Annotated in this window: 105 protein-coding genes and 1 tRNA gene (1 of these 106 running past the window's edge); 48 read left to right on the forward strand and 58 right to left on the reverse strand. The window is 62.4% G+C overall.

The features are described from left to right. Window positions 1-496: 496 nt before the first annotated feature. Both fcl and DTX69_RS16425 read left to right on the forward strand, forming a co-directional pair. The gene (fcl, locus tag DTX69_RS16420; RefSeq protein ID WP_119302650.1) at window positions 497-1,450 is read left to right on the forward strand and encodes a GDP-L-fucose synthase; all 954 of its coding nucleotides are present in this window, start codon (window positions 497-499) and stop codon (window positions 1,448-1,450) included. A gap of 457 nt (window positions 1,451-1,907) precedes the next feature. Beyond that, the gene (locus tag DTX69_RS16425) at window positions 1,908-4,013 is read left to right on the forward strand and encodes a response regulator (protein WP_162917274.1); all 2,106 of its coding nucleotides are present in this window, start codon (window positions 1,908-1,910) and stop codon (window positions 4,011-4,013) included. 90 nt (window positions 4,014-4,103) lie between these two features. Here the strand turns inward: DTX69_RS16425 and DTX69_RS16430 are convergent, their stop codons facing one another. The 5 genes from DTX69_RS16430 to DTX69_RS16450 form a co-directional block, all read right to left on the reverse strand. Beyond that, window positions 4,104-4,463, reverse strand: a complete 360-nt coding sequence (locus DTX69_RS16430) for a sugar phosphate nucleotidyltransferase (RefSeq protein ID WP_284735863.1) — start codon at window positions 4,461-4,463, stop codon at window positions 4,104-4,106. Window positions 4,464-4,565: 102 nt separating this feature from the next. Next, on the reverse strand, window positions 4,566-6,851 hold the full coding sequence (locus DTX69_RS16435; protein ID WP_119302653.1) for a GumC family protein: 2,286 nt from the start codon (window positions 6,849-6,851) through the stop codon (window positions 4,566-4,568). Window positions 6,852-6,872: 21 nt separating this feature from the next. After that, window positions 6,873-7,739 carry a response regulator transcription factor gene (locus tag DTX69_RS16440; RefSeq protein WP_162917275.1) on the reverse strand — a complete coding sequence of 289 codons (867 nt, stop codon included), beginning with the start codon at window positions 7,737-7,739 and terminating at the stop codon, window positions 6,873-6,875. A gap of 256 nt (window positions 7,740-7,995) precedes the next feature. Further along, entirely contained in the window at window positions 7,996-9,360 is a 1,365-nt protein-coding gene (locus DTX69_RS16445) for a TIGR03016 family PEP-CTERM system-associated outer membrane protein (protein ID WP_119302655.1), read from the reverse strand. Window positions 9,361-9,541: 181 nt separating this feature from the next. After that, a complete protein-coding gene (locus DTX69_RS16450; protein WP_284735827.1) occupies window positions 9,542-10,072 on the reverse strand; it encodes an XrtA/PEP-CTERM system exopolysaccharide export protein in 531 nt (176 codons plus the stop codon). 328 nt (window positions 10,073-10,400) lie between these two features. On the opposite strand from DTX69_RS16450, the gene DTX69_RS16455 reads away from it, so the two are divergent. From DTX69_RS16455 to DTX69_RS16465, 3 genes are read left to right on the forward strand one after another with little or no spacing between them, the layout of a single operon-like run. Continuing rightward, complete coding sequence (locus DTX69_RS16455) at window positions 10,401-11,810, forward strand: glycosyltransferase family 4 protein (RefSeq protein ID WP_119302657.1); 1,410 nt, start codon at window positions 10,401-10,403, stop codon at window positions 11,808-11,810. Continuing rightward, entirely contained in the window at window positions 11,807-12,997 is a 1,191-nt protein-coding gene (locus tag DTX69_RS16460) for a nucleotidyltransferase family protein (RefSeq protein ID WP_119302658.1), read from the forward strand. The genes DTX69_RS16455 and DTX69_RS16460 overlap by 4 nt, the downstream gene beginning before the upstream one ends. Next, the gene (locus DTX69_RS16465) at window positions 12,994-14,244 is read left to right on the forward strand and encodes a PqqD family protein (protein WP_162917276.1); all 1,251 of its coding nucleotides are present in this window, start codon (window positions 12,994-12,996) and stop codon (window positions 14,242-14,244) included. Before DTX69_RS16460 ends, DTX69_RS16465 begins: the two co-directional genes overlap by 4 nt. Window positions 14,245-14,575: 331 nt before the next feature. Here the strand turns inward: DTX69_RS16465 and DTX69_RS16475 are convergent, their stop codons facing one another. The 12 genes from DTX69_RS16475 to DTX69_RS16530 form a co-directional block, all read right to left on the reverse strand. Next, a complete protein-coding gene (locus tag DTX69_RS16475) occupies window positions 14,576-15,151 on the reverse strand; it encodes a WcaF family extracellular polysaccharide biosynthesis acetyltransferase (RefSeq protein WP_284735828.1) in 576 nt (191 codons plus the stop codon). A gap of 9 nt (window positions 15,152-15,160) precedes the next feature. Further along, window positions 15,161-16,303 (reverse strand): glycosyltransferase, encoded by a 1,143-nt coding sequence (locus tag DTX69_RS16480; RefSeq protein ID WP_162917277.1) that lies wholly within the window; start codon window positions 16,301-16,303, stop codon window positions 15,161-15,163. 23 nt (window positions 16,304-16,326) lie between these two features. Beyond that, on the reverse strand, window positions 16,327-17,535 hold the full coding sequence (locus tag DTX69_RS16485; protein WP_162917278.1) for a glycosyltransferase family 4 protein: 1,209 nt from the start codon (window positions 17,533-17,535) through the stop codon (window positions 16,327-16,329). Further along, window positions 17,532-18,659, reverse strand: coding sequence for a glycosyltransferase (locus DTX69_RS16490; RefSeq protein WP_119302662.1), 1,128 nt, complete (start codon window positions 18,657-18,659; stop codon window positions 17,532-17,534). Before DTX69_RS16490 ends, DTX69_RS16485 begins: the two co-directional genes overlap by 4 nt. Window position 18,660: 1 nt before the next feature. After that, window positions 18,661-19,944, reverse strand: coding sequence for a hypothetical protein (locus DTX69_RS16495; protein WP_162917279.1), 1,284 nt, complete (start codon window positions 19,942-19,944; stop codon window positions 18,661-18,663). Next, window positions 19,941-20,843, reverse strand: a complete 903-nt coding sequence (locus tag DTX69_RS16500) for a glycosyltransferase family 4 protein (protein WP_284735829.1) — start codon at window positions 20,841-20,843, stop codon at window positions 19,941-19,943. Before DTX69_RS16500 ends, DTX69_RS16495 begins: the two co-directional genes overlap by 4 nt. Before the next feature lie 439 nt (window positions 20,844-21,282). Continuing rightward, entirely contained in the window at window positions 21,283-22,380 is a 1,098-nt protein-coding gene (locus DTX69_RS16505; protein ID WP_119302664.1) for an MraY family glycosyltransferase, read from the reverse strand. Between the two features lie 333 nt (window positions 22,381-22,713). Beyond that, window positions 22,714-23,829 (reverse strand): glycosyltransferase family 4 protein, encoded by a 1,116-nt coding sequence (locus DTX69_RS16510; protein WP_162917280.1) that lies wholly within the window; start codon window positions 23,827-23,829, stop codon window positions 22,714-22,716. Window positions 23,830-23,982: 153 nt separating this feature from the next. After that, the gene (locus DTX69_RS16515) at window positions 23,983-25,980 is read right to left on the reverse strand and encodes a cadherin repeat domain-containing protein (RefSeq protein WP_162917281.1); all 1,998 of its coding nucleotides are present in this window, start codon (window positions 25,978-25,980) and stop codon (window positions 23,983-23,985) included. A gap of 36 nt (window positions 25,981-26,016) precedes the next feature. Further along, window positions 26,017-26,670 carry a PIG-L deacetylase family protein gene (locus tag DTX69_RS16520; RefSeq protein ID WP_119302667.1) on the reverse strand — a complete coding sequence of 218 codons (654 nt, stop codon included), beginning with the start codon at window positions 26,668-26,670 and terminating at the stop codon, window positions 26,017-26,019. Continuing rightward, complete coding sequence (locus DTX69_RS16525; protein WP_119302668.1) at window positions 26,670-27,482, reverse strand: glucose-1-phosphate cytidylyltransferase; 813 nt, start codon at window positions 27,480-27,482, stop codon at window positions 26,670-26,672. Before DTX69_RS16525 ends, DTX69_RS16520 begins: the two co-directional genes overlap by 1 nt. Further along, window positions 27,479-28,771, reverse strand: a complete 1,293-nt coding sequence (locus tag DTX69_RS16530) for a class I SAM-dependent methyltransferase (protein ID WP_284735830.1) — start codon at window positions 28,769-28,771, stop codon at window positions 27,479-27,481. Before DTX69_RS16530 ends, DTX69_RS16525 begins: the two co-directional genes overlap by 4 nt. Window positions 28,772-28,968: 197 nt before the next feature. Here DTX69_RS16530 and DTX69_RS16535 point away from each other — a divergent pair, with 197 nt between their 5' ends. Together DTX69_RS16535 and rfbC are read left to right on the forward strand one after the other, a co-directional pair. Continuing rightward, entirely contained in the window at window positions 28,969-29,994 is a 1,026-nt protein-coding gene (locus DTX69_RS16535) for a glycosyltransferase (RefSeq protein WP_119302670.1), read from the forward strand. After that, window positions 29,984-30,589 (forward strand): dTDP-4-dehydrorhamnose 3,5-epimerase, encoded by a 606-nt coding sequence (rfbC, locus tag DTX69_RS16540; protein WP_284735831.1) that lies wholly within the window; start codon window positions 29,984-29,986, stop codon window positions 30,587-30,589. Before DTX69_RS16535 ends, rfbC begins: the two co-directional genes overlap by 11 nt. Window positions 30,590-30,598: 9 nt before the next feature. On the opposite strand, the gene DTX69_RS16545 is transcribed toward rfbC, so the two are convergent. Then, window positions 30,599-31,894, reverse strand: coding sequence for a DUF4910 domain-containing protein (locus DTX69_RS16545; protein ID WP_119302671.1), 1,296 nt, complete (start codon window positions 31,892-31,894; stop codon window positions 30,599-30,601). Between the two features lie 506 nt (window positions 31,895-32,400). Beyond that, window positions 32,401-33,900 carry a lipopolysaccharide biosynthesis protein gene (locus DTX69_RS16555; RefSeq protein WP_284735832.1) on the reverse strand — a complete coding sequence of 500 codons (1,500 nt, stop codon included), beginning with the start codon at window positions 33,898-33,900 and terminating at the stop codon, window positions 32,401-32,403. 362 nt (window positions 33,901-34,262) lie between these two features. Here DTX69_RS16555 and DTX69_RS16560 point away from each other — a divergent pair, with 362 nt between their 5' ends. After that, on the forward strand, window positions 34,263-35,423 hold the full coding sequence (locus DTX69_RS16560) for a hypothetical protein (protein ID WP_284735833.1): 1,161 nt from the start codon (window positions 34,263-34,265) through the stop codon (window positions 35,421-35,423). A gap of 2 nt (window positions 35,424-35,425) precedes the next feature. Here the strand turns inward: DTX69_RS16560 and DTX69_RS16565 are convergent, their stop codons facing one another. Further along, the gene (locus tag DTX69_RS16565; protein WP_119302674.1) at window positions 35,426-36,169 is read right to left on the reverse strand and encodes an SDR family NAD(P)-dependent oxidoreductase; all 744 of its coding nucleotides are present in this window, start codon (window positions 36,167-36,169) and stop codon (window positions 35,426-35,428) included. A gap of 367 nt (window positions 36,170-36,536) precedes the next feature. Between DTX69_RS16565 and DTX69_RS16570 the strand changes: the two genes are divergently transcribed. After that, a complete protein-coding gene (locus DTX69_RS16570) occupies window positions 36,537-36,971 on the forward strand; it encodes a VanZ family protein (RefSeq protein WP_162917282.1) in 435 nt (144 codons plus the stop codon). A 58-nt stretch (window positions 36,972-37,029) separates the two neighbouring features. Here DTX69_RS16570 and gmd read toward each other — a convergent pair whose 3' ends face one another. From gmd to DTX69_RS16600, 5 genes are all read right to left on the reverse strand, one after another. Then, window positions 37,030-38,097 carry a GDP-mannose 4,6-dehydratase gene (gmd, locus tag DTX69_RS16575; RefSeq protein ID WP_284735834.1) on the reverse strand — a complete coding sequence of 356 codons (1,068 nt, stop codon included), beginning with the start codon at window positions 38,095-38,097 and terminating at the stop codon, window positions 37,030-37,032. 808 nt (window positions 38,098-38,905) lie between these two features. After that, a tRNA-Ile gene (locus tag DTX69_RS16585) sits at window positions 38,906-38,982 on the reverse strand. A gap of 87 nt (window positions 38,983-39,069) precedes the next feature. Next, a complete protein-coding gene (gene rpoD, locus DTX69_RS16590) occupies window positions 39,070-41,016 on the reverse strand; it encodes an RNA polymerase sigma factor RpoD (RefSeq protein ID WP_119302678.1) in 1,947 nt (648 codons plus the stop codon). Between the two features lie 82 nt (window positions 41,017-41,098). Beyond that, window positions 41,099-42,994 (reverse strand): DNA primase, encoded by a 1,896-nt coding sequence (gene dnaG, locus DTX69_RS16595; RefSeq protein ID WP_119302679.1) that lies wholly within the window; start codon window positions 42,992-42,994, stop codon window positions 41,099-41,101. Between the two features lie 110 nt (window positions 42,995-43,104). After that, window positions 43,105-43,560, reverse strand: coding sequence for a GatB/YqeY domain-containing protein (locus DTX69_RS16600; protein ID WP_119302680.1), 456 nt, complete (start codon window positions 43,558-43,560; stop codon window positions 43,105-43,107). A gap of 294 nt (window positions 43,561-43,854) precedes the next feature. Here DTX69_RS16600 and carA point away from each other — a divergent pair, with 294 nt between their 5' ends. The 4 genes from carA to greA all read left to right on the forward strand — a co-directional run bounded on the left by carA (window position 43,855) and on the right by greA (window position 49,560). Continuing rightward, window positions 43,855-45,021 (forward strand): glutamine-hydrolyzing carbamoyl-phosphate synthase small subunit, encoded by a 1,167-nt coding sequence (gene carA, locus DTX69_RS16605; protein ID WP_119302681.1) that lies wholly within the window; start codon window positions 43,855-43,857, stop codon window positions 45,019-45,021. A 322-nt stretch (window positions 45,022-45,343) separates the two neighbouring features. Further along, on the forward strand, window positions 45,344-45,736 hold the full coding sequence (locus DTX69_RS16610) for an endonuclease domain-containing protein (protein WP_119302857.1): 393 nt from the start codon (window positions 45,344-45,346) through the stop codon (window positions 45,734-45,736). Continuing rightward, window positions 45,720-48,986, forward strand: a complete 3,267-nt coding sequence (gene carB, locus DTX69_RS16615) for a carbamoyl-phosphate synthase large subunit (RefSeq protein ID WP_119302682.1) — start codon at window positions 45,720-45,722, stop codon at window positions 48,984-48,986. Before DTX69_RS16610 ends, carB begins: the two co-directional genes overlap by 17 nt. A 97-nt stretch (window positions 48,987-49,083) precedes the next feature. After that, a complete protein-coding gene (greA, locus tag DTX69_RS16620; protein ID WP_119302683.1) occupies window positions 49,084-49,560 on the forward strand; it encodes a transcription elongation factor GreA in 477 nt (158 codons plus the stop codon). A 21-nt stretch (window positions 49,561-49,581) separates the two neighbouring features. Here the strand turns inward: greA and DTX69_RS16625 are convergent, their stop codons facing one another. Both DTX69_RS16625 and DTX69_RS16630 read right to left on the reverse strand, forming a co-directional pair. Beyond that, a complete protein-coding gene (locus tag DTX69_RS16625; protein ID WP_119302684.1) occupies window positions 49,582-50,214 on the reverse strand; it encodes a LysE family translocator in 633 nt (210 codons plus the stop codon). A gap of 8 nt (window positions 50,215-50,222) precedes the next feature. Further along, window positions 50,223-51,338, reverse strand: a complete 1,116-nt coding sequence (locus tag DTX69_RS16630) for an NAD(P)/FAD-dependent oxidoreductase (protein ID WP_162917283.1) — start codon at window positions 51,336-51,338, stop codon at window positions 50,223-50,225. A 67-nt stretch (window positions 51,339-51,405) separates the two neighbouring features. Between DTX69_RS16630 and DTX69_RS16635 the strand changes: the two genes are divergently transcribed. Next, a complete protein-coding gene (locus DTX69_RS16635; protein WP_119302686.1) occupies window positions 51,406-52,011 on the forward strand; it encodes a pyridoxamine 5'-phosphate oxidase family protein in 606 nt (201 codons plus the stop codon). On the opposite strand, the gene DTX69_RS16640 is transcribed toward DTX69_RS16635, so the two are convergent. Continuing rightward, complete coding sequence (locus tag DTX69_RS16640) at window positions 52,008-52,514, reverse strand: Lrp/AsnC family transcriptional regulator (protein WP_119302687.1); 507 nt, start codon at window positions 52,512-52,514, stop codon at window positions 52,008-52,010. The two genes, DTX69_RS16635 and DTX69_RS16640, sit on opposite strands and share 4 nt — an antisense overlap. A 181-nt stretch (window positions 52,515-52,695) precedes the next feature. On the opposite strand from DTX69_RS16640, the gene trxB reads away from it, so the two are divergent. Both trxB and DTX69_RS16650 read left to right on the forward strand, forming a co-directional pair. After that, window positions 52,696-53,676 carry a thioredoxin-disulfide reductase gene (gene trxB / locus DTX69_RS16645; RefSeq protein ID WP_119302858.1) on the forward strand — a complete coding sequence of 327 codons (981 nt, stop codon included), beginning with the start codon at window positions 52,696-52,698 and terminating at the stop codon, window positions 53,674-53,676. 24 nt (window positions 53,677-53,700) lie between these two features. Next, the gene (locus tag DTX69_RS16650; RefSeq protein WP_119302859.1) at window positions 53,701-54,600 is read left to right on the forward strand and encodes a LysR family transcriptional regulator; all 900 of its coding nucleotides are present in this window, start codon (window positions 53,701-53,703) and stop codon (window positions 54,598-54,600) included. Between the two features lie 18 nt (window positions 54,601-54,618). Here the strand turns inward: DTX69_RS16650 and DTX69_RS16655 are convergent, their stop codons facing one another. The 5 genes from DTX69_RS16655 to DTX69_RS16675 form a co-directional block, all read right to left on the reverse strand. Next, window positions 54,619-55,143, reverse strand: coding sequence for a DUF2238 domain-containing protein (locus DTX69_RS16655; protein ID WP_119302688.1), 525 nt, complete (start codon window positions 55,141-55,143; stop codon window positions 54,619-54,621). Between the two features lie 172 nt (window positions 55,144-55,315). Beyond that, entirely contained in the window at window positions 55,316-55,567 is a 252-nt protein-coding gene (locus tag DTX69_RS16660) for a YqaE/Pmp3 family membrane protein (RefSeq protein WP_119302689.1), read from the reverse strand. 445 nt (window positions 55,568-56,012) lie between these two features. Next, complete coding sequence (locus DTX69_RS16665) at window positions 56,013-58,094, reverse strand: glycosyltransferase (protein ID WP_162917284.1); 2,082 nt, start codon at window positions 58,092-58,094, stop codon at window positions 56,013-56,015. A gap of 405 nt (window positions 58,095-58,499) precedes the next feature. Beyond that, entirely contained in the window at window positions 58,500-59,225 is a 726-nt protein-coding gene (locus DTX69_RS16670; protein ID WP_284735835.1) for an adenylate/guanylate cyclase domain-containing protein, read from the reverse strand. Window positions 59,226-59,250: 25 nt separating this feature from the next. Then, window positions 59,251-59,514: a hypothetical protein gene (locus DTX69_RS16675; protein ID WP_119302691.1), complete on the reverse strand. Its 264-nt coding sequence runs from the start codon at window positions 59,512-59,514 to the stop codon at window positions 59,251-59,253. Window positions 59,515-59,619: 105 nt separating this feature from the next. Here DTX69_RS16675 and DTX69_RS16680 point away from each other — a divergent pair, with 105 nt between their 5' ends. Next, window positions 59,620-60,420, forward strand: a complete 801-nt coding sequence (locus DTX69_RS16680) for a phytanoyl-CoA dioxygenase family protein (protein WP_119302692.1) — start codon at window positions 59,620-59,622, stop codon at window positions 60,418-60,420. Here the strand turns inward: DTX69_RS16680 and msrP are convergent. From msrP to DTX69_RS16700, 4 genes are all read right to left on the reverse strand, one after another. Then, complete coding sequence (gene msrP / locus DTX69_RS16685) at window positions 60,413-61,402, reverse strand: protein-methionine-sulfoxide reductase catalytic subunit MsrP (protein WP_119302693.1); 990 nt, start codon at window positions 61,400-61,402, stop codon at window positions 60,413-60,415. The two genes, DTX69_RS16680 and msrP, sit on opposite strands and share 8 nt — an antisense overlap. A gap of 90 nt (window positions 61,403-61,492) precedes the next feature. Beyond that, a complete protein-coding gene (locus DTX69_RS16690; protein ID WP_119302694.1) occupies window positions 61,493-61,963 on the reverse strand; it encodes a Dps family protein in 471 nt (156 codons plus the stop codon). Between the two features lie 115 nt (window positions 61,964-62,078). Next, complete coding sequence (locus DTX69_RS16695) at window positions 62,079-63,281, reverse strand: aspartate transaminase (protein WP_119302695.1); 1,203 nt, start codon at window positions 63,279-63,281, stop codon at window positions 62,079-62,081. Window positions 63,282-63,414: 133 nt separating this feature from the next. Then, entirely contained in the window at window positions 63,415-64,233 is an 819-nt protein-coding gene (locus DTX69_RS16700; protein WP_284735836.1) for a DMT family transporter, read from the reverse strand. A 296-nt stretch (window positions 64,234-64,529) separates the two neighbouring features. On the opposite strand from DTX69_RS16700, the gene DTX69_RS16705 reads away from it, so the two are divergent. The 3 genes from DTX69_RS16705 to DTX69_RS16715 all read left to right on the forward strand — a co-directional run bounded on the left by DTX69_RS16705 (window position 64,530) and on the right by DTX69_RS16715 (window position 67,709). Beyond that, window positions 64,530-65,921: an aminotransferase-like domain-containing protein gene (locus DTX69_RS16705; protein WP_119302697.1), complete on the forward strand. Its 1,392-nt coding sequence runs from the start codon at window positions 64,530-64,532 to the stop codon at window positions 65,919-65,921. 58 nt (window positions 65,922-65,979) lie between these two features. Then, window positions 65,980-66,846 carry a nitrilase-related carbon-nitrogen hydrolase gene (locus DTX69_RS16710; protein ID WP_119302698.1) on the forward strand — a complete coding sequence of 289 codons (867 nt, stop codon included), beginning with the start codon at window positions 65,980-65,982 and terminating at the stop codon, window positions 66,844-66,846. Window positions 66,847-66,959: 113 nt separating this feature from the next. Beyond that, window positions 66,960-67,709 (forward strand): hypothetical protein, encoded by a 750-nt coding sequence (locus DTX69_RS16715; protein WP_119302699.1) that lies wholly within the window; start codon window positions 66,960-66,962, stop codon window positions 67,707-67,709. Here DTX69_RS16715 and DTX69_RS16720 read toward each other — a convergent pair. From DTX69_RS16720 to DTX69_RS16730, 3 genes are read right to left on the reverse strand one after another with little or no spacing between them, the layout of a single operon-like run. Beyond that, window positions 67,696-68,502: an AAA family ATPase gene (locus DTX69_RS16720; RefSeq protein ID WP_119302700.1), complete on the reverse strand. Its 807-nt coding sequence runs from the start codon at window positions 68,500-68,502 to the stop codon at window positions 67,696-67,698. The two genes, DTX69_RS16715 and DTX69_RS16720, sit on opposite strands and share 14 nt — an antisense overlap. Window positions 68,503-68,539: 37 nt before the next feature. Continuing rightward, on the reverse strand, window positions 68,540-69,748 hold the full coding sequence (locus DTX69_RS16725; RefSeq protein ID WP_162917285.1) for an adenylate/guanylate cyclase domain-containing protein: 1,209 nt from the start codon (window positions 69,746-69,748) through the stop codon (window positions 68,540-68,542). 10 nt (window positions 69,749-69,758) lie between these two features. Beyond that, on the reverse strand, window positions 69,759-70,370 hold the full coding sequence (locus DTX69_RS16730; RefSeq protein WP_119302861.1) for an HAD family hydrolase: 612 nt from the start codon (window positions 70,368-70,370) through the stop codon (window positions 69,759-69,761). 213 nt (window positions 70,371-70,583) lie between these two features. Here DTX69_RS16730 and DTX69_RS16735 point away from each other — a divergent pair, with 213 nt between their 5' ends. The 3 genes from DTX69_RS16735 (at window position 70,584) to uvrB (ending at window position 73,343) form a co-directional block, all read left to right on the forward strand. Further along, window positions 70,584-70,778 carry a hypothetical protein gene (locus tag DTX69_RS16735; RefSeq protein WP_119302702.1) on the forward strand — a complete coding sequence of 65 codons (195 nt, stop codon included), beginning with the start codon at window positions 70,584-70,586 and terminating at the stop codon, window positions 70,776-70,778. Next, on the forward strand, window positions 70,766-71,008 hold the full coding sequence (locus DTX69_RS16740) for a hypothetical protein (protein WP_162917286.1): 243 nt from the start codon (window positions 70,766-70,768) through the stop codon (window positions 71,006-71,008). Before DTX69_RS16735 ends, DTX69_RS16740 begins: the two co-directional genes overlap by 13 nt. Window positions 71,009-71,114: 106 nt before the next feature. Continuing rightward, on the forward strand, window positions 71,115-73,343 hold the full coding sequence (uvrB, locus tag DTX69_RS16745; RefSeq protein ID WP_119302704.1) for an excinuclease ABC subunit UvrB: 2,229 nt from the start codon (window positions 71,115-71,117) through the stop codon (window positions 73,341-73,343). Window positions 73,344-73,353: 10 nt separating this feature from the next. Here uvrB and DTX69_RS16750 read toward each other — a convergent pair whose 3' ends face one another. Then, window positions 73,354-73,884: a hypothetical protein gene (locus DTX69_RS16750; RefSeq protein ID WP_119302705.1), complete on the reverse strand. Its 531-nt coding sequence runs from the start codon at window positions 73,882-73,884 to the stop codon at window positions 73,354-73,356. Between the two features lie 117 nt (window positions 73,885-74,001). On the opposite strand from DTX69_RS16750, the gene DTX69_RS16755 reads away from it, so the two are divergent. Next, entirely contained in the window at window positions 74,002-77,742 is a 3,741-nt protein-coding gene (locus DTX69_RS16755) for a NahK/ErcS family hybrid sensor histidine kinase/response regulator (protein ID WP_119302706.1), read from the forward strand. On the opposite strand, the gene DTX69_RS30225 is transcribed toward DTX69_RS16755, so the two are convergent. Next, complete coding sequence (locus DTX69_RS30225) at window positions 77,743-78,537, reverse strand: response regulator (protein ID WP_162917287.1); 795 nt, start codon at window positions 78,535-78,537, stop codon at window positions 77,743-77,745. Window positions 78,538-78,562: 25 nt separating this feature from the next. Between DTX69_RS30225 and DTX69_RS16765 the strand changes: the two genes are divergently transcribed. The 5 genes from DTX69_RS16765 to mobB all read left to right on the forward strand — a co-directional run bounded on the left by DTX69_RS16765 (window position 78,563) and on the right by mobB (window position 83,758). Next, complete coding sequence (locus DTX69_RS16765) at window positions 78,563-79,348, forward strand: SDR family oxidoreductase (RefSeq protein WP_119302707.1); 786 nt, start codon at window positions 78,563-78,565, stop codon at window positions 79,346-79,348. 220 nt (window positions 79,349-79,568) lie between these two features. Next, window positions 79,569-79,979 (forward strand): dihydroneopterin aldolase, encoded by a 411-nt coding sequence (folB, locus tag DTX69_RS16770; RefSeq protein ID WP_119302708.1) that lies wholly within the window; start codon window positions 79,569-79,571, stop codon window positions 79,977-79,979. A 561-nt stretch (window positions 79,980-80,540) separates the two neighbouring features. Beyond that, window positions 80,541-82,520 carry an excinuclease ABC subunit UvrC gene (gene uvrC / locus DTX69_RS16775; protein WP_119302862.1) on the forward strand — a complete coding sequence of 660 codons (1,980 nt, stop codon included), beginning with the start codon at window positions 80,541-80,543 and terminating at the stop codon, window positions 82,518-82,520. Window positions 82,521-82,661: 141 nt separating this feature from the next. Beyond that, on the forward strand, window positions 82,662-83,255 hold the full coding sequence (gene pgsA / locus DTX69_RS16780) for a CDP-diacylglycerol--glycerol-3-phosphate 3-phosphatidyltransferase (protein ID WP_119302709.1): 594 nt from the start codon (window positions 82,662-82,664) through the stop codon (window positions 83,253-83,255). Then, window positions 83,252-83,758, forward strand: coding sequence for a molybdopterin-guanine dinucleotide biosynthesis protein B (gene mobB, locus DTX69_RS16785; RefSeq protein WP_119302710.1), 507 nt, complete (start codon window positions 83,252-83,254; stop codon window positions 83,756-83,758). Before pgsA ends, mobB begins: the two co-directional genes overlap by 4 nt. Here mobB and DTX69_RS16790 read toward each other — a convergent pair. The 3 genes from DTX69_RS16790 to DTX69_RS16800 are packed head-to-tail and all read right to left on the reverse strand — an operon-like array spanning window position 83,742 to window position 86,701. After that, window positions 83,742-84,380, reverse strand: coding sequence for an HdaA/DnaA family protein (locus tag DTX69_RS16790; protein WP_119302711.1), 639 nt, complete (start codon window positions 84,378-84,380; stop codon window positions 83,742-83,744). The genes mobB and DTX69_RS16790 overlap by 17 nt on opposite strands. Continuing rightward, window positions 84,380-85,495 carry an AI-2E family transporter gene (locus DTX69_RS16795; RefSeq protein WP_119302712.1) on the reverse strand — a complete coding sequence of 372 codons (1,116 nt, stop codon included), beginning with the start codon at window positions 85,493-85,495 and terminating at the stop codon, window positions 84,380-84,382. Before DTX69_RS16795 ends, DTX69_RS16790 begins: the two co-directional genes overlap by 1 nt. A 6-nt stretch (window positions 85,496-85,501) precedes the next feature. After that, window positions 85,502-86,701: a DUF2066 domain-containing protein gene (locus DTX69_RS16800; protein WP_119302713.1), complete on the reverse strand. Its 1,200-nt coding sequence runs from the start codon at window positions 86,699-86,701 to the stop codon at window positions 85,502-85,504. Window positions 86,702-86,817: 116 nt separating this feature from the next. Here DTX69_RS16800 and purM point away from each other — a divergent pair, with 116 nt between their 5' ends. The 4 genes from purM to DTX69_RS16820 all read left to right on the forward strand — a co-directional run bounded on the left by purM (window position 86,818) and on the right by DTX69_RS16820 (window position 89,553). Next, complete coding sequence (gene purM / locus DTX69_RS16805; RefSeq protein WP_322090894.1) at window positions 86,818-87,864, forward strand: phosphoribosylformylglycinamidine cyclo-ligase; 1,047 nt, start codon at window positions 86,818-86,820, stop codon at window positions 87,862-87,864. Between the two features lie 3 nt (window positions 87,865-87,867). Next, window positions 87,868-88,527 carry a phosphoribosylglycinamide formyltransferase gene (gene purN / locus DTX69_RS16810; protein ID WP_119302715.1) on the forward strand — a complete coding sequence of 220 codons (660 nt, stop codon included), beginning with the start codon at window positions 87,868-87,870 and terminating at the stop codon, window positions 88,525-88,527. A gap of 77 nt (window positions 88,528-88,604) precedes the next feature. After that, on the forward strand, window positions 88,605-89,264 hold the full coding sequence (locus DTX69_RS16815) for a ribonuclease T2 family protein (protein ID WP_162917288.1): 660 nt from the start codon (window positions 88,605-88,607) through the stop codon (window positions 89,262-89,264). A 73-nt stretch (window positions 89,265-89,337) separates the two neighbouring features. Continuing rightward, window positions 89,338-89,553 carry a hypothetical protein gene (locus DTX69_RS16820; protein WP_119302717.1) on the forward strand — a complete coding sequence of 72 codons (216 nt, stop codon included), beginning with the start codon at window positions 89,338-89,340 and terminating at the stop codon, window positions 89,551-89,553. Between the two features lie 76 nt (window positions 89,554-89,629). Here the strand turns inward: DTX69_RS16820 and ndk are convergent, their stop codons facing one another. Then, window positions 89,630-90,052: a nucleoside-diphosphate kinase gene (gene ndk, locus DTX69_RS16825; RefSeq protein ID WP_119302718.1), complete on the reverse strand. Its 423-nt coding sequence runs from the start codon at window positions 90,050-90,052 to the stop codon at window positions 89,630-89,632. Between the two features lie 110 nt (window positions 90,053-90,162). Here ndk and DTX69_RS16830 point away from each other — a divergent pair, with 110 nt between their 5' ends. The 4 genes from DTX69_RS16830 (at window position 90,163) to DTX69_RS16845 (ending at window position 93,646) form a co-directional block, all read left to right on the forward strand. After that, complete coding sequence (locus DTX69_RS16830; protein WP_119302719.1) at window positions 90,163-92,037, forward strand: ABC-F family ATP-binding cassette domain-containing protein; 1,875 nt, start codon at window positions 90,163-90,165, stop codon at window positions 92,035-92,037. A gap of 82 nt (window positions 92,038-92,119) precedes the next feature. Continuing rightward, window positions 92,120-92,641 (forward strand): PAS domain-containing protein, encoded by a 522-nt coding sequence (locus DTX69_RS16835; protein WP_162917289.1) that lies wholly within the window; start codon window positions 92,120-92,122, stop codon window positions 92,639-92,641. A gap of 11 nt (window positions 92,642-92,652) precedes the next feature. Then, entirely contained in the window at window positions 92,653-93,159 is a 507-nt protein-coding gene (locus DTX69_RS16840) for a DUF2199 domain-containing protein (RefSeq protein ID WP_162917290.1), read from the forward strand. 133 nt (window positions 93,160-93,292) lie between these two features. Then, a complete protein-coding gene (locus DTX69_RS16845; protein ID WP_284735837.1) occupies window positions 93,293-93,646 on the forward strand; it encodes a zf-TFIIB domain-containing protein in 354 nt (117 codons plus the stop codon). A 4-nt stretch (window positions 93,647-93,650) separates the two neighbouring features. Here DTX69_RS16845 and DTX69_RS16850 read toward each other — a convergent pair whose 3' ends face one another. Beyond that, a complete protein-coding gene (locus tag DTX69_RS16850) occupies window positions 93,651-94,109 on the reverse strand; it encodes a DNA polymerase III subunit chi (protein WP_119302723.1) in 459 nt (152 codons plus the stop codon). Window positions 94,110-94,119: 10 nt separating this feature from the next. Next, the gene (locus DTX69_RS16855; RefSeq protein ID WP_119302724.1) at window positions 94,120-95,619 is read right to left on the reverse strand and encodes a leucyl aminopeptidase; all 1,500 of its coding nucleotides are present in this window, start codon (window positions 95,617-95,619) and stop codon (window positions 94,120-94,122) included. Between the two features lie 300 nt (window positions 95,620-95,919). On the opposite strand from DTX69_RS16855, the gene DTX69_RS16860 reads away from it, so the two are divergent. The 3 genes from DTX69_RS16860 (at window position 95,920) to rsmA (ending at window position 100,706) form a co-directional block, all read left to right on the forward strand. Next, window positions 95,920-98,337 (forward strand): LPS-assembly protein LptD, encoded by a 2,418-nt coding sequence (locus DTX69_RS16860; protein ID WP_162917291.1) that lies wholly within the window; start codon window positions 95,920-95,922, stop codon window positions 98,335-98,337. Between the two features lie 14 nt (window positions 98,338-98,351). Then, on the forward strand, window positions 98,352-99,656 hold the full coding sequence (locus tag DTX69_RS16865; RefSeq protein ID WP_119302726.1) for a peptidylprolyl isomerase: 1,305 nt from the start codon (window positions 98,352-98,354) through the stop codon (window positions 99,654-99,656). 213 nt (window positions 99,657-99,869) lie between these two features. Continuing rightward, a complete protein-coding gene (rsmA, locus tag DTX69_RS16870) occupies window positions 99,870-100,706 on the forward strand; it encodes a 16S rRNA (adenine(1518)-N(6)/adenine(1519)-N(6))-dimethyltransferase RsmA (RefSeq protein ID WP_119302727.1) in 837 nt (278 codons plus the stop codon). On the opposite strand, the gene gmk is transcribed toward rsmA, so the two are convergent. Both gmk and DTX69_RS16880 read right to left on the reverse strand, forming a co-directional pair. Further along, a complete protein-coding gene (gene gmk / locus DTX69_RS16875) occupies window positions 100,707-101,369 on the reverse strand; it encodes a guanylate kinase (protein ID WP_119302728.1) in 663 nt (220 codons plus the stop codon). 16 nt (window positions 101,370-101,385) lie between these two features. Beyond that, a complete protein-coding gene (locus DTX69_RS16880) occupies window positions 101,386-102,297 on the reverse strand; it encodes a YicC/YloC family endoribonuclease (RefSeq protein ID WP_322090895.1) in 912 nt (303 codons plus the stop codon). A 57-nt stretch (window positions 102,298-102,354) separates the two neighbouring features. Between DTX69_RS16880 and DTX69_RS16885 the strand changes: the two genes are divergently transcribed. Continuing rightward, on the forward strand, window positions 102,355-103,122 hold the full coding sequence (locus tag DTX69_RS16885) for an SDR family NAD(P)-dependent oxidoreductase (protein ID WP_119302730.1): 768 nt from the start codon (window positions 102,355-102,357) through the stop codon (window positions 103,120-103,122). A 15-nt stretch (window positions 103,123-103,137) separates the two neighbouring features. Here DTX69_RS16885 and DTX69_RS16890 read toward each other — a convergent pair whose 3' ends face one another. The 6 genes from DTX69_RS16890 to fabD all read right to left on the reverse strand — a co-directional run bounded on the left by DTX69_RS16890 (window position 103,138) and on the right by fabD (window position 108,168). Further along, a complete protein-coding gene (locus DTX69_RS16890) occupies window positions 103,138-103,644 on the reverse strand; it encodes a CbrC family protein (protein ID WP_119302731.1) in 507 nt (168 codons plus the stop codon). A 16-nt stretch (window positions 103,645-103,660) separates the two neighbouring features. Beyond that, complete coding sequence (gene mltG / locus DTX69_RS16895) at window positions 103,661-104,650, reverse strand: endolytic transglycosylase MltG (RefSeq protein WP_119302732.1); 990 nt, start codon at window positions 104,648-104,650, stop codon at window positions 103,661-103,663. Between the two features lie 25 nt (window positions 104,651-104,675). Further along, window positions 104,676-105,938: a beta-ketoacyl-ACP synthase II gene (gene fabF / locus DTX69_RS16900; protein ID WP_119302733.1), complete on the reverse strand. Its 1,263-nt coding sequence runs from the start codon at window positions 105,936-105,938 to the stop codon at window positions 104,676-104,678. A gap of 96 nt (window positions 105,939-106,034) precedes the next feature. Next, window positions 106,035-106,271 carry an acyl carrier protein gene (locus DTX69_RS16905; RefSeq protein ID WP_119285772.1) on the reverse strand — a complete coding sequence of 79 codons (237 nt, stop codon included), beginning with the start codon at window positions 106,269-106,271 and terminating at the stop codon, window positions 106,035-106,037. Between the two features lie 181 nt (window positions 106,272-106,452). After that, window positions 106,453-107,190, reverse strand: coding sequence for a 3-oxoacyl-[acyl-carrier-protein] reductase (fabG, locus tag DTX69_RS16910; protein ID WP_119302734.1), 738 nt, complete (start codon window positions 107,188-107,190; stop codon window positions 106,453-106,455). A 27-nt stretch (window positions 107,191-107,217) separates the two neighbouring features. Beyond that, window positions 107,218-108,168: an ACP S-malonyltransferase gene (gene fabD, locus DTX69_RS16915; protein ID WP_119302735.1), complete on the reverse strand. Its 951-nt coding sequence runs from the start codon at window positions 108,166-108,168 to the stop codon at window positions 107,218-107,220. A 358-nt stretch (window positions 108,169-108,526) separates the two neighbouring features. Between fabD and rpsF the strand changes: the two genes are divergently transcribed. Genes rpsF through rplI form a run of 3 tightly spaced genes read left to right on the forward strand, consistent with a single transcriptional unit; the run spans window position 108,527 to window position 109,872 of the window. Then, window positions 108,527-109,009, forward strand: a complete 483-nt coding sequence (rpsF, locus tag DTX69_RS16920) for a 30S ribosomal protein S6 (RefSeq protein WP_119302736.1) — start codon at window positions 108,527-108,529, stop codon at window positions 109,007-109,009. Between the two features lie 2 nt (window positions 109,010-109,011). Next, window positions 109,012-109,275: a 30S ribosomal protein S18 gene (gene rpsR, locus DTX69_RS16925; protein ID WP_284735865.1), complete on the forward strand. Its 264-nt coding sequence runs from the start codon at window positions 109,012-109,014 to the stop codon at window positions 109,273-109,275. 12 nt (window positions 109,276-109,287) lie between these two features. Next, the gene (gene rplI, locus DTX69_RS16930) at window positions 109,288-109,872 is read left to right on the forward strand and encodes a 50S ribosomal protein L9 (RefSeq protein WP_119302738.1); all 585 of its coding nucleotides are present in this window, start codon (window positions 109,288-109,290) and stop codon (window positions 109,870-109,872) included. 63 nt (window positions 109,873-109,935) lie between these two features. On the opposite strand, the gene DTX69_RS16935 is transcribed toward rplI, so the two are convergent. After that, window positions 109,936-110,229 (reverse strand): hypothetical protein, encoded by a 294-nt coding sequence (locus DTX69_RS16935; RefSeq protein WP_162917292.1) that lies wholly within the window; start codon window positions 110,227-110,229, stop codon window positions 109,936-109,938. Window positions 110,230-110,295: 66 nt separating this feature from the next. Then, window positions 110,296-110,892, reverse strand: coding sequence for a cation transporter (locus DTX69_RS16940; RefSeq protein WP_284735838.1), 597 nt, complete (start codon window positions 110,890-110,892; stop codon window positions 110,296-110,298). A 122-nt stretch (window positions 110,893-111,014) separates the two neighbouring features. Here DTX69_RS16940 and DTX69_RS16945 point away from each other — a divergent pair, with 122 nt between their 5' ends. The 4 genes in view from DTX69_RS16945 to DTX69_RS16960 are tightly spaced (at most 35 nt apart) and all read left to right on the forward strand, a layout consistent with a single transcriptional unit that may run on beyond the window. Beyond that, the gene (locus DTX69_RS16945) at window positions 111,015-112,523 is read left to right on the forward strand and encodes a replicative DNA helicase (RefSeq protein WP_119302740.1); all 1,509 of its coding nucleotides are present in this window, start codon (window positions 111,015-111,017) and stop codon (window positions 112,521-112,523) included. A gap of 35 nt (window positions 112,524-112,558) precedes the next feature. Next, the gene (gene alr / locus DTX69_RS16950; RefSeq protein WP_119302864.1) at window positions 112,559-113,668 is read left to right on the forward strand and encodes an alanine racemase; all 1,110 of its coding nucleotides are present in this window, start codon (window positions 112,559-112,561) and stop codon (window positions 113,666-113,668) included. A gap of 8 nt (window positions 113,669-113,676) precedes the next feature. Then, window positions 113,677-114,450 (forward strand): MlaE family ABC transporter permease, encoded by a 774-nt coding sequence (locus DTX69_RS16955; protein WP_119302741.1) that lies wholly within the window; start codon window positions 113,677-113,679, stop codon window positions 114,448-114,450. Then, on the forward strand, window positions 114,447-114,836 hold the 5' portion of the coding sequence (locus DTX69_RS16960) for an ABC transporter ATP-binding protein (protein ID WP_119302742.1). It continues 387 nt past the right edge of the window; 390 of the gene's 777 nt are visible here — the first part of the coding sequence; it begins with the start codon at window positions 114,447-114,449; its stop codon lies off the right edge, out of view. Before DTX69_RS16955 ends, DTX69_RS16960 begins: the two co-directional genes overlap by 4 nt.

Below are 114,836 nucleotides of genomic sequence, written 5' to 3' on the forward strand. Positions count from 1 at the left end.
CGAAGCCCCATCATGCGGCGACTCTATTGTCGACCGCGAAGACAACACTGCTCCCGGCAAACGACCGCCTCGACGTCCAAACCGGGCTTGCATTTTGCCGCGCGATTAGACAACAGCCGGGGTCAGGCTCTGCCTATGAACCAAGCCCGCCACAGTTCCGATTTAACTTCCCTTGCTTCACCTGTCCGGCGAACGCCTTCGATCGCTCTAAGGTGAACTTTCGGCAACACCCGCTTCTTCCAGCAATCCTAGGACTTCACCGATCGAGCCGACTGTTCTCGGCGCTACAGATTGCCTTTGGCAGGCCAGCTTGATTGGCCCCTAATACCATCCTCCGATTTAACTACTATCCGACCAGCCTCTCCGTTTCTATGATCATATGCGCCATGACCCGCGCGCAGCCGTCCCGGAACCCTGGATAGTTGAAAGGCGGCTGGCAAATCGTCGCCAGACCATGAGCGATCCGTCTCTGCGATCAGAAGGGCGGCATGCCGATATGGGTCGAGAGTTCGATTTGGCGGACAAGCGGGTTTGGGTTTCAGGGCATCGCGGCATGGTCGGAAGTGCGCTGGTTCGTCGCCTTCAGAGGGAGCCATGCAAAGTCGTTACGGTCGACCGCGAGAAAGTCGACCTGACCCGTCAGTCGCAGACCGAAGACTGGATGAGGAGCACGAAGCCACAGGTGGTACTGCTTGCGGCTGCGCGTGTTGGAGGCATTTACGCCAATAGTGCCTATCCGGCGGACTTTCTTTACGACAATCTGCTGATAGAGTCGAACATTGTGCGCGCCGCATGGCGGAATGGAGTCGAGAAGCTCCTGTTCCTCGGTTCCTCTTGCATCTATCCCCGCGAAGCAGCGCAACCAATGACCGAAGATGCATTGCTGACCGGCCGTCTGGAGCCTACCAACGAGTGGTACGCCATCGCCAAGATTGCCGGCATAAAGTTGTGCATGGCTTTCAGACGCCAATACGGCTGCGATTTCATCTCGGCGATGCCAACGAATCTATACGGCCCCGGAGATAACTTTCATCCTGAGAACAGCCATGTCCCTGCCGCACTGTTGCGTCGGTTGCATGAGGCAAAATGCACCGGGGCACCTAACGTCGTGGTTTGGGGTACAGGCAGACCTCGACGTGAATTTCTTTATGTCGATGACATGGCTGACGCCTGCATCTTCCTCATCAAGCATTACTCCGGCGAACGACACGTGAACGTCGGCAGGGGATCTGATATCTCAATCCGCGACTTCGCAGAGACCCTTAGCCGCACGGTCGGATACAAGGGCCGGCTTGTTTTCGATCCGAGCCGACCGGATGGTATGCCGCGCAAGGTCTTGGACGTGTCGATCCTGAACAATATGGGCTGGAAGGCGCCGACAACACTTCAGGAAGGGTTGCAGCTGTACTACGACTGGTTCCTTTGCAACATCGCGGCCATTCGCCAATAGGAAAAAAGCCATCGCGGCCGTCGAACCTCGTTGCCGCGCGGCTGCGAACCTCTCTGCGTGGACCTCGCCCTTCCCGCGGTTCCACCGTTCATCCCGCGTTCGGGTATCTTTATGTTCTAAGCGCGCCAATGCAGAGAGCACAGCTTTGCAACATGTAAATCGCAGCGATTGAAGACGTCTCCTCATGCGAGCATTTCTTTTCGTGATCTAGCCGTGACATCGAGCGTCCGGCTAGGAAGATCGAGAAGAGACTCTCGACCCCGCGCGACGAAAGAGTGCTAGAATAGTCCTATTGGGGGGCCCTATCTGCTAACTTCCGAGGGCCACTATGAGCGAGAGTTCTGTCCCCCGCCGTGCGGGGAGCAGTGACGGTAGTGCCGAAGCCACTACTAAAGATCGTACTGAACCCGCCGCTTCCTTGGGGTCCGCAGTAGCCACTGACGGACTGCTCGACGCCTTGCATGAACCAGCCGTCGTCGTCAACCAACAGACTCAGGTTGTTTCCGTCAACGTCCTATTTGAGGAACTGATCTGTCAGTCACAGGAAATCGTAGTCGGCCGGCATCTACTCAAGGCAGCGCCTGCGCTCGACGTACCGCGGTTCCGTGAGTTCCTGCGTCGTTTGGCGACCGGAGAGATCGAGTCACACCGCGATCGGATTGAGGTCACCTACCCAAACGGAGAGTCGGAAGTCCTGTCGGTCAGAGGCCATAACCTCGCAAGTGGCGCCATGGGCGGAGTCCTGCTCATTACAATCGGGAAGCCGCAGAGATATCTCGGTGCTGACGCTTCGGACGGGAGCGAACTCGGCGCTCGTGCCATCGCGACTACTCTCGCCAACCATGAAATCAGGCAACCTCTGCAGACCATAAGCCTGCTGCAAGGTCTGATGCTTATGGACGCGAAAGGCTCGAGGCTTGAGCAATGGATATCTCGAATTGGTGATGCCCTCGGCGCATTGACCGGAACGCTGGATGCGCTCGCATGCATGAATGAGATTGAGCGGCGCACGATCGAACCGGTCCTCGCTGGCTACGAGATGAACTCCGTTCTCGATCGCCTTAGACCATTGCTGGCATATTATGCCGAAGCAAACGGTCTTGAGTGGTACATCGCTTCATCCCACGCCCTCATTCGAACCGATGCTCGACTTCTCGAGCAGCTGTTACGCGTTCTGATTCTCAGCGCTATGAAGCTCTTGCGGAGCGGTACAGTGCTGATCGGCTGCCGCCCTCGCCAGCGAACACTGCGCGTCGAGATCTGGGTCTCCGGCAAATGTGTCGGTGAACATGAACAGCGGGCCATACTGGATGATTTCCGCACAGACGTTGGGCAAGTCGACCGCACCATGATACGCTCCTTCGCAAAGCCTCTCGCCAGAATGCTGGACGTTTCTCTTTGGGCGCGATCCCACCCCGGTCCAGGTCTTGCGATCGCAGCGGAAGTTCCGCTTCAAACTGAACGGACTACGTCGACGCCGCACGGCGAGGCGGACGCCGACTTCAAGAACGCTAACATGACTGCCGTTGTCCTCATCATCTCGGATGCCCCTTCCACCCGAGACATGATGGATACCTTGATCAAGGGGTTTGGACATAGGACGGTAACTGTTTCTAGCGCGGGCGCTCATCTTATAGCTCCGCAAAAGGATGCAACACGCCTCGATCTCGTTGTTGCAGATCTCCCTAATCGCAACGACGAGGAGTGTCTCCGCTTCATCTGCAGTTTACGGAACGGACTGGATGCGCCACCGCCAGCGATCGTCTTCAGCGACACAGAAGCGACGAGGCCCGCCTGCAACGCGATGAGCGGCCCCATCGTCTACTTGCGCAGGCCGGTCGATGCCGACGAGCTGAGGCTGAGTATTGCGAGACTGCTCACCAGCGAGAGCCAGACTCGTCATCAGGCGATAGGGCGTAGTCGGCATCAAGAAGCCGATCCATCGTCGGCGCAGACAATTTATGTCGTCGAAGACGATCACATCTTGCGAGAGACGCTGCAAAGGCTACTGCACGGAAAAAACGCGAAGTTCTTCGCCGGATGTGAAGACTTTCTCGCACAATATGACCCTTCCCATTCTGGTTGTATCATCTTGGACAACGTGATGACCGGCATGCGGGGCGTCGAGCTACTCGAACACCTGGCCGCACAAGGATCCCGCATGCCGGCGGTCATGATTACAGGTCATGCCGACGTTCCGACGGCCGTCCGCGCAATGAAGTCCGGCGCGATAGACTTCATACAAAAGCCCGTCGCCTACGATGTGCTGTTGGCGGCGATTCAGCGCGCGCTTGACATTGACCGTCAGGATCCGGAGCGTCACACCTATCGAGAGTCCCTAAGCGCCCAGATAGCGGTGTTGACGGCCAGAGAGCGCCAAGTCATGGACTATGTGGTTTATGGCTTGTCCAACAAGGCAATTGCACATCGCCTCGGAATCAGCCGCCGAACGGTTGAGAACCATCGTGCATCCGTCATGAGGAAGATGGGCGCCACCTCGCTGCCCGATCTGATGCGCATGTTGCTTGAGCTAAGCCCCGAGGAGGCGGAAGACGGCAATTGATGCGTGGTCGGTGCCTGCGCTAGATGCGGCCATAGTCATCTTGGAGGCGGACGATGTCGTCTTCGCCGAGGTAGAACGCTGGGCGATCCTTTAAGCTATGGTCAGCCGGAAGCACGAGAAGAGGCGTACCTGGTCCTCTGCTGCTGACGAGGATCGCAGCCGACGCAATGGCCGCCGCATCGACCTGCCGACCGGCTCGACCAGAATGGCTTCGGGAGCCACGCCCGCCTCCGCCAACTGCTCAGCCACCAGAAAGCGGTGATCTTCATTGCAGATCACGATCAGAGGTAGATACCGGAAGGCATTCTCCACATCCAGCAATGCTTCCTTGAGCAGCGACTGCGGGCCCGCAAATGGAAGCAGTTGTTTCGGATGCATGCCGCGCGACATTGGCCATAGTCGTGTACAAGTCCACCAGACAGGACAACAGGAACAATTCGCCTGGTGAATTTGGCGGCCTTACAGTCGATGGAATGTGATGTCACAGCCCCTCCTGCGGCCTGTTTCGCCTTCGCATCCGTGCCGCGCTGTTTCCGGCCGGCACTCTTACTTTCACTTGCCGTTGCCCGGGCCTGTCAGCTTGTGGAACGCGCCGCGCGGCGTCATCTGCAAGTGCTGCATCAGCCCTATCGAACGCCTACGCGGCCCGTAGTATCCCTCGCCTAGCGCATACTGCGCATGTCGCCGGGTATTGACATGGCTCAAGACTATGCCGGTAACCGTCACTTTGTAGAGCTCAAGCTTGCGCACCGCATTAGCGACATAGTCGCGCGCCGTGCTGCCCCACCGAACGAAGAACAGGCAGTGGTCCGCACACCTGGCGACGATGGCCGCATCAGCGGCCACCAGGATTGGCGGCGAGTCGATGATGACAAGGTCATACCGCGAGCGGGCCTCCTCGATGAGCATTTCCATGTGCCCTGAGTTCAAGAGATCTTGCGGATTAAGGCTCTCTTCACGCGAACTTATGTAATGGGCGCCCGACTTGTAGTCGATCTGCACGGTTTCCTGCAGATAGGCGGCCCCCGCCAGAAAATCCGCCAAGCCGCTTGCCGACGTGCAGCCAAGCGCCTTGGCAATGGAGGGCCGGCGAAGATCGGAATCGACCAACAAAACCTTGTGGCGATCGGTTGCCAGCAACCGTGCCAACGATACACAGAACGCCGTCTTGCCCTCTCCTGGGATGGAAGACGTCACGAGGATCACCTTGCCGCTCCGGTTACCTTGCGACAGCGTGATCGCTGCACGTGTGGTACGAAGTGCTTCGTTGAACAGCGAACCCGGCCTTCGGAGTACGTAGTTTTCCGGCTTGAACAGCTGCGGCCATCGCAGCGATGGCACCAAAGCGAGCACACGCAGGCCAGTCAATTGCTCCACTTCATCGACTGAGTAGAGCCGCTGCTCGAATAGTTCGCGAAGAAGCGCGAGCGTAATCCCTGCCAATCCACCGAACAGAGTCCCAAGCAGCAGGAGCGGCAGGCGCCTGGGATAGCTCGGCCAGTCCGGAGGCACGGCAGAAGAGATTATGTATGAGTCCGGCTCCTGAATTTTGCCCTGCTCCGTCGTCTCCTTCAGACGACTCAGATAGGCCTCGTACACGGCTCGGTTGGCATCCGATTCCCGCTGCAGCAGCTGCAATTTTACTTCTGCATCGCTGCCCTCGCCGAAGCGCCGTTGGAGGCGCCCGAGTTCATCTTCGAGTGCTCGCTCTTTGGCTCGAACGGTCTCCGCCTGCTTCACCAGGCCCTTGGCGACTAGAGCAATTTCGATGTCAATCTGTCGCTGCACGGCAGCGAGATCGGCTTGCAGCGTCTTGTCGGCTGGATACAAGTTGGTGTAACGGCTCTCGCTCTCCGCCTGCTTGCGTTTCAAGTCGGCCTGCTTGTCTCGGAGGCTTTGTATCACGGGCGATGACATGACGTCCGGGATCGCTCCGATGTCGCCGCCGCTCGACACAGTGGACCGCAACGTAGCAAGGCGCGACTCCGCCTCCAGCCGTTCGCCGCGCGCACTCACCAATTGATCATTAGTCGCAGCCAGCTGTTGTGCGGTTACGGTTCCTTGTTTGCCTTGCAGAATATCTGCTTCGCGACGATGGGTCTGGACCGCTGTAGCGGACGTTTCCAGATCGTGGCGCAATTCCACCAAGCGCTCGCTGAGCCACGCGCTGGCGCGTTCGGCAGCTTCCGCCTTGGATTCAAGCTGATTGGCGATATAGGCTTCGGCATACAGATTGGCCATCTTCGCCGCCAGCTGTGCATCGGAAGACGAGTACCCGATGTGAATGGTATACGACTGGCCATCGTTGGTCGCGCTCACGCCGCGGCTTACGATCTGCACCAAATCTGACACCCGGGGAATAGAGGAAGGTGGATGAGTGCCCGGCTCCGGAGTGCTCGCGGCATCTGCAGGCATGTCTCTTGCGCCGAAGGCAAGCGGTTCCAGATCCCGCACGAGCGAGGACATTGCGCGTGTCATACGCTCCAGCGGTGATACGATCGCGCTGGCGGCGGCCAGCTGTTTCTGATCGATCGGAGACATATTGCTGAGCACCCGCTCTGCCATGCGGCGGGAGACAATAATGTCCATCTCGGTGCGCAGGATGCCTGGCTGAGACGAAAAGTTCGAGAGCACGGAATCGAATTCGACAATTCTGGGACTGCGAATCCCCAGCACGACCTGCGCTTCCGCATCGTAACGCGGAACTGCTTGATCCAACACCAGCCAAGATATGCCGGTGCCGAGCAGCAAACATCCAACGACCATCGCTCTGTGTCGCGAAACCTTGTGCAGGACGCTGCGCAACTCGCCCTCGTCCCGTGTGCGATCTTCCTTCATGCCTATCACCTGCCGCCAGCTCTAGTGCGAGCCGTTCCGCCGGCTTCGGCTGTCCAAACTTTCGACGGCAGATCCGCCAGGCTGACGACCGCATACCTGGAATGGCGCAGGTGTGTCAGCCGCAGGGGAAGTCCTCAGCAGACCGACAATGTCTCGGGCATTCGGCGTGGAGCTATCCTCGAGCAGCAACGGACGAGTGCGCAGGACAACCTGCGTCCGATTACTGACGTTGAGCTTTCTCATGATGTGCCGAATATGAACTTTTACTGTGCTTTCGCACATGTTGAGTTCATATGCGATCAGCTTGTTCGAGCTGCCGCGCCACAGTCTGCGCAAAACTTCGTTCTGTCGCGGGGAGAAGTTCGCCAGTATGGTCGATGGACTTGGCTGCGCCTCTTCCTTGATCGAAACCTCTTGACGAGCCGACAGCGACAGGAGGCTCGGCGGCACGAAGGTGCCGCCCGCGATCACAAATCGGATCGCTTCGGCGACCTGCCTAATTGGCAAGGTCGTCGGAACGTAACCCTGGATCCTTCGCCGGAATGCGCGGACGATGTCCTCCGGCACCTCAACGTCTGACAGCAAGACCCGCGGCACGTCCGGGCCGAGTTGCTCCAGCCGCGACAGTTCACACGCAATTTTCTCGTCATCGACCGTCTCTGGATGCTCACGCGCATCCGTACGGCTTGCATGAACGTAAAGCACGGCCACGAGAAATCTTTCCGATGAGAAGGCCTCGTCAGCGATCTCTTGAGCCGTTGCATGATCGACGACTTTCAGCCCTGGCAGATGTCTTTCGAGCTCTCGGCTTACGCAATCGCGCGTAAGATTGTGTTCGTCTATGTAGAGGAGTTCTCCCCTACCGGCCCCAATTTCCTCGACTCTCACGCTGTTGGTCGTTTCGCGGCAATTGGGACGAGAAGTCCAACAGTTCCGCATGACCATCGTCCTTCTGGGAATATGCTGTATTAGACCCTTACCTCCCCCGATATGAATATTGCCCCTTCTTTATTGCCTACAATTATTATACGAGCCGATGGCCTCGGAATAGACTCGGAGATTACTCATGGTCTGAAGTCTTACCCGGAGCATGGGTCGAAAGTGGTATATGGAAGGACGCAGGGCCACAGGTAGGGGGCTCGATTCAGAAGTGCTTCAGGAGACCCATCGACACTACGGCCTCGACAAATTCGTCATCTGAGTCATCAGCGAATTGTCGCGCGAAATTCACGGTGAACACCGCATCGAGGGTTTCGCTCAAGTTCCGGACCATGGACACCGCGGCTCCCACCAGGTGCTGGTGTTCCGTACCGGAGGGTCTGTCAAAGCTCTCATAGCGAAACCGAGCGGTCAGATTTAGGGTCGCGACGGGCGACAGACGATGGCCCCAGTTCGCGCTGCCCCCGATTGCCGTGTCCTGTTCGTCTAGGGCGTCGATGTCGCGGCGTTCATGATAGGCGATGGCGTCCCAGGTGTTTCGACCGCGGACCAAATGAAGTGACGCATTGAAGGCACGCAGCCGGAATGCGTTGTCTTCGAGGCTGAAAGTGTCATCCCCAAGCCGAAACAACCGCTCCGTCCGGGCGTCGACAAAATTGCCAAACTCATCTCGCCGCAAGAAGCCGAGGTTTTCAGAAAACGCGGATTGTGACGTCTGCAGCTGCTCTGTGTAGCTGAAGTCGATGCGAGAATCCGGACCAAGGAGATAGCTTGCCCTTCCTGTAACGAAGTCTGATTCAAAGCGATGGTTGTACAAGACCTCTATTACAGACCGCGGGCCGGGAGACAATCGCACTCCCGCACTGCCGATTGGGCCGTCCGGCTCCTCGTCCAGAGAAGAGTCGGAGATTTGTTCGTAGCCGGCACTTCCGAACAAACTGATGGTTCCATTGATAGGATACTCCGCGCTCGCTGCAGCAAATACACTTTCAACATCTCGAGATCCGCTGCCATGTTGCGCATTGGCATTGAGTGCCCAGAGAAATCGGCTAAACCTGCTGCCGCTCAGCAGCGATCCTTCGACCGTGTGTATGGTGGTATCCGGCAGTTCATCGGAGAAGACCTGGCTGAAGGCGTATCCGAGGCCGGAATCGGCGAACGTCCCGAAATGGTTATGGATCGACGGGCTAATTCTATAGGTGTAGATCGTGTCAAGGTTGGTGGAGGCGGTCAGCAGTGAGCTCGAGGTCGGACGCTCATTTGACTCGGGCACTTGAGTGATCGCCGCGCTTGCGTCCAGGAACAGCATTTCGGGGACAAGGGTAGCATTGCTGTGGAGAGCAAGACGATTCCTCAACTCGCTCAGTTCCTGTTCCTCAACATAACCAACCGCATCCAGCGCGTAGTTCAGATCTATCGTGAGGCGGGGCCCTTCTCGGTGAACGTCCAGGGCCGGCGAGACCGTAGTCACAAAGTCGGCCTTCTCCTCGCCTGGGGGATCGAGGCGGGCGTTCGAGGTAAAGGACTCGAACGCCGATACGGATGGCTTTATCTCCCAGTCATTCGCCATTGCGAAGTCATAGGGTAAACAACCGAGAGCGAGCAACGCTATGATGAGCCCGCGCCAGTGCGCAGGGTGGCCGCCTCTGATGCGGCTAGTTGATGAGGATAGGAGGACGGGCCATGGTGCCGACAAGCTGCTCTTTCGCCTCTGTTGAGAATCCAGCCCCGACAACCTTGGGCGATTGCCGCTAGAACCAGCTTTGCGGGATGACCAGGACGTCACCTGGCATGATAAAGACGTTTGCCGACATGTCGCCGTCCTTCAAAAGGTCATCGAGCCTGACTGCAAGTTGCTGTTTTTGATCAGGTGTCCTGCGCACGATAACGGCGCGATTGCCGGCAGCGAATTGCGTCAGGCCGCCGACCGCAATCATGACGTCCAGCACCGACATGTCGGTGCGGTACGGAATCGCCTTTGGTTCGACCGCCTCCCCGATCACGCGAACCTGTTGCGAGTACGGGCCGACGAAATCCGTGACAATGACGGTAACATGGGGCTCTCGCAGATACGCGGAAAGACCCTGCCTGACCTCGTCGGCGAGCTGCGCCGGCGTCTTCTGCGCCGCCTCCACATCCTGCAGCAGCGGAAGCGAGATCCGGCCGTCAGGGCGGACAGGCACGCTGACCGACAGATCCGGATTCTGCCAAACGAACACGCTGAGCTTGTCGCCAGGCCCAATAAGATAACTGGCCTCATCCGACCCGCGCGAAGTGCTCAATCCATCCTCGCCAGCAGGCCTAGCTGAACAGCCAGATAAGACGATCCCAGCTGCGAGCGCAAGGAGCAGCCAGTCCCACGCGACCCTCAAACCTCGCGTTGCCATAGCCGACCCCCGACTAAGACTGTCTATAAAAGCTTAGCAGGCCTGTAGGGCATGCGCCCATACCAAAAAGTTTAGTCGTTGCTCCCCTAATCCAGGCGTCAGCCCTCAACCGGCCCGCGATCATCATCCATGATGCAGAGAGCCTTAGCGTAGCGTCTTTTGGTGAGCTTGCGAGCACCTGGTGATTCTTTTGAGATGCGCCGGTATCCACTCACCGGGACTGATGGATTCAGGTCCCAGCCCCACTTGGAGGCCAACTCTGGCACGGCTCATCCTGATAAATCGCTACTTTCATCCCGATGAAGCAGCCACCAGCCAGGTAGCGACCACACTATCATCGGCTTTGGCCGAGCGCGGTTGGGCAGTGCACGTTGTTACGAGCCGCCAACTCTACGGCGATGCCGACGCCAATCTAGCCGCCGCTGACCGGCTCCGGGCGGTCCACATTCACCGCATCTGGACCACGCGCATGGGGCGAAGCCGGCTGCTCGGTCGCGCACTCGACTATACCACTTTCTATGCCAGCGCCTTTCTTTGGCTTCTCCGGTACGCGCGGCAGGGAGACGTGTTTGTCGCCTTGACTGACCCGCCGCTGATCTCGGTGGCATCTGCTCTGGCGGCGAGAATGCGAGGCTGTACACACGTCAACTGGCTCCACGACCTATTTCCTGAGATTGCGGGCGTACTCGGCATACTCCCTTGCAGGATCTGCCATTGGATGCTGACGCGCCTGCGAAACTGGTCATTGCGCTGCTCCCAGATGAACGTCGCGATCGGAGAAGGTATGGCGGACCGCCTAGCCAGCCAAGGCCTCCCTGCCAACCGTATCGCCGTCATCCACAATTGGTCCGACGCATCCAACATCTCGCCGGTTGCCGCTATGAACAACCAGCTGCGCACCGCATGGGGTCTTTCCGATAAGTTCGTCGTTGGGTATTCGGGCAATCTCGGTCGTGCGCACGACCCCCAGACGATCCTCAAGGCCGCGGAGATACTACGCCACGATGAGGAGATCCGATTCCTGTTCATCGGCGGTGGTCATTTCTTCAAGGTTCTTGAAGCCGAAGCGCACCGACGCGGTCTTACCAATGTGATATTCAAGCCATATCAACCAAAAGATCAACTGAGCGATAGTTTATCGGTGGCGGACCTGCACCTCATATCGCTGTTGCCTAAGCTCGAAGGTCTCATCGTCCCCAGCAAGTTCTACAGCGTTGCCGCTGCGGGCCGGCCCACTATTTTCATTGGCGATCGGTCTGGCGAAATCCCCCGACTCCTGTACGATGCCAAGTGCGGAGCTGCAGTCGCAGCCGGACAAGGGGCTTCCTTGGCGCATCAGATCGAGCGGCTGAAAGGAAACAGGGCTCTGCGTACTCTTTGGGGCCAAAACGCTCGCGCACTATTGGAGCACCGGTTCGATCAGCGCCTGGCGGTCACGAAATGGGTCGGCCTGCTCTATAGGATCGGCCCTTCACCGCGCGTGCCATACCCGACCGAGCTCCAGCGACCGGCTGCGACGGAGGGCCAGCTCCGCCGGCAGATGCCGACGCCCGTCTACGGCGGGTCGCAGATGACGGCACAAAAGGAGCCAAGGGTGGCTCCGGGGAACGACATTGCGAGAATGAGTGAATGAGCGGTCCGCGGACATCGCAGCCGTCAAACCTGCAGGGCGTGGCCCGGCAATCCGATGGCATCCGGTTGATCGCGAAGTGTCTCAGTTTCCGGGATACCGTCAATCTGCTCGAAAGTCTGCGTGCGCTGCTGTCGGACGCCGCTGCCGACTGGCTCACTGTGGTCCGCCTCGCGAATCACCACCTGGTGACCCCGGCGCTTTGGTCGGCCATCGATCGCCGAGGCTTCACTGCGCTTCTTCCAAACGACTTAGACGCATATCTGCGCCTGCTCTACGAGACGAACCGGAAGAGAAATCGCCTGATTCGCGACGAAGCGCTAGCAGCACTTCAAGAACTCAATCGGCACTGTATTCAGCCAGTTGTCATGAAGAGTGCTCTCACGCTGTTTGACCCCAGCTGCGACGAGGGCGCAAGCATTATGGCAGACGTCGATCTCCTGATTCGACGTCAGGAACTACCGGTGGCGATTTCGGCCCTGCGGTCGATCGGCTACGATCTCTTGGCGGTTCCACCAGCCCATGCGCACGCTTGGACATTCTATCGGCCCTTGTCGCTCGCCACCATCGACCTCCATTGCGACGTGGGTCCCCAACGCGCCCTGTTGTCGGCTGACGCGGTTCGCTCAGTTGCCAAGCCCGTCGCTAGAAACGATTTGGCAATGGATGCTCCCTCCATCAACCACCGCGTCCTCATGCTGGTCATGAATTTCGGAGTGTTCGAGCGCCACTACTTCCGCGGCCACATTCCGTTGAGGGGACTGCGGGACTTGGGGGAGATATGCCAGCGCAACGGCAGCGACATCGACTGGGATTACCTGTGTCACTCCATGAGCGAGCCTACCTTGAGCGCTCAAGCGGCCGCCATGTTTCATATGGCTCGGGAACTCATGAACATCCCCATTCCGATCTTCATCCGGCGAACTGCGGCGGCCGACCGACATCTGCGCCGGTGCTTCCTGCAGCTCGCTCATCCATCCCTCGACCGCGTTGCGCGCGCTTACGCTGCTGTTGCCTGGCCTTTCAATCGAGCGAGAATGGACTATCGGCACCATTGCGGAACGCACGGTCGATCGCTCGCGGTAGCGCGGCTTCGGCACGCACTCGACATCCTGAGCCGTCGGAGCCCGTTGCGCTCCTGGCGCGCCGCATCCTTGGGCAGCGGGCAAGACAAGGTAAGCACCCTATGAACCAGATGGCGTTTCGACCCGCCCCGGGGGTTGAGCTGTTTCCGATTCACGACGAGGCCCTGCTATTCGATCAGAATGGTCAACGGCTTTTTCATCTGAACGCTATAGCGACGCACATTTGGTCGCGGCTCGACAGTGAGATGGATGTCAAGAGCATCGCGAATGCAACTGCGGAAGCAATGTGCCTCGATCCCGCCAAAGCACGCCTATTTGTGCTCGAAATGCTGAAGATCTGGCGCGGAGCAGGTCTGCTGCAGGATGGATGCACATTTCTGTCGCCCCAGCGGACGGCTAGCCCACCTCATGAAGCGTTGCTGAATACAAGTGATAAGGAGATCAAAAGGACAATTCTTCCGACGCGCCAGCTCTATCGGCTGCTTGATACCGTGTTCTCCGTGGGATTCTCCAACGCCTCGTTGGCGGATTCTACCATCTCGATCTTTCGTCACTTGAGAACCGCGCTTGATCCGGTGAACGCAGTGTCTATCGACATTATCGAGCATGAATGCGGCATCCAGATCCTTCACGGCAACCAGATACTCCGTGAATGCCTAAGCACACGGGAGATTATCCCATTGCTTCAGGGGCTGCTCGGCCTAATGGCAATCCGGGCTTATGGATATCTGCTTGCCGTGCATGCATCGTGCCTCGCGAGATCGGATGATGTTCTGCTGTTGGCCGGCAAGAGTGGAAGCGGGAAAACCACCATGGCTGCGGCGCTGATGGCCGCAGGATGGGCGTACATGTCAGACGACACGGCACTTCTGCTACCACAGACGCTCGACTGTGTCGGCGTTCCCTATCCCTTGACGGTCAAGGAACCCTCCTGGCGGACTCTCGATCGTTACTTTCCGATCATCGATCAGGCCCCGACCCATTTGCGACGGGACGACCAGTTGGTCCGATATCTTTCGCCTCCATATCATGTCTCCCGTAGGCCGCGCCGCGTGCGCTGGATCGGGTTCCCACACCACTCGGCAAATTCGTCCAGCATGCGGATGCTCGATCAAGTCGAAGGCCTCTACCGGCTCCTGGAGCATTGCTGCGCAATTCCGCATTTCCTCAACTCGGGAGACATTCAGCAACTGGTGCGATGGAGCGCAAGCATTCGCTTCTTCGAGTTTGCGATCGCGGACATCGATGACTCAGTCGCGCAGGTCGCCGCTGTGACAGGTGCAAATGCCGGCCGAGCTACCCGTATACCTATTTCGGATGACTCGTATAAATCCTCAACCGCATGTACATGAGTAAGATGTTTTGTCGCCACGCAGTAGGAGCCGGAAATGAAGCGCCCGCCTCAAGTGCCAGGGAACTCAGCGGAAGCTGAAGCGCGTCGGCGCTTTCTGGCGCAATGCGGGCGGTTTGCGATTGTAACGCCTCCGACTATGACCATGCTCCTGAGCGTCTCTGCCAAGCCGACAGAGGCACATGCATCCAGCATTCTCGGGGGCGGATGGACGCCTCCGCCAAGTCCTCCAAATCGTCCGGTTAATCGGCGCAAACGTTGAAAACGTCTTCATACGGCCGCCAGGATCGGAGGGCGCGGAGCTCACCGTGTCGGCCGGTTCCGAATCACGTTTAGCGCAGTTTGACGGGCACCGCCGGCACACCCTGGTAAATGTAACCCGGCAGCAGATCGCTGGTGGCGATGCTCCCAAGCGTCAGGACAGCACCGCGCCCCGCTTTGACTCCTGGTCCCACGGCAGATCGCGCCGCCAGCCAGACTTCGCCTTCCAGCACGATCGGCTGCACTTTCAAGTCGAAACCAAGCTTCCGCCAGTCGTGGCTACCCGTGCAAAGGTAAACAGCTTGCGACACGCAGCAATGATCGCCGAGGCAAATCTCTTCGAGATTATCGAACCACACGTCCTCTCCGACCCAGCAGTGGTCTCCAATCCGTAAGCGCCAGGGAAATTTAACACGCACGCCGGGTTTGATTTTGACACCCATTCCGATTCTTGCACCGAACAGCCTCAACGCCGCGATCCTAAGCGCGTTGCAGGAGAGCGGCGATCTCAGCAGTAGAAGCTGCGTCAGCTGCCAGATTGCCTCCAGCCATAGCGGCCCGCCGCGATCGAAGCCGGTCGCAGTATAGCCGTCGAGGCGCATGTAGCGTCGACTAGCCTGTTCCGACCTGTCGTTCAGCGCGAGCATGCGATCCTCCTAGCCACTGACAACACTCGCGGGTCGCGGGCCAGCCCGGTTCAGCCACCGATACACATCCTTCAGTGCTTCGCTGTTCACACTTTGCGAGAAGCGATGCTGCACAAGCTGCAACCCGCGCATACCCATTTGCTGGCGTTCGGGGTCGGTCATTGCGGCGAATGTTCTCAGTCCCTGCAGTATTCCGTCTCCGTCCGGCGCAATCGGCAAGGCCGCTCCCGCCACGAACCCCTCCGGGATATTGCACTGCTCAGTCATCAGCACGGGCAAGCCGTAGGACCAGGCCTCGAGCACGACCAGGGGGAGGCCTTCGCTGACCGATGGCAGCACAAAGCCCGCTGCTTTGCGGTAGATGGCATCCTTCGCGGCCCCGAACTGCGGGCCGGCAAAGCGAACGCTGTCCGTCACACCAAGCTGTGCGGCCAAGCTGTACAAGTCGCGCTCATGGCCGCCTTGGTCCCAGCCCGCCAGCACGAGCTGCCAGTTGCCCTCCCCAAGACCGCGGCGCCCATCAAACAGGCACCACGCCAGCAGCAGGTTCACAAGTCCCTTCTTCGGATGCAACCGACCAAGATATAGCAATGTCCGAGACGGTTCTTCCATGCGGTCTCCGCCGGGGATAGCGACGAGGTCCGGCCGGTCGACGTAGTTGGGAATGATACAGATTGGATTGCGGAGCCCCAGGGACCGGAACGACTCTGCCTCTGCTTCGCACAAGGCGTGAAGGCAAGCCGCTCCGTCCAGGTGACGCCTCTCATATGCAGACAGTGCCAGGCACTTCTTCCAGCGGCTGTTGCCAAGCGCCCATCCATCGAGCATGCCGTGGGCTGATATCATATACGGCCGCCCTGTTCCATGCGACCAGAGCAGGCTAGCGACGGACGGATACATCCAGAGCCCGTGGACATGGAGAAGGTCTACCTTCGCTTTTGCCAAAACGCCGGCCAGCCGGGGCGCAAATCCGATCGACTGCGGCCCTAATACGGGAAGCGCGCAGACGTGCACGCCGTCCCAGTCGGTCGGCTGCACCGCCGGTCGTTCCTCGGCCAAGCCGAAGACCGCGATCTGAAATTCTGGTGGTGATTGCAACGCGGACGCAACGCGCCTGACGGCATCAAAAACGCCTCCGCCGCGATGCGACATCCAGCTGGTTAAGAGCCCAATTCTCATCGTGTGCTCAGCACGCTCACCAGGGTTCGATCAAGAATGCTCGGTTTGGGCGGCGTAGCGGACAGCGCAGCAGTCGCAGCACGAGCAAGGTTCTTGGCAAAATTCTCCGGTGACCAGCGTGCAATAATCTCCCGACTTCTCCGTCCCATCTCATCAAGGGCTTGACCACGGGTGGCGATACGATGCAGCGCGGCTGCCATCGAACACGTATCGTAAGGGTCAAAGAGAAATCCATTGCAGCCTTCTTTGACCAGATCGCCTGCACATCCGCATCTTTTCGAGACCAGTACCGGCAAGCCGGATGCCATGGCTTCATTGACGACGAGCCCCCACTGTTCCGTGGTGCTAGCGTGCACGAACGCGCCCGCCAAGCCATAGTAGGCAGGCAACTCGCGATATGGCTTGGCGCCGGGCAAAAACGCGTGGTCTGCCAGCCCCAGCCGATCGCGTGCCGACATCAGCTCCAGTCGGAGCTCACCATCTCCCACTATCACGAGCGACCACGCTTCTGCGCCGTGCAACCCCCGATAGATCGCAAAGGCCTCCATCAAACGAAGCAGGTTCTTCTTGCTCGAGAACCGGGCACAGGCCAGGAAATATCTGACGGGCAATCCAAGAGCGGCTCTCAACTGTTCATCCTGACGGCGTGCGGCGGCGGCGCCGCTCGAGAAGTAGCCGTTGTCGACGGCATCATAGCCGGTGAAGACCTGCTCCGCTGCCGAGCCAAGGACCACCATATACTCGAGATGAGGCGTACCACCGACCAAAGCCGCAGAGCAAAGCGCAACAATGCGCCGCTTGACCGCTTCGAGCCACCATTGGCGCCGATCATCAATCTCCGTACTTTCCGACATGATGATCGTGGGAACTCTACGCGACAGGCTCCAACCAAGGGCAGCAATGGCACCGCCGAACGACCAACCGTTGAGGCAGACCACGTCCGGCTTGAGCTCGTCGAAGCAGCTCCACACACGGCGTGCCATCGCGCGTCCGCGGATCTCTGCCAATGGGGTATTCGGAAACAGCGTTACACGGCGGAACGACTGCGACTCCTTCGGTTGCTGGAGAACCCGGAAAGCGTCGACGTCCGTCAACTGGGCCATGCAGATTCGCAGATCGCCCGCGTCGGCCGCGGCGCGAGCGCGTGCGTCATGATACGGCACTGAATTGACGACAAGCCAGCAGACCAGCGGAGCGAAGGTCATTGTCTTCTCCGGCCGCATCCAGTCTTCCGCTCTTCGGCAAGAAAGGCGAATACACGGTCGGCGTAGCCCTCTGGAGATGCGACCTGCTCGAGCCGCCGCCGGCCGGCCGCCACCAGCCTGTTCGCAATTGCTCTGTTCCCGAGAGCGGAAAGCGCAACGTTCGTCATCCGATCAATGTCGTGATCTGCATAAATCGGGCCATAGTTCTCCCCATTCAGAATCTCCGACAGACCTCCGTGCCGCACGGATGCAACAACGGGCACACCTGCAGCAAGCGCCTCTAACGGGCTGCGCCCCAACGCCTCCCAATCGGCGTTGAAGAGCATTAGATCCAGGCTGCGAAAGAAATCCCTAAGATCGCGCTGCCAGCCCAACCAAGTCACCCGATCTGATATACCGAGCTCAACCGTCCGCAATCTCAATGCACCGGCTTCCGGTCCGTCTCCGGCGATGACGAACATGGCGTCAGCGTCCACCGTCGCGATTCTCCTGGCGATCTCAAGGAAGATATCGAACCGTTTTCGCGGGACGAGCCATCCAGCATTCCCGATCACGCGGGCTTGCATCGGCAAGCCGAGACGCTGGCGCGACAACATGCGTTCGGCTTCGCTGGGAATGTCGGAGAGGGAGATTGGGCAACCCACCGTGTGGCTGATGGGTCGGATTTCCGGATAAATGTCTTCCGCCTCCTGCCTGATGAAGTCCGATGGAAACACGATCGCAGAGAACCGGCGCCGCGCCGAACGATAGATGAGGCGCCACTGCCAGCGACGCTTTACTCCTGAATGATGAAAGTGAATGCTGAGGATGCGACGCGTGGCACAGAAACTCCCTAGTGCCTTCATCGCCAGCAGATTGTGGCCGGTCATGATGAGCGCATCGCTCTGCCTACCGGACAGTCGGCGCCTGAACTGCCCCACGCTACGCCATCCACCGACACCGCGGTAAGGTAATCCCTCTGCTGGAATAGCTTGCTCGGCAAGCTGCGCCCCCATCGCACCGAGTGGATTGAGGGACAACAGCTCAACTGCATGACCGCGCGCCTTCAAGACAAGCATAAGCGCCAACGTCGATTGCTCCATTCCTCCCAGATTCGCGCACTGAATGATGTTGACGATACGCATGCTATGGCCGCTGGAGTGGCGCTGCTTCCGCCGGTGATCTTGCTAGGCTTGGTTCTCGCCGCCTGTTGCGCGCCCACATCAGTGCCGGCAGCAAAAATATCGCCATGTGGACCCAGGGATCGACGAAGTAGTGCGTTGTGTGGGTGATTGCCTCCATCGCGTAAGCCGGAATCAACATATAGATGATCTGCGCCATCTGGCTTCCGCTCGATGCCGCAAGCCAGAGCTTCTGCATGATGTAGGCGATCGCGAAGAACTTTAGCGCGCCAAAGTACCAGAAGGATTGGAACGAATCGCTGAGGCCGGTCCATGTACTTCCGACCGGAGAGCGGTAGAAGTACTCTTCAAGAGCGGGCTGCGGCAGGTTGATAAAGAGGGACTGCTTGAACTCCTTGCCGACCAGCTGCGCCGGGACGTAGGAGAAGACCAGCGCATTCCAATGGGCGAGGCCAAAGTCAAGCTTCATACTGCGCGATACTGCCGCAATGTTGTAGGCCGCATTCCGGACCTCCGCCCCGCCGCTTTCGGTGATGCGCGACAGGTTGCCGACGAAATCGATATCGCCGATCCTTTCCCAACTTGGCCCTCCGGCATTCATTGTGGCAGAGCGGTAGTCTCCTATGCTGTTTATGAAAAGCGCGCCCATGACGACACCAGCCAGCATCGCCGATCGTGGCAAGCACCAGCCGCGCTGGAACCAGACCGCGACCAGAATGATGACAGCGAACTCGACCAGGTCGTGCCGTCGGCCACCGATGATGATGCGGTCCAAACAGAAGAATGCCCCATATAGCGCGATCAGTAGGGCCCATTTTGATCGATTGCGCGCGTACAAGAACACGGCAAGCGCGAACCCGTAGGTCAGCGCGCGCGCAAAGAACAGGTAGGCGACCGGCAGGCCCGTCCATTGGGTGTTGCTGAGCATCTCTGGCGGCAGGCGACTGAGCGCAAAATAGAAGTATCCGCCCATGGCCGACAGTCCTGCACTTGCCAGCAGCAACCGGCCATCATCCAAGGTCACATCGGCCGGCGGTATGGGGCGCGCAACCGCGGCGCCCAGCCAGCACATGAACGCCGACAGGATCGCGAGAACCAGTGTTGATTCCAATGCCTCGACAGGCAGGAACCGGTCATGCGACAAGCCGAGAATCTGGGGCAAGATGAATGCCGCAAACACCGCCCCCGCTAGGAACGGATATTGATAGATCCTATTTCGTTCGAGCAATCCCCAGACAAGCAAGAGGGCGCACGCGGCGACGAAGGTGATTACAAGTGGGCCGCTCAAGACACCGCCTCCAGCTGCCCCTCCTCCAGTGCCGCAAGTAAGGAGAGGCTATAGGACCTGAAGCCGTATTCAATGGCGCGAGCGCCCGCATTTCTGCTCATCTCGCGACGGAGGTCCGCATCGCCGGCAAGGCGTAGTACCGCGTCGACAATCGCTTCGCTGTCGCGGATGGGGACAATGAACCCGTCGAGCCCGTCGCGCACGACGCTGCCGCAATTCTTGGTGCAGATAACCGGTAGCGAGGCACCCAGGGCCTCGTAGATTGCCGTAACGGAACCCTCGCAGAGCGACGGCAGCAGGAAGACGTCGGCCCAGGCAAAGTGCTGCAACATGGCTGCGTGGGGTACAGAGCCGACCAGCTCTACGGTTTCTCTAAGACGGTGGACCGCACCCGCTTCGCATTCCAGAGCCCCCACGAGGCGAAACGTGGCTTGGCGGCTGAGCATGTCTGCGGCCGCCAGAAGATAGGGTGTCCCTTTCCGCAGACCAACGCCGCCAACCGTGAGCACGCGCAGTGGTCCGCCGTGGTTGGGCCGTGGCGCCAGGCAGAACCGTTGATCCACGCCGTAGGGCACCACGATGCATCGCTCTTTCGGGCCGCCACAGGCGCCGATGCCATCGCGGACGAACGAAGAGCCGCATACAATCTTGTCGGCGAGCTGCCACTCACTTTCCTCGCGCTCGCGCAAGGTAGAGTATTCGGCGGCCGCCTCAAACGGCCGCTGCCAAGATGGAAAGCGCTCGCTTTCGGCTCGAATCAAATCCTGCTCGATTCGTAGTGGCGCGATCGTCTGCTCCAGTATTGTCGTGCGCTGGTTGGCGCGGGCGGCTTGCAGCACTTCCAGTCCGGCCGTATTGAACACATAGACGCCGGTCGCGTCGCCCAGGCCATGTCGCACGACCTTCTCGCAAAAGGATCTGCCAGCCCAGAGAAAGGCATCCGCAAAGTCCCGTCGTGACACCGCTCGACGGCGGCGCTGTGCGTAGCGCACGCCTAGCAAATTGAACGCCGTGATCCGGTCGGCTGGCACATCCTTCGGCGTGCGTCCACAGATGCGTCGAAAGCCCTGCGGCTGAAGGCACGTCGGAACTGATCCGCACAAGCGTGGCCACCCACTGCTCGCGCATAGGTCCGTAAAAAGTCGCGTAAGCCGGCCGGCACTATACAGGATGCGTGGCACCGCGTAGTGCATGCGCGCGCCAAGCTGAGCGACTGCATAGCTCATAGGTCGAACCGAACGACGCCACCTGACGGAAGTGATTGCCCCGTCGTCGGGTTCGCCACCTCATCTTGGCCGCGAATCCCACTTGGCGCCCTTTTCCCTCTCGAAGCATCACTCACTTCAGCAAAGGCTCCGGCCGGCTAAGCACGCTTTTGGAACGCCCAATGGCGTTCCAGGTCGCACCCAGATGCGTTCTGCCATACCGCACAAACCAAATGTGCACGGCGACTGGCCCGGTGAGACCCAATAGGAGAATTGCGTCCGGGACACCCGCGTACCAGCCACCCAGACCGATGGCGCCCAGAAATGCCGCGATGGTCCCGAGCGTTGCGACCACCTGACCGACCGATAAACCTGCATCCAACAGGAGGTGATGCAGGTGCTGGCGATCGCTGGAGAACGGGCTGCGTCCCGCGGCGATTCGACGGATGGCCAGGCTGAGCGTATCGATGACAGGGATCGCGCAGATCCACAGCGCGGCAGCGGGCGATAGGCTTGGGCCAGCGCTATGCTGCGACAGTCTGATTGCAAGAAAGCCAAGCACCGCACCGAGCATCATGCTGCCGCTGTCACCAAGAAATACAATAGCGCGCGCGCGCCATGGATGCCGCAGATTGAAGCCGAGGAAGGCAACGATGCAGCATCCCGCGACCAAGGCGATGGAAAGTTCCGGATCCAGGCTCAAGATAGACGCAGCAATTGCGAACCACATCAATGCCGTGAGCGATAGAGAGCCAGCTAGGCCGTCCACCCCGTCTATCATGTTGACCGCATTGACCAAGCCAACGACTGCGATGATGGTAACCGGCACTGCGAACAGATGCAGTTCCACCGGACCGTCGCCAAAGATCGCACCCAAATTCCAAATCATTGTTTCGCCGGGCAGGAGCATCATCACAGCACAAGCGATCTGGGCAAGCAGCTTTATAAGCGGACGTATGTCGAATGCATCGTCTAGAGCGCCCACCACAACCAGGAGTGCCAATCCTGTCAGAAAACTGGCGAAGCCTTCCGGTTGCTCCTTGAGTAGAAGCGCAGATATCGCGAAAGCGGAGAATACCGCAAGCCCGACAAGCGGAATGTGGCCGTTGTGGTTCTTGCGCACCGTCGGAACATCTATCAGGCCAAGCGGCACCGCAAGCCGCTGAAACATGGATATCAGCACCATCGACAGCAGGAAAGCATTGATGCAGCTCAGAGTCAGATCCCGCATGCCACGCGATCCTTCTTGAAGCCAGCGTCAGATGACATCATGCGGACTCGACCGCGCGCGACCTATTCACCCTTTTGGATACGGGCCAGTGTGGAAAGGTGTACGTCATATCGAGGTGATGGATCGACCGCGTCGCACTTCCAAAATTGCCAGAATGTCAGCTTCTTTCCAGCACTCCGAGGCAATGCTCCGACGGGGGACGGTGGGGGTACATGAGCATGAACTACGAAAGGCGTAGGCTGGCCGCTGCCACTGGCAGCAGCGTCTTTGGGCTACTGGTCCTTCAGCTTTGCCAGGCGCCAGTGCGGCCCCGATCACACCTTGTTCGCCTAGTTAGTGGTTCTGCAGCGCCTCGACCAAGCGATCGACGCACCGCTCCCAACGATACCGCTGTGCCCGTGCCTTTCCCAAGGAGCGGTAAGTTGCTCGAGCGCTCGCATCGGTCGATAACCACTTAATGGCCGAGACGATCTCGCCAGGATTGTCGGCATCCAGGAGCAAGCCTGCATCGCCCATGACCTCGGGTATGGCGCCCGCTCGGGAAGAGATAACCGGTGCGCCGCTCGCCATGGCTTCCAATACGGGTATGCCAAAGCCTTCGTAGCGCGACAGGAGCACGGCGGCGACAGCATTGCGCAGGATGCTGGCAAGCGTGCGCGATGGCACATATCGGAGAAGCACTATGTTGCTGACGGTCGCGGCTGCTGCCTGGAAATGCGGCTCGTTGTGACCTGCGACCAGCACGCGCATTGACGGCAGTTCCCGGCTCACCTCTTGCGCCACGCGCAAAACGCGGTCGCCGCCCTTCCGCCGAGTCAATCCGCCCACGACCACAATATAGGGCTGATCCTGACGCGCGCCAGGCTCCGTCTCGCTCAAGTCCTCAAAATACAGCGGATCCACGCCGTTTCCGACGATCGCGACCCGTTCCGATGCAACCTGCAGCAAGTCCAACAGGCGATCCCGGGTAAACTCCGACACCGTCAATATGCACGACGCGTGCGCGACGATCCGTTTCATCATTCGCGCCCATCGGTTACGAAATGCACGATGCTCCGCCGTTTGAGACCATGGCAGATTGGGCTCGAACGCATGCAGGTCGTGAACAGTGACAGCCAGTCGCGGCCTCCTGGTCGGTATGTAGACCTCCGTTGGAGAGTAGACCCAGTCTACCTCCCCACTCCAACGATCAACCTTGGGAAGATTCAGGTGCTCCCAGATAAGTTCCAACCAACGCCTATCAAGTGGTAAACGCCGCGCGACCATCCCGGCCATAGGGCAGCTAGCCCGGCCGCGCCCCTGGTCATCCCACTGGTCGTGTGAAGCGAGGATGCGCAGATCGATTCCCGGCTTGCGCTGCAAGCCCATAATCATGTGAATCAGATGTTGCCCCACCCCGGTCGGCATTATCATGCCACGATGCAGCTGGGCGTATGCCGCAATCCTCATGGCGACACCTCTTTTCGGCGGCGTGAGCATGCGACCGCCCATGCCTACCAGAAGCACGCGGAAGGCAACTCTCCTGGAGAGTATCTACTCATTTCCGCATCATCTGATCTGCGCTTTCGGCTGTACTTCTTGAGGATGCTCGCTACGCGGAGTTCAACGGGGCTCCGCGCCAGGCCAAGAGTTCGTCGGGACTGCGGGTGGTACTGCGCCGAAGGAGGAAGGAAGGTACTGCCACATGAAGCCGCCGCTCAGTGCATCCCAGCTTGCTTTTCCGGTGAGCTTTGAACTGTCGTCTATTGCAAGTTTGTGACCTCGTCCGGCGACGAGCTTGCCCCGGGAAGGCCTGGGGCCGTTCTTCCAGTCAACTCGTGCCGAAATCGCGCTGCCATCCGGGCGGCTGCTGAGTTCGCCCACCACGCCCCAGCTGTCTGGATGCTCTTCAGAATAGACAATCATTCCTGCAAACACCCAGGCCTGCCAGTCTTCAAATGCCGGCGACGATCTTGGGATGATCAGGGCACCCATGCGCCAAGTCGCGTCGCTGCCAATCGTGAGAGAGGGTCGTTGGATGGCCGGCATGACACGTGTATCGCTGTTGCTGGGATTGATCCTGAACATCACTGATTCAAACTCGGCGGACAGAACGGGCCCATTGTAGGCAAAGGTGACCGGGTACCAGAGATTGGTGTCGGTGGTCCCGTCGATGGTGCTGTCGACGACGCGAAGATGGCGCGGCGAGACCTGAAAGGGCGCAACGCTTGAGTTTCGGATCAACATGAAGTCAACACCAGTCGCTCCGCCAATCTCGCCACTCCGCACATTTTCGAGAAACAAGCTCGTGATCAGCTTATCCGGTTCACTGGATTCGATCGTCCCGCCGATAAAGTGCATGTTTTGGACGATCGTTGGTACCGGGCGCGGCATGACACAGTTCTCGAATATCGCATCGATTGCACCCGCGATATACAAAACCACATTTGAGCCATCGTCGGTTGAAGGGTTCTTGAGGAACTCAATGTCCTTGACGGTGAGCCGAATTGTCAGGCGGGAGTCGGATGTCGGCAACAACCCACCCTCGCCCCCCAGATCGAGCGGGATGATCCGCCCTATGCCCAATGAGTTCGCGTTTTCCGGCTCTTCGAAGTAGTCATCTCGATGATGGTTCTGCAGCCGGCGATCGAGAATGACTTCATCACCGGCGACCGCGACCACTTTGACGTAGTCGAAATAGCGCATGTTGGGCGGATAGCCCCCGAGTTGTTGATCATATGATCCAATCAGGTGCCACCGCCCTGGCTTGACGAACGTCGCATCGGCACTTTTCTTCAACCGGACACGGTCCTGCCCCGGCTTTGCGCTGTAGATTGCCGGGGAGTAGGCTTTCAGCTTGTCCGCCAATAGATCGAACGCCGTGGCGCCGCCAGATCCCAGGATGGCAATCTCGCTGTCGAACCTGAATTCTTGCCGGGTGTTTCTGAGGCGTGGCCGCGGCCCGATGGGATCGTACCGCGGATCCGGCTCCACGGAGATGTACTGTAACCCCGAAAGCCAGTCATTGACTGTGTAGTCATAAGTCTTGCCTCTTCTGAAATAGATCGTCGCTCGCAGATTCCCATCGCCTGCAGCCCGCTGATCGGCCATCACTGCGCGACGGATATTGAGCAGGACGTTCGTATAGTCCAGCCCATCGGGACGGCCGTAGCGGCCGGAGTCGACATCATAGATTTTGTGAAGGATCTGGCCGGCGGTGCGATCCAGGATTACGCCTTCCCGCACGTCCAGTCTGAGCGGAAAATGCGTGGTGCGGCTTGGATCGCTCCGACTGGTGACGACTGCCTTGAACTGATATCGACTGGCCTTGATCCGCGTTTTCAGGGAAAGAGCGCCGGTATCTCGATCAACCACCAGTTCGTTGGGCTGACCCTCAAGCGCATAGGAGTAGCCATGGGTAAATGCATCGGTGTCCCTCGCCTGCAGGTACCCGATGTTGCCCACTTCCAGCGAAGATGCGCCAAACTCCAACTGTGCTAACCAAGTGACTGGCTCTGGAAGTCGACCCGCTCCGTCCGATTCAGCACCGGGATCGCCGGCGCACCAGGGCGATCCAAGCAGCACAAGCATGCCAGCCAGCAGGGTTCTGTACGCCATCATTGGAAGTTGGCCTCGCCGTGCGACCGTCACTTCATTCTACGCCAGGACGGCCTTGCGCACGACAAAGGCCTCCGCATACCGCTCCGGCGCGCGACATTCCATTCCCCGCAGGCGGGCAAGGCCACGGAACGTGTCGGCGTCGAACCAATCTTTGGACCGTTGCGTACCGAAGTGGGTGAGGAGGAGTTCGATCTTGCGTTCAAGGACGGCGGCCGTCATCGGCACGAAAACATTTGCCTTGTCGAGATCCCCATCCCATTTCGGGACTTCGTATTCGAGAATTAGATGATCACGGAATACAGTTGAGGTGAGATGGTAAAGCTCACGGTGATCTTGGTGTGCATCGCTGAGGCGATGGGTGAATATGATATCTGGACTGGACCTCGCTCGGAGATCGGTCATCCACTGTTTGATCTCCACGCCTTGGTACGGGAAGTAGCTATCCCGGAACTGGGCAATGTCGATCTTCGCGCTCGCCGCATCCAGCAAGAAGGCAGTCGCCGATGCTTTAGCCTCCGCCGCACGGTCAGCCACGGCACTCAGCACGCACCAGTGAACATGCAAGTTCACGCCTGCGACGATCCAGCCCAGGATAGTACCGCCGACCCCAATTTCGACATCGTCGGAATGCGCTCCGATGCACAGAACGGATATGCTGTCGCCGGGGCGGACGACGTGAAGCGCTTTCATCAGATGGCCATCAACAGTTCCTTGGGACCGGCGCCAGATGTGCCTTGCACGCGCCAGGGCATGTCGCCCCGCTCCACCATATCTTCCAGCACCTGCCTGTCCTTCAATGTGTCCATGGCGCGCCAGAACCCGGCGTGCTTATAGGCCAGGAGCTGGTCCGCCGCGATAAGACGCTGAAACGGTTCAACGACGAGCTCCTCTCTGTCGCGCATGTAGTCAAAGACCTCTCGGCGGAACATGAAGAATCCGCCGTTGATCCATAGATCGGACCGGTCGGATCCACGAAACTCACGCACCCTTCCGTCTGACGCAATGTCAGCCAAGTGGTACGTCAGCGGCGGCCTGATCGCGACAAAGCTCGCCACCTTTCCGCTCCGCTTGAAGCGCTCCGCCACGTCGTCGAGATTGACGTCCGAAAGGCCATCGCTGTAATTGGCGAGAAACATCTCCTCCCCGCGGAGATACTCTCTCACGGCCCACAGGCGTTCGCCAATGTTTCGCCAGATGCCCGTATCAATCAGCGATATACGCCAATCTGCGGCCGGCTCGTTCAACAGTTCGACATTGGCACCATAACCCGACACGACGCAGTCCGCGTACGCGTGAGCGCGATAATTAAGGAAGAAGTCCTTGATGATGTTCGCCTTATAGCCGAGGCACAGGATAAAGTTGGTATGGCCGTACTGAGCATAATAGTTCATCAGGTGCCATAGTATGGGCTGGTTTCCGATCGGGATCATCGGCTTTGGTATGCTCTCCGAGTACTCCCGAATGCGTGTGCCAAGGCCACCGCAGAACAGTACAACTTTCATGCCTTCCGCTCCGCTGGATCAATGATGGAAACATCGGGAATGGGCACGATGAACTTGCACCCCCAGGCGCGCACATGCCGCATTTGTTGGACTATCTCCTGCTTCAGATTCCAAGGCAGGATCAGGATATAGTCCGGCCGCCTTTTGTCGATCATCTCCGTTGGGTAAATGGGAATGTGCATCCCAGGGGTGAACCGCCCATGCTTATACGGATTGCGATCGACGGTGAATTCCAGGAAGTCCGTACCGATACCGCAATAGTTGAGAAGCGTGTTCCCTTTGCCTGGAGCCCCGTAACCGCAGATCATCTTCCCCTCATCCTTCGTTCCAATCAGGTACGCCAACAGGTTCCGCTTGATGCGCCGCACCCGTTTGGCAAAGGACATGTAGGTCGCCAACTCGAACATTCCGAATGTCTCCTCGCGATGGATCAGGTCTGCCACCCGCCCGCTTTCGCGCACGGGTGCATCCGAGTGTGTGAGATAGACTCGCAATGATCCGCCGTGAGTCGCCAGCTCCTCCACGTCGATGATTTTGACGCCGTGGCGCTTTGCCAAAAGCCGGACGGTTCCAAGGGAGAAGTACGAGAAGTGCTCGTGGTAAATGGTATCGAACTGCGTCTCCTCCATAAGTCGCTGGAGATGCGGAAACTCCAGTGTGGCGACACCGCTTGGTTTGAGCAGGACGGCGATACCCGCGACAAAGTCGTTGAGATCCGGCACGTGTGCGAGCACGTTGTTGGCAATGATCAGGTCGGCGCGGGTTCCATCCGCGGCCAGGCGCCTTGCCATCTCGGCACCAAAGAACTCGACGTGGGTTCGAATACCCCTTTCGATTGCGAGCTTTGCGACGTTTGCCGCCGGCTCAATCCCGATGACCGGTACGTCAAGCTGTGCGAAGTGCTGTAGCAAATAGCCATCATTGCTAGCCAGCTCGACAACCAAGCTGTTTCGGCTAAGTGACAGCCGCTTGGTGATCATCTCGCAATACTTTCTTGCATGTTCGACCCACGACGTCGAGTAGGACGAGAAATAGGCATATTCTCGAAATATCTGTTCCGGCGGCACGTACTGCTTGAGCTGGACGAGAAAGCACCGCTCGCAGACCAGAGCATGAAGGGGATAGTAGGTTTCTGGTTGGTCGCACTGCTCCGCAGTCAGTATAGCCTCGCACAGCGGCGACATGCCGAGATCGACAAGCGGGTGACACAATGGCGCACCGCAGATCCGGCACTCTCCAGACACCGGTGTCTGCGACGTCCCGCAATGCTGAACAGTCTGGATGTTCACGTGACCCTCCGCTCGGCTCCGGAGGAACAGTAGCAGACCGTTAAACCTAGGGCAGAGGCCATTCCGGCTGAGTTTGCCCATTCACCTAAAGTGTTACGCTCAAGACGCGTCCCGAAGTGCTAGGGTCTTGGCGAGACCACTTCCGCCGATGAATTATCGCGCTCTCGCCGCAGTGCCGGTTTTCGGGGCTCATACGGATGGCAAGCGTTGATGTCGTTGTGCCTTGCTACCAATATGGCCGCTTCCTGCGCGGCTGCGTAGCAAGTGTCCTGCAGCAAGGCATCGAAGACGTTCGCGTTCTGATCGTCGACAATGCCTCAACCGATGACACATCGGAGGTGGCTCGCACGCTCGCTGTGGAGGACGCGCGGGTCGAAGTGGTCACGCACCGCACGAATCTGGGCCACTTGACCTCCTTTAACGAAGGAGTCGACTGGGCCGAGGCCGATTACTTCATGGTGCTATGCGCCGACGATCTACTCGCGCCAGGCGCCCTCGCGCGCGCGATCTCGGTCATGGACGATAGCCCGCGGGTCAATCTAACGTTCGGACGCGAGCTCATTATCACCCCTGAGTCGAGTAGCCAGGAGTTTGACCAGCTTCCGCGCAGCAGTGATTGGTGCCTCATCGAGGGAAGAGCCTTGCTCGATCGGCTGTGCAGATCTGGTCGCCCCGACGCTTCCCGTTTCATGATCCCCGGCACCACGGCCATCGTCAGGACGTCCGCTCAGAAGCGGGTGGGGCACTATCGCGTGCATCTGCCCCATACCGCCGACCTCGACATGTGGCTGAGATTCGCGTGCACCGGTGACGCGGTGCAGATCGATGCCATCCAGGGCATCCGACGAGTCCATCCGCGAAACAGGAGCGCCAGCGTTTATGACTGCCATAAATGGGATCTCGAGTGGGAGGCCGCGTTCGAAAGCTTCTTCCAGCACGAGGGTGCCCGGCTACCAAACGCACGACGCCTGCACCGGATCGCACGGCGAGCCCTTGCCGAGCGAGCCTATTGGGGTTGCTTCTCCAATCTACTTCGCGGGAACTTCGCTTTGAGTGGAGCCCTCTTGTGGTATGCGGTCACACGTTGCCCCGACGCTGCTATCTTTCCGCCCTTCGGTTATCTGCTGCGGAACGGCGATTCGGTAGTGCGGATTCAACGGGTCCTGTCGGAGATAGGCATCCGATGGCACGCCCCAGTCGAGGGGAACTCCGATGCGCACTGAGGTCGACAAGAACGTCAAGAACACTGCGAACACGCTCTCGGACCGAGACGCTAACCAAACATACTTGCGGTTCACCAAGACTCATCTGCGTGACGCGTGGCTCATTGAGCCCGTGCCATTCAACGACGCACGGGGCTCCTTCACTCGAACTTTCTGTCAGCGCGAATTTGCTAAGCAAGGCGTACAGACGATATTTGTCCAGCACAGCTGCTCTCGTTCGCACTTGCGTGGAACGGTCCGCGGCATGCATTTCCAGCGAGCTCCACATACCGAGATAAAGATTGTGAGCTGCCGACGAGGTGCCATCTGGGACGTGATTATTGACCTTCGCCCTAAATCCCCCACCTATGGCCGTTGGCAGGGTTTTGAGTTGACCGCCGACAATCATCACCAGGTGTACGTGCCGGCCGGCTTCGCGCATGGCTTTCAAAGTCTTAGCGGTGGCGCAGAAGTCAGCTACCTGATATCCGAGTTCTACGTACCGGAGGCCGCGGCCGGCGTGCGGTACGACGACCCCGCGTTTCTCATAGATTGGCCGCTACCCGTCGCTGCCATTTCCGAAAGGGATCGATCCTGGCCGAACTTCGCTCGCTGACGCAGTTTGCTAGCCGTTGATGATGCGGCCTCCGCATTCTGTCAGCAGCCCCTTCGTCCGCAGTGCTTGGGCTACCTCTACAATGAGATCAAACGGCAAGTCGGCGCGCTCGGCCATGTCCAACAGGCTGTGCCGGCCGTCGGCCAGGTTGGCAACCCAGAGGAGCGCCATGGTGTAGTCGGGCGTATGCGTCTGTCCCCCAACGGGCTCATACAGCCCACGGCGGCCGAGTTGGGGTTCGCACTTTGGATTCGCGCTCACCGGCCGGTAATCCCGCTCCAGCATATGGAGCACCGCGGCGATCATGCGGTAGGATGAAGCCAGATGCTGCGGTCGGATGAACGCCAGATCGTCGGCCGATGTATGATATTCTTGAAACCTTCCGAACTGGCTGCGTTGGAACAGGCCGACCGGCAGATCAAACCCCGGAGAACAAAATTGGCGCTCGTCGTAGCCGTATGGCGAAAAGTCCAGGATGTTTGGGGTGGTGGCGATCCGGCGCAGCACGTGGCAGAAAGCGCGATCGATCGGCGCATCGCCCCGGCGGCTCTTCTTGTATGTTGGACCGCCACCATCGCCGACACATGAAACGACCAGCCCATGCTTGATATGTCCGACCTTGTGCTCGTTGCGGGCTAGCCAGGTGATCGCCCCAATCGTGCCTGGCGCAAACAAGAAGCGATAGGTATAGCGGGTGTTCTTGGCGCTCAGGTGCCTTGCGAGATACGTGAGGGTCGCCAGCCCCGAACAGTTGTCGTTGGCCAAGGAAGGATGACAGACGTGAGCCGTCAGCAGGATCTCGTCTTCGGATGCCCCAGGGCACAGAAATTCCCCGTATGTCAAGTGTCCGTCTTCCAGGCTGGAATCGATGCAGACCTCGTAGGTTCCTTCCGGCAGCTGCAGCAGTTGATTGTGTGAGAGGCAGAACCCCCATGCTTCGCGGTAGTACGACGTCCGATAGGGGATCAGGTCGGGCTGCTCCGGCAACGTGAAGAGATGCGGCTTGAGGTCGCTCAACGGCATTTCACCGTGAATGGGAGTGCTGTAGTTCAAGACGTGAAGGTTCGAAGAGCCGATGTCTATGATGCGTTCCCCCTGGGTGTTCTTTACGAACGCGTCCCGGATGTTCCATTCCTTGGGAACCGTCCAGTCGAAGACCTTGGTTCCGGTCGGCACCTCGCGCACCTGGAGATCGATATATCGCTTGAGGCACCTGAGCGTCTCGCGCACCCCATCGCCGGTGATGCTGCGGCAAATTGGAAAGATCTCTTCCGCGAGCGCAAAGATCCGCTCTCCGAGATCCATATCGTCCGTCGGCTCGGGCCATGACGGTGGTCGGAAGAGGCAGTTCGGCTGGCGCGCGGCTGGCACGGCAACGACCCTTTAGCTCGCCGCCGCCAGATTCCGGGCTCGCTGCGACTCTCGGATGCGTCGCAGGTTTCGATCAACGATACCTTCAGATATGAGCTCCTTGATCTGCTGAATGCGCCGGAAGCGCAATCCCCCGAAGACGTCATAGGTCAATCCCGACGCGCGGAACGCCGCACAAAGCTGCTCTGCTCCGCTCGCGACACTCCATTTCGGTTTGAAGGCTGGTATTGCCCGCACAATGTTCTCGAAACTTACACGATACGACCGCTTATCCGGACCGGCGCCCTCTGCCATTCGAATGGCAGACACTCCCCTGTGAACGCGCCAAGCCTCGTACGCAAATTAGCATTCCGTCGGATGCCGCGCTCCGGTCATTTCGGCCACGCCTGTACCGCTTTGGATGTACGAGCGAGGTTCCGACCGGCCGCTCGGCGCACAGTCTACGGAACAACGGGTCTCTCGTGCGTCGCTGGACCGGCCGAACTCTTCAGTAATGTTCGAACGAGCTCAAAATAGACGTCCTTCTCGCCCAGGACGAACAGCAGGATTCCGGCGTAGAGCGAGAACATGATCGCGCCGCCCAACGCCAGGTCCGCAATCGGCGGAAGGTGTGACCCAGCCGACAGGTGCACAGCCATTGCCGCCGCAGAGGCCGCTACGCCGGCCAGGAAGGGGCGGAGAAGGCAGCGAGCGACATCCAGAATCGAAATTGTCGTTCCTTTCAGGCACCAGAGCACGTGCGGGACAACCCATAACATCATCGCGGCGGAATAGGCGGCTGCCACGCCAGTCGGCCCATATGGTAAGCCCATCAGATATGCAGACATCACCAGTGGCGCGATCACGAGTGCGATCCTCAGGCTGCGCCCCTGCAGTCCGATCGAAAGCAGCAACCAAGCCAGTGGATTGATGATCCCGAAGATCAGAACAGTGGGAGCGAGCAGCCGAAATATGGGGGCCGCTGCCGCCCAGGCCTGGCCAAACAGCACCAGAATTATCTCGTCCGCGAACACGACGCAGAAGATCGTAACCGGGAGCGTCATGGATATCGCAAGTCCATACCCCCTCAAAAAATATCTCTTAAACGTCGCTGGGTCACCCTGCAGCCGCGAGAGTGCGGAAAACGCCACCCCGCCGATCGCTCCGTTCAGGTAGTCAGTGGGCACGCTGATAAGCTGATAGGCCCGGCCATAAAGCCCAAGTACGTCGGCCCCCCAGACTCGCCCCAAGAGGACCTTCTCCAGGTTGTAGCCAATATAGACGACCAGTCCGTTCAAAGTGATGGTGCCACCATAGAGGAGCATGGAGCGGATATCGGCACTCCAGTCAGGCCTTCCCGGCCGCCACTTCGCCGCAAGCCATACGCAGGCTGTCGTGATTGCTGGTGAGGTGACTGCTGCCGCCACCAGGGACCAATAGCCATAGCCAAGAACTGCCAAAGTGATGCCGAGCGCGCTACTCGTCGATTGGGAGAGCGTTTCGATAAACGTCAGCACCGGATAGCGGAGATGCCTTTGAAGGAGCGCGGCATGCTGTACGCCTGCGCCAGTGACGAGGAAACCTGTCGCCAGGGCGATGGCGATCCAGAACAATCGAGGCTCGCGGTAGAAGGATACCAGGACCGGCGCAGTTGCGACGCACAGGAGCGCAAACACCACGCCGATCGATACGTTGATCCAGAACAAGGTTGATATCTGTGCATCGGTGACGTGTTCCTTCTGCACGGTCGCGGACGACAGGCCCGCAGAAGTGAACATTCCATAGATCCCTGTCACCACCGTAACCATCGCAACAAGCCCGAAATCATGCGGACTGAGCAGCCGCACCAGTACGATCATGAAGCCGAGACGTAGGGCGAAATTGACCGCTTGACCGCAAAGCTTTGCAGCGCCGCCACGTATTGTGCGCCGCTTCAGTTCGCTGCTTCCCATACCTGTCATGTTTCCGGGCCGTCCGTGCAATGTGGCAGCGCATAGCGTCTGAACACGAGACGATACTGGCTGCGCTGCCAAGACCGTAGTACGTCGAAAGGCTGTGATGACCAGTTGGGCCCTTGGCCCTCTAATGACGCGATGTTTGCTTCGCCCTCAAAGTCTGGGCGGGCGCCCGATGCTCAGGAGGATATCGGTAGATACGGACGGACGAGGCGGTGTCGGCATGTGAGGGACCTCGCGATCTGTGCAGACTCTGTCGCATGGGCATATCTCCAAGCTTGGCCGATAAGCTGCATGGTCGCGGGGACTGCAGACTGAACGATCGCGGCAACTCCTTAACCGAACGCAGTTGCTCAAGAAGGACAGCGATGACGCTGAAGACAGGCGATTGGGTCGAAGTCCGCAGTAAGCAGGAGATTCTGGTCTCCCTAGATTCCAAGGGTCGCTTGGATGGCCTGCCGTTCATGCCCGAGATGTTTCAATATTGTGGGCAACGTTTCAAGGTCTACAAGCGCGCACACAAGACGTGCGACACGGTGAATGGCACTGGCGGTCGGAGACTACCAGGTGGAATCCACCTGGACCTCCGATGCGACGGCAAGGCACATGGCAATTGCGACGCGGCATGCCTGTTGTTCTGGAAAGAGGCTTGGCTGAAGCCAGTTAAAGGACCGGAGCAACCCATTGAGTTGCAATCCTGCACGACCGGTGATGAAAATGGCGAAAGCGCCTCTGGCGGAGGCTGCGCGGAGCAGGATGTCCGGAATGCTACGTCTCGCCAACTTCTCGGCGAGACGCGATATGTCTGCCAAGCGACCGAACTTCCGCACTACACCTCTCGGCTGAGATGGTGGAACATATTCCAATACGTCGAGGACTACCGTTCCGGGAACGTGAGCGCCGGCCGTTTGATCCGTGGCTTCGTGTACGCCTCCTTCAGCGAGCTGTGTCATCGGCTGAGCCGGCTGGCTCCGCTCCTTCAGTGGCTGTACGACCGAGTTCAGGCGCCCTGGGGCGGGATCCCTTATCCGCGGCGCAAAGGCACAATTCCCGTCGGCCAAGCGACCCTCAGCTCGACGCTGAATCTCCAACCTGGCGATCTTGTCCGTGTGAAGTCCTACAAGAGCATCCTTGAGACATTGGATTCCGCCAATAAGAACGCCGGGCTCTTTTTCGATGCCGAGCTGGTACCTTATTGTGGCGGGACGTACAGAGTAAGAGCACGCATACGCCAGTTCGTCGATGAGAGGTCCGGCGAGATGTCGTTCCTGCGGACACCGGCCGTGATCCTGGAGCACGTCTGGTGTCAGTCCCGTTATAGCGCATGCCGCATGTTGTGTCCGAGGAGCATCTACTCCTGGTGGCGTGAAGCATGGCTCGAACGGGTCTCCGAAGAAGCCGGAGCGGTTGCGGTGAAACCTCCGCGCGCGGTTGAGGAAGCAGGGAGGTCGATGCCTGTTGGCAGGCCCACATCGCCGGTTGCAGCCCATCTTTCCTCTGAACCTCAGTCGGAAGCGAGACTAGACTAGGCTTAGATAAAGGCCGCCCCCTCTGGAGCAATCATGGGTCTTATGTGAATATCGGTGACTTCAGCCGTGCGGGAAAGGCTGAGCGCGTTCAGCACCACCGAAGCCACGTCCTCCGGCTGTAGCAGCCGTTCCGGGTAATAGGGCTTGTTCTCCGACTTATGGATTTGCCTCTGCAGCTTGCTGGCCGTTCGACCCAGATACAGACTCAGGACCCTGATGCCCTGGGCGTTGACCTCACCGCGGAGACTATCAGCGAAGGCTCGTAGTGCATGCTTGGTCGCGTCATATTGGCTGGTCGAAGGCTTTGCCCCAATGGCGCTGCTCGAGTTGACAAATACGACCTGGCCTTGACTGGCCTCGAGCAGCGGCAGCAAAGCCCGGGTTAAAGCATAGGGCGCCCTCAAGTTGACTCGGTAATGCCGATCGAGATCGGCCATCGACGCCTGCGCAATCGGGCTTGCAATGTGCACGGCCGCATTCTGCACGAGGATATCGAGACGAGCCAGGTCACGGGCAAGCCGATCGGTCAGTGCGCTAAGCTCGCACTCGTTGCCGAGATCGGTCACCAGATACTCAGCCTTTCCCCCAAACTTTTGCGCTCTTTGGGCGATGTCCTGCAAGGAATCCCGGGTTTTGCCCACCAGCCGGATCTCCGCTTTCGCAGCGGATAACGCGAGAGCGATGGCTGCACCGACGCCTGATCCGGCGCCGGTAATGAGCGCGACCTGCCCTTCGAACTCGCCCACTCACCCCTCCTCTCTCATTGCGCAACATCGGCTGCCCTGGCACAGCTGATCTTGGCAAGCTACCGCAGCCCGACCGAATGTGGCTCACCCTCTTCTGGCTGTTCGCATGCGGATGGATACCGCTTTTGCGGTACGCCGTTGAGCTTGCGTAGTGGACGGGAACGCCGTGATAAGAAGCGAGACGATCGGCGAGGCAGGGCTCTCGCAGGGCTCTCTATGTCAGGCTGAGCCCGTCATGGCTGCCGCAGGAACAGGTGAAATGCCGCCATTCCGACCTATTCCCAGGCACTTACCAAGTCGCCGAAGAATACAGCGATGACAGCGAATCGTGTCGCTACGCCGGCCTCAACACCACGGTTGACTGATCATGCCCCGCGACGATCGATCCAGCGACGTGACAGCACAGCAGCAGGCGCACCCCAGCCGCCTTATGGTCACTCGTGGCAAGTGGCGCTGGTCCAATCTTGTTCGACCGGTCGCCAGGATCAGTTTCGGTATCGGCGTCACAGCTATTGCCATCGGCAGTCTGCTGCCCGCGGAGAGCGTGCCTGCCATAGCAAACGACAGGATCGAACATTTCACGGCATATCTGGTGCTGAGCCTGCTGGGAACCTGGATGTTCCAAACCTGGCGGGCAATCTTCATGACTATCCTGTCTCTATGTGCGCTCGCTGTTGGCCTGGAGATCTGTCAAAGCTCTGTACCAGGCCGTTCGCCGGAGTTCGCTGACGCCGTCGCAGGTTGGCTCGGGGCCGTCTCGGCGTACACGCTGATGCTGGTGGCATGGCTTCGCGGGCGATAGGGGTGAACCTGCCGGCGTGCGTGTCCGTAACTATGTCGTGAGCGGCTGCAGCGGTTGTTCAGTTGCGCAGACGCTTGGCTTGTTGTTCGAAGCGGACTGTTTCCAGGTCGGCATCCATCATCTCCGCCACCAGTTCCCTGAATCCGGTGCGGTGATGCCAGCCGAGTTCTCGGCGTGCCTTGCTCGGGTCGCCGAGAAGCAGATGAACATCGGTCGGCCGAAAGTAGCAGGGGTCGACGCATATCAGCGTCTGCCCGGTCAGGCAGTCGATGCCCTTCTCCTCCACACCTTCGCCCCGCCAGCTCACGGCCCGGCCGACGTGATTGAACGCCAATTCTACGAACTCTCGTACGCTGTGCGCCTCGCCGGTTGCCAGAACGTAGTCACCCGCACGCCATTGCTGAAGCATCAGCCACATGCCTTCGACATAGTCTCGTGCATGCCCCCAGTCCCGTTTCGCATCGAGATTGCCGAGATGGAGCTTGTCGGACAGGCCAAGCTCGATGGCGGCGATCCCTCGCGTGATCTTGCGTGTGACAAACGTCTCGCCCCGAATGGGGCTTTCATGATTGAAAAGAATGCCATTGCTGGCGTGAATTCCGTATGACTCGCGATAATTCGCCGTTATCCAGAAGGCATAGAGCTTGGCGACGGCATATGGTGAGCACGGATGAAATGGCGTGGTCTCGCGCTGTGGAACCTCGTGCACCTTCCCATACAGCTCCGATGTCGAGGCCTGATAGAACCGCACTTGATCCTCAAGCCGCAAGATGCGAATCGCCTCCAGAAGATTGACCGCCCCTAGTGCATCGGCCATCCCAGTGTACTGCGGTGTCTCGAAGCTCACCTGCACATGGCTTTGCGCTGCCAAGTTGTAGACTTCATCCGGCTGGATCTCTTGCATCAGGCGGATCAAGCTGGGTGCATCGGTCATATCCCCATAGTGCAACTTGAGCTGCGCCGGACCGGCATGCGGGTCTACATATAGGTGATCGATTCGTGCAGTATTGAAGGATGACGAGCGCCGCTTTATGCCGTGAACTTCATAACCCTTGGCCAGAAGAAATTCGGCCAGGTATGCACCGTCCTGCCCCGTCACACCGGTAATGAGAGCCCGCCGCGTCAAGGCTATATCGCTCCGGCAAAATGCTTCTGGGTCGCGACCGTCGGGGAGGCCGCGAGGCGGCAGGAGTCCAGCGGTGTCTGGGTCGGAAATGAGCTGGTCATCGCATCATACTGCCGCCGCTACCCACAGTTGACACTGAACCTGCACTGAGGAATGACCCTTGAAATAGGATATCGTTTTCGCAAGCCCAAACGAGAGAGGTACTTTGGGCTGCCACTCCAGCGCACTGCACGCTCACAGAGAGAGCTGCCGAGGAACCCGGCGCCGCCAGTGACGAGCACACGGGGTTGATCAGAGTATCTCACTGCCCGATCTCCAAAGCAGGATTCCGCCGACTATCACAGGAAGCATAGCTATTTCGAAGAGCAACCACGACGACGCAAGTTTGGTATGCGCCTCTTGCGCCTTCCATTACGTCTTTTGGATAAGCTCGATGCCGCTTGCCTCGGCTGCGATCTCGACGCGATCCGGGTCGCCATCACGCCGACTTCATGTGCTTCACCTCAGGCATGCCTGCTGATCCCGTCGCACGGCTGCCGAAGCCGCATCCGCGCAGCATCGACGAGGCGAGGAGTCCCCTTATCCGCCAGTTCATCCTGAGCGGCACGCTCCACAAGGAGCTCGTCCGGCAGAGCGGAGTCTCGATCGGCACGGTCAGCAAGATCCGTCAGCAGCTCAAGGCGAACGTGACGTTCTTCCGCAACACAGAAGGCCAGATCTGCGTGCCCGTTGCGTGCCCAAACCGGAACATCGCGCCAACAAAAGCGCAGATGAGCGCAGAACGCGGTTCTTGTTTAATTGAAAAGATTGGTGGGCCCGGCAGGACTCGAACCTGCGACAACACCGTTATGAGCGGCGCGTTCTAACCACCTGAACTACAGGCCCGATCCAGGGATCAGAATTCAGGAATCAGGTATCAGGAATCGATGGAGAACTCCATCTGATACCTGACCTCTGATCCCTGATACCTGGTCACGTATCCAAGAAGCTCCTCAGCTTGCGCGAGCGGCTGGGGTGCTTGAGCTTGCGCAGGGCCTTGGCTTCGATCTGGCGGATACGCTCGCGCGTGACCGAGAATTGCTGGCCGACTTCCTCGAGCGTGTGATCGGTGTTCATGCCGATGCCGAAGCGCATGCGCAGCACGCGCTCCTCGCGCGCGGTGAGCGTTGCCAGCACCCGCGTCGTGGTCTCGCGCAGGTTCGCCTGGATCGCGGCATCCAAGGGCAGCACCGCGTTCTTGTCCTCGATGAAGTCGCCGAGATGGCTGTCCTCCTCGTCGCCGATCGGCGTCTCGAGGCTGATCGGCTCCTTGGCGATCTTCAGCACCTTGCGCACCTTCTCGAGCGGCATCATCAGCTTCTCCGCCAGCTCCTCCGGCGTCGGCTCGCGGCCGATCTCGTGCAGCATCTGGCGGCTGGTCCGCACCAGTTTGTTGATGGTCTCGATCATGTGCACCGGAATGCGGATGGTGCGCGCCTGGTCGGCGATCGAGCGCGTGATCGCCTGGCGGATCCACCACGTGGCGTAGGTCGAGAACTTGTAGCCGCGGCGATACTCGAACTTGTCGACCGCCTTCATCAGGCCGATATTGCCCTCCTGGATCAAATCCAGGAACTGCAAGCCGCGGTTCGTGTATTTCTTCGCGATCGAGATGACGAGGCGCAGGTTCGCCTCCACCATCTCCTTCTTGGCGCGCGAAGCCTCGCGCTCGCCCTTCTGGATCACGTTGACGATGCGGCGGAAATCGCCGACCGGCAGATGCACGCGGTCCGCTACCAGCGCAATGTCGCTGCGGATGGTCTTGGCCTCTTCCTTGTTGTTGGCGAGGAAGTTCTTCCAGCCCTTCGCGGTCAGCCGGCTCAAGCGCTGGAACCATTTCGGGTCCAGCTCCGCGCCGTAATAGTGCTTCAGGAAATCCTCCCGCGTGACGCCGGCCTTCTGGCAGATGCGCAACAGCTGTCCTTCGAGGCCGATCATCAAGCGGTTGAGGCCGTACATCTCGTCGACCAGCGCTTCGATCCGGTTGTTGTTGAGGCGGATCGCGCGCATCAGCTCGACCATCTCGAGCTTCAGCTTCTCGTAGTTCTTTTCCGAGCGCGGATTGAGGTCCTCGCCCCCCTTGATCTGCTCGAGGCGCTTCTGCTGGGCCTTTTCCAGCTTCTTGTAGAGCGCGGCGATCCTGTCGAAGGCCTCCAGCACGCCCGGCAGCAGCTGCGCTTCCATGGCGGCGAGCGACATGTTCACTTCGTCGGCTTCGTCCGGAGCGCCCTCGCCCTCGGGCCGCTCCTCGGCGCCCTCTTCCTTCTCTTCTTCCTCCTCGAAATCCTCGCCGGCCTCGACCTGAGCCATCTCGGCCTGGCCCGGACCGCCACCCATGGTGGCGTCGAGGTCGATGATGTCGCGCAGCAGGATCTCGCCCGCCTTCAGCTTGTCGCGCCATTCGATGATGTAGCGGTGGGTGATCGGGCTTTCGCCGATGCCGCCGATCATCATGTCGCGGCCGGCCTCGATGCGCTTGGCGATGGCGATCTCGCCCTCGCGCGACAGCAGCTCGACCGAGCCCATCTCGCGCAGATACATGCGCACGGGATCGTCGGTGCGGCCGACTTCCTCGTCATCCAGGTTGCCGACGGTCCGGGTCTCTTCCTCGACCGAATCCTCGGCTTCCTCGGTCTCCTCGTCGGAATCGACGACGTTGATGCCCATCTCGTTAAGCTGGGCCATGAAGTCTTCGATCTGATCGGTCGAGACCTGCTCCGAGGGAAGGACCGCATTGATCTCGTCGTTGGTGACGAAACCCTTCTCCTTGGCCTTGGCGAGCATCTTGCGCATGGCATTGTTCATGCCATCCATCAAGGGCTCGGCGCCTTCCTCGCGCGGCTTGTTCGCATCCTGCTTCGGCTGCGGCTTCACTGCCATCTCTACACCTGCTCCAAATTCCTAAGTCCGCGCGGCCTCAAAAACCCCCGATCCCGCGCGAAACAGTCCCCCTACTCTATGCTTAGTCCTCGCCGCCCCAGCCGGGCGCACGATCCAAGTCCCGGCGCTGGCTTTCGCCATCCAGCGTCATCTGCCGCGCCGCCTCGAAGCGGGATAAAGCGGTTGTTTCTGCCGTCGGGTCGCCCGGATTGGCCATCGCGTTTTCCAGGGCCTGAGCCGTCGCCGCCAGTTCCGGTTTCACGCTCAGTTTCTCCCGCAGCAGCCCAATCACGTGCAAAAGCCCCTCCTCAGCGGAATTCAAATCCGCCGATGGAAGGGTGAACTTCATATGACCCGTGCGCGCAACCAGGGCTTCCAGGGTCGCTGCAAAACCCAGGTTGTTCAAATGGTTTCGGAACCCCTTGGCGTCAAGATGCGGCTGGCCGGCTGCGAGGTCTATAACCGCCCGCTTCAAGGAGTCAAGGTCGCCACGGGGAAAGTCCACTTCTCCCACCGCTTCACAGTGCCGACTTATCAGGTCCGGATGGTTAACAAGTGCTATGAGGATGAGTTCGTAGGGGATGCGCTGCATGCTGGTAATCCCCCGCCTGGCCGCCTCACCGCCGATCGGCACCACGGGCTGTCGACCGCCGAATCTCCCTTTTTGCACGCCGAACTGGGCCGGAGCCTGGAATCCCGCTTTCCCCTGTGGCCGGAATAGCTCGTCCAGCCGCCGCTGAATTTCCTGCCGGTAGGCCTCCGCCACCGACTTATCCGCGATCCGCCCCACCGCCTCACCCAGATCCTTGCGGAACCCGGCCCGCCGTTCAGGCGTATCCAGGGGCCGGTCGGCCAGAACCTGCCGCCATAGGGCCTCGACCAGGGGCTCCATCCGGGACAGTGCCTCCCGGAAACCGGCAGCCCCCTTGGCTCGGACCAGGGAATCCGGATCTTCCCCCGCCGGCATCCACGCGAAACGCAGGGAGAGGCCGGGCTTGAGCAGCGGGATCGCCCGATCGGCTGCCCGCGCGGCCGCGCGCTGGCCCGCATTGTCGCCGTCGAAACAGAGGATCGGCTCCTGCGCCATGCGCCAGAGCAGGGCGATCTGCTCTTCAGTCAGGGCAGTGCCGAGCGGTGCCACCGCGTTGCTGATCCCTGCCTGGGCCAGGGCAATGACGTCCATGTAGCCTTCGACCACGATGATCTCGTTCGTCTCGCGCGCCGTCTTCTGCGCGTGGCTGAGGCCATAGAGCACACGGCCCTTATGGAAGAGTGGCGTCTCCGGGGAGTTCAGATATTTCGGCTCGCCCTGATCGAGGATGCGGCCGCCGAATGCGATGGCCTGCCCGCGCCGGTCGAGGATCGGGAACATGACCCGGCCGCGGAATCGGTCATAGGCATGGCCGCCATCCTCCGGCTTGATCAGCAGTCCGGCCTCGATCGCGATTGCTTCGGGAATGCCCGCCTTCTCCAGCGCCGCCTTCAATCCGGTCCGATTGTCCGGCGCGAAGCCCAGACGGAAACGCCGCATCGTGTCGTCGGTCAGCCCGCGGCGCTTCAGATACTCGAGCCCCAGCCGACCGGCCGAAGCCCGCAGTTGCTGCTCGAAATGCTTGGCCGCGAACTCGACAGCACCGCCGAGCGTGGCCTGCCGCTCCGCCCGCTCGCGTTCTTCCGGCGTCTCGCGCGGCACCTGCATGCCGGCCTCAGCTGCGAGCTTTTCCACTGCTTGCGGGAATTCAAGACCCTCCGACCGCATGACAAAGCCGATCACGTCGCCATGGGCCCCACAGCCAAAACAGTGAAAAAAGCCCTTGTCCTCAGTGACTGTGAAGGACGGCGTCTTCTCATTATGGAATGGGCAGAGGCCGGTCGACTCCCCCCGGCCTTTACGGATGAGGCGCACGCGCCTTCCGACGATATCGGTGATCGACACCCGGCCGCGCAGCTCATCCAAAAAACGCGGCGGTAACGCCATCCGTCAGCCCCAAGCGCTCAGAGAATCGGACCAGTTTAGCGGCGTATCGCCAAACTACGCGACATTGGATACCGGGGAAACTGTGGATAACTCGGGCCCCGGCCGGGCCTTCAGCCGAGCTTCTGTTTCACCTGTTGCCCGACCTTGGCGAAGTCCATGCGGCCGGCATAGCGCTCTTTCAGCGCCCCCATCACGCGCCCCATGTCCTTGATGTTGGAGGCGCCCAACTCGCCGATCACCCCGGCGATCGCGGCGTTGGCCTCGTCTTCGCTCATCTTCTTGGGCAGGAAGCGCTCGATGATCTCGATCTCGCCCTGCTCCTGCTCCACCAGCTCCTGGCGCGCGGCCTTCTGGTACATCGCGATGCTCTCCTGGCGCTGGCGCACCATCTTCTGCAGCATGTCGATGATTTCCGGCTCGTCTACGCCGTCGGTGATACCGCGGTCACGGGCGGCAATGTCGCGGTCCTTCAGCGCCGCCAAGATCAGTCGCAGGGCGGAGGTCGCGCGCTGGTCGCGCGATTTCATCGCCGCCTTCAGTTCGTCGTTGAGGCGATGCCGCAACATGGAGACTCCAATAATGAAATGATATCAGCGAAAGGCGGGGAGACTACAGGATTTGAAAGGCCGAAGCAATTTTGCCGGCGGCTTAGGTCGTCCTGACTAAACGGTTGAAACATCTACTGTTTTCACGCCAAAAAAAGCAGGACATTCGCTTGACGCAGGGGGATTCGCAGCTTAGAAACCGGCGATCTTCGCCGATCGTCGAATGACCGCCCGCCTGGGGTTCGCCCCGGGGAGCGGGCTGGCGCGCCGAGCTGGCAAGGTCCAGCGACGGTTTTCCGCACAAAGGCCATCGGCATGAGCGCTCCTCAAGCGACCAATCACACGCACGCGCCTACCGCCCTTCTCGTTTTGGGCGATGGAACGGTGCTGAAGGGCCGAGGCCTGGGTGCCGAAGGCAAGGCGGTGGGCGAGGTGTGCTTCAACACCTCGATGACCGGCTACCAGGAGATCATGACCGATCCCTCCTATGCCGGGCAGATCATCAACTTCACGTTCCCGCACATCGGCAATGTTGGCGCCAATGTTGAGGATATCGAGACGGTGACGCCGGCCGCGCGCGGCTGCGTGCTCGCCACCGACATCACCGAGCCGTCGAGCTGGCGCGCCCTGCAATCCTTCGACGAATGGCTGCGGCGCTACAACCTGCCTGCCATCGCCGGCATCGACACCCGGCGCCTGACGCGGCGCATCCGCGATGGCGGCGCGCCGAACGGCGTCATCGTGCACCGCAAGGATGGCAAGTTCGACATCCCCGCCTTGATCGCGGAGGCGAAGGCGTGGCCCGGCCTTGAAGGCATGGATCTCGCCAAGGATGTCTCCTGCCGCCAGACCTATCACTGGGACGAGAATCTGTGGGCGCTGGGCCGCGGCTATGGCAAGGCCGCCGATCCGAGATTCAAGGTGGTCGCGATCGACTACGGCGCCAAGCGCAACATCCTGCGCTGCCTGACGGCCGCCGGCTGTGACGTGACTGTGGTGCCAGCAACCGCGACCACCGACGACGTGCTGCGTCACAAGCCCGACGGCGTGTTCCTTGCCAACGGTCCGGGCGATCCCGCCGCCACCGGCGAATATGCCGTGCCGGTGATCAAGGATCTGATGAAGCGCGATATCCCGATCTTCGGCATCTGCCTTGGCCACCAGATGCTGGCGCTGGCCTTGGGCGGCAAGACCGAGAAGATGGCCCGCGGCCACCGCGGCGCCAACCACCCGGTGAAGGATCTCACCACCGGCAAGGTCGAGATCACCAGCCAGAACCACGGCTTCTGCGTGGTGCGCGAGAGTCTGCCGGCGAGTGTAAAAGTCACGCACGAATCCTTGTTCGACGGCTGCGTCGAGGGATTGGAGGTCGAAGGCAAGCCCGTCTTCTCCGTGCAATACCACCCGGAAGCCTCCCCCGGGCCAATGGACAGCCACTACCTCTTCCACCGCTTCGTGGAGAAGATGGAGAAGAGGAAGTGATGACGCGGAAGAAGTCGAGCAGCGAGACGCGGCTTCTCAGATCGGGGCGCTATCGCACCGGCCTATGGACGTCGCATTTCTCCCTCCCCCAAGCTGGGGGAGGGTTGGGGTGGGGGTTGTTCTCCCCGCCGCACGCCGTGGCCAAGCTGAACCGCCTCGCCCCCACCCTAACCCTCCCCCGCCTCGGGGGAGGGAATCGCATCTCATGCTTCACCCGCCACATGCGATCGTCCTGCGGCCCACGTGAGGGAGTTCACTGTGCGAGACCACAAACGAACGCGTCCTCCTCTAAGTTGGGAGAAGGTTGGGATGGGGGTTGTCGGTGACCGCAGAGGCGAAGACTCGTCGGACTCAGCCTCGATCGCTCGCGAGCGCACGCAAGTTGCGCCAGACCTTGACCGACGCTGAACGCAGACTGTGGCACTATCTGAGGCAAGGGCAGCTCGGTGGATTTCACTTTCGCAAGCAGTGCCCAATCGGCCCATACATTGCTGATTTCGCCTGCTTGAAAGCCAAGCTCATTGTGGAAGTGGATGGCGGCCAACACGCCGACAGCGCGACCGACGCCGCACGCGACGCCTGGTTCACCGCGCATGGCTGTCGCACGTTGCGCTTCTGGAATAACGATGTCCTCGCGAACACCGAAGGCGTCATTCTGAACATCACCGAGGCCTTGGGCCAACTGGAGAACATTCCGAATGCCCAAGCGCACTGACCTTCACTCCATCCTCATCATCGGCGCTGGCCCGATCGTCATCGGTCAGGCCTGCGAGTTCGACTACTCGGGGGCGCAGGCGTGCAAGGCGCTGCGGCAGGAAGGCTACCGGGTGATCCTGGTGAACTCGAACCCTGCCACCATCATGACCGACCCGGACCTGGCGGATGCGACCTATATCGAGCCGATCACGCCGGACGTTGTGGCGCGCATCATTGCGAAGGAGAAGCCGGGCGCTGTGCTGCCCACCATGGGCGGGCAGACGGCGCTGAACACCGCGATGGCGCTGCACCGCTCGGGCAAGCTGAAGGAGCTCGGCGCCGAGCTGATCGGCGCCAATGCCGAAGCCATCGACATGGCGGAGGACCGCCTGCTGTTCCGCAAGGCGATGGATCGCATCGGCCTCGAAAGCCCGAAGGGCGCGCTCGTTTCCAGCCTCGACGAGGCGCTCGACACGCTCGTGGATGTCGGCCTGCCTGCCGTCATCCGCCCCAGCTTCACGCTCGGCGGCACCGGTGGTGGGATCGCGTATAGCCGCGAGGACTTCATCCGCATCGTCGAGGGTGGCCTCAAGGCATCGCCCGTCGGACAGGTTCTGGTCGAGGAATCGGTGCTCGGCTGGAAGGAGTTCGAGATGGAGGTGGTCCGCGACCACGCGGACAATTGCATCATCGTCTGTTCGATCGAGAACATCGATCCGATGGGGGTGCACACGGGCGATTCCATCACCGTCGCGCCGGCGCTGACGCTGACGGACAAAGAGTATCAACTGATGCGCAACGCCTCGATCGCGGTGCTGCGCGAGATCGGCGTCGACACCGGCGGCAGCAACGTGCAGTTCGCCGTCCATCCGGAGACCGGCCGGCTGGTGGTGATCGAGATGAACCCGCGCGTGTCACGCTCCTCCGCGCTGGCATCGAAGGCCACCGGCTTCCCGATCGCCAAGGTCGCGGCCAAGCTCGCGGTCGGCTACACGCTGGACGAGCTTGCCAACGACATTACCCGAGTGACGCCGGCTTCGTTCGAGCCGACCATCGACTACGTCGTCACCAAGATGCCGCGCTTCACCTTCGAGAAGTTCCCCGGTGCGGAAGCCCTGCTCTCCACGTCCATGAAGTCTGTCGGCGAAGCCATGTCCATCGGCCGCAACTTCCAGGAATCGGTGCAGAAGGCGCTGCGCTCCATGGAAACCGGCCTGACCGGCTTCGACGAAGTCGAGCTGCCGGATGACAAAGCCGAAATTCTGAAGGAGCTGACACGCCCGACGCCGGACCGGCTGATCCGCGCCGCCGAAGCGTTGCGCCGCGGCCTCACCGTCGAGGAAATCCAGGGCGCGTCGAAATTCGATCCCTGGTTCCTCCGCCAGATCGAGGGCATCATCGCGGCCGAGGCCGAGATCAAGCAAAAAGGCCTACCGCACGATCATGCGGGCCTGCTGCGCCTCAAGAAGATGGGCTTCTCCGACGCGCGCCTTGCCAAGCTCGCCGGCCTGAAGCCGAACGACGTGTCCACCCTGCGCCACCAGGCGAACGTGCGCCCGGTCTACAAGCGCATCGATACCTGCGCGGCGGAGTTCGCCTCGCAGACCTCCTACATGTATTCCTGCTACGAGGGCACGGGCTGGACCGGCACCGACTGGGACGCGCCGGAGTGCGAGGCGGATCCCAGTGACCGGCGCAAGGTCATCATCCTCGGCGGCGGGCCGAACCGCATCGGCCAGGGCATCGAGTTCGACTATTGCTGCGTCCACGCCGCTTATGCGCTGCGCGAGGCCGGCATCGAGACCATCATGGTCAATTGCAATCCGGAGACGGTGTCCACCGACTACGACACGTCGGACCGGCTCTATTTCGAGCCGCTGACAGCCGAGGACGTGATCGAGCTGGCGCGCGTCGAGCAGCGCAAGGGCGCTTTGCTCGGCGTCATCGTGCAGTTCGGCGGGCAGACTCCGCTCAAGCTCGCGGCCGCGCTCGAGGAGGCCGAGATCCCAATTCTCGGCACCTCGCCGGATGCCATCGACCTTGCCGAAGACCGCGAGCGGTTCCAGCAATTGCTCAAGAAGCTCGGCCTGCGCCAGCCGGAGAACGGCATCGCGCGTTCGATGGAGGAAGCGGAGGAGATCGCGGAGCGCATCGGCTATCCCGTTGTGATCCGCCCGTCCTATGTGCTTGGTGGCCGCGCCATGGAGATCGTGCATGAGCCGCAGGCGCTGCGCCGCTACATGCGCACGGCCGTGCAGGTGAGCGGCGACAATCCGGTGCTGATCGACTCCTATCTCGAGGACGCGATCGAGGTGGACGTCGACGCGCTGGCCGACGGTACGGATGTGCACGTCGCCGGCATCATGGAGCACATCGAGGAAGCCGGCATCCACTCCGGCGACAGCGCCTGCGCCCTGCCGCCCTATTCGCTGCCGCTGCAGGTGATCGCGGAAATCCGCCGCGAAGCTGTGTCGCTCGCCAAGGGCCTCAATGTCGTCGGCCTCATGAACGTGCAGTTCGCGATCAAGGGCCGGGACATCTATGTGCTGGAGGTCAATCCGCGCGCCAGCCGCACCGTGCCGTTCGTGGCCAAGGCGACCGGTTTGCCGATCGCCAAGATCGCCGCGCGCGTCATGGCGGGGGAGAAACTCTCCACGTTCAATCTCAACCTCAGCAAGCGCCCGCACATGGCGGTGAAGGAGGCCGTGTTCCCCTTCGCCCGCTTCCCCGGTGTCGACATCATCCTCGGCCCGGAGATGAAATCGACCGGCGAAGTCATGGGCCTCGATTCCAACTTCGCCCGTGCCTTCCTGAAGGCGCAGCTGGGAGCGGGTCAGAACCTGCCGCGCTCCGGCACCGTGTTCGTGTCGATCAAGGACAAGGACAAGCCAGCGATCGTGGAACCCATTCGCAAATTGCTGGAGCTCGGTTTCGACGTCATCGCCACGCCCGGCACCGCCGCCTATTTCCGCAACCTGGGCCTCGCCGTCCGCGCCATCAACAAGGTGCACCAAGGCAGCCCCCATATCGTTGAGGCGATGCAGCGGGGCGAGGTTAGGCTGGTCTTCAACACCGTTGCCGGGGCCAAGTCGATCGCCGATTCCTTCGCCCTGCGGAGGACCGCTCTGATGGGCGGAATTCCTTATTTTACAACGGTTTCCGGCATCCTGGCGGCGGTCGGGGCGATCGCGGAGCTGAGCAAGGGAGCGCTTGAAGTCGCCCCGCTTCAGTCTTATTTTCTGACGTCTGAGCAACCGGCGGCGCGTTAACTTTTAACCCCGCCGATCCAATACCCACCGGACGATGCCGTAGCCAAGAGAGCTAGGCCGCCCGCGGGGGTCTTTTTGCTGTTTGGGTATTAGAGCGATGACCAAGATCCCAATGACGGCGGACGGCTACGCCCGCCTGGAAGAGGAACTGAAGCACTTGAAGGCCGTGGCGCGCCCTGACGTTATTCGCGCCATTGCCGAAGCGCGCGAGCATGGCGACATTTCAGAGAACGCCGAATACCTCGCAGCGCGCGAACGCCAGAGTTTCATCGAGGGCCGCTTGGCCGAGCTCGAGGACAAGATCAGCCGCGCGGAAGTCATCGACCCGGCGACGCTGTCCGGTAAGCAGGTCAAGTTCGGCGCCGTCGTGACCCTGATCGACGAGGACACCGAGGAAAAGTCCGTCTACCAGATCGTCGGCGAGGACGAAGCCGACATCAAGGCGAAGCGCCTGGCGATCACCTCGCCGCTGGCGCGCGCGCTGGTCGGCAAGTCGGTCGGCGATTCCGTCGAGGTGACCACCCCCGGCGGCTCTCGCTCCTACGAGATCTCGAAGGTTGCGTTCAAGAAGTGACGATCTGAAATCTCGGCATGCTCACGCTGGCCGTTTCGTCAGCGCGAGCGTGACGCCCAGCGCGCACAGAATCCCGCCGGAGCTCTGACGCATACGACGGATGATGGCGGGCCGCGCGGCCAAGCGATCGCGCACGGCTGACGCGGCGTAGGTCACCACCACATCGACGGCGGTATTCAGGAATACCGAGATCGTCCCCAGCACGATGAACTGCAGCGCCACATGGCCTTCTGCCGGCACCACGAATTGCGGCAGGAAGGCGAGAAAGAAGGCCGCGGTTTTTGGATTGAGCGCTTCGACGATCACGCCTTCCTTGAAGGCGCGCCGCACGCCCATGGCCGGGCCGTTTCCCAGTTCCGGTGCTGCGCCGGCTTCACGCCAAGTCTTGATACCGAGATAGACGAGATAAAGCGCGCCGACGATCTTGAGCGCGGTGAAGGCCTCGGCACTCGCCATCACGATCGCGGACACGCCGATCGCGCCGCCGATGATGTGCACGAAACCGCCGAGCCCCGTACCGAAGCTGGACGCGAGCCCCTCCCCGCGCCCACCCGCGAGCGTGCGCGCCGCCACATAGAAGATGCCCGGCCCCGGCATGAGCGCCAGCACACCGGCGGCAGAGAGAAACAGAATGAAATGCCAAAGATCAAACATGCTCTCTCCTATTGATCCAACCCAGCCATATGCCGCGCCGCCTTGTCGAAGGGAACTTCCTCGGCCAGTGCCTTCGCCGCCCACGATGCCGACCAGGCGCCGAACTTGAAGCCGTGGGCCGCACAGGCGCTCACCATCACCACGCGCCCGTCGCGCTTCAGCATGAAGCGCGAGTCCGGGGAATCGTGGTTCCAGCACACCATGCTGCGCTTCAGCCGGTAGCGGTCGAAATCCTTGAGCACGCCCGCCAAGTTCTGCCGGATGGTCGACAGTTCGCCGGCGCTGGCTTCCGCGCGCGACCCGGCTTCAGCACTGCCACGCACGCCGATATCGGCCAGCTTCAGCTCGGTACCACGGACCGGTGGCGCGCCCCATACCTCTTCCGGGCCACCGAAGTCGATGATCGCCGGCGCCTTCTTCCAGGCTTCGGCGAATTCCGCCGGCGGATCGAAATAGACCATGACGTTGCGGCACGGGCCGACCTCGCTGCCCAAGTCCGGCAGCACCTGCGGAATCCACGCACCGGTCGCCACCACCAACTTGTCAAACGTGAACTCGTCGCCTGTTTCCGTCACTGCAGTGCCGGTTTCCTTCTTCACGCTGGTCACGCGGGTGTTGGCCCTGACTTCGACATCCGCGTGCGCGCACAGCCGTGCGAGGTCCGTGGTGATTCGGTCCGCCAGCAGCACGCCGCCATCTGGTTCCAGCACCGCCCAGCGAATGCGGCCTGGCGTCAGAAAGGGATAGCGTTGTTCCACGTCCCTGCCGGACAGCAGCTCGTAACGGGCGCCGACCTCATCCAGCACCTTGCGGCCACGATCCGCCCAATCGCCGACGATGGCCGAGCACGACAAGGCACCGCAGCGTTCCAGGTGGTCCTCGCCCATCGCCGCGAACAGATCGGCCCATGCCGCGTAGCACTCGTCCATCAGACGCGCATAATGCGGCTGCCCAGGGTACATGCGCCGGGTCAGGCGATGCTGATCGAACGAGGCGCTAATCGGATTGGGCACCGACCCTTGCTCCAGCAGGGTCACGCGATGGCCACGCTTCGCCAGATGCCACGCAATCCCGGCGCCGACCACGCCCGCTCCGATCACGCCGAAATGCTGCTTGTTCTGCATAGTTCTGTTGCTATTCCGCTTTCTGTAAGCTCGCCTCGGCTGCAGACCATAACGACTGAGGCGCCCCATGGCGATTCGCAACTTCACCGAGCTTGCCTATTCCAAATCGGTCAAGGCCATGCAACAGCGTCTGGGCACGCGTGAGCGCAATGCGGAGCTGGAACGTGAGGCGCGCAACACCGAGGTGACCGATGGCCTCAGCGCCTATCTGGCGGAGCGCACCTCGATTCTGTTCGCCACCGCGGCGAAGTCCGGCTGGCCCTATGTGCAGCATCGCGGCGGGCCGAAAGGCTTCGTGCGCACGCTCGACCGGCACACAATCGCTTTCGCCGATTATCCGGGCAACAAGCAGTACATCACGCTCGGCAATCTCGCGGAGAACCCGAAGGCAACCATCCTTGCCATCAACTACGCCGAGCGACAGCGCGTGAAGATCTGGGGCGAGGCGGAGCTGGTCGAGGACGATCGCGACCTGCTCGATTCTTTGATGCCGCCGAACAATGCCATCTACGTCTCGCGGGCTATCCGCTTCCACGTGGTCGCCTGGGACATCAATTGTCCGAGCCACATCCCGCAGCTCTTCACGCTCGAAGAGGTCGAGGCGGCGAGCGCCGCGATGCTCGCGCGGATCGCCGAGCTCGAAGCGCAGCTGACAGCACGCGAGTTGGCCTAGGCGCGCGCCTGCCGGCGAACCGGCTTCTCGTCCAGATCGATGGGCACGCCCGGCTCATGCTTGCTGCAGCGGATGGCGAGCGCGGACTTGACGTGGCTGACATTGGGCGCTGGTGTCAGCTGGGTGGTGAGGAACCGCTGATAATCATCCCAGTCGTGCGCGACGACTTTCAGGATGAAGTCGGTTTCCCCCGCCAACATGTGGCACTCGCGGACCTGCGGCCAGGAGCGCACGAGATCCTCGAATGCCTTGAGATCGTTCTCCGCTTGGCTGACCAGCCCGACATGGGCAAAAATGGTGACGCCAAAACCCATCGCCTCGGCATTGATCTCCGCATGATAGCCCTTTATGAACCCCGCCTGCTCCAGCGCGCGCACGCGTCGCAGGCACGGCGGCGCCGAAATCCCGGCGCGTTCGGCCAGATCGACATTCGTCATCCGCCCGTCGGCTTGCAGATCAGCCAGGATATGAAGATCGATTCTGTCCAGTTTGGCGCGCCGCATAACCGATCTCCCCGAAATACTTTGAACCTTTTGTAATTATATTACCCGCGCAATATTTTTTCGCCAAGATGGTTTCGCAGATTATCCAGGGCCTATGCGGTGCCGGCATTAACTTGTGCCTGACCGCACCCCATCTTATGTTGGAGACTTGCTCGAAACGCATAGCTTCGGATTCGCGCCCATGCCCACGTCTGCGCCAAAGGAATTTCTCACCAAGGTCTTGATCATCGGCTCCGGCCCGGCCGGCTATACCGCCGCCGTCTATGCCGCACGTGCGAGCCTGAAACCGATCCTGGTCCAGGGGCTGACCCCGGGCGGCCAGATGACCATCACCACCGATGTCGAGAATTATCCCGGCTTCGCCGACGTCATCCAGGGCCCCTGGCTGATGGAGCAGATGGAGGCCCAGGCCCGCCATGTCGGGACCGAACTCATCTTTGACACGATCGTCGATGTCGACCTGAGCCGCCGGCCGTTCCGCGCCGTGGGCGATTCCGGTGATGTCTATATGGGCGAGACCCTGATCATCTGCACCGGCGCCCAGGCGCGCTGGCTCGGCCTGCCGTCGGAAAAGAAGTTCCAGGGCTTCGGCGTCTCCGCCTGCGCCACGTGCGACGGGTTCTTCTTCCGCGGCAAGGAGGTTGCGATCGTCGGCGGCGGCAACACTGCCGTCGAGGAAGCGATCTACCTGACCCAGCACGCGACCAAGGTCACGCTGATCCACCGCCGCGATACCTTGCGCGCCGAACGCATCATGCAGGAGCGCATGTTCGCCAATCCCAAGATCGACGTGGTCTGGGATAGCGTGGTGGAGGAAGTGCTGGGCGCCGGCGATCCGCCGGGCGTCACCGGTGTGCGTATCAAGAACGTGAAGACCGGCGATACGCGCGACCTCGCGGTCGACGGCCTGTTTGTCGCCATCGGCCACGATCCGGCAACCCAGCTCTTCAAGGGCAAGCTGCAGCTCGACAACGAGGGTTACATCATCACCCAGCCAGACAGCACGGCCACTGCCGTACCCGGCGTGTTCGCCGCAGGCGACGTGAAGGACAAGGTGTTCCGTCAGGCCGTGACAGCCGCCGGCATGGGCTGCATGGCGGCCCTGGAAGCCGACAAGTTCCTGGTGAAGAACGAGCTCCAGCCCGCCGCGGCGGCCGAGTAGCATGAGCGCCGCGGCGGCATCATGATGGATTGGGACAAGCTCAGGATCTTTCATGCGGTCGCCGAGGCTGGCAGTTTCACCCACGCCGGCGAAACGCTGAATCTCAGCCAATCGGCGGTCTCGCGCCAGATCAGCTCGCTCGAGGAGAGCCTCAACGTCTCCTTGTTCCATCGCCATGCGCGCGGCCTGATCCTGACGGAACAGGGCGAATTGCTCTATCGCACCTCGCACGAGGTGTTCTCGAAGCTCGCCATGGCGGAAGCGCAGCTGGCGGAGAGCAAGGATAGGCCCAAGGGCCAGCTCAAGGTGACGGCGACCCAGGCATTCGGTTCGTCATGGCTCACGCCGGTGCTGGGCGAGTTCATCGAGCACTACCCCGACGTCCAGGTCGACCTGGTGCTGGAGGATCGCGAGCTCGATCTGTCCATGCGCGAAGCCGATGTCGCCATCCGCATGCAGCCGCCGCGCCAGCCGGAGCTGATCCAGCGCCACCTGATGACGGTGCATCTCGGCTGCTACGCCTCGCCGACCTACATCAAGCGCCACGGCATCCCGAAGATGCCGGAGGAGCTGGATAGTCATCGCATCATCGTCTATGGCGAAGATACGACCAAGCCGCCGGTGCCGAATGTCGACTGGCTGCTGCGCGCCGGTACCAAGAAGGATCACCAGCGCAAGCCGATCCTGCGCGTCAACAGTACCTACGCCATCCTGCGCGCGGTGCAGAGCGGGCTCGGCTTGGCTTCGCTGCCGGAGTTCATGACCCTGGAATCGAGCGCCCTGGTGCGCGTGCTGCCGGAGCTGCAGGGCCCGCGCATCGACGCCTACTTCGTCTATCCGGAAGAGCTCCGGAACTCGAAGCGCATCCAGGTCTTCCGCGACTTCCTGCTGCGCAAAGTCGCCGAAAGCAAGATGACGACTTAGCGCGGCGGTGATGCCGTCTCAGGTGGGCTGCGCAATCAGCGCGCCTAACTCGCGGTCGTGGCGCCGACTCAGCAAAGCGAGCGCAACTATTGCCCCAATGAGGGCGCAGAGCATGTCTGCCTGGGTATCCCAGGGATCGCCCTGTGTCGCGAGATAGGCTGCCGCATCGGCGCCCAGGATGAGCGCGCTCGCCCACTCGATCATCTCGAAGAATGCGCTGAAGGCCAGGCAGACCGAAACAACGAGGACCGGCAGCCATTTGCTCCGGGCGAGCGGCGAAAGGCGGAACAGGATCTCCCGCACCAGGATCGCCGGTATGAAGCCCTGCGCCAGGTGACCCAGGCGGTCATAGTGGTTGCGCGTCAGCCCGAACAAATCCCCGAACCAGAAGCCCAGCGGCACCCGCGCATAGGTGTAATAGCCGCCGAGAATCAGGATCAGCGCATGCACGAACAGCAGGCGATAGAGCAGCGGCGTCAGCGGAAATGCCGGCCGCGTGGCGATCAGCAGCGGGATACCCACGACCACCCAGGAGACTTCCATGGCCCAGGTCAGCCGATCGTACGGCGTGATCCCGCTGTAGATCAGGGCAGCCAGCGTAAACGCCAGCAGCAGGCGTAGTTCCCATGCACTTCGCCGATCGCTGAGCAGCGTTATCCCCAGGTCATTGGACCCGCTGGCCGACAGCGACCGGGGCCCATCGCAGGATGATACCCTAGCGCCGCCCCCGCATGGAATCCGCGACCTGACGCGCGCGCTCGTCCTGCTTGGCGGAATTGACCGCCAGCACGGCATGCACGACCGCGATGCCCCACAGCACGATAAAGGGTGCCCCGGGCAGCAGAATGAAGATCAGGCCCAGCACGATCGCGAGCACGCAGATCAGAAAATTGAAGATCGCTTGGAAGATCTTCCCATAGATCAGCAGCGCCAACGGGGGCAGGACGATCGCAACGAGATAGATCATGTGGACGCTCCGAGGCCTTCCCTGTGACCGAGTCGTGGTTAATCCCTACATAACAGCCGGCGGCGGCGGCCGCCAGAAGCGCTGCCGATTCGTCGGAGTCGCCGACGATTCGCCGGATTTTACACATCGACGCATAGCTGCCTGGCTTAGCCTAAGCTCCTGTAACGGAATGATAAAACAGCTATGCAGCATCTGCATGCTTCATATGTGCATTTTTGGCTAGTGCTCGAGTCGGTTCATTCCATATTGTGTGTTTGTGTTGGTCAGCAACACTGTTGCCGGTTTGCAACGGCGCTGGCCCGAAGAGTTTCGGAGCTTGAATGCTCCAGTCAGAATACCTAGCTGCAACGGTTAGGTATGAGGGTCTTCGGATCCTACGTCTCCCAGACGTAAAGCCTCCCTGTTTAACTTGCCGGGTCTTCGGACCCGGCATTTTTTTTGAGCGTCACCCAACCATCGAAATACCCTCGGCCGTCATGTTGCTGCCCGTGCCGCCGTCAGGCGTTTGCGCACCGGCAGCGCCAATTGCCGCAAATGCGATCTCGCACCAATCCTTCACGACCGGTCTGTAGACGTCAGCATCGGCGTGCAGGGAAAAGGCGCGGTCGACTGAGCGGATGTAAAGCGGCCGCCACGCATCATCGGCCATCCCGGCTATCCGGGCAACGGCTTCGGCAGCGCTGTCCATATCGGTATAGGGGGTTCCCGCATCTTCGACGTAACCGCGCAGTTCCGGCAGGTCGCGGAACAGGACATGCGCCCCGGTCGCCATCGCCTCGGCAATTGATACCGGCATCCCAATGGCCGTTCCCTTCGGATGGCCCGGCGGATGGAGCGTATGCAGGTAGATGCCGGCCTGGCCAACGAGCTTGGCGATTTCCTCGCGCGGAACATCGAACATGAGCTCACAGGGCGTGCCCGAGTCGGCCCAGTCCTCCTTCAGTCGATCGACATATCCTTCAGCCTTTTTGCAGGTGACGGCGGCGACCACAAAGCGGACATCGGGAACCCGCTTCGCAAGCTCGAAGCAGAACTGGAGATCCTTGCTCGGCAGAGCCGCGCCGGTCCGCACTGCAAGGTGCCGATTCTTCCTCGCGTTCGGCGCGAAAAGCCGGCTGTCGAATGCGCTTCTGATCATGCGGATGCGCGGATCGGGTCGGTCAGCGGGCACCTGATGCGGGAAGAGGTAAAGCCGCCTGAGCCAGGGCCATTCCAGTATGCGGTTCATGGCGGCAGCACTGAATTCGAAGCCATGGGCGCGCGCGGTGATCGGCAGGCCGAACCGGGCGAACGTCTCGATCTGTTCTCGGCCGAAGGTAATCCAGTGAATGTGCAGGAGGTGCGGACGCACCTTCTCGATGGCCTCTGCCAAGCTGCCGCGATGCACCGGAACGCTCGGCGGATAGGATGCGGCAGGACCAGTCTCGCACCACACCTCCACCGTCACGCCCCAGCGAAGCATGCCCCTGATCTCGGTTTCGATGTAGGTCTCGCTGAGTTGCGGATAGTGCCAGATGACGTAGAGAACGCGCAGGTCCTTGGCTACTGCGGGAATGGTCTGCCACTTCTGCCTGATCTTGAATGCATTGTCTCCCAGGGTGGCAATCCGAGTGATCCGATCCTTCAGTCCGCCGCCATATTCGGCAGCGATAACCGGCAGTTCAAGGGGCGCGCGGTCAGCCGTGTAGCGGAGCAGCAGATCCCAATCCATCAGCCGGGTCAGGCTCTCGTCAAACCCGCCGTAGCGCCCAACCAGCACGCGCCGGTGCACGACCACATTCAGGTCGATGAAATTGCCGCGCAACAGACCGGCCCGATCGAAGCGGTCGAAGAGAGTCCGTCTCCCGTTCAATCCATGCTCGCTGGTAACGAGGGCACCATAGACGAGATCGACACTGTCGTCGGCGAACGCGTTCACCGCAGCGGCAAGGAAGCCCGGGAACCAAGCGCAGTCGGAATCAAGATAGGCGATCAATTCCCCGCGCGCCCGTTGCAGCCCGAAATTCCGTGCCGAAGCCGCACCCTCGAACGGCCGCGGATGGACGAAGATGCGCGGATCGGTGAACAGCGTGGCAAGCGACGGATCGCCATGATCATCGCTGCCGTCATCGACGATGATCAGTTCCCATTGGCGGAAGGTCTGAGACAGGACACTGCGTACCGCACGCCCCAACACGTGCGCCCGCTGCCGTGTCGGCATGATCACGGAAACGACCGGGTTTGAAGAGGACACATGAGATGTGCCCACAGCGGCGCCGGACACACCGATCAACAATCGTTCCAGCAATACGGATTGCTCGGATAGCCGCGCATTATCGCGGCGAAGCGACTTAGCCTCCTGCTGCAGCGCCAATAGACTTGCTTCAAGTTCGCGGCTCTTGCCTTGCATTGCGGAGGATACGCTTTGCAACTCAGCCTTCAGGCGTTGAACCTCGCCCGGCAAAGGAGCGATCCGTTGATCGAGACGTCTGACCTTGTCCCGCAATTTTTCGACTCGGCGCTTGATCCCGCCGATGATGGGGGCCAAGACGAGGGAGCGGAGGCGCCGGGCGACAGAGCGCAAGCGTGCCACGCAGCGCGCAAGCGCACCCGGCGCAAAAGGTGCACGAGACCCGGATTGGCCGGTCGGAAGGGTCACGCAGCCATCCCCCTGTTGGATGCGTATCTACGATTATTAGTGGCTGGCGCGCTTCATGTCCATGTTCGGCCGAGCTTGCCCAATGTGTGGCGGATATCAGGGTACTGCCAGCGGGCTACCGCCCCGCTGGAGTTTACTTGCTGCTCTTCCAGCCCTGATAATTTCTTCCTACTGGATCCCGATCGAATTGAAGAACCGTACCACGCGGGCGAGCGCGTTGGTCACCTCCGGCGAATGGGTGATGTCGTCGAGCGCCTGGGTCGAGGAGCCCATGACCGCTTGGCCGGCTTTCTTTCAGGCGGCATAGAGCGTAGGCCCCTCGAAACCCTTGAGCTCACGCTGCTGAGGCGGGCTGCCAGCCAATTCGGCCTGGGCGCGTTCATAGACCGCCTGCGTGACCAGGATTTCACCCGCTGCGGCCGCCGATTGCACTCGAGACGCGAGGTTCACGACGGTCCCGATTGCGGTCAGGTCGCGATGCGACCGGCCGAACTCCCCAAAGCTGAGTTCCCCGCAGTGGATTCCGATGCCGACCCCCAGCTCTGCGCGGGCGAGGCCGAGTTCCTCGCCGAGCCGCCTGGCGTTCCAGCGCCGTTGGATCTCCTGCGCTGCGAGCACGGCCTGCCTCGGATGGTCGCCCTGCCCGATGGGGAAGTTGAAGATCGCCATGACGGCGTCCCCGATCGTCTTGTTGAGCAGACCGTCGCGTTCCCAGATGGCGTGTGCGCATTCGTCGTAGAAGGCATCCAGCAGTCCTGAGACGGCTTCCGAAGACTGGGACTGGGAAAGGCTGGTGTAGCCTCTGAGATCAGCAAACAGGATGGTCGCATCGATCGTGATCTTCCGGGCCTTCATCACCTTCGTGAACATCAGCTCGCAGATCGTGCAGGTATTAGGGTTCATCCGGCTCGGACGAATGCCGAACAGGCGGAACGGCACCGAAAGCACACCCTTCAAGGGTACCGGCACGTGCATCTGCTGCCAGCAGCCCTTGCAGATTCTCGCTTGATGCGGCGTCACGAGTACCTTTCTTGGCTGAGGGGGGTTACTGGATCCCGATCGAATTGAAGAACCGTACCACCCGGGCGAGCGCGTTGGTCACCTCCGGCGAATGGGTGATGTCGTCCAGCGCCTGGGTTGAGGACTTCATGGCCGCCGTGTCCGGCTGCGGCGCCCTCACCTCCTGCTCCAGGGCGGAGATGTGGCCCAGGATGTCGCTAAGTTCATCCTCCGAAAAGCCGGCCTCCCGCACTTCCTTACGGAAGCGCTCCAGCGCCATCCTGGCTTTTTCGCGGTGGTCTTCTTTCATGGGCAAGGGCTCCGCAGGTAGCCGGTCACAACCCTAGTTTACACCGGATTTGCCGCGGGCAAGAGCGGCCTTTGAGCACGCCATCCGCCACCCTATTTTTTTTCCATGCACCAGGCCGGACTGACCGACGCCGATGTGCGCGACTTCATCGAGAACGGCTTCCTGCGGATCGAGCGCGCCTTTCCGCCGGCACTCGCGGCAGCCGCCCGCGCCATCTTGTGGCGAGATACCGGCTGCGATCCCGATGATACGCGCACCTGGACCAGGCCGGTGGTCCGGCTGGGCGAGTATGCCGGCCCGCCGTTCGCGGACGCGATCAACACGCCCGTCCTGCGCGACGCGTTCGACCAGCTCGTGGGAAAGGGCTGCTGGGTGCCGCGCTGGAGCCTGGGGACATTCCCCATCCGCTTTCCCTCCCCTGACGATCCGGGGGATACCGGCTGGCATATCGACGCGAGCTTCGCCGGCGAAGGCAGCAGTCCGACGGACTACCTGTCCTGGCATGCGAACGTATCATCCAGGGGACGCGCCCTGCTGATGCTGCTCCTGTTCTCCGACGTTGGCGACGACGATGCGCCGACCCGTATCCGCGTCGGCTCGCACCGCGACATCGCGCGGCGCCTGACTCCGTTCGGCGAGCAGGGTGCTTCCTTGAAGGAGTTGGCAGGCAACGGCTTCGCCGAATCTGCCCAGCGACCGGAAGCGCTGGCGACCGGAGAGGCTGGCACCGTCTATCTCTGCCATCCGTTCCTTGTCCACGCCGCCCAGCCGCACCGCGGCACGCAGCCGCGTTTCATGGCGCAACCGCCGCTCTTTCCGGCAGAACCCTTGCGCCTCAATCGCCCCGACGGTGCCTACTCTCCCGTCGAGCAGGCAATCCGTCTCGCGCTGACAGAGGTCACATGAACAGCTTTTCGTTCTGCAGGTTGGCGTAGAGCGGCGCCACGAACTCCGCGTAGCCGTTATAGAGCAGGGTCGGCCGCGGCTCGTCGCTACCGAGCACGCGTTCGGTCGCCTGGCTCCAGCGCGGATGCGGCACTTCCGGATTGACGTTGGCCCAGAAGCCGTATTCGTTGGCCTGCAGCGCCTGCCAGAAATTCACCGGCCGCTCGTCGGTGAAGGTGATCCTCACCAGCGCCTTGCCGGACTTGAAGCCGTATTTCCACGGCAGCGCAATGCGCAGCGGCGCGCCGTTTTGTTTCGGCGCCGGCTTGCCGTACATGCCGGTCACCATGAAAGCCAGATCGTTCTTCGCCTCTTCGATGGTGAGACCTTCGACATAGGGCCAGGGATAGAACGGGATCTTTTGTTCGCCCGCAACTTCCGGATTCATGAAGGTCTCGAGCCGCAGGTATTTCGCTTCGGCCTTGGGTTCGACCAGCTTCACCAGCTCCTTCAGCGCGAAGCCGCTCCACGGCACCGCCATGGACCAGGTCTCGACGCAGCGATGGCGATAGAGCCGCTCTTCCAGCGGCATCTTCTTCATAAGGTCGTCGATGCCGATCTGCATCGGCTTGTCGATCATGCCATCGATCGTCAGCACCCATGGCCGGATCGGCAGGGCCTGTGCTTCTTCGACCAGGCGCTTGCCCGAGCTGAATTCGTAGTAGTTGTTGTACGTCGTCGCCCACTGCTCGTCAGTGATGTCGCGGTCGAGCTTGTAGGTCTCGTTGCGCTTGAACGGATAGAGCGAGGCCGATGGATCCTGCTCGGCCGGCGCGGCGCTCGATCCCGCCTGTGCCCCCTGCTTCTCCTCGCACGCGGACAGGATGGTCATCGCGCCGATTGCGGCGCTGGTGGTCAGGAACTTGCGCCGATTGAAGAACACGTGCTCCGGCGTCGCCAGGTGCTCCGGAAGTTCCCAACCGCGCTTGATCTTGATGTACATGCCAATGGCTCCTCGGAAGAGGATCGCAGCCACAAAAACAATGGGCGGCCTCGCCGCTCATCGCAAGTCACAATGGATTGAGAATTTGGGCTATTTGCTCAGCAGGGCGCGCAACATCCATGCCGTTTTTTCATGGATCTGCAGGCGCTGGGTCAGCAGGTCCGCCGTCGGCTCGTCACCCGCCTTCTCGGCAGCCGGAAACACGGCACGGGCCGTGCGGGCGACCGCTTCCTGCCCATCCACCAGTTGCCGAATCATCTCCTCGGCTCTGGGCTGGCCCGTCTCTTCCTTGATCGAGGAGAGCTTGGCATAGGCTGCGTAGGAGCCCGGCGCCGGATGGCCGAGGGCGCGGATGCGCTCGGCGATCGCGTCGACCGCCAGCGCCAGTTCGTTGTATTGCGTCTCGAACATCAGATGCAAAGTGTTGAACATCGGCCCTTCCACGTTCCAGTGGAAGTTATGGGTCTTCAGATACAGCGTGTAGGTATCCGCCAGCAGCTTGCTGAGACCGTCCGCGATCGCCTTGCGGTCCTTCTTCGAAATGCCGATGTCGATTTCCATGGCTCACCTGTCCGATTGAGGGGAAGCGCCATTATTGCGCTCCCCTATTGTCGCCAGCAAGTGATTTAGAATTGTTACAAAGTGCTGCGGCCTCGCGACGCCGCAGCCGTCTTCGTCACTTCAGCGCTTCGCACGCCCGGATGATGCGGGTGCACGCCTCGCGCAGCGCCTCGGTGGACGTCGCGTACGAGATGCGGAAGAAGGGTGACAGCCCGAACGCCGAGCCCTGCACCGCTGCGACGCCTTCCGCCTCGAGAAGATACGTGACGAAATCGTCGTCGGTCTCGATCACCTTGCCCTGCGGCGTCTTCTTGCCGATCGCGCCGGCGCAGGACGGATAGACGTAGAACGCGCCCTCCGGCCTGTGGCAGCGGATGCCCGGCGCCTTGTTCAGCATCTCCACCACCATGTCGCGGCGCGCTTTGAAGCTCTCATTGTGCACCGGGATGAAGTCCTGCGGGCCGCTCAGCGCCTCGACCGCGGCAGCCTGCGAGATCGAGGACGGATTGGACGTCGACTGCGACTGCATCTTCGCGATCGCCTTGATGAGCGCGACCGGACCGCCACCGTAGCCGATGCGCCAGCCGGTCATGCAATAGGCCTTGCTGACGCCGTTCACGGTCAGCGTGCGGTCATAGAGCTTCGGCTCCACTTCGGCCGGCGTCGAGAATTGGAAGCCGTCGTAGACCAGGTGCTCGTACATGTCGTCGGTCATGACCCAGACATGCGGATGCTTGAGCAGCACGTCGGTCAGCGCCTTCAGCTCCGCGCGCGTGTAGGCCGCGCCGGTCGGATTGGACGGCGAGTTCAGGATCACCCACTTGGTCCTGGGCGTGATCGCTTTCTCCAACGCCTCTGCGCTCAGCTTGAAGCCGCTGTTCTCGCCGCACGGCACGAATACCGGCTTGCCTTCGCACAGCAGCACCATGTCCGGATAGGACACCCAGTACGGCGCCGGGATGATCACCTCGTCGCCGGCATTCAGCGTCGCCGCCAGCGCGTTGAACAGCACCTGCTTGCCGCCGGTGCCGACGGTGATCTGCTCCGGCTTGTAGTCGAGGTTGTTCTCTCTGCTGAACTTGGCGCAGATCGCCTTCTTCAGCGCCGCGGTGCCGTCGACGTCGGTGTATTTGGTGTCGCCGGCCATGATCGCCTTGATCGCGGCCTGCTTGATGTTGTCCGGCGTGTCGAAGTCCGGCTCGCCGGCTCCCAGGCCGATGACATCTCGGCCCGCCGCCTTCAGCTCCCGCGCCTTGCTGGTGACGGCGATGGTGGGCGAGGGTTTGATGCGGTCCAGACGTTCGGCGATGAAGGACATGATCGGTCTCGGCGGGATGGTGGAAAAGCGGGCGGGACCTTAATGGCCGTGGCCGTTCTACGCAACGCCGAATCCTGCATTTCAGGCCTGCCGCAGGCTGTGTACTGCTACATTTTCGGCCGGCACCTACGCTTTAGGCGACGCGCTTGGCCGCGAACACGCTCACCACCACGCCCGCCGCCACCGCCCAGGTGCCGACCCCGACCGGCTCTCCCAGCAGCAGCGCCGCGAGGCCGAGGCCGGCGAAGACTTGCAGCAATTGCACTTGCCCGACGCGCGCCGCCCCGCCAAGGGCAAGGCCGCGGTACCAGAACAGGAACCCGACGAACATCGAGAACACCGAGACATAGGCGAAGCCCGCCCAGGCGCTGGCCGGGGCTGAGGCGATCGTTGCCGGCCAGAACAGCACCGATCCCACCACTGCCAGCGGCAGCGAGACCACCAGGGCCCAGGAGATGACCGCGACGCTGCCGAGGCGCTTGGTCAGCCGGCTGCCATAGGCATAGCCCATGCCGCAGGTGACGATTGCCGCCAGCATGAAGAGGTCCGCCAGTTCGAACTCCAGTCCGCCGGAAACCCACGCGTAGCCCGCGACGAGGCCCGAACCCATCACCGCGAACACCCAGAACAACGGGCGCGGCCGATCCTGCCCGATCAGCGCGGCAAAGCCGGCAGTCGCCAGCGGCAGTAGGCCGTTGAAGGGGATCACGTGGCTGGCCGGTACGAATTTGAGCGCAAGTGCGGAGAAGAGCGGGAACCCCACAACCACGCCGAACGCGGCGAGCGCTAGATCGCGCCAGTCGGCACGCGCCGGCAGCGGCGCACGCAACACCAACAGCGCGCCCACCGCCAGCAGCCCCGCGATGAGCGCGCGCCCTGCAGTCACGAACCACGGATCCAGGGCTTCAACCGCCACCCGCGTCGCCGGCAGCGAGGCAGAGAAGATCAGCATGCCGGCCATCCCATGCGCCCAGGCAGTCCAGTCGCTCGCTCGGTGTTCACTTGCAAGATTGACCGACGTCATACGCACCATCCAACCGGAGTTCCCTCCCCCGAGGCGGGGGAGGGTTAGGGTGGGGGCGAGGCGGCTCAGCTCGGCGCAGTCTTCGCTCGAGAGAACAACCCCCACCCCGACCCTCCCCCAGCTTGGGGGAGGGAGTTCATGCGCGTGTGACGATGCCGACGTTGCGCTCGCCAACCCAGGGACAGCTGCGTTACAATCTTGCAGACTGTACTGGTACGGATACTATGACAGTTGCCTCACCCACGCTCACCGAGAAAATCGGCGCCGCCATCCTGGCGCGGATCGAGGCGCGCGCGCTGGCGCCGGGCGCGCGCCTGCCCTCCATCCGCAGCGCCGCCGGCGAGTTCGGCGTCAGCAAATCCACCATCGTCGAGGCCTATGAGCGCTTGGTCGCTTCCGGCCACATCCAGGCGCGGCGCGGCTCCGGCTTCACCGTGACCGCGCGCCGCGCGACGCTGAGCCTGCAGGAGCTGGCGCCGAAGCTCGATCGCGCGATCGATCCGGTGTGGGTTGCGCGCCAGTCGCTGGAAACCGAAGAGCGCGCCTTGCGTCCCGGCTGCGGGTGGCTGCCGGAGAGCTGGCTGCCCGAAGCGGATCTGCGGCGCGCGCTGCGCGGCGTCGCACAGGCGCCGCATGCCAAGCTGCTGGAGTATGGCCACCCGCTCGGCTATCTGCCACTGCGCCAAGCTCTGCAAGCGCGGCTCGCGGAACTGGAGATCGACGCACCGCCGACGCGCATCCTGCTGACCGACGGCGGCACGCAGGCGATCGACCTGACGCTGCGTCACCTGCTGCAGCCCGGTGATTCGGTCCTGGTCGATGATCCCGGTTACTTCAACTTCCACGCCAATCTGCGTGCCCATCGGGCGGTGGCGCTGCCGGTACCGCGGCGGCCGGATGGCCCCGATCTCGCGCGCCTTGCAGAGCTAGCGCAGCAGCACAGGCCGCGGCTCTATCTCATGAACGCCGCGCCGCATAATCCGACCGGCGGCGCGCTCTCACCCGCGATCGCCCATCGGCTGCTGCAGCTCGCGGAATTGCACGATTTCCGCATCGTCGAGGACGACGTGTTTGCAGACTTCCGCCGCCATCCGACCCCGATCCTGGCGGCACTCGACGGACTCAAGCGCGTGATCCATCTCGGCAGCTTTTCCAAGACACTCTCCGCCGGGATGCGCTGCGGCTACATCACCGCCGACGAGGCCACAATAGACGCGCTGCTTGATCTCAAGATCGCCACCTGCTTCGGCAGCGATCTGGCCGCCGCACAGATGGTGCATCGCCTGATCGCTGACGGCACCCAGCGCAAGCACGCCGAGCGCATCCGCCGTCGCCTGGCCGCTGCCATGGGCCAAGTCGGCAGCAAGCTGCAAGCCCTCGGCCTCGCCTATTGGCAGGAACCGCGCGAAGGCCTGTTCCTCTGGATGCGCCTGCCGGACGGGCGCGATGCCGCGGAGCTCGCGCGCCGGGCCCTGCGCCATAACATCGTGCTGGCGCCCGGCAACGTGTTCAGCACCTCGCAATCGTGGCCCGACTACCTGCGCTTCAACGCGCCGCAAAGCCAGCACCAGCGGCTGTTCGAGTTCCTGAAAGCGAAGCTGAAGGCGCACGCTTGAGGATTGCTGGAAGGCCGGCCAAAATGGCGACAAGACCATCCGACGGGAGGATATCGCCATGACCAAGGTGCGCGGCGGATTGATCCAGATGGCGCTGAAGGCGCCGACCGAGAAATCGCCGGAGGAGATCAGGCGCGCGATGCTCGATGCCCATGCGCCGCTGATCGAGAAGGCCGGCGGCGAGGGCGTGCAGATCCTGTGTTTCCAGGAGGTCTTCACCCAACCCTATTTCTGCCCGAGCCAGGATGCGAAATGGTACGCCGCCGCCGAGCGGATTCCGGACGGCCCGACGGTCAAGCTGATGCAGGAGTTCGCGAAGAAGTACCAGATGGTGATCGTCGTTCCGATCTATGAGGAGGCGATGACCGGCGTCTACTACAACACGGCAGCGGTGATCGATGCCGACGGCACCTATCTCGGCAAGTACCGCAAGACCCACATCCCGCAGGTCGCCGGCTTCTGGGAGAAGTTCTTCTTCAAGCCCGGCGCGTCGGAATATCCGGTGTTCAACACGCGCTACTGCAAGCTCGGCGTCTATATCTGCTACGACCGCCACTTCCCGGAAGGCTGGCGCGCCCTCGCGCTCAACGGCGCGGACTATATCGTCAATCCATCCGCCACCGTAGCGGGACTCTCCGAGTATCTCTGGAAACTGGAGCAGCCGGCCTCTGCGGTCGCCAACGGCGTTTATATCGGCGCGATCAATCGCATCGGCCGGGAGACGCCCTGGAACATCGGCGAGTTCTATGGCCAGAGCTACTTCGTCAACCCACGCGGCCAGATCGAGGCGATCGCCAGCCGGGACAAGGACGAGCTCATCATCCACGACATGAACTTCGACATGATCCGCGAGGTGCGCAACACCTGGCAGTTCTTCCGCGACCGCCGGCCGGAAACCTACGGCCCGTTGACGGACATCGGCTAAGTCAGTTGGTCATAAACTGCGGCCAAGCAGCGACCTGTTCGCCAGATCAAACTTGCGCCACGAGCGGACGGCGTGCGGCGCGACAATCGGCCAATGCGTGGAGCCACCGGAAAATGCGGCATGACGGAACACTGTTGAAGCGCTATTGCGCAGGCGAGTTCGACCAGGTTTGGCGAGAAATCCGCTCGCATGCGAGCCTCGAAGGTGAGTTCCGCGACGAGGTGATGGAGGTCGCCAATGCGACCATGCGACGGGTCGCCCAAAATGCGGACCTCATCACGGAGCGACTGCAGACCGTCGGCTGGCAGGCCCTATCATCTGAATATCAGGGTCTTCGAACTCCGCCGAAATTGAGCGACGAAGCGATTTTCTCTCGTATTGCCGAGCTTTCCGGAGCGCCGATCCCTCCCACTCTGCTGGCATTCTGGCGTGTGGTTGGTGGCATCAATTGGATATGGGACTACAATTGCGACGGTCGGCCACGGGATCTCGGCTTTGATTTGCCGCCGGAGGAGCACGACGCACTATGCGTCGATGCACCTTCTGTCATAACGTACCTGTTCGATGAATGGATCGATCAGAAGGGAGAGGCAGGTCTCGATCTCCAGCACCGGCTTCGCATCGACCTGGCGCCGGACTGTCTCCACAAGGCAAACATAAGCGGTGGCAGCCCATACTGTATCGAGGTGCCATTTCTCGGCGCCGATCCATTGTTCTCTGACGAGCGGCATGGGTTACCTTTCCTCGACTATTTGCGCCTTGCATTCCGTTGGGCCGGCTTTCCGGGACTGGACCGGCATTGGGCGCGCAAAGACGTCCAGAGCTTCGTAGCCAGATTCGGCAAAGACCTTATCCCTTTTTGAAGCCCGACCCGCCGCAGCCCCCGGCCAGCTCCGCCTCGACCTCGGCGAAGAGCTCGTCCATCATTGCTTTCGGGTTCATGACGAAGTTGCGCGTGAGCTGATAGTGCGGCGTCTCGCTCAGCGAAACCTCGCGTATCACGCGCCCGTCGAACATCAGCAGCTGCGCGCGTGGATAGGCCATCAGGATCGGCGAATGTGTCGCGATGATGAACTGCGATTCGCCCTCCAGCTCGAGCATGCGCATCACTTTCAGGAATTCCAGCTGCCGCCGCGGCGACAAGGCAGCTTCCGGTTCGTCCAGTATGTAGATGCCCTGGCCGTGGAACTTGTTCTGAAACAGCGCGAGGAACGACTCGCCATGCGATTGCTCGTGCAAAGACTTTCCGCCATACGCATCGAGTGAGGCTGGGACCTCCTCGTCGATGTAGCGCGCAAAATTGAAGAAGCTTTCCGCCCGCATGAAAAATCCGCGAGTGATCTTCGGCAGCCACGACAAGCGCAGCGCGTTGCTCAATGGCGATGAGTTAAGATCGGACGAATAGAGGTGATTGCGATTGCCACCACTGAGATTGAATCCGCACTGCCCCGCAATGCCCTCCAGCAGCGTCGATTTCCCAGTACCGTTCTCGCCCACGATGATGGTGATCGGCCGTTCGAAGTCGAGCTGCAGCTTACCGCGCTGGAAGGCGGGAATCGTGAAGGGGAATTCATCCGCCTTCACGCGCTCTTCGAGGAAGCTGAGCCGCTTCAGGAACGGCGGCGGCAGGTTGGTCTTGACAGAACGGCGGCTCATCGGTTGCAACTCCTCTCAAGGAGCCAACCCAAGATTGTCACGCCGCTCTGCGTTCGTCCAGCACCACGCGATAGAGGGTGCGCGGCGCAGTGAGGCCGGAGAGCGCATGGGTGCCGGCCGGCTGGAGGAGGCCGCGGCTTTCTGCCAGGCCTGCCTGGAAGGAATCCGACGCCAGAATCGCGCAGCCCAGGCTCTTGGTCAGCTTCTCCATGCGCGCGGCTTCGTTCACCGCCGGGCCGATCATGGTGAAGTCCAGCCGCTCTGTCGTGCCGACATTGCCGTAGAGCACCTCGCCTTTGTGCAGCGCGATGCCCAGATCGAGGCCGCCGACACCCGCCCCTGCCTGTTCGAGCGACGAGATGTTATGCACGGCAGCCCGCGCCGCGCGCAGGGCCTGCTCGCACACGTTTGCATCCGGCTGCGCGAAGGTCGCGAGGACGCCGTCGCCCATGAATTTCAGGATCTCACCGCCCTCGGACGTGATCGCGGCGCCGACCGAATCGAAATAGCGGTTCAGGGTCGACATCACGAGTTCCGAGCTCGCCTGCTCCGCGAACGCGGTGAAGCCGCGCAGATCGGAGAAGAAGATCGCTGCCTCCAAGTGCTCGATCGAGCCGCGATTGGTGGCGCCCGACCAGACGCGCTGCGCAGCGTCGCTCCCGATATAGGCGCCGAGCAGGGTGCGGGTGATGATCGGCAAAACCGAGGCCTTGATGCTGACGGCGAAGATCGGGAACAGCCGGTTGACCAGCGCCAGGTCCTCCACCGAGAAGCCCTCTGGCCGCTCCGTCGACCACGAGCAGGCCATGCCGAGCGAGCCGGGCGTCTCGAGGATCGACTCCGCTTCGAACCCGGTGACGGCGCCGTACCAGTCGGTGAAGCCGCGTTCCGCCAACTCCTGGAGAACCGGAAAGTCCACCACCGCGTCCGGCCCCTGCAGCAGGCGGCGCATGCGCGGCAGGTGCTCCATAATCATGTGGCGCAGCGGCGAATCCGTCCAGGCGGAGCGGCGGCGCCAGCCATGATCGAATTGCGTGTGATAGAGCGCGCCGTCCGGCTCCCACGTCATGTCGAAGGCCTGGATCAGCGGATGGCGGGTCGACATGCCGAAATAGGCGCGCGCGATCGGCACGCCGCCTTCGATCAGATGCTGAGTGAAGCCGTTGAACAGGTCGGAGAGCGGCCGGTTCCTGAGGCCGCCTTCCGCCAGCCAGTGCTCGAACGCCTTTGCGTCTTCCCCTGCCATCGCCGCCGCGTCAAAACGCCACGCCGAGTTCGCGCAGGCGCGAGGCCGTCTCCGCCGCGCTGCGATGCGCGATCGCATGGAAGCCGAGCGTGTTCGCCGCGTCGGTGTTGTGGATATTGTCGTCGATGAAGACGCAGCGTTCGGCCGGTTCCTCCACATGCGCGAGCAGATGCGCGTAGATGCGCGGATCCGGCTTCACCATGCCGATCCGCCCCGACACCACGACGTGACGAAAACGTTCCAGGAAATCGTATTTGCCTTCGACGTGATGAAATGTCTCAGCCGACCAGTTGGTGAGCCCGTAGAGCGGAACGCCCGCCGCGTGGAGCTGTTCAAGCAGCGCGACGCCGTCATCGAGAATTCCCCGCAGGGTCTTCGGCCACTGGCCGTAGAAAGCACGAATGAGGTCGGCATGATCGGGATAGAGCGCGATCAGCTCGGTCTCCGCCTCGGCGATCAGGCGGCCACAATCCTGTTTCAGGTTCCAGTCGGGAGAGCAGACATGCGTGAGAAACCAGCGACGCTCTTTCTCATCGGGGATCAGCTCGCGATAGAGATATTCTGCGCTCCAATCGAACAGCACGCCGCCGAAGTCGAAAACCACCGCCCTGATATCGGGCATGGACATTGCTCCAAGATTGCCGAAGACGGGTCGATGCTAGTCGTCCGCTTCCCGTCAGGCAATTGCGATATGACATCTCATGTCAAATCGGTGAACCGGAGTCCACGTCACAGTTTCGCCTAAATCCATCATCAAATCGCCGTGCTGTCGCAAGAGAACGGTCAGGCTCGATCGGTAGATTGAGCGTCACGAGTACAGAACAAGGGGAACATCATGAATCCCGGCATTCTCAAATCCAATGCCAAGGCCAAGGCCAGGACTAACAGGACCAAAGGAACGATCGCGCGCTGGATCAGCTTCCTGGCGCTGGTCGCATTGTTCGCGATGGCGACGCTGCCCATCACCTCCGGTCAGCGCGACGTCGCTTTCAAGAAGATCACGCATTGGAGCGAGACATGGCACGGGTAACCCGCGAGTTGAGTGCCGCCTGGATGCGCGAAGCGATCCTGGTGGTGGATGGCGCAGCACCCTCGCGTCATTTCTGGTCGCGCTGGATGGACCGCGCGCTGGCGCCGCATGAAGGCGAGATGGCGATCCAGCGGGCCCCGATCCCCGCCAACGATATCGAGCTGGACGGCGAAGAGCCTCTACAGGGACGAACAGCCGCCTCACCGCAGCCGGCCTTGCGCTACGACTGATCCCATTCCATCTTCCATCCTGACAAGAACGGGCGAACGCCAGCATTTCGGTGCTGGCGTTTCGCTTTTGTTCGCTCTAGAGTCGCGCGGATTTCGAGGAAAAGCCATGTCGAGCAAGCCGCAATATTCCGAGCCGGTGGTGGAAGAGCGCGCGGTCCAGCTTGCCGCCCCGCTGCCCGGCAAGCCGTTCCAATTCGTCTCCGACTTCCGCCCCGCAGGTGACCAGCCGCAGGCGATCCAGGAGCTGACCGAAGGCTTGCTGCGCCGCGAGCGCGACCAGGTGCTGCTGGGCGTCACCGGGTCGGGCAAGACCTTCACCATGGCGCAGGTGATCCAGAATGTGCAGCGCCCGGCGCTCATTCTCGCGCCCAACAAGACGCTGGCGGCCCAGCTCTATGGCGAGATGAGGAGCTTCTTCCCCGAGAACGCGGTCGAGTATTTTGTCTCGTACTACGACTACTACCAGCCGGAGGCTTACGTTCCGCGCACCGACACCTATATCGAGAAGGAATCCTCGCTCAACGAGCAGATCGACCGCATGCGCCACTCGGCGACGCGCGCCTTGTTCGAGCGGCGCGACGTGATCATCGTCGCTTCGGTGTCGTGCATCTACGGCATCGGGTCGCCCGAAACCTATTCCACCATGACCATCAATGTGAAGGCGGGGCAGCATCTCGATCTCAACACCATGCTGCGGCGACTGGTGGAGCTGCAATACAAGCGCAACGACGCCAACTTCTATCGCGGCATGTTCCGCGTGCGGGGCGACAGCTTCGAATTGTTTCCCGCCCACTTGGAGGACCGTGCCTGGCGCTTTTCCCTGTTCGGGGACGAGATCGAGGCGATCCACGAATTCGATCCGCTGACCGGCGAGAAGATGGCCACGTTGGACGAGGTCAAGATCTACGCCAACAGCCACTATGTGACGCCGAAGCCGACGCTGACCCAGGCCTCGTTGCAGATCAAGGAAGATCTCAAGATCCGCCTCAAGGAGTTCGAGGCCAACGGCAAGCTCCTGGAGGCGCAGCGTCTGGAGCAGCGCACGCGCTTCGATCTCGAGATGATCGAGGCGACCGGTTCCTGCGCCGGCATCGAGAACTATTCGCGCTATTTGACTGGCCGCAAACCGGGCGAGCCCCCGCCGACCCTGTTCGAGTATCTGCCGCATGATGCGCTGTTGATCGTTGATGAGAGCCACGTGACGGTGCCGCAACTCGGTGCGATGTTCCGCGGCGACTGGCACCGCAAATCCACGCTGGCGGAATACGGCTTCCGTCTGCCGTCCTGCTGCGACAACCGCCCGCTCAAGTTCGAGGAGTGGGAGCATATGCGGCCGCAGACAGTCTATGTCTCCGCGACGCCAGGCCCGTGGGAGCTGGAACGCACCGGCGGCGTGTTCGTCGAGCAGGTGATCCGCCCGACCGGCCTGATCGATCCGGTCACCATCATCCGCCCGACCGAGAGTCAGGTCGATGACGTGATTGCCGAGTGCAAGGAAGCGGCGGCGAAGGCGCAGCGCGTGCTCATCACCACCCTCACCAAGCGCATGGCGGAAGACTTGACCGAGTATTTGCACGAGGCGGGCATCCGCGTGCGCTACATCCACTCGGACGTCGAGACGCTGGAGCGCATCGAGATCATCCGCGATTTGCGCCTCGGCGCGTTCGATGTGCTGGTGGGCATCAACCTGCTGCGCGAAGGCCTCGACATTCCCGAATGCGCCCTGGTCTGCATCCTCGATGCCGACAAGGAAGGCTTCCTGCGCTCCAAGACGTCGCTGGTGCAGACCATCGGCCGCGCCGCGCGCAACCTCGACGGGCGTGTCATCCTCTATGCCGACACCATGACCGAATCGCTGCAATATGCGATCGACGAGACCAACCGGCGTCGCGAGAAGCAACAGGTCTACAACGCCGCCAACGGCATCACGCCGGAATCGGTGCGCAAACAGATCGGCGACATCCTGCAGTCGGTCTACGAGCAGGATCACGTGACGGTGGACACCGGCGTTTCCGGCGAGGCGCACCTGCTTGGCCACAATCTCAAGGCCACCATCGCCGATCTCGAAAAGAAGATGCGCGAGACGGCCGCCAACCTGGAGTTCGAGGACGCCGCCCGCATCCGCGACGAGATCCGTCGCCTCGAGGCGATGGATCTGGAGATCCCGGTCGGCGGCGGCGGCGTGATGGGCGCCGGCGGCCTGAAACAGTCCGGCCTCGCTTCGCCCAAGTTCGGCTCCTACAAGGGCGCGCCCGCCGGAATCGTGCGCGGCCGCTCAAAAGCCGGCCGCCCGGGCCAAGCGCCGAAATTCAAGGGCAAGGGACGGCGACGTTGACGCGCGCTGTTCACTGGCACGGGCCGCCATCCTGGATTCTGAAGTTCGACAGTTCGAGGAACTTGATGGGATGCGGCCAGCTTTCGTAGCTTCCCAAGCTCGCTCTGACAGGGCAGCTGCTGGTGTAGACTAAACGATTGTCCGGCGCTTTCATCGCCGCATCGTACTTCAGATCCATTGGCAGATGGCTCTGCAGCGACAGCATCATGCCGCTATCGATTTCTTTAAAGCTCACCTCGATCGCATTTGGCAGATGTCCACCAGTAGGTTTCGGCACGGCACTCACAATTTTGTCGTCCTGAATCTCGAAGGCGATCACGAACTGTTCGCCGGGAAAAATCACGATCGCGCCCTTATCGTTGATATAGGGCACGCCGTTCGACCGGCACGACATGGCGCCGCATTGTCTTGAACTGTCCCCCTGAGCGGTTGCTGCCATCATGGACGCCATCGGGAGCGGCTCCGGCGCGGGCGGCGCGGAGCAGCCGGCGAGCAAGCCCGCCAGCACCGCCACCAGTCCTGACAGCGCAGATCCAATCATTCGTCGAAAGCCCCTCAACATATCCTCCCCCAAAATTTTCTTAGACCTTCGTCTTATCCGACCTAGGTCTGCCTGCCTAGCCATGGACAACGTCGCCGGCCAATGCTTCCCTAGGGCATGTCCCAGTCGACGCTGATCCTCGGCCTGTCGGTGGCCTATCTCGGCCTGCTGTTCGTGATTGCGCATTTTGGCGAGCAGCGCGCCGCGAGCTGGTCGCGCAGCCGCGCCGGGCCGATCATCTATGCCCTTTCCCTCGCCATTTATTGCACCTCCTGGACGTTCTATGGCGCGGTTGGGCGCGCGGCGACCGTCGGGCTCGACTTCTCGCTGATCTATGTCGGCCCGGCGCTGGTTATCCTGTTCGGCTGGCCGGTCCTGGCCAAGATCATACGCCTTGCCAAGCGCCATAACGTCACGTCGATCGCCGACTTCCTGGCCGCGCGCTACGGCAAGAGCCGCGCCGTCGCGGTGATCGTCACGCTAATCGCGACCGTCGGCGTTGTGCCCTATATCGCGCTGCAGCTGCAGGCGGTCTCCACCACGTTCGCGGCGCTTGCCGGGCCGATCACCATCTCGCCGGCAACGGGGCAGCCGGTCTGGTACGACACAGCCTTCATCGTCGCGCTGCTGATGGCGATTTTCACCATCCTGTTCGGTGTGCGCCACGTGCAGGCGAGCGAGCAGCATCGCGGCATGATGCTGGCAATCGCGTTCGAATCCTTCGTCAAGCTGGCAGCCTTGCTGGCGGTCGGGCCGTTCGTGGTGTGGGGTTTGTTCGACGGCCTCTCCGATCTGGCGGAGGCCGTCAATCGCACGGTCCACAATCCGGCGCTCACCACTCTGGCCGTGGACGGCAATTGGGTGGCGATCACGTTGTTGTCGGGGCTTGCTTTCCTGTGTCTGCCGCGCCAGTTCCACGTGGCGGTGGTGGAGCATGACCACCCGAAGAGCCTGAGCCGCGCGCGCTGGCTGTTCCCGCTCTACATGCTGCTGATCAACCTGTTCGTGGTGCCGATCGCGCTCGCCGGCCTCGCGCTGCTCGGGCCCGGGCACAATCCGGACCTGTTCGTGCTCTCCCTGCCGCTGCTCGGCGGCAATGACTGGCTGTCGATCTTCGTCTTCATCGGCGGTCTGTCGGCGGCAACTTCGATGGTGGCGGTTGCGTGCATGGCGCTCTCCGGCATGGTCGGCAACGAGCTGGTGATGCCGCTGCTGCTGCGCCGGAACGAGGAGATGAAGGGCAACATCGGCCGGCGCGCGCTTCTGGTGCGGCGCCTCTCCGTCGTCGCGATCCTGCTCGCCGCGTATGCCTATCACCGCACCATCGCGGGATTGCTGCCGCTCGCCACCATCGGCATGGTGTCCTTCTGCGCGGTCGCCAATTTCGCGCCGGCCCTGGTGCTCGGGCTCTATTGGCGGCGCATGCATCGCTATGGCGTGATCGCGGGGCTGGCCGCCGGGTTCTTCGTGTGGTTCGCCGCCGTGCTGTGGCCGACGCTGGAACAAGGCGCGGCCTTGCTGGTCCTGCCGGAGATCGGGCCGCTCGCCTGGGTAGATCCGATGCCGCGCGGATTCCTGGTGGCGCTGACGGTCAACATCGCGTTGCTGATCGGCGTGTCGCTGCTGACCCGGCCGGAGGGACGCGACGAACGTCAGGCTGCGGCCTTCGTCGGCGACATGGAGCCCGACGCCCTGGTCGCCGAGCCGCGCGAGCAGGCGCGCGATCTGGTGCAGTTGCAGGAACTGGCAGCCCGCTTCATCGGCGAGGAACGCGCCGCAGAGGCGTTCGCCGGCGTCACGGTCTCCGGCCCCGCGGCCTACGAGTTCGTGGAGCGGTTGCTGTCCGGCACCATCGGCGCCGCGTCCGCCCGCGTGGTGGTGGGAACAGCGCGCCGGCGCGCCTTGTGGATGCCGGGATCGGTGCGCGAGGTGCTGCACGATGCCACCGCGGCCATCCGCTACAATGCCGACCTCCTGCGCAAGACCCTTGATCACGTCGGCCTCGGCATCGCGGTATTCGATTCCGAGGGCAAGCTGGAAATCTGGAACGAGCGCTTCGCGATGCTGGTTGGCGTTCCCCGCGAGTTGCTGGCGACCGGCGTGTCCGCCGCGCAGCTCGCCGACCAGGCGCCCATCCTGGCGGAGCTGACCGCCTGGAACGCGCCGCCCATGCGCGAGCTGCGCCTGCCCGACGGCAGTTTCACCGATCTGCGCATCGATCCTCTGACCGGCGGCGGCATCGTGGTGACCGCCAGCGACGTGACCGAGCGCGTGCGCGCCGCCGAAGCCCTGCGCGACAGCGAGAGGCGCATCCGTATCGTCACCGACAACGTGCCCGTCCTCATCGCCTATGTCGATCGCGATCAGCGCTATCACTTCACCAACCGGGCCTACCAGGCCACCATGCGCACGGTGCCGTCCGAGACCGAGGGGCGGCACGTGCGAGAGATCCTGGGCGAAGCGCGCTATCACCGCCTGCTGCCGTATATCGAGGCCGTGCTGGCCGGCACGCCACAGTATTTCGAGATCGACTTCCCGACCAATGATGCACAGATCGAGGCCGCCAGCGGTACCTACCTGCCGCATTTCGACGCCCAGGGCCAGGTGGTCGGCTTCTTCCTGCTCTATGTCGACATCACCGAGCGGCGGCGCGCCGAAGCGGCGCTGCGCATCGCCAACGAATCGCTCGAGCGCCGGGTTGCACAACGGACGGCGGAACTGGAAGCAGCACGCGCCAGGGCGGAGGAAGCCAACATCGACAAGACGCGCTTCATCGCCGCCGCCAGCCACGATCTGTTGCAGCCGCTCCACGCCGCGCGGCTGTTCGTGGCGGCGATGGCGGAGCGCCACCCCCGCGACGATCTGGTGGAGAAGATCGACCATGGCCTGGGCGCGGTCGAATCCCTGCTCGATGCGCTGCTCGATATCGCCAAGCTCGATGCCGGCGCGGTGAAGCCGGAGGTGCGCGCCGTCCCCGTCTGGCCGCTGCTCGATTCGCTCGTCGCCTCCTTCGCCCCGATCGCGGAAAAGCAGGGTGTCGAGCTGCGCTGCGTGCCCACCACCGCCGTCACCAAGAGCGATCCCGCCCTGCTGCGCCGGGTGCTGCAGAATTTTCTCTCCAACGCCATCCGCTATAGCCATCAGCCCGGCAAGCGTGCCCGTGTGCTCCTGGGATGCCGGCGCGGACCGGAACTCAGGATCTCGGTCTTCGATAACGGCCCCGGCATCGCGCCGGAGCAGCAGCAGATGGTGTTCCGGGAATTCACGCGCCTGCGCGCGCCGACACGCGATAACGAACGTGGCCTTGGCCTCGGCCTTGCGATTGTCGACAGGATCGCGCGCGTGCTCGGCCATCGCATCCAGCTGCGCTCGCAGCTCGGCAAGGGCTCCACGTTTTCGATTACGGTCCCGCTGGCGCCGGTCTCTGAAGTGCGCATGCCCGCTGGTGCCCCCGTCGCGCCCCGCTCGCGCCGCTTTGTCCACGCGCCCCTCGTCCTCTGCATCGACGACGAGAAGCAGGTGCGCGAAGGCATGGCGGTCCTGCTCGGCTCCTGGGGCTGCGAGACGGTGGTGGCCGAGAACGCTGACGATGTCCTCGGCCAGATCGGGGCGGCGGGCCGCCCGCCGGACCTGCTGCTGATCGACTTGCACCTTGGCGATGGCGAGAACGGCTTTGCGGTCATCGCGCGCCTGCGCCAGCTTTGGGGAGCCGACCTGCCCGCGGCCTTGATCACCGCCACGCGCGATCCGGCAGTGGTCGCGATCGCCCGCACCCAGCGTGTCGATGTCCTGCTGAAGCCGGTGAAGCCCGCTCAGCTGCGCGCCCTGATCGCGCAGCGCGCGGCGAGCGCGGAGTAGCTAAGCCTCGTCCGCGACCGGGGCGGGCGGCGGTGCTGCGGCGGGTTCCAGCGCCAGGCGCTGTGCGAGCACGATGGCCTGGGTGCGGGAATGGACGCCCATCTTGCGCAGAATCTCCGTCACGTGCGCCTTCACCGTTGCCTCGCCGATTTGCATGTCATAGGCAATGATCTTGTTGGGCTTGCCCTCCGCCATCAGCGCGAACACACGGTGCTGCTGCGGCGTCATGCGTGCAGCACGGGCGGCAAGATCGGCATCCGACGGCGACAGCGCGCCGTCGCCGGCGCTGGGCGGCAGGATGATCTCGCCCCGCATCGCCGCACGGACCGAGGCGATGATCTCCTCCATCGGCGCCGACTTGGGAATGAAGCCGGCGGCTCCCATCTCCACTACCTGGCGCATCGCTGCCGGATTGCGAGTCGCCGACACGATGACGAGCGGCGCGCTCGGATAGTTGGCGCGCAGCATTGAAACGCCGGTCAGCCCCTGCATGCCCGGCATGTCAAGATCGAGGATGACGAGATCAATATCAGGCCGGGCCGCGATGGCGGCACTGGCCTCGTCCAGCGTGCCGGCAAGTGTGACGTCCGCCTTGGCGAAGGCCCCGCGCAGGGCGAGCGCCAACGCATCCCGCACCATGGGATGATCGTCCGCTACGATAAACGCGAGTTCCGGCAGCTCCTTGCCCTCCGCCAGCCTGGATGGCTGAAGGTAGCACAGATCGCGGCGTGGCTCATGCTCTCGACCGGCGTGCCTTGATTCCGGGTCCAGCGACAGCCAGGATACGATCTTCACGCTCTTTCCAGCGATTCGGGGCCTGATGCCCAACCAACCCGCCAACCAGAATGCTCTCAAGATCGCCCTGGTGACGGGGGCAGCCAGGCGCATCGGCAAGGCCATTGCCTTGGCCTTGGCCGAGCAGGGCTGGCACGTGGCGATCCACTACCGCAGCTCCGCCGCCAAGGCGGAAGCCGTGGCGGCGGAGGCGCGCCTGCGGGGCGTCAAGGCCATGACGGTGGAAGCGGACCTCACCAACGAGCGCGAGGTCGAGACCATCATTCCGAAGGTCGCGGAGCAGCTTGGACAGGTAAGCCTCCTGGTCAACAACGCCTCGGCGTTCGAGATGGACAAGGCCGAGACCGTCACTCGCGCCAGCTGGGACAAGCACATCGAGACCAACCTGCGCGCGCCCTTCGTCCTCTCCCAGGCCTTCGCGCGCCAGTTCACGGCCGATCGCGGCGGCAACATCATCAACCTGCTGGACCAGCGTGTGTGGAAGCTGACGCCCTATTTCGTCAGCTACACCGTCGCGAAGATGGGCCTCTGGACCCTGACGCGCACGCTCGCCCTGTCCTACGCGCCGCGCATCCGGGTCAATGGCATCGGGCCTGGCCCCACGCTGCCCTCGCCCCGCCAGACGCCGGAGCAGTTCGCCCAGCAATCGGCCGCGATGCCGCTCGGCCACGGCGCCACGGCGCGGGAGATTGCGCGTGCCGTTTTGTTCATCCTGGACTCACCTTCGATGACCGGGCAGATGATCGCGCTGGACGGCGGTGAGCACTTGGGCTGGCAGGTGCCCGGCAAGGGCTTTCAGCCGCGCGAATAGAGCCCTAATTCCCACAACAATACGGTGGAATCCCTGGCCTGTTCGCGGCGATTCTCTTCGCGCGCGGAATAGATTCGCCCTCGGCCAATCCCTATATTAGGGTCGTTGGTATGGCCGCTGTGCGGCCCGGAATTGCGAACCATCGGTGAGAGCCCCAGGGTGCGGCTCTCCTCACAACAGCCCCAGAGTGCGGCGAGCGTCCGAAAGGATCCAAGCCATCATGTCGTCTCCCGCGGAGAGAGTGACCGCCTTGCCGGCCGCCTTGCACGGCCGCACCATGAAAGTGCTCGTGCGCGATCTGATCCTGCCCAGCCGGATTGGCGTCTACAGCCACGAGAAGCACGGCGAGCAGCGCGTGCGCATCAATCTGGAGCTGACCTGCGTCGAGCACCCGGCCATCAATGACGAGCATCGCAACGTCGTCTGCTATGCCGAGGTGGTCGAGGGCATCCGCCGGCTCCTGAGCGAAGGCCACATCAACCTGGTCGAGACCCTCGCCGAGCGGATTGCCGCCCAGTGCCTGGAGGACCACCGCGTCCTCGACGTCAAGGTGCGGGTCGAAAAGCTGGACGTGATGCCGGAAGCGAGCGCGGTCGGCGTGGAGATCGAGCGGCACCGCGTTAATCGTTAATTTCGGCGCCTCAAATGCGATCAGCAGGCCTGCTCAACCCCTGCGATTCGCGCGGGAATCCGCCAGTTTTTCGATCACTATAGTGACAAAATGGCGGAGTCCTGCGGCTTCCGAGGCAAGTTGTGCACAGAGCCCTAGGCGAGTCTAGGTGTCCAGAAAGAGTCAAGTACTGATTCGAGTCTGTGACGATCCGATGACCAGATGATTCAATGAAATCACGTGATTTCAGATGGATAGCAGTTTGTGCCTCATTTTTATGCAACAAGGGGGAGCCGCGGGAATCCGAGACTGACACATTTGTGCAGCGGCTTTTTCGACAGACTTATCCACAGGATTCGTGGATATCTGAGTGGTTGGTCAAACGACGACTCCCGATTGGTAAATGGAACCGCGGAATCCTGCGATTTGGCCCTCCAAAACTTGTCCGGCAGCGACACATCTATGGATCGGGCGGCGCCATTTGACCGGCGACCTTGCGCAGCGTAATCGACGCTCATGAGCTCCAAAGCGAACAGACCCGACCCTGTCGAGGCGATCGACGATCAGCCCGAGCCGGTGGAAATGCCGGCGGGCGGCCTTGGCCATGGGCTGGAGGTGATACGCGAGCAGGTGAAGACCCTGCCGGCGGGGCCGGGCGTCTATCGCATGATCAATGCACGCGGCGATGTGCTCTATGTCGGCAAGGCGCGGGATCTCCGCAAGCGCGTATCGTCCTATACCCAGATCTATCGTCTCGATGCGCGGCTTCAGCGCATGGTGGCGGAGACGGCTACCATGGAATTCGTCGCGACCCATACTGAGGTCGAGGCGCTGCTGCTGGAAGCCAACCTCATCAAGCGCTATCTGCCGCGCTACAACGTGCTGCTGCGCGACGACAAGAGCTTCCCCTACATCGCCATCACCGGCGATCATCCGGTGCCGCAGATCACCAAGCATCGCGGCGCGCGCAACCGGCCCGGCGAGTATTTCGGCCCCTTCGCCTCCGCCGGCGCGGTCAACCGCACCATCGTCGCCCTGCAGCGCGCCTTTCTGCTACGCAATTGCAGCGACAGCATGTTCGCGATGCGCACGCGCCCCTGCCTGCAGTATCAGATCAAGCGCTGCTCGGCGCCCTGCGTGCAGCGCATCTCGGTCGAGGATTACGGCGAGCTGGTGCGCGAGGCTCGCGATTTCCTGACTGGCAAGAGCCGGGAGATCCAGGACCGCCTGGTGTTGGAGATGCGCGAAGCAAGCGACGCGCTGGACTTCGAGCGCGCGGCGCGCCTACGCGATCGCATCCAGGCGCTCACCCAGATCCAGTCGCGCCAGGATATCAACCTCGCGGGCGTCGAGGAGGCGGATGTCATCGCGCCCTGGCAGGAAGCCGGCCAGACTTGCATCCAGGTCTTCTTCTTCCGCAACCACGGGAACTACGGCAACCGCGCCTACTTCCCCTCGCATGACAAGAGCGCGGAGTTGCCGGACGTACTCGCCGCCTTCATGGGCCAGTTCTACGAGAACAAGCAGCCGCCGCGCCTCATCCTGGTGAGCCAGGAGCCGACCGAGTGCGAGCTGCTGGCCGAAGCGCTCAGCGTGCGCGCCGGCGCGAAGGTCGAGATCCTGGCGCCACAGCGCGGCGACAAGCGCAAGGCGTTGGACCATGCGCTGCTGAACGCCAAGGAAGCATTGATCCGCCGCATCGCCGAATCCGGCACGCAGCAGAAATTGCTGCGCGGCATTGCCGATCTGTTTGGGCTCGATCATCCGCCGAAGCGCATCGAGGTCTATGACAACAGCCACATCTCCGGCACCAACCCGTATGGCGCGATGATCGTCGCCGGGCCGGAGGGCTTTATGAAGAATCAGTATCGCAAGTTCGCGATCCGGCCGGTAATACAGAGCACGCCGCCAGTGCAACAAGCGGCGGAACTGGGACCCGCCGGCGAGGTTCGCACGGACGAGGCGGAGAGCGAGGCCGAACGTGCGGCCGTCGCGATGGACGACGCATCGATCAAGATCGAAATCCAGCCCGGTGACGACTACGCCATGATGCGGCAAGTCCTGACACGGCGCTTTTCCCGCGCCATCCGCGAGGACCCGGAGCGGCAAGGCGGCACCTGGCCGGACCTCGTGCTGATCGATGGCGGCCTTGGCCAGCTTTCCGCCGCGACGGATGTTTTCCGCGAGCTTGGAATCGATGTGCCGGTCGCCGCCATTGCGAAGGGTCCCGACCGCAATGCCGGACGCGAGCGCTTTTTCCTGCCGGGGCGCGAGCCGTTCCTGCTCGATCCCAAGAACCCCGTGCTCTATTTCCTGCAGCGGCTGCGCGACGAAGCGCACCGGTTCGTGATCGGCGCCCATCGAGCCAAGCGCTCGGCCCAGATCGGCAAGTCGGAGCTGGACCAGATCGCCGGCATCGGCGCCAAGCGCAAGAAGGCGCTGTTGCTGCATTTCGGCTCGGCGCGCGCGGTCGCGCGTGCGGGTCTTTCAGATCTGTGCGCCGTCGAAGGCATCAACGAAACCGTCGCCAGGAAGATCTATGACCATTTTCACGGCGGCTAGGCGACGTGCGATGGAACCGAATGGAACGCCAGGATTTGACATAAAGGCCGGCAAGACACATGAGGGCCGCGACACGCCGCCTGTGACACCTTCTGGGCGATTTGCTATGCTCGCCGCCAATTGGAGCCAGATTCGCCTTCCATGCTGAATTTCGCCAACATTCTCACCATGTCGCGCATCGCGGCGATTCCCGCGATCGTAGGCTTCATGTTGCTGCCGGGCCTGGTGTGGCATTGGATCGCGCTGGTCCTGTTCATCATCGCCTGCGTGACCGACTGGTTCGACGGCTATATCGCGCGACGCCTGGACCAGGTCTCGCCGCTCGGCCGCTTCCTTGATCCGATCGCCGACAAGCTGGTGGTCGCTGCTGTCCTGCTGATCCTCGTCTCGATCCAGCACATCGACAACTGGTCTATCCTGGCTGCCCTCATCATTCTGTGCCGTGAGATCCTGGTTTCCGGCTTGCGCGAGTTCCTGGCGGAGCTGCGGGTCGGTGTGCCGGTCAGCATGCTCGCCAAATGGAAGACGGCCGTGCAGATGGTCGCGCTCGGGTTCCTGATCGTCGCGAAACCCGAAAGCGAAGTGCCGATCAACGCCATGCTGATCGGCGAAATCCTGCTGTGGATTGCCGCCGGCCTGACCCTGATCACCGGCTACGATTACATGATGATCGGCCTGAAGCACATGGCCGAGCAGCCGACAAAGCCTCAGGCTGGCCGGTCCCCCGACGCATGAAGATCCTTGGTCTGGGCGGGTGGAGCGGTGCCGGCAAGACGACACTGCTCAGCAAGCTGATCCCCGAGCTCATCCGCCGCGGCGTCAGCGTCTCCACCATGAAGCACGCCCATCACGGCTTCGATGTCGACCAGCCCGGCAAGGACTCCTACGTCCACCGCCAGGCCGGCGCGACCGAAGTACTGATCGCATCGGAGAAGCGCTGGGCCTTGATGCACGAGCTGCGGCAAGACCAGGAGCCGAGCGCGGCGGATCTCACGAAGCACATGAGCCCCGTCGACCTGCTGCTGGTCGAAGGCTTCAAGCGCGAGCCGCACGACAAGCTGGAAATCTATCGCGCGGAGAACGGCAAGCCCCTGCTCTCCACCGGCGATGCGACCTATGTCGCGATCCTCACCGACACGCCGGTCGAGGGCACCAATCTACCGGTGATCGATCTCAACGCCATCCCCGCCATCGCCGACTTCATCGTGAAGCACTGCGGGCTCAAAGCGAAGCCATGATGTCCCGCGCCAGGGCCAGCGTCACCTTGCGCTGCTGCGCCAAGGCAGCGCGATCGATGCGCGCGACGATGTCGGCGGCGGCCGCGAAGGAGCGCTCCACGCGGCTCGCCACATAGCGCAGCACATCCTCGTTCACCTCGAGACCGCGATCGGCAAACTGCTTGGCCATCACGGCAATCAGCAGATCGTCGTCGGGCGCGGCTAGTGCGACGGCCGGGATGCTGGCGAGGCGCGAAGCGAGATCGGGCAGCGCAACCGGCCAGCGCGCCGGCGGCGTTTCGCTGACGATCAGCAGATGCCCGCCGGCCTCACGGAGGCGATTGTAGAGATGCAGCAGGGCGGCGTCCGGCCAGCCCTGCGGCTCATCGAGCACGACCGATTGCGGCACATCCTCGGCCGGCGCGCGTTCCAGAAACGCCGCCTGGCTGCGCGCCTGCCAGACATGCGCCAGATGGGACTTGCCCGAACCCTTTGGCCCGTGGATGGCGAGCGCATGCGCGGGCCAGTCGGGCCAGCGGTCGATCCACGCCACCGCATCGCGATTGCCGGGCGCGATCACGAAATCGGCCATGCCGAGAGCCGGGCGGTATTCCAGGTCGAGCGGAAGCTGCTGGGGTGCCATCAGTCGCGGGAATCGGGCGCGGTCGGATCCTCGGGCTCCACCAGCGAAATGGCGGGCGGCGCGGTACCGAGATAGAGCTTGCTGGCGCGGTATTGCCCGATGCTGAAGCGCACCAGCACGCCGATCACCGCCGCCAGCGGCACCGCCAGCAGCAGGCCGACGAAGCCGAACAGGGCGCCGCCCGCCAGCAGCGCAAAGATCACCCAGACCGGATGCAGTCCCACGCGGTCGCCCACCAGCTTGGGCGTGAGGAAGTTGCCCTCGACTGCCTGGCCCACGATGAAGATGATGGCGACCAGGGCGACCATCCACCAGTCGTCGTAGTGACCGATCGCAACGGCGACGGAAACGACGAACCCCGTGAGCGATCCGACATAGGGAACGAAGGTCAGGAGGCCGGCGATCAGCCCGATGATGATCCCGAACGGCAGGCCGACGATCATCAGCGCGGTCCCATAGAACAGCGCAAGGATCAAGCAGACCATCGACTGGCCGCGCGCGAACCCGGCCAGCGTGCGATCGACGAGTCCGGCCTGGGTGCGGATCACGCCGGCGTGGTGGCGCGGCAGGAGTTCGTCGATCTTCGCCACCAGCCGGTCCCAGTCGCGTAGCAAGTAGAACGTGACGACGGGGGTGATGAAGATCAGCGACAGCAGATTTGCGAAGGCTAATCCTTGGCCCACGAGCTGCTGCAGGATGTTGGCGAGCCAGGTGAGCGCCGAGCCGAAGCGCGTGCGCGCGATCTGTGTCAGCTCCTCCGGCGGGGGCAGGTCCAGCCGCTGCTGAAGCTGCAGGTAATACGGCTCGATGCGTCCATAGGTCTGGGAGATGAGGTCGGGCAGGCTGCCCAGAAATGCCACCGCCTGCTGCACCACCAGCGGAACAATCAGCAGCAGAAGCAGGATCACGACGATTGCGAAGACCGCCGTCACGATCGTGGTCGCCAGGGTTCGTGACGTGCCCACTCGTTCCAGCCGGTCGCACATTGGATCCAGCATGTACGCGATCGCCATGCCCGCCACGAAGGGCAGCAGGATGCCCTTCAGCAGCACCAAAAGGGCGATGAACACGACAAGCGCGATACCCCAGATCTTGGCTTGGGTCGTAAGAGTCATGCGGCTTTATTGCGGCACGGCCGGCTCGTTCGGCACCGCCGGCTGATTCATCTGGCTGGGCAGCGGGGCCGGGGCAGGCGGCTGACCGACGCTGGCATTCGCGTCCTGGCGCAGCGTGCCCTTGCTCGGATCGCCGATGGCCATTGCCAGCGAGAGACTCTGTTGTGCCAGCGAGCGCTGGAATTGCGGCAGATCGCCGAGGAAAGTGATGTCGAGGACCGCCAGTGTGCGGGTGAGGCTGACCAGCTGCACGGACTTCAGCGACGGCACTCCACCCAGCTGCTTCTTGATATCGACCCACTGTTTGAGGCTGCTGATCGGCACCTCGACCGTCATGCGCGACTGCTTGCTGGCATCCACCAGATTGGCTTGCTTCCACTCGCTCTGCACCCACGCGATGGTGCGATCGGCACTCTGTCCCAACAGATCGTCGATTGCCGTCGCATCGCCGGTCACGCTATCGCTGAAGCTCTTCGGCGTCTCGCGGCTGTAGCGCGTGGCGGTGATCGCCAGCGTCTGCTTGCCGTCTTCTCCAGGCGGCGACGCGCGCGCTTCCGCCACCAGCACGTCGCCGGCGCCATAACGCTCCGCCAAGGCTGTGAGACGCGGCAGATCACCCGCCAGCGCCTGGGTCGCAGAGAGGGTGCTGGTGTCGGATACATCGCCGCTCGGCAGGATCATTGGCACCAGGCTGACGTTCGGCGCCTTGACGCTCCATGCCCCCAGCCAGAGATTGGCCGGACCCCACAGGTTGCTGTTGCCGGCTTCATCGGTATAGACCGGCAGTACCAATAGGCGCTTGGTCTGCATCTGCGCGAACGCGACATTGTTGCCGGCGAGAAACTGCTGCACCGGCTCCGCCATGAAGCGGAAGGTGAAGCGGCCGATGTAGCGGGTCGCAGACGTCTTCTCCTGCTCGATCTGGAAATCCTGCACCCAGCCGGAGATCACGTCGTCGCTGGGCAGGGTCAGCGAGGCCACGCGGTCCGCCGGCGCGATATCGCTCAACACCTTCTGCAGGGCCTTGCGCTGGCCCTCCAGCAGCGCCTGGTCACGCAGGGTCGCGATGTCGCCGGTGATGTCCACGTCAATGCCGGTCGCCGTGTAGACCTGACCCGCCTGCGCCCATGCCGCCCCAGCGGAAAGCACCAGCAGAAGCACCGCCAGAAGCACGCGGCAGTGCCGCCGGATGATCGTCAATGCCATTGCAACGGGCCTCGAAATCCTTATTGTCCGGACCGCACCGCTTATAGCCCATCGCCGGGGAGGATGCCATAACCCGCCCACCGCAGGAGACAGCCAAATCCAATGCCGGCAATGGCTTGACCTATCGCGAGGCTGGCGTCGATATCGATGCCGGAGAAGCCTTGGTCGAGGCAATCAAGCCGCTCGCCAAGGCGACCGCGCGCAGCGGTTCGGATGCGGGTCTCGGCGGCTTCGGCGCCTTCTTCGATCTGAAAGCCGCTGGCTATCGCGACCCCTTGCTGGTCTCCACCACCGACGGCGTCGGGACCAAGCTGAAGGTCGCGATCGAGGCCAGCCGGCATGACAGCGTCGGCATCGACCTCGTCGCCATGTGCGTCAACGACCTGGTGGTGCAGGGCGCGGAGCCCTTGTTCTTCCTCGACTACTTCGCGACCGGCAAGCTCGACGTCGCCGCGGCACGCGTGATCATCGCCGGTATCGCGGATGGCTGCAAACAGGCGGGCTGCGCCCTGGTCGGCGGCGAGACGGCGGAGATGCCCGGCATGTACGCCAAGGGCGACTACGACCTCGCCGGCTTCGCAGTCGGCGCGGTGGAGCGCGACCGGGCGCTGACCGGCGCCGACGTCAAAGAGGGCGACGTGGTTCTCGGCCTCGCGTCGAGCGGCGTGCACTCCAATGGCTTCTCCCTGGTGCGCAAGATCGTCGAGCAAGCCGGCGTCGGCTGGACCGAGCCTTGCCCCTTCGAGACGCGCAGGTCGCTGGGCGAGGCGCTGATGACGCCGACGCGGATCTATGTGAAGAGCGCGCTGGCAGCCATCAAAGCCGGCGGCGTCAAGGCGTTGGCGCACATCACCGGCGGCGGTCTGGTCGACAATGTGCCGCGCGTGCTGCCCGATGCCCTGCAAGCCGACATCGACGGTTCGAGCTGGAAGCTGCCATCGGTATTCGGCTGGCTCATGAAGACCGGCGGCGTGCCGCGCGAGGACATGACCCGAACCTTCAATTGCGGCATCGGCATGATTGCCGTCGTTGCGCCCGATTCGGAAGCGCGTATCACTCAAGTGCTGAAGGATCACGGCGAGACGGTCTATCGCATCGGCAGCATCGTGCCGCGCGCGAGCGGCGCCGAGGGCTGCATCGTGCGCAACATCGGCCACTGGTAGGTCATGCCGGTGCCGCTGAAAGTGGCCGTCCTGATCTCCGGGCGCGGCTCCAATCTGCAAGCCCTGATCGACGCATTCAAAGGGCCCGACAGCCCGGTGAGGATCGTGTTGGTGCTTTCCAACAAGGCGGATGCGCTTGGGCTGGAGCGTGCGGCCAAGGCCGGGCTCAAGACAGAAATCATCGATCACAGGGCTTTTGCGACGCGCGACGATTTCGATATTGCGATGGACCGCGAGATCCGCGCCGCCGGCGCAGAGTTCGTGGCGCTGGCCGGTTTCATGCGCCTGTTGACGCCGCAATTCGTGACGACTTGGCAGGATCGGCTGATCAACATCCATCCGGCCCTGCTGCCGGCCTTTCCCGGCCTTGACACGCATCGGCGCGCCCTGAACGCCGGCGTGCGCTTCCATGGCGCCACGGTGCATTTCGTGCGGCACGAGACCGACATGGGCCCCATCATCGCGCAAGCTGCCGTTCCCGTCCTGTCGGGTGATGATGAAAGCACCCTCGCCGCGCGCGTTCTGGCGACAGAGCACAAGCTCTATCCCTTGGCGCTTCGATTGATCGCCGAAGGCAGAGTGCGCGTGGAAGAAGAGCGCGCAATCGTCAGTGATGAACCGGCCGCGGATGGCGTTCTATTCAACCCGGCGCTTCCGCAATGAGTCATCGAGTAGGGCATCTGCGCAGCGCTGCGCTTGTTGCTGCGCTTGCCTTGGCAGCATGTGAGGATTCCCCATCCATGTCGCACTACGTCCTCGCCCTCAGCTGGCAACCGGCCTTCTGCGAGTTCAATGCGGAACGGCCCGAGTGCCGCGAACTCGACAGCGCGGACTTCGCGGCGAGCAACCTCACGGTGCATGGCCTGTGGCCGAACGACCGTCCGGGTGGCGGCCCCTCTTATTGTCGCGTCGATACCGAGATGAAAGCCCTGGATGAGGCGAAGAACTGGTGCGAACTGCCGGAGCCGAAGATCAGCGCCAAGACGCGGGCCGCGCTCTCGTCCGCCATGCCGGGCGCCACGTCGTGCCTGGACCGGCATGAATGGATCAAGCACGGAACCTGCGCGGGAACCGATGCCGAAGTCTATTTTGCGGATACGCTGCGCCTCGCGAAGGCGTTGCAGACAACGCCGCTGAACCAAGTCATCGCCGTCAATGTCGGGCGCCACATCACACCGCAACAACTACGCAACGCTTTCGAGGCAGCCTTCGGCGCGGGATCGAGCAAGGCCTTGACCCTGGTCTGCACCGAGCGCAATGGCCGCCGCTACCTGGCCGAGATCCGCGTCGCGCTGAAGCAGGACGGCCTCAAAGGGTCGCTGGAAGGGAACGATCTATACCTGGAAGGCGCCGCCGCCGACAATTGTGGAGAGGATATGTGGGTCGACTCGGCCGGCTAGCCCGGTCTTGCGGAAGGCCGCCGGCTCGGCTAGAAACCGGCCCATTCGGAGACATTTTCGTGGAGCTTGCCGTATGGCCAGTGAACAGGATCAACTTCTCGCCAGCCGCCAGGAAGGTTGGAAGGGTTTTTCGCGGTTCCTCTTCTGGGGCACGATCCATGCGGCGATCATCACCCTGATCGCGACCCTGTTTTACATCTACGGCCCGTCGATCGGCTTGACCATTTTCTCGGTCCTGCTGGTCCTGGTGGCCACCTTCATCACCGCATTCGCGACCCTGCGCTCTTAGGTCGCAGGCCAGCACAGACGAAAAAACGGCGCCGGAGTGACCGGCGCCGTTTCCGTTTTAGGCCGTGGCAAACGGATCAGCCGACCAGCTCGATCCCGCTGAAGAAGAACGCGCACTCGATCTTCGCGTTCTCCGGCGAGTCGGAGCCGTGCACCGAATTGGCTTCGATCGATTCCGCAAAATCCTTGCGGATGGTGCCCTGCGCGGCATTGGCAGGATTGGTGGCACCCATCACGTCGCGATACTTGGCGACGGCGTTCTCGCCTTCCAGCACCTGCACGACCACGGGACCGGAGGTCATGAAATTGCACAGATCGTTGTAGAACGGCCGCTCCTTGTGTACTTCGTAGAACTTCTCGGCCTGGGCGCGGCTCAGCCATAGCCGCTTCTGCGCGACGATGCGCAGGCCTGCTTCCTCGATCCGCGCATTGATCTTGCCGGTCAAATTGCGGCGCGTGGCGTCCGGCTTGATGATCGACAAGGTCCGTTCCTTGGCCATTTTCTCTTGCTCCTGTTGGCGAAACTGGCGCGGGGTTATATACAGTCCGCCGCCCAGCCGCAACGCGCATCTTACGGCGCGAAAAGGCCCCGAAATCAAGTAATTGTGCCATGTTAACGATCACCGACCTGACTTGCCGCATCGCCGGGCGCCCGCTTCTCGAGGGCGCGAGCCTGACGCTGCCCGCCGGTCACAAGGCCGGCCTGATCGGGCGCAACGGCACGGGCAAGACCACGCTCCTCAGGCTCATCGCCGGCGACCTGCATGCCGATAACGGCGAGATCCGCCTGCCCAACAACACGCGTGTCGGCCGCATCGCGCAGGAGGCGCCGAGCGGGCCGCAGAGCCTGCTGGACACAGTGCTCGCCGCCGATACCGAACGGCAGAGCCTGCTGGAGGAAGCGGAGCACGCGACCGACGGCCATCGCATCGCCGACATTCATCAGCGCCTGCATGAACTCGACGCGCACTCCGCGCCGGCGCGCGCGGGTGCCATTTTGCACGGCCTCGGCTTCGATGCCGAGGCGCAGCAGCGCCCCTGCAGCGATTTCTCCGGCGGTTGGCGCATGCGTGTCGCGCTCGCGGCGTTGCTGTTCCAGGCGCCCGATCTGTTGCTGCTGGACGAGCCGACCAATCACCTCGACCTCGAAGCGACGTTGTGGCTCGAGGAATTCCTGAAGCGCTATCCGCACACGGTGCTGCTGGTTAGCCACGATCGTGACCTGCTCAATCGCGCGGTCGACAAGATCGTGCACCTGCACGATCGCAAGCTCACGGTCTATACCGGCGGCTATGACGATTTCGAGCGCGCGCGCCGAGAACGTCTTGCGCTGCAGGCGGCGGCGAAGGCTAAGCAGGATGCACAGCGCAAGCATATGCAGGCCTTCATCGACCGTTTCCGCTACAAAGCCAGCAAGGCGCGCCAGGCCCAGTCGCGCCTGAAAGCGCTGGCGAAGATGGAACCGATCGCGGCGGTGGTCGAAGAGCGCGGCATCGAGTTCCATTTCCCCGAGCCTGAGGAACTGGCACCGCCACTCATCGTCATGGACCATGTCGCCGTCGGCTACGAGCCTGGCAGACCGGTGCTGAGCCGAATCAATCTGCGCCTCGATCCCGACGAGCGCATCGCCCTGCTGGGCGCCAACGGCAATGGCAAGTCCACCATGGCGAAATTGCTGGCCGACCGGCTGCAGCCGATGGCGGGCGAGATCCGCCGTTCGCGCAAGCTTAAGGTCGGTTATTTCGCCCAGCATCAGACCGACGAGCTTGATCTCGAGGCGACGCCGCTGCTGTCGATGGAGCGCGCGGCGCCCAATCTCACTCCGGAGAAGTGCCGCGCGCATCTCGCCCAGTTCGGCCTCGACGTGCTGCGCGCCAACACCAAGGTCGGCAGCCTCTCCGGCGGAGAGAAAGCGCGACTGCTTCTGGCGCTCATGAGCCACGGCGCGCCCAACATCTTGCTGCTGGACGAGCCGTCGAACCATCTCGACATCGACTCGCGCCAGGCGCTGGTGCAGGCGATCAACGAATTCCCCGGCGCCGTCGTGCTCATCAGCCACGATCCGCACCTGATCGAATTGACAGTCGACCGGTTCTGGCTGGTCAAGGATGGGCTGTGCCGCCAGTTCGATGGCGACCTAGACGATTATCGCGAGCTGGTGCTGACGGAGGATGGCGCAGGCACCGACCGCGGCCCGCGCGGTCGCGATCGGCGCGAGGCTCGAGCCGAACGCCGGAGCGCTCCGACGACGACGCCAGCTGCGGACCTCAAGCGTCAACTCGAGCAATCCGCGCTGGTGGTCGACAAGCTGTCCCAGGCGCTGGCGCTGATCGAGAAGAAGCTAGCCGATCCGGCGCTCTACAACGAGAGCGCGGAGACCATCGCCGATTGGCAGCGCAAGCATGCCGATGTCTCCAGGCGCCTGTCGGACGCGGAGGACGCATGGCTGCGGGCGCAAACCTCGCTCGACGAGGCCAGCGCCTAGTCTCGACGCGGAGCTGTGCTTGCGGCACCCCGGCGCGCGTGGCAAGGTGAACTGCTGGCCACCACCAAAAAAAGAGCCGGTCATGCCGCTGCTCTCGCCCGATCAGGATCATCCGGAGACGGCCGATGGTGCCCTGGCCGGTGCGCCGCCCGATCTGCTCGAAATGTATGCCTACTGGCAGCACAAGCGGGGTCCGCGGCCCATGCCGGCGCGTGCCGATATCGAGCCGGCTGAGATCAAGCGGCTGCTGCCGGGCATGTTGCTGGTCGATGTGCAGAGGACACAGGACGGATCCTTGGACTTCGTTTACCGCCTGGTCGGCACACGCGAGGTGGAGATGCGCGGTCATGACCCGACGGGAAAGCGTGTCGTCGAGGCCTTCTACGGAAAGTCGGCCGACACCGTGACCACCTGTTACAGCCGTGTCGTCGAAACCCGCTGCCCCTTCCTGGACGACGATTGCTACCATCTGCCAGGCCAGGAATGGTCACCCTCCGCCACCATCTATCTGCCGCTCTCGAACGACGGTGCACTGGTCAACATGGTGCTGGTCTATTCCTCCTTCCGATGGATCGCCGGCGGCTGGTCGCCGGAAGGCAAGTGAGGGGCCGAAGCATGCGGCCCTCCTTCAGCTTCACATGCCCGACCTGCGGAGAATCGCACAAGGGTTCGCCCAGCGTGGCCTTCGCTTCACCGTACCACTGGCATGCCCAGCAGCCCGATACCAGCACCGGAAAATCGCGGCTCAGCGACGACTTCTGCATGATCGAGGAGCGCGACTACTTCATCCGCTGCATCCTCGAAGTGCCGATCGTCGGCGTCGAGGACCCGTTCCTCTGGGGTGTGTGGGTGTCCCAGAGCGCGACGAATTTCCGGGACTATGTCGAGAGCTTTCCGGATACGCCCGAACGGCAGACCTTTGGCTATCTCTCGAATCGACTGCCGGGATATCCCGATACGATCAACCTGCATACGCAGACCCGCTGGCAACGGGGAACGAAGCGACCTCTGGTCGAGTTGAAGGCCGTCGAACACCCGCTTTACCATGACTGGTCCAGTGGGATCACGTGGGAACGCGCCATCGAGCTGGCCGCACCCGCGTTTCATCCGCGCGACAATTGAACGCGGGTTGAAACGCCTCGCGGCAATCACAAAATGACTATGACCCGTGCCTGAAAGCCCAAGGCGCAGCGAACAAAAGTGTGCGTCGATTGTTGCTGCATTCTCACTGGTTATTGCCGATAGGATGGATGACATGAGCCAAGCTGCCATCGGACTCCTGTGCCCCGTTTGCAAGGTCGATCTGGTCATGACCGAACGCAAGGATGTGGAGATCGATTATTGCCCGAAATGCCGCGGCGTGTGGCTCGATCGCGGCGAACTCGACAAGATCATCGAAAAGAGCGCCGCCCAGGAGATGCAGCAGCGCCCCGCTGCCCCGCAGCCGCAAGCGCAGCCACATCCCGGCCACGCCGGCTATGGCGAGCGCGGCGAGTATGGCGAACGCGGAGAGTATGGCGAGCGCGGCGAGTATGGCGAGCGGGGCGAACGCGGCTATTACGGCAAGCCCTATCGCCGCAAGTCGTGGCTCTCAGAGATTTTCGACTGAGATCTCACTCGCTCCGCGCCTTCTCTTCCCACTTGCCAACCGGCGATTGCTGGAAATAGACCAGCTTGTGGCCTGCTTCCTTGTACGCCTTCCAGCGCTCGCGCGCGGCGGCGACGGCCATCTCGTCGTTGCCGTCGAACATCTCGCACACCAGCGGGAAGTCGCCGCAATCGGCACGCTCGGCGCCATCGCACAGGATCAGCAGCTTCGCACCGTTCGGATTCTCCGCTTCGGCAGTCAAATAGATCGGCTGCTCACTGGCGGAGCCGTCCTTGGCCGTGCCGTGCGGCAGGAAACTCTCGGGCCGGTAGGTCCAAAGATGCGCGGCCAGAGCCTCGACGCGCTCCGATGAACCGGCCATCACGAGCGTCCGCTCCCCCCGCCCGTAGGCGCGCTCGAGGATCACAGGCAACGTGTCCTCGAGGCTCGCGCGCTGCAGGTGGTAGAAGCGGATCTCGCTCATCGCCTCTCGGTTACTTTTCCTCGTAGTGCTTTGCGACCAGATGGTCGAGCAGCCGCACGCCGAAGCCGGTCGCGCCGCGCGGCGTGGTCGGGCTGTCCTTGTCGGACCAGGCCATGCCGGCGATGTCGAGATGCGACCAGATCGTGCCCTTCTGCACGAAGCGCTGCAGGAACTCGGCGGCGGTGATGCTGCCTGCGTTGCGGCTGCCGCTGATGTTCTTCACGTCGGCGGCGGGCGAATCCATCATCTTGTTGTAGGCCTGCGCCAACGGCATGCGCCACAGCAGCTCGCCGGTCGCCTTGCCGCTCTCCTCCAGCTGTTTGGCGAGTTCCTCGTCGTTGGCGTACATGCCGGCGTAGACGGTGCCGAGCGCGATCAGGATGGCGCCGGTCAAGGTCGCCAAGTCGATCATCACCCTGGGCTTGAAGGTCTCCTGGCAGTACCACATGGCGTCGGCCAGCACGAGGCGGCCCTCCGCATCCGTATTGAGCACTTCGATGGTCTGGCCCGACATGCTGGTGACGATGTCGCCCGGCCGCTGCGCGGTGCCGGATGGCATGTTCTCGACCAGGCCCACGACGCCGACCGCGTTGACCTTCGCCTTGCGCGAGGCCAAGGCCCGCATGGCGCCGATAACGGCGGCGGAGCCCGCCATATCCCACTTCATGTCCTCCATGCCCTGGGCCGGCTTGATCGAGATGCCCCCGGTATCGAAGGTGACACCCTTGCCCACGAAGGCGATCGGCTTCTGCTTCGAGTCGGCACCGTTCCATTGCATGGTGACCAGCTGGCTTTCGCGGCTGCTGCCCTGCCCCACGCCGAGCAGGGCACCCATGCCGAGCTTGGTCATTTCCTTGACGCCCAGCACCTTGACCTCGACGCCGACCTCGGAGAGCTTGCGCGCCTCGGCTGCCAGCGTCTGGGGATAGATGATGTTGGCCGGCTCGGAAACGAGGTCGCGCGTGACATTCACCGCGTCGACCACCTTGTCCATCGGATCGAAGGTGCGCTTGGCATCGGCCGCATCGCCCACCAGCACGGTGAAGCGCTTCACGCTCGGCTTCTGCTCGGGCTTTTCTTTGGTCTTGTATTTGTCGAACCGATAGAAGCGGAGCCGCGCGCCGTAGGCGACGTTGGCGGCAAAATCGGCCTCCGCCAGCTTCATATCGCCGATCGATTCGATCCAGATCGATACGTCCTTCTCACCCGTGTTGTTGAGCGCGGCGACCAGCCGTCCGCCCAGCGACTGCGCCGCCAGGGTGTCGTATTTCGCCGGCGCGCCGATGCCGGCCACGATGATGCGCGCCACGTCGACACCGGCCGGCGCCAGGATTGTGAGGAATTCCTCCGCACCTCCCTTGAACCGGCTGGCTTCCAGCGCCCGCGTGATCGCGCCCTTGGTCGTCTTGTCGAGCTGCTGCGCAAGCTTGCCCAGCTTGCGGCCTTCGGCGGCCAATGCGACCAGCGTCCCGGACGCCGGAATCTCGGGTTTAGCAAACGCGATTTTCATGAAAGACCTCTTGGACTGAAACTCTGGCCGGACCGGCCGGATCGGTCGGCGGAATGACTTTTGGAGCGACGAGTCTTTGCAGGCTTTCCAGCGCCTGTCCAGCCTCTCCAGCATTCTTCAGCGAGTCGCGGCAATTTGGCTAACGCCATGAAAAATGTAGACGATTGCCGACAACATGCTACTTTAGCCCCGCCTTCTCGGGGGCAAAATGGAGGCTGGCGCAAGCCGGACGAGGGTCCACGGAACGGGCCCAGGTAGCAGGGCATCAGGCGTGGGTTCTGGGGGAGTGATCGTTCCATCGTGGCGGGTAAGCGGCGCGGACTGACCGACATCGTTATGAGCGGCCTGCTGACGGTGCTGTGCGCCAGCCTGATCGGCTGCTCGCTGCCGGCTAACGCCAGGGACTTGGACGATCACAATTCGGCTAATGCCGACCACGGCCTTCACCAGCCGTCGCTCACCATCCAGACCGCCCAAGACTATGACGACGACAATGAGATTGACGTGCCGCTGCCGCCCCCGATCCAACCTGCGCCAGGCGGCGCGCAGGAAGTACCCGGCACCCAGCCGGGCGCGCCGGCGCAGGTCGATGAAGAAGACACCACCATCAGAATGATCGCCGACGAGGTCGGTCACGACGAGAATCTCGGAATCTTCGTCGCGCGCGGCCATGTCGAAATCCTGCGCGAAGGCAGGATCGTCAAGGCCGACGTCGTTACCTACAACGAGCGCACCAAGCGCATCACGGCTTCAGGCAATGTCGTGCTCATAGAGCCCGACGGCGATATCCAGTTCGCGACCTATGCCGATGTGACCGACGATGTGAAGGAAGGCATTCTCTATGACTTCCGCATGCTGATGAAGGACAACGCCCGCCTGGCGGCAAACCGTGCCTACCGCGTTGAGCAGGACACCAAGGAGATCCTGCGCAAGGGCGTCTATACCCCCTGCGCGCCGTGCGCGGAGGATCCTTCGCGCGCGCCGCTATGGCAGGTGAAGGCCTATTCGGCGATCCGCCACAAGGTGGAGGAGACGATCACCTATCACGATGCCTGGCTGGAGATGTTCGGCGTGCCGGTGCTGTACACGCCCTGGTTCCGCCATCCGGATTTCGGGGTCGACCGGCAGAGCGGCATGCTTACGCCTGAGCTTCACTTCTCCAGCGAGAACGGCCTGCAGATCTCCACGCCCTACTACCACGTGCTGGCGCCGGACAAGGACATCACCTTCACGCCAATCTTCACGTTCGGCGGCGACGTCCAGGACCGTCCGGGTGGTGTCGCCATGCTCGAATATCGCCAGCGCGTGGTCGACGGCAGGTTCCGGCTTGAGGGATCGGGCACTGTCGAAGATCGGGAGTCCGACGCGGCAAGGGAAAGCGATGTCCGCGAGATCTCCGATGACTTCCGCGGCCATGTCGAAGGCGAGGGCCTGTTCGAAATCGATGACAACTGGCGCACCGGCTTCGACTTCAAGGCGGCGACCGACAAGAGCTATCTGAGAAGGTTTCATCTCGGCTCGCGGGATATCCTCACCCAGACTGCGTACCTGGAGGGCTTCTTCGGACGCTCCTATGCGGAGGCGCAGGCCTACACCTTCCAGACCACAGACGACGACATCGACAACGACGAGCTGCCGATCATCGCGCCGATGTTGGACTATCGCTTCGTCGGCGAGCCGGGCGTCGCCGGCGGGTATTTGGGTTTGGACGCCAACTTCATGAATCTGCGCCGCCTTGAGGGACGCGAAGTGGTGCGTATTGCCGCCAACCCCTATTGGACGCTGCCCTATACCAGCTCAATGGGCGACATCTATCGCCTGACGCTGGAAATGCCCATGACCCTCCACGCTGTGCATGAAGTGGATCCCAACAGCGATATCCGCGATCCGAGCGGCGGTATTGACGACACGGAAGTTCGCGTGCTGCCCAAGGCGAGCTTGGAATGGCGCTACCCGTTCATCCGGCCCAGCCCGAACTTCACCCAGGTATTGGAGCCGATAATCCAAGTGGTCGGCTCGCCCGACAGCGGCAACACGGGCAACATCCCGAACGAGGACAGCCGCGCCTTCGAGTTGGACGACACCAATCTCTTCCTCGCCGACCGGTTCCCGGGACTTGATCGGAAGGATACGGGTTCGCGCGCCACCTATGGCGCGCAATGGTCGGCCTACACGCCCCAAGGCGGTTACATTAACGCCTTCCTGGGCCAGAGCTTCCAGTTCGAGCACGACGACAATGACGAGTTCCGTACCGGAACCGGCATCGATGATGACCTGACCGACGCGGTCGGCCGGCTGCAGTTCCGACCGATAAGCGGGGTTGATCTCAGCTATCGTTTCCGCTTCGATGCGGAGGACGTGGTCTTCCAGCGGCACGAGGCGCGGGCCAGCTACTACACCTCTGATTTTGCCCTGGCGGGCTCCTATGCCTTCATTGCCAGCGATGGCATCGAATTCGGCGATCGCGAACAAGTGAGCGGCTATGCAAGCGCCCACCTTTCGGACTACTGGTCGGTAAACGTCCGATCGTCCTATGATCTGCAGCAAAATCGCCTGCTGTCGGTCGGCAGCGGGTTCAGATATCTGGACGAGTGCTTTGACATGGGCTTCGACATCTCCTATGCGCCGGGAGGCGATACCGAACAGTCCGATGGTGAGGTCGAGGCGCTCTTTACAATAAACTTCAGGAACCTGGGTGGGCTCGATATACCTTACTGAGTCTTGAGAGTGCGATGCTGATGTCGAATGCCACGATCCTGAAGCCCCTGCGCCGCGCAGTGGTCTGTGCAGTGCTGTTGCTCGGCTCCATGGCCGGGAGCCTGATCATGCCCGTCCAGGCCCAGGATCAGTTGCGTATCGCCGCGGTCGTCAATGACGAGATCATCAGCGAGCTCGACGTCTATATGCGCCTCCGGATAGCCATGCTGTCCGCCCAACTCCAGGATACCGAGGAAACCCGCAGGCGCCTGCTGCCGCAGGTGCTCCGCAACCTCATCGATGATCGGTTGAAGATCCAGGAAGCCAAGCGCACCGGCATAAAGATCAATCCGGCCGACGTCGAAAGGCGAATCGATCGGCTGGCCGAGCGCAACAACATGACGAGGGCGGACCTGGAGACGTTCCTAAGGTCCAATGGCGTCCTGGTGGACGCGATCGCGGATCAGATCACGGCTGAGCTCAACTGGGCGCGGCTGGTGCAGCGCACGTTGCGGCCGCGCATCGTGATCACCGACCAGGAGATCAATGAAGAGGCGGCGCGCATCAAGGCGACGCAGGGCCAGACCGAATACAAGATGTATCAGATCTTCCTGGCGGTTGATGCACCCAACCAGGAATCGCCCGTGCGGGATTCCGCCGAGCGGCTGGTCGAGCAGTTGCGCGCCGGCGCGGATTTTGAATCCCTGGCGCAAGAATTCTCGCAGGACGAAGGCGCGCTCAAGGGTGGCAATTGGGGCTGGATGCGGCTGGATCAGATGGAGCCGGCGGTCGCCAGGGAAATCCAGCTGGTCCCGACCGGCCAGCTGGTCGGGCCCCTGCGCGGCACCGGCGGATACTTCATCGCTTTCGCCAGTGAAACGCGTGTCTCCGGCTCTGGCGATCCGACGGGCGCGGGCAGTGTCACGGTGAAGCAGATTCTCTGGTCGTTGCCGCCGAACGCCGCGGAGAGCGAAGTCAACCGCGCCATCTCGCAGGCCAACACGATCGCCGGGAGAATCGAGAATTGCGGCCAGATGGCGCAGGTCGCGGAGGAGGCGAGCCCTGGGGTCTATCGCGAGCTTGGCAGTGTTCTGGTCAATGACTTGCCACAACAGGTACAGAGCATCGCGATCAACCAGCCAATCGACATCCCGTCTCGACCGGTTCGCACCAACCAGGGCGTCGGCCTTTATCTCATCTGTGCGCGCCAAGGCGGCGACGAGGACAGCCAGTCTCGCACGGCGATCGCCGACCGACTGGGTCAGCAGCGCCTGGAAACCCTGGCGCGCGGTTATCTCAGCGATCTGCGCCGGGCGGCGGTGATCGATATCCGGATGTAGGCGGGGCCATCGCATATGATGGATGAAGCGCGAGCTGCAGTTCCCTCCCCCGAGGCGGGGGAGGGTTAGGGTGGGGGCGACGGCGGCTCAGCTCGACGCGATTTTCGCCGGAGAGAACAACCCCCACCCCAGCCCTCCCCCAGCTTGGGGGAGGGAGAAATGCAGCGTGCATCGGCGTATGCGATTGCCCTGCAGATATAGGGAAGCCGCTTGATGGCCGCGGACGGCCTGCCGCCGCTGCGCGAGGTCATCGCGAAATACGATCTGGCGGCGCGCCGCGCGCTGGGCCAGAACTTCCTCCTCGATCTCAACCTCACCGGCAAGATCGCACGTGCCGCCGGCGATCTCACCACTGGGACAACGATCGAAATCGGGCCGGGTCCCGGCGGCCTCACCCGCGCGCTGCTAAGCCATGGCGCGCGCGAACTGATCGCGATCGAACGCGATACACGTTGCCTCGGCGCGCTGGCTGAGATCGTCACCGCCTATCCCGGCCGCCTCAGCGTGATCGAAGGCGACGCGCTCGCGGTGGACTGCACGAAGCTGGGCACCCCGCCGCGCCGGATCGTCGCCAACCTGCCCTACAACATCGCGACACCATTGATCATCAAATGGCTGGAACAGGGTCCGACCTTCGCATCCCTGACCGTGATGGTGCAGAAGGAAGTGGCGGACCGCCTGGTCGGCAGGCCGCGGAGCAAGGATTACGGCCGCCTCAGCGTGCTGACGCAGTTTCTGGCCAAGCCGCGGCGCCTGTTCGACCTGCCGCCACGCGCATTCGTCCCGCCGCCCAAGGTCACGTCCACAGTGATCGAGATCCTGCCGCTCCCCGAACCTGCGTTTCCCGCGCGTCTCAGCGACCTGCAGCGCGTCACGCAGGCGGCCTTCGGTCAGCGCAGAAAGATGTTGCGTCAATCCCTGCGCTCGCTGGGTGCAGACGTGGAAGCGTTGGTGGCGCAAGCGGACGTTGCACCGACTGCGCGCGCGGAGGAGCTGAGCATCGCGCAGTTCGCCGCGTTGGCGCGGGCACTGGAGAAGCAGCGCTCCTGACTACGTCCCCTCGCGCAATCCCTTCACGAACTCCGCTAGCCCTACCTGCCTGTGCCGCTTCAGCCGTTCGGCCAGCAGGACGGCGCGCACGCGCTGGATGCTGATCTCCAGATCATCGTTCACGATGATGTAGTCGTACTCGGCCCAGTGGCTCATCTCGTCGGCGGCCTTGGCCATGCGGCGCGCGACCACCTCGGCGCTGTCTTGGGCGCGGGTCTTCAGGCGCTGCTCCAACGCGGCAATCGAGGGCGGCAGGATGAAGACGCTGACCAGATCCTCGCGCGCCGCCTGGGCAAGCTGCTGCGTGCCCTGCCAATCGATGTCGAACAACACATCGCGTCCGCCGGCCAGCCACTTCTCGACCGGGGCGCGCGGCGTTCCGTATTGGTGATCGAACACCTTGGCGTATTCCAGGAACGCCTTTTCCGCGACCATGCGGTCGAACGTCGGGTGGTCGACGAAATGATAATCGACGCCATCCTTCTCGCCCGGGCGCATCGGCCGCGTCGTGGCGGAGATCGAGAGCACGAGATCAGGCTCGATCTCCAGCAGCCGGCGCGAGATCGTGGTCTTGCCCGCTCCGGAGGGCGAAGACAGGACGAGCATCAGGCCGCGACGCTGAATCTCCACAGCTCCAGATGGCCTTGCGCCGTCCAGCGTCATCACCCGGGATCCCCTTCTATTCGATATTCTGCGCCTGCTCGCGCAGTTGTTCGATGGCTGCCTTAAGCTCGATGCCGATGTTGGTCAAGGTCAGATCGTCGGCCTTGGAGCACAGCGTGTTGGCTTCGCGATTGAACTCCTGGCACAGGAAATCGAGGCGCCGGCCGATGGCGCCGCCCTGACCCAGCAGCCCGCGCACGGCTGCAACATGAGCAGTGAGCCGGTCCAGCTCTTCGCGCACGTCGGCCTTGGCGGCGAGCAGCGCCACTTCCTGTGCCAGGCGTTCCTCCGGCAGCGTCACCACCGGCGGCAGCAGCTCCGTGATCTGCTTCGCGAGTCGCTCGCGCAAGGCTGCGGGCTGTGCCGCGGCGCTGTTCGCCGCGGCGTTTGCCAAGCGCTCGATTTCGCTCAAGTGCTGGCGGGTGATGGCGGCGAGCTTCTTGCCTTCCTCCAGACGCGCCTGCTGCAGATCGGCGAGGCAGGCGATGAAATCCACTTGCATCGCCTGGAGGCGCCGCTCTGTCACGTCGGGCGCAACCTGCTGCTCCTCGATCTCCAGCACGCCCTTGAGGCCAATGAGGCCGTCGAGCCGCGGCGGCGCCGCGTCGATCTTTCCCTTGAGGCCTTCCAGCAAACGGCCGAGCTGCTCCAGCGCTGCCTCGTTGACGCGGAAGGTCGGCACTGCCTGCTTGTCGTCCGCCGTCAGAGTGACCGAGAGGTTGCCGCGCTTCAGGCGCTCGGCACAGGCGGCGCGCACGAACCCGTCCAGGGCATCGAGACCGGCGGGAAATCGGCAGCGCACCTCCAGGTTGCGGCCATTGACGCATTTCAGCTCCCACGCCCACAGGAAGTCGTCGAGCGCTCCCTGGCGGCGGGCGAATCCGGTCATGCTGGCAATGGTCACGCGCGTTCCTTTCGGTGCTGTCACGGCTGAGGGCATCTTCCGGCAAGCCGCCGCCTCTGGCAAGGTGAGGCGGGGAGACTCATGGCGAACAGCGAACCTGCTCATATCCTCATCACCGGCGCCAGCTCCGGCATTGGCGCGGCGCTGGCGCTGGCCTATGCGCGGCCGGGCGCGCATTTGTCGCTGGGCGGCCGCAACCAGGAGCGCTTGGCCGACGTCGCAGCACAGGTCGCCGCGCGCGGCGCGACCAGCTCCACCGCTGCCGTTGACGTGTGCGACCGCAATGCCGTCGCAGATTGGATGATCTCGGCAGAGGATCACGCGCCGCTGGATCTCGTCATCGCCAATGCCGGCATTTCGGGCGGCACGCATGGCGGGCCGGAAAGCCCCGATCAGACACGCGCCATTTTTGCGGTCAATCTGGATGGCGTGCTGAATGTGGCGCTGCCGATCATCCCGCGCATGATCGCGCGCAGGAGCGGCCAGATCGCCATCATCTCCTCGCTGGCCGGCTATCGCGGCCTGCCCGGCGCGCCGGCCTACAGCGGCAGCAAGGCGGCCGTGAAAGCATGGGGCGAAGCCTTGCGCGGCGACCTCGCGCCGCACGGTGTCAGGGTGAACGTGGTGATGCCGGGCTTCATCAAGACTCCGATGACGGACGTGAACGGCTTCACGATGCCGTTCCTCATGTCGGCGGAGAAGGCGGCGGAGGTGATCCAGCGCGGCCTCGCTGCGGACCGCGCGCGCATCGCCTTTCCGTTCCCCACCGCGTTCCTCGCCTGGCTCATGAGCGCATTGTCGCCGGTGATCGCGGACCCGATCCTGCGCAGGCTGCCGAAGAAGGATTGAAGAAAGCGGCGTCGCCTAATTCAGGTCGATGACCACGCGATACCGCTCACCCTCGATTTCTTTGAATACGAGTGCGTACGGAGCAGGGCCGTCAAATCTCCGCCCGATCTCTTCAAATGCAGCGTCGATAGCAGATCGCACTGCCTCGATGTCGAGCAGACCTTGGTCCTCTCCATAGCCTACGAATGCCAACGGTTTGGCGTCCAGGACGGGCCATTCAAATGGATTGTAACATGCGACCCCAGGGGTCCGCTGGAGAACCTCCTTCTCAAGCCTTGGCTCCGCACCGCTTATCTCAATGTCGTGCAGGCTGAAGTGTTCGTCACCGAGGAACTTGCCCAGCTCGCCGTTCGCTATGCAACGGGCGCAGACGACAGGGCTCTCCATTGCGTACACGCCGCCCGTGTATTTCCACACGCAGGGACGTGAGCAGACTTCGCAGACGTCGCTTGATCGCTCGAATGAGCGCCCGTCCTCATAGGCACCGGGATTGAACCGGAAATATGGTTGATTGTCGCCCATAAGTTCGTGAAATGTCCTACTGCGTCTGTTGCGCCTTCTGGACCTTGCGCCAGTTGGCGACGTTCTTGTTGTGCTCTTCCAGCGTCGCGGCGAAGGCGTGGCCGCCGGTGCCGTCGGCGACGAAATAGAGTTCCTTGTGCGACATCGGCTGCAGCACGGCACGCAGGGCAGCGCGTCCGGGATTCGCAATCGGCCCCGGCGGCAGGCCCTTCACGAGGTAGGTGTTGTAGGGACTGTCGGTCTTGAGATCGTCATAGGTGACGCCGCGATTGAGCTTCCGCTGACCTAGGGTGATGGCGAAGATCACGGTCGGATCGGACTGCAGCGGCATGCCCTTCTTGAGGCGGTTATAGAACACGCCGGCGATGCGCGCCCGCTCGTCGGCTTGCGATGTCTCCTTTTCCACCACGGAGGCCAACGCGACGGCTTCCTCCGGCGTCTTCACCAGGATGCTGCGGTCGCGCTTCTCCCATTCCTCCGCCAGCGCCTCTGTCATGGCATCACGCATGCGCGCGATCATCGAGGCGCGGCTCTCCCCGCGCAGGAACTGATAGGTCTCGGGCAGCAACGCTCCTTCCGCGGGCCGCTGCGGCGGCAATGGGCCGTCCAGCAGCGGCTCGCTCGAGACCAGCTCCAGCACCTCGCGCACGGTCAGCCCTTCCGGAATGGTGAGGCGGTGGGTGATCGACTTGCCGGCGATCATGATGCCCATGGCGCCGCTGGCGCTGACGCCCTTGGGGAACACATACTCGCCGGCCATCAGCGGCTTGCCTTCGGAGAGCAGCCGCACGCCGAGCAGGAAGATGCGCGTATCCTCGATCACGTTCTCGCTTCTGAGGATGCCTGCGATCTCCGCGACGCCGCTGCCCTTGGGGATCACCAGCGTCTTGTCTTCCGTCGACGGACCTGGGCCGGTGAAGCTGGCGTAGAGATAATAGGCGATGCCCGCCGCCGCGATGACGGTGATGCCGAACAGCGTGGAGATGATGTTCAGGAGCCGACGCATCGCCTGTCCGCTCCCCGCCGGCCGGCTATTGGAGCGGGGTAAAGATCAGGCTGGCATTGGTGCCGCCGAACCCGAAGGAGTTCGACAAGGCGGCGCGGATCTTGCGCGGCTTGGCCTGCTTGGATGCCAGGTCGATGTCGCAGCCTTCCGATGGATTCTCGAGGTTGAGGGTCGGCGGCGCCACCTGGTCACGGACGGCGAGGATGGAGAAGATCGCCTCCACCGCGCCCGCCGCGCCCAGCAGATGCCCGGTCGCCGACTTGGTCGAGGACATGGTGAGCTTGTAGGCCTGATCGCCGAACAGGCGCTTCACCGCGCCCAGCTCGATCTCGTCGCCCAGCGGCGTCGAGGTGCCGTGCGCGTTGATGTAGTCGATGTCATCGATGTTCAGCTCGGCGCGCTTCAGCGCGGCCGTCATGCAGCGATAGCCGCCATCGCCGTTCTCCGAGGGTGCGGTGATGTGATAGGCATCGCCAGAGAGGCCGTAGCCCTTCACCTCGGCATAGATCTTGGCACCGCGCTTCTTCGCGTGCTCCAGTTCCTCCACCACCACGACACCGGCGCCTTCGCCCATCACGAAGCCGTCGCGATCCTTATCCCACGGACGGGAGGCTTCGGTGGGCCGGTCGTTGAACCCTGTCGACAGGGCGCGGGATGCGCAGAAGCCGGCGATGCCCAGCCGGCTGATGGTAGATTCAGCACCGCCCGCGATCATTACGTCCGCGTCGCCAAGCGCGATCAACCGGCCCGCATCGCCCAGCGCATGGCTGCCGGTCGCGCAGGCCGTCACCACGGAATGATTGGGTCCACGGAAGCCGTATTTGATCGAGACATGGCCGGAGGCCAGATTGATCAGGCAGGAGGGGATGAAGAACGGCGAGATGCGCCGCGGTCCCTTCTCCTTCAGCGTGATGGAGGCCTCGTAGATCCCTTGCAAACCGCCGATGCCCGAACCGATCAGCACGCCGGTGCGGTTCTGGCTTTCCTCATCGGTGGGCATCCAGCCGGCATCCTCCACCGCCTGCTGGGCCGCGGCCATCGCCATGACGATGAAGGTGTCCATCTTCTTCTGGTCTTTGGGCGGCACGTAGTCGTCAGCATTGAACTTGCCCGACGATGTATCGCCGCGCGGCACTTCGCCAGCCACCTTGCAGGGCAGGTCCGTCACGTCGCACGACTGCACCCCCCGGATGCCGGACTCGGCTTTCAACAAGCGATTCCAGACATACTCCGCACCCACGCCCAATGGCGAGACGATGCCCAAGCCGGTGATGACGACACGACGCATGGCTAGCCTTCGTTCTGTCCTGCGATTTTAGAGATGCGCGGCGAACGCGGAAACCGCGCCACCATCCGTCCGCTCACGCGAAGCGAGGCGGATGACTCAGCTCGCCTTCGATTTGATGTACTCGATTGCATCCTTGACGGTCTGGATCTTTTCGGCCGCGTCGTCGGGAATCTCGCAGCCGAATTCTTCTTCAAACGCCATCACGAGCTCGACCGTATCCAGGCTGTCTGCGCCCAGATCATCGATGAAGGACGCAGTGTCCGTGACCTTCGCCTCCTCGACTCCGAGGTGCTCGATCACGATCTTCTTAACCCGTTCGGCAATGTCGCTCATCGCTGTTCCCTTTTTTGATCACCGCTCCACCGTCCGGAGGCGGTTGAAAAGATGGTCGGGCCGTTTGGCCGCTACAATGCCACCGCTAGGGCTAAAGTAACCACACGCGGCGGCGTCCGGGGTCACTTAACATAGTTTGCCCGGCTTTGGCCAGAGCCGGGGGTTTTTCTGAAAAGCGCAATCAAATCATAGCCATGCCGCCATTTACGTGGATCGTCTGGCCGGTCACATAGGCCGCTTCCGGGCTCGCCAGATAGACCACGGCGGCTGCAATCTCCTCGGACTGGCCGAGCCGGCTGGCCGGAATTGCCGCCATGATTCGCGCCTTCTGCTCCTCGTTCAGCGCGTCGGTCATCTGGGTTTCGATGAAGCCGGGCGCCACGCAATTCACCGTGATCCCGCGGCTCGCCACTTCCTGGGCTAACGACTTGGACATGCCGATCATTCCCGCCTTGGCGGCGGCATAGTTGGCCTGGCCCGGATTGCCCGTCACACCCACGACCGAGGTGATGCCGATGATCCGGCCCCAGCGCTTCTTCATCATGCCGCGCAGCGCGCCGCGCGCCAGGCGGAAGCCAGCCGTCAGGTTGACGTCGATCACCTTCTGCCAATCCTCGTCCTTCAGGCGCAGGGCGAGGTTGTCGCGCGTCAGGCCGGCATTGTTGATGAGGACGTCGATGCCGCCGAGCGTCGTCTCCGCCGATTTGAGCAACGCCTCGATCGCCGCGGGATCGCCGAGGTCGGCGGGCAGCACGTGCGCGCGCGCGCCCAATTCGGCCTTCAGCTTTTCCAGCGGCTCGATGCGTGTGCCGCTCAGGCCGACGGTCGCGCCCTGCGCATGGAGCGCCCGCGCGATCGCCCCACCGATGCCGCCGGATGCCCCCGTGACCAACGCATTCTTGCCGCTCAAATCGAACATGAATGGGCTCCCTACGATCTCCAAGGTTCAGCTGAGCGCCTTCAGCGCGGTTTCGACATCAGCCGGTGCGCCGACCGAGCTCGCTTCGATTTCCTTGTCGATGCGCTTGACGAGGCCGGCCAGCACCTTGCCGGCGCCCAGCTCATACGTCTTCGCAACACCGAGCGACTTCATCGTCAGGATCGATTCGCGCCAACGTACCGTCGCTGTCACTTGGCTCACCAGCAGCTTCGCGATGGTCGCCGCGTCGCTGGTGGGCTGCGCCGTCACGTTGGCGACGACCGGAACGGCGGGCTGGCGGATGGCGGCCTTGGCCAGGGCTTCTTCCATCGCATCGGCGGCCGGCTGCATCAGCGCGCAATGGAAGGGCGCGCTGACCGGCAGCATGACGCTGCGCTTGACGCCCTGCTCCGCCGCAATCGCAATTGCGCGCTCCACCGCTGCTTTTGCGCCGGACACGACCACCTGCCCGGGCGAGTTGTCGTTGGCGACGCCGCAGATCAGCTTGGTGTCATCGGCGGCTTGCTTGGCGATCTTCTGCACCTGCTCGAGGTCCGGGCCCAGCAGCGCAGCCATCGCGCCCTCGCCCACTGGTACGGCCTTCTGCATCGCCTGCCCGCGCAGCTTCAGCAGCCGCGCCGCATCCGACAGGTCCAACGCCCCAGCCGCTGCCAGCGCCGAATACTCGCCCAGCGAATGGCCGGCGACGTAGCTGGCCTTGTCTGCCAGGCGCCAGCCGCCTTCGCTCTCCAGCACGCGCAGCGCCGCGATGCTGACTGCCATCAGAGCAGGCTGTGCATTTTCCGTCAGCGTGAGGTCGCTCTCCGGCCCTTCGAAGATCAGCTTGGAGAGCTTCTGTTTCAGTGCTTCGTCGACCTCCTCGAACACCAGCCGCGCAGCGCCGAAGCTCTCGGATAGGGCGAGGCCCATGCCGACAGCCTGGGAACCCTGGCCTGGAAAGATGAAGGCGCGTGTCATGAAAGATCCTTGGCAGCTGCAGAATCTGCTGGTCTGGCGGCGAGAGGGCGCATAGATAGCCCGGCCCGCGCCCCTGTCAAGCATTTGAAGCAGTTGGTTAATCTTCGTTAACGCAAGGCGCAGCCGAGGCGATTCGGCTTGGACTCTTCGCGCTTGCAAAGCGGCGGCTGATCACTATAGTCCCCGCCGCGCCGGCCGGGTGGCCAGCGCAACCCCTGCCGGCTCCCGTTCCATGGGCAATTCCATCGAACCGGCGCATGAGCGCCGCGAGGTGCCGGCTAGGTCCGATTCGCTGATGCGAGCGCCATGACGGACTCCCAGCACCGGACCGCGAACAGCCGAAGGGAGTCCATATCGGATGCCGTACTACGAGAACATTTTCATTGCGCGCCAGGACGTGACCAGCGCGCAAGTCGAAGGCCTTGCCGAGCACTTCACCGGGATCGTTTCCGCCCAGGGCGGCAACGTGACCAAGAAGGAGTTCTGGGGCCTGAAGAGCCTCAGCTTCCGCATCAAGAAGAACCGCAAGGGCCATTATGTCCTCATGAACATCGACGGCCCCGCGGCCGCGGTGCTCGAGATGGAGCGCAACATGCGCATCCACGAGGACGTGCTGCGCCACCTCACCGTGCGTGTCGATGCGCTGGAGGAAGGTCCAAGCGCCATGCTGCAGTCGCGCGGCCGTGACCGCGAGGGCCGCGAGGGTGGCTTTGGCCGCCGGGATCGCGGCTTCGGCGGCGACCGGGATCGCGGCGACCGCCCCGACCGCGGAGAGCGCGACGACCGCCTGCGCCCCGTGCGCGAAAACAAACCGACCGAGAGTGAAGGAGACCAGGTATGAGCATGGCACCGACTGAAACCTCCGCGCCGCGGGGTGGTGGTGGCCGCCGGCCCTTCTTCCGGCGCCGCAAGTCCTGCCCGTTCTCCGGCGCCAATGCGCCGAAGATCGACTACAAGGACATCAAGCTTCTGCAGCGCTTCGTGTCGGAGCGCGGCAAGATCGTCCCCAGCCGCATCACGGCCGTCAGCGCCAAGAAGCAGCGCCTGCTCGCCCAGGCGATCAAGCGCGCGCGCTTCCTTGGCCTGCTGCCCTACGTGCTGAAGTAAGGAGAGCGCCCCATGGACGTCATTCTGTTGGAGCGCATTGAGAAGCTGGGCCAGATCGGCGATGTGGTCTCCGTGAAGCCGGGCTTCGCGCGCAACTTCCTCCTCCCGCGCAAGAAGGCCCTGCGCGCCACCGAGGATAACAAGCAGCGCTTCGAGGAGCAGCGCGCTCAGATCGAAGCCAACAACCTCAAGCGCAAGCAGGAAGCCGAGAAGATCGCCAAAAAGGTGGACGGCACCAAGATCGTCCTAATTCGCCAGGCGAGCGAAACCGGCATGCTGTTCGGTTCGGTCTCCAACCGCGACATCGCGGATGGCGTGACCGCGGCCGGCTTCACCATCGACCGCCGCCAGGTGGTCCTGGACAAGCCGATCAAGACGCTCGGCCTGCACCCGGTGCGCGTCGCGCTGCATCCTGAGGTGATCGTCACGGTCACCGCTAACGTCGCCAAGTCGGAAGACGAAGCGGCGCAACAGGACAAGCTCGGCACGGCGATTCCCCGCGCAGCCGCCGGGGAAGAGGCGCCCGACCTCGACAAGCTGCTCGAGGAAGCTGCGCAGGCCCAGGCCGAGGCCAGCGGCGAAACGCCGGAAGCCTAAGCCAGCCTCATACAATGCATGCGAACGGCCGCCCTCACAGGGGCGGCCGTTTCTTTTTGGTGCCTAGCTGGCCTTGCGCAGCGGCTGCGCGAGATCTGGGTCGTAACCGACGAGACAGCCGTCGATCATCGCGTAGCACTCGTCGATGATCGGGCGGTTCGGCAGGAATCGGACGACGAAATGGCCCCTGACGCACGGGTCGCCAGGGGAATCACCGCAAAGCAGGACCGTCCGGCAGTATTCGTTCCGTCCGGCATCGATGTGCCAATGGTGGACTTCCTCGACCTCCCAGCTGAACTGGTAGGCGTCGAATCTCGCCTCCGCGATGGCGAGGCGCCGGTCTGCGAGCTCGTTCATGGCATCATCCGCCGCGCTGTTGCCCCAGGGTTTCACACGCGCCGAGTCGCGATCCAGTCTTTTCCTTCAGGAGCGCGCAGTCTCGCCTTCGGCCCGCGCCGCCTCCCACACCTCCTTCGCAGCCGTCGCATTCATCGCGGCGATGCCGAGGCCGACGATGATGTCGGGCCAAATCGAGTGCGTATATGCCGTCACGAAACCCGCGGCGATGATCGCGAGATTGGCATAAGCGTCGTTGCGCGCCGACAGGAAGGCGGCCTTGGTCAGGCTGCCGCTCTGCTTCCGGAAGCGCACGAGGATAAGCGCGCAGGCCACATTGATCACAAGCGCGCCGGCGCCGACAACCGATAGCGTGATTGGCTCCGGCGGCAGCGGCGAGGCGATCTTCTCCCACACCGTCCAGAGCGCGGCGAGGCCCGGCACCAGCAGAATGCCGGCAAGCACGATACCCACGCGCGATCGCGCACGCAACGACCAGCCGAGCGCGAACATAATCAGGAGATTAACCGACGTGTCTTCCAGGAAGTCGATGCTGTCCGCGAACAGCGAAACCGAACCGATCGATGTCGCCGCGGTGAATTCGACGAGGAAGTAACCGAGATTGAGACCGGCAACAATCAGGACGGCGCGCCGCAAAGACGGAGGTGGCGTGATATCGGTCACAGGCGTCCTTCTGGCCTCCGGATAGGATCACAAGTCTGACGTACGCTGTCGAATGCTCTTGTGCACGTTATCCACAGGACTCACAATTCCAATTCCCGATTCGAAGGACTAAGGTCGCCGCCATGGACTCGGGGGGCAAGCAGTCAAACGTCGCGAGGTTGCGCGAAGGGGCGGGAGCCATTCCGCCGCGCACGCCGCCGCACAACTATGAAGCCGAGCAGGCTCTGCTCGGCGCCCTCCTCGCCAACAACGAAGTCTATAACCGAGTCAGCGAGTACTTGCGCCCGGAGCATTTCGCCGATGCGCTGCATGGCCGCATCTACGAAGCGATCGGCAAGCTGGTGCTGCGCGGCCAGATCGCCAACCCGGTCACGCTGAAGAATCTGTTCGATCAGGACGGTGCGCTGGCGGAGATCGGCGGCGCGCAATACTTGGTACAGCTGGCCCAGGCGGTTGTCACCGTCATCAATGCGGAGGATTACGGTCGCGCGATCCACGATCTTTTCCTGCGCCGCCAGTTGATCGGCGTGGGCGAGGACATCGTCAACGAATCCTATACCTACGACCCCGACATCACCGCCATCGACCAGATCGAGCGCTCTGAGATGCGCCTGTTCAACCTGGCCGAAGGCGGTCAAGTTGATGGTGGCCCGAAGAAATTCACTGATGTGCTGAAAAGCGCGCTGGACATGGCGGAAGCCGCCTACAAGCGCGACGGTCATGTGACAGGCGTGACCACCGGCTTGCGCGATCTCGACCGCAGGCTGGGCGGGCTCCAACCGTCGGACCTGATCATCCTGGCGGGCCGTCCATCGATGGGAAAGACGGCACTCGCCACCAATATCGGCTTCAATGCGGCCAAGGCCGACAAGGACAAAGAGACTGCCACGAAGCACCGCGTTGCCTTCTTCTCGCTCGAAATGTCCGCGGAGCAGCTGGCGCATCGTATCATGGCCGAGGAATCCGGCGTGTCCTCCGACCGGATCCGGCGTGGCGAGGTGAAACAGGACGAATTTGCCAGCATCGTCGAAGCAGCGCAGCGCATGAGCAACGTGCAGTTCTTCATCGATGATACGCCGGCTATTACAGTTCCGGCGCTGCGCACGCGAGCGCGTCGGCTGAAGCGCCAATTCGGCCTTGACCTCATCATCGTCGATTATCTGCAATTGATGAGATCTGCCTCGCTCAAGGGATCGGAGAACCGCGTTCAGGAGATCTCGGAGATCACGCGCGGGCTCAAGGCAGTGGCGAAGGAGCTGCAAGTGCCGGTGGTGGCCCTGTCCCAGCTCTCGCGCGCGGTCGAGAACCGAGAAGACAAGCGGCCGCAGCTTGCGGATCTGCGTGAATCCGGCTCGATCGAGCAGGATGCCGACGTCGTCATGTTCGTCTATCGCGAACAGTACTACCATGAGCGCGCAGAACCCAAACAGCGCACCGACGAAAGCACCGACGCGTTCTTCAAGCGCATGGAGGACTGGAAGGCCAGGGGCGAGCGGGTCCATAACGTCGCCGACGTGATCATCGCCAAACAGCGTCACGGCCCAGTCGGCACGATCGAGCTGCACTTCGATGGCCATATCACGCGCTTCAGCGACCTTGTTCGGGACGACAACCTGCCGGAGCATCATTGAGCGCGGCCCGGCGTCGTGTCGGAAAGACCACGTCCATGACCGTCGAATCCACCGCGGAGCTCACCATCGATCTCGGCGCGTTGGTGGCCAATTACCGGCTGCTGCAGCGTCGTGCCAAGCCGGCGCGCGCCGGCGCCGGCATCAAGGCGAACGCCTACGGCCTCGGCGCTCAGGAAGCCGCGCCGGCCTTGTTCAAAGCCGGCTGTCGGGAGTTCTTCGTGGCCATCCTCTCCGAGGCGATCGCGCTGCGGCCGGTCGTGCCGGAGGCCGACATCTATGTCCTCTCCGGCCCGATGGGCGGCGATGAAGCGGAGTTTGTGCAGCATCGCGTGACGCCGGTGCTCAACTCCCCGCAGCAAATCGACCTGTGGTCGCGCTGGTGCACCGCAAACGGCGCGGCGCCGGCAGCCTTGCACATCGATACCGGCATGTCTCGTCTCGGCCTTGCGCCGGCGGAACTGGATCGCCTGATCGCCGATCCGGCGCTGCTGAAGGCCTTCTCCATTCCGCTGGTGATGTCGCACCTTGCCTCCGCGGACGAGCCCGGCAGCGCGCAGAACGCCCAGCAGCTTGCGCGGCTCAAGGGCGCCCTGGATCGGGTGCTGCCGCTGCTCCCCTCGCGCCCCGCCATTTCCTTCGCCAATTCGTCGGGCATCTTCCTGGGGCGGGACTATGCCTTTGATCTGGTCCGGCCTGGAGCCGCGCTCTATGGCTTGAATCCCACCCCGGCCGCCCCCAATCCCATGCGTCAAGTGGTTGGGCTGAAAGCCAGAATCCTGCAGGTCCGTCACATTGACGCCCATCAGACCGTTGGCTATGGTGCCGCCCACCGCTCAACGCGGGCAACAAGCCTGGCGACCCTTGGCCTAGGCTATGCGGATGGGGTTTTCCGCGCCTTGAGCCATGTCGGTGCCGCCTTTGTTGGGGGAATAAGGGCGCCATTCGTAGGTCGCGTGTCGATGGATCTGATCACGATCGATGTCGGTCATATTCCGCCGCATCTGGCAGAGCCGGGTGCGTGGGTCGAAATCCTGGGCGAGCATCAGAGCGCCGACGACCTGGCCGCCGCCGCCGGGACCATCGGCTATGAAGTGCTGACCGCGCTCGGGCCGCGCTATCAGCGCCGCTACATCCCGGCTGGATAAGGCGCGCGATGCCCCTGCTTCAGCCCTTGGGGCGAACCTTCCTGGATGGTCTTTCCGCGATCGGGCGCCTCGCGCTGTTCACGCTGCGCGCCATCCTGCTGGCGGTCCGACCGCCCTATTACCCGCGCCTGATCCTCAAGCAGATGATCGAGATCGGGTACTATTCCCTGCCCGTCGTCGGCATGACAGCCGTCTTCACCGGCATGGTGCTGGCGCTGCAGACCTATACCGGGTTCTCCCGCTTCAATGCGGAAACCGCCATCCCCAATGTGGTCGTGCTGTCGATCTGCCGCGAATTGGGGCCGGTGTTGGCTGGCCTGATGGTGGCCGGGCGCATCGGCGCCGCCATGGCGGCGGAACTCGGCACCATGCGCGTGACGGAGCAGATCGACGCGCTGGTCACGCTCTCTACCAACCCGTTCAAGTATCTGATCGCGCCGCGGCTGATCGCCGGGATCGCCATGCTGCCGGTCCTGGTCGCGACCGCCGATGTCATCGGCGTGCTCGGCGGGTACCTGGTCAGCGCCTACAAACTCGGATTCAATCCGGGCAGCTACCTGCAGAACACCGTCGACTTCGTGGAATTCCTCGACGTGTTTTCCGGCCTTGTAAAGGCGGCTGTGTTCGGCTTCATCGTCGCCCTGATGGGCTGCTATCACGGGTTTCATTCGCGCGGCGGGGCGCAAGGCGTCGGCAAGGCGACCACCAACGCCGTGGTCTCCGCCTCGATCTTGATCCTGATCGCCAATTATATCGTGACGGAGCTGTTCTTCTCCCGATGACCGGCGACCTCAAAATCAGGGTGCGAGGCCTCTGCAAATCCTTCGGCCGCAAGGTGGTGCTGAAGGACCTGGATCTCGACGTGCCGAGGGGCGAGTCGCTGGTGGTGATCGGCGGGTCAGGGACCGGCAAGTCGGTGCTGATCAAGTGCATCATCGGCCTCATGAAGCCGGACAAGGGCTCGATTGAGATCGACGGGCAGGAAGTCACCCGCATGTCCGCCGGCGAGCGCGAAGAGATCATGCACAAGTTCGGAATGCTGTTCCAAGGCGGCGCGTTGTTTGATTCGCTGCCCGTCTGGGAGAACGTCGCTTTCGGCCTGATTGCCGGCCAGGGGTTCAACCGCGTCGAAGCCAAGGAGATCGCGCTGCGCAAGCTGGGCGCCGTC

Source organism: Dongia deserti, assembly GCF_003574735.1.
GTDB classification, from domain to species: domain Bacteria; phylum Pseudomonadota; class Alphaproteobacteria; order Dongiales; family Dongiaceae; genus Dongia_A; species Dongia_A deserti.

Coding starts and splice junctions, on each gene's coding strand:
- fcl (WP_119302650.1), top strand. CDS start 497: ATGGGTCGAGAGTTCGATTTGGCGGACAAGCGGGTTTGGGTTTCAGGG.
- DTX69_RS16435 (WP_119302653.1), bottom strand. CDS start 6,851: ATGAAGGAAGATCGCACACGGGACGAGGGCGAGTTGCGCAGCGTCCTG.
- DTX69_RS16445 (WP_119302655.1), bottom strand. CDS start 9,360: ATGGCGAATGACTGGGAGATAAAGCCATCCGTATCGGCGTTCGAGTCC.
- DTX69_RS16455 (WP_119302657.1), top strand. CDS start 10,401: ATGGATTCAGGTCCCAGCCCCACTTGGAGGCCAACTCTGGCACGGCTC.
- DTX69_RS16460 (WP_119302658.1), top strand. CDS start 11,807: ATGAGCGGTCCGCGGACATCGCAGCCGTCAAACCTGCAGGGCGTGGCC.
- DTX69_RS16465 (WP_162917276.1), top strand. CDS start 12,994: ATGAACCAGATGGCGTTTCGACCCGCCCCGGGGGTTGAGCTGTTTCCG.
- DTX69_RS16475 (WP_284735828.1), bottom strand. CDS start 15,151: ATGCTCGCGCTGAACGACAGGTCGGAACAGGCTAGTCGACGCTACATG.
- DTX69_RS16480 (WP_162917277.1), bottom strand. CDS start 16,303: ATGTCGCATCGCGGCGGAGGCGTTTTTGATGCCGTCAGGCGCGTTGCG.
- DTX69_RS16485 (WP_162917278.1), bottom strand. CDS start 17,535: ATGACCTTCGCTCCGCTGGTCTGCTGGCTTGTCGTCAATTCAGTGCCG.
- DTX69_RS16490 (WP_119302662.1), bottom strand. CDS start 18,659: ATGCGTATCGTCAACATCATTCAGTGCGCGAATCTGGGAGGAATGGAG.
- DTX69_RS16505 (WP_119302664.1), bottom strand. CDS start 22,380: ATGCGGGATCTGACTCTGAGCTGCATCAATGCTTTCCTGCTGTCGATG.
- DTX69_RS16510 (WP_162917280.1), bottom strand. CDS start 23,829: ATGAGGATTGCGGCATACGCCCAGCTGCATCGTGGCATGATAATGCCG.
- DTX69_RS16515 (WP_162917281.1), bottom strand. CDS start 25,980: ATGATGGCGTACAGAACCCTGCTGGCTGGCATGCTTGTGCTGCTTGGA.
- DTX69_RS16520 (WP_119302667.1), bottom strand. CDS start 26,670: ATGAAAGCGCTTCACGTCGTCCGCCCCGGCGACAGCATATCCGTTCTG.
- DTX69_RS16525 (WP_119302668.1), bottom strand. CDS start 27,482: ATGAAAGTTGTACTGTTCTGCGGTGGCCTTGGCACACGCATTCGGGAG.
- DTX69_RS16535 (WP_119302670.1), top strand. CDS start 28,969: ATGGCAAGCGTTGATGTCGTTGTGCCTTGCTACCAATATGGCCGCTTC.
- rfbC (WP_284735831.1), top strand. CDS start 29,984: ATGCGCACTGAGGTCGACAAGAACGTCAAGAACACTGCGAACACGCTC.
- DTX69_RS16545 (WP_119302671.1), bottom strand. CDS start 31,894: ATGGATCTCGGAGAGCGGATCTTTGCGCTCGCGGAAGAGATCTTTCCA.
- DTX69_RS16555 (WP_284735832.1), bottom strand. CDS start 33,900: ATGACAGGTATGGGAAGCAGCGAACTGAAGCGGCGCACAATACGTGGC.
- DTX69_RS16560 (WP_284735833.1), top strand. CDS start 34,263: ATGACGCTGAAGACAGGCGATTGGGTCGAAGTCCGCAGTAAGCAGGAG.
- DTX69_RS16570 (WP_162917282.1), top strand. CDS start 36,537: ATGCCCCGCGACGATCGATCCAGCGACGTGACAGCACAGCAGCAGGCG.
- rpoD (WP_119302678.1), bottom strand. CDS start 41,016: ATGGCAGTGAAGCCGCAGCCGAAGCAGGATGCGAACAAGCCGCGCGAG.
- dnaG (WP_119302679.1), bottom strand. CDS start 42,994: ATGGCGTTACCGCCGCGTTTTTTGGATGAGCTGCGCGGCCGGGTGTCG.
- DTX69_RS16600 (WP_119302680.1), bottom strand. CDS start 43,560: ATGTTGCGGCATCGCCTCAACGACGAACTGAAGGCGGCGATGAAATCG.
- carA (WP_119302681.1), top strand. CDS start 43,855: ATGAGCGCTCCTCAAGCGACCAATCACACGCACGCGCCTACCGCCCTT.
- carB (WP_119302682.1), top strand. CDS start 45,720: ATGCCCAAGCGCACTGACCTTCACTCCATCCTCATCATCGGCGCTGGC.
- greA (WP_119302683.1), top strand. CDS start 49,084: ATGACCAAGATCCCAATGACGGCGGACGGCTACGCCCGCCTGGAAGAG.
- DTX69_RS16625 (WP_119302684.1), bottom strand. CDS start 50,214: ATGTTTGATCTTTGGCATTTCATTCTGTTTCTCTCTGCCGCCGGTGTG.
- DTX69_RS16630 (WP_162917283.1), bottom strand. CDS start 51,338: ATGCAGAACAAGCAGCATTTCGGCGTGATCGGAGCGGGCGTGGTCGGC.
- DTX69_RS16635 (WP_119302686.1), top strand. CDS start 51,406: ATGGCGATTCGCAACTTCACCGAGCTTGCCTATTCCAAATCGGTCAAG.
- DTX69_RS16640 (WP_119302687.1), bottom strand. CDS start 52,514: ATGCGGCGCGCCAAACTGGACAGAATCGATCTTCATATCCTGGCTGAT.
- trxB (WP_119302858.1), top strand. CDS start 52,696: ATGCCCACGTCTGCGCCAAAGGAATTTCTCACCAAGGTCTTGATCATC.
- DTX69_RS16650 (WP_119302859.1), top strand. CDS start 53,701: ATGGATTGGGACAAGCTCAGGATCTTTCATGCGGTCGCCGAGGCTGGC.
- DTX69_RS16655 (WP_119302688.1), bottom strand. CDS start 55,143: ATGGAAGTCTCCTGGGTGGTCGTGGGTATCCCGCTGCTGATCGCCACG.
- DTX69_RS16660 (WP_119302689.1), bottom strand. CDS start 55,567: ATGATCTATCTCGTTGCGATCGTCCTGCCCCCGTTGGCGCTGCTGATC.
- DTX69_RS16675 (WP_119302691.1), bottom strand. CDS start 59,514: ATGAAAGAAGACCACCGCGAAAAAGCCAGGATGGCGCTGGAGCGCTTC.
- DTX69_RS16680 (WP_119302692.1), top strand. CDS start 59,620: ATGCACCAGGCCGGACTGACCGACGCCGATGTGCGCGACTTCATCGAG.
- msrP (WP_119302693.1), bottom strand. CDS start 61,402: ATGTACATCAAGATCAAGCGCGGTTGGGAACTTCCGGAGCACCTGGCG.
- DTX69_RS16690 (WP_119302694.1), bottom strand. CDS start 61,963: ATGGAAATCGACATCGGCATTTCGAAGAAGGACCGCAAGGCGATCGCG.
- DTX69_RS16695 (WP_119302695.1), bottom strand. CDS start 63,281: ATGTCCTTCATCGCCGAACGTCTGGACCGCATCAAACCCTCGCCCACC.
- DTX69_RS16700 (WP_284735836.1), bottom strand. CDS start 64,233: ATGCTGATCTTCTCTGCCTCGCTGCCGGCGACGCGGGTGGCGGTTGAA.
- DTX69_RS16705 (WP_119302697.1), top strand. CDS start 64,530: ATGACAGTTGCCTCACCCACGCTCACCGAGAAAATCGGCGCCGCCATC.
- DTX69_RS16710 (WP_119302698.1), top strand. CDS start 65,980: ATGACCAAGGTGCGCGGCGGATTGATCCAGATGGCGCTGAAGGCGCCG.
- DTX69_RS16715 (WP_119302699.1), top strand. CDS start 66,960: ATGCGGCATGACGGAACACTGTTGAAGCGCTATTGCGCAGGCGAGTTC.
- DTX69_RS16720 (WP_119302700.1), bottom strand. CDS start 68,502: ATGAGCCGCCGTTCTGTCAAGACCAACCTGCCGCCGCCGTTCCTGAAG.
- DTX69_RS16725 (WP_162917285.1), bottom strand. CDS start 69,748: ATGGCAGGGGAAGACGCAAAGGCGTTCGAGCACTGGCTGGCGGAAGGC.
- DTX69_RS16730 (WP_119302861.1), bottom strand. CDS start 70,370: ATGCCCGATATCAGGGCGGTGGTTTTCGACTTCGGCGGCGTGCTGTTC.
- DTX69_RS16735 (WP_119302702.1), top strand. CDS start 70,584: ATGAATCCCGGCATTCTCAAATCCAATGCCAAGGCCAAGGCCAGGACT.
- DTX69_RS16740 (WP_162917286.1), top strand. CDS start 70,766: ATGGCACGGGTAACCCGCGAGTTGAGTGCCGCCTGGATGCGCGAAGCG.
- uvrB (WP_119302704.1), top strand. CDS start 71,115: ATGTCGAGCAAGCCGCAATATTCCGAGCCGGTGGTGGAAGAGCGCGCG.
- DTX69_RS16750 (WP_119302705.1), bottom strand. CDS start 73,884: ATGATTGGATCTGCGCTGTCAGGACTGGTGGCGGTGCTGGCGGGCTTG.
- DTX69_RS16755 (WP_119302706.1), top strand. CDS start 74,002: ATGTCCCAGTCGACGCTGATCCTCGGCCTGTCGGTGGCCTATCTCGGC.
- DTX69_RS16765 (WP_119302707.1), top strand. CDS start 78,563: ATGCCCAACCAACCCGCCAACCAGAATGCTCTCAAGATCGCCCTGGTG.
- folB (WP_119302708.1), top strand. CDS start 79,569: ATGTCGTCTCCCGCGGAGAGAGTGACCGCCTTGCCGGCCGCCTTGCAC.
- uvrC (WP_119302862.1), top strand. CDS start 80,541: ATGCCGGCGGGCGGCCTTGGCCATGGGCTGGAGGTGATACGCGAGCAG.
- pgsA (WP_119302709.1), top strand. CDS start 82,662: ATGCTGAATTTCGCCAACATTCTCACCATGTCGCGCATCGCGGCGATT.
- mobB (WP_119302710.1), top strand. CDS start 83,252: ATGAAGATCCTTGGTCTGGGCGGGTGGAGCGGTGCCGGCAAGACGACA.
- DTX69_RS16790 (WP_119302711.1), bottom strand. CDS start 84,380: ATGGCACCCCAGCAGCTTCCGCTCGACCTGGAATACCGCCCGGCTCTC.
- DTX69_RS16795 (WP_119302712.1), bottom strand. CDS start 85,495: ATGACTCTTACGACCCAAGCCAAGATCTGGGGTATCGCGCTTGTCGTG.
- DTX69_RS16800 (WP_119302713.1), bottom strand. CDS start 86,701: ATGGCATTGACGATCATCCGGCGGCACTGCCGCGTGCTTCTGGCGGTG.
- purN (WP_119302715.1), top strand. CDS start 87,868: ATGCCGGTGCCGCTGAAAGTGGCCGTCCTGATCTCCGGGCGCGGCTCC.
- DTX69_RS16815 (WP_162917288.1), top strand. CDS start 88,605: ATGTCGCACTACGTCCTCGCCCTCAGCTGGCAACCGGCCTTCTGCGAG.
- DTX69_RS16820 (WP_119302717.1), top strand. CDS start 89,338: ATGGCCAGTGAACAGGATCAACTTCTCGCCAGCCGCCAGGAAGGTTGG.
- ndk (WP_119302718.1), bottom strand. CDS start 90,052: ATGGCCAAGGAACGGACCTTGTCGATCATCAAGCCGGACGCCACGCGC.
- DTX69_RS16830 (WP_119302719.1), top strand. CDS start 90,163: ATGTTAACGATCACCGACCTGACTTGCCGCATCGCCGGGCGCCCGCTT.
- DTX69_RS16835 (WP_162917289.1), top strand. CDS start 92,120: ATGCCGCTGCTCTCGCCCGATCAGGATCATCCGGAGACGGCCGATGGT.
- DTX69_RS16840 (WP_162917290.1), top strand. CDS start 92,653: ATGCGGCCCTCCTTCAGCTTCACATGCCCGACCTGCGGAGAATCGCAC.
- DTX69_RS16845 (WP_284735837.1), top strand. CDS start 93,293: ATGAGCCAAGCTGCCATCGGACTCCTGTGCCCCGTTTGCAAGGTCGAT.
- DTX69_RS16850 (WP_119302723.1), bottom strand. CDS start 94,109: ATGAGCGAGATCCGCTTCTACCACCTGCAGCGCGCGAGCCTCGAGGAC.
- DTX69_RS16855 (WP_119302724.1), bottom strand. CDS start 95,619: ATGAAAATCGCGTTTGCTAAACCCGAGATTCCGGCGTCCGGGACGCTG.
- DTX69_RS16865 (WP_119302726.1), top strand. CDS start 98,352: ATGCTGATGTCGAATGCCACGATCCTGAAGCCCCTGCGCCGCGCAGTG.
- rsmA (WP_119302727.1), top strand. CDS start 99,870: ATGGCCGCGGACGGCCTGCCGCCGCTGCGCGAGGTCATCGCGAAATAC.
- gmk (WP_119302728.1), bottom strand. CDS start 101,369: ATGACGCTGGACGGCGCAAGGCCATCTGGAGCTGTGGAGATTCAGCGT.
- DTX69_RS16885 (WP_119302730.1), top strand. CDS start 102,355: ATGGCGAACAGCGAACCTGCTCATATCCTCATCACCGGCGCCAGCTCC.
- DTX69_RS16890 (WP_119302731.1), bottom strand. CDS start 103,644: ATGGGCGACAATCAACCATATTTCCGGTTCAATCCCGGTGCCTATGAG.
- mltG (WP_119302732.1), bottom strand. CDS start 104,650: ATGCGTCGGCTCCTGAACATCATCTCCACGCTGTTCGGCATCACCGTC.
- fabF (WP_119302733.1), bottom strand. CDS start 105,938: ATGCGTCGTGTCGTCATCACCGGCTTGGGCATCGTCTCGCCATTGGGC.
- DTX69_RS16905 (WP_119285772.1), bottom strand. CDS start 106,271: ATGAGCGACATTGCCGAACGGGTTAAGAAGATCGTGATCGAGCACCTC.
- fabG (WP_119302734.1), bottom strand. CDS start 107,190: ATGTTCGATTTGAGCGGCAAGAATGCGTTGGTCACGGGGGCATCCGGC.
- fabD (WP_119302735.1), bottom strand. CDS start 108,168: ATGACACGCGCCTTCATCTTTCCAGGCCAGGGTTCCCAGGCTGTCGGC.
- rpsF (WP_119302736.1), top strand. CDS start 108,527: ATGCCGTACTACGAGAACATTTTCATTGCGCGCCAGGACGTGACCAGC.
- rpsR (WP_284735865.1), top strand. CDS start 109,012: ATGGCACCGACTGAAACCTCCGCGCCGCGGGGTGGTGGTGGCCGCCGG.
- rplI (WP_119302738.1), top strand. CDS start 109,288: ATGGACGTCATTCTGTTGGAGCGCATTGAGAAGCTGGGCCAGATCGGC.
- DTX69_RS16935 (WP_162917292.1), bottom strand. CDS start 110,229: ATGAACGAGCTCGCAGACCGGCGCCTCGCCATCGCGGAGGCGAGATTC.
- DTX69_RS16945 (WP_119302740.1), top strand. CDS start 111,015: ATGGACTCGGGGGGCAAGCAGTCAAACGTCGCGAGGTTGCGCGAAGGG.
- alr (WP_119302864.1), top strand. CDS start 112,559: ATGACCGTCGAATCCACCGCGGAGCTCACCATCGATCTCGGCGCGTTG.
- DTX69_RS16955 (WP_119302741.1), top strand. CDS start 113,677: ATGCCCCTGCTTCAGCCCTTGGGGCGAACCTTCCTGGATGGTCTTTCC.